A 115,343-nucleotide genomic window follows, 5' to 3' on the forward strand; every position below is an offset into this window, starting at 1 on the left:
ACGAACGTCTCCGCCGGAGCGGGCGTTGGCTGCGTCGTCTCGGAGGCGGAACCACTGGGCGCGGTTGTCTCGCTGCCGGGCTGTTGCGCTGGTGCGCAGGCGGTGAGACCGAGCATGACGGTGAGGGCGATGGCGAGAACAGATGTGCGGCGCATAACGGCTTTCTGGCGGCGGCGCGGCCGGTGACGGACAGAACTTTTCACCTTAGCCGCGCGCTCTGAGCAACCCCTGGGCGGTACGGCCACGGCTTGCGGTAGGGGAGCTGCCGCACCGGGTTACGGCATGACGCGGGCGACAGCTTCGGCGAACCAGCGTGCGTACGCATGCCATGGTTCCGTCGTTCCGCGAATTGCCGACGTGTGCGCAACGAGTTCGGGGGCGGCGTCGAACCATTCGCCACCGAGTCGTAGGTGGGCGAACTGCTCGTGGCGGGAGTGTTCTGTGTGGCGATCGCCCGGCTCGAAGGCGAGCAGTTCGTCGTGTTTGATCGCGGCGAGGCGCTGGCGGGGGCTTGCCGTGGTTCCGATTTTGATGCGCTGGTCAAAGCGCAAGTAGTAGACGATGTCGATGCGGGGGAGGGGGATGCCGGCATCGATTGTATCGCCGACGCGCCAGCCGCAGACGCCGCAGCGTATGCCGCCGCTGTCGCGCACGCCGGTCGTCGCCCGGCACAAAAGGCACGGTCGTTCAAGCTCGACGGTGGGCACGATTTACGTTATCGCGGGGCGCCGACATCGCCGGATTCACCGGTGTTACTGCGGAGTAGTGCGTGTAGGGCGCGCGTTTGAGAGGATTCAGGAATGAATGCACCCCTGGGTTCGTCGCAGACGCGAGAAGTTCGGTCCACGCGATTCGCGATCATCGCGTTTGTACTGGGCGCCCTGTTGGGTATTTTGGTCGCTGGTGGCAGGCATTTGCCGGTTGGCGGGCCCGAGTCGTGGGGCAACATTGCCGCATGGGTGACGGGCGCTCTCACCGGTTTGGGCTTCGCGTTGGCGTATCTGCTGCCGGGTGGCGGGCGTAGCGAGCCGCGCCTGCGGTGGCGACACGAGGTTCCGCTCGTCAAGCGCATCATCGACCTCGTTGCGCTCACCGGTGCCACCGCGATGCTGAACTACCTGATCGTGATGGCCGTCGCAGCGGTGTTTGAGATGGGCTTTCGCGGGCTCATGATCGACCCGCTTGGCGGCGGCGTGCTGGTCGGTTTTGCCGCGGCCGCGATGACGTACGGCGCGGCGCTCGCGGGGTCTCGGGTGTCGGGAACGTCGGTTGCGACGCTCGCGATTTCGGTGCTGTTCATCGGAACCGTGGCGAGCATGGTGAGTTCGCCAGACGCGTCGTGGTGGCAACTACACTTCTCGGAGCTGGGCAATACCGCGGGCGTGACCGGCTATCGTTTCAACCTCGCGCTCATCACGACCGGCCTCGTGATTACGGTGCTGGCGGGCTATGTGCGGCAAGATTTCGCGAGCGGTCTGCGCCGCCGAGGCTTTGACGTCGGGCGCCGGCCGAAGCTGCTCGGCGTGCTGTTTGGCGGCATCGGTGTCTGCATGATGGTCGTCGGTCTCGTGCCCGACGCGGAGAACTTCGCCGTGCACGTCAGCGCGGGGTCGGGCATGGTGGTGCTGTTTGGCGCCTTCGCGTTTGTTTCGCTGCGCTACATTCCTGACCTCCCTCGCGACCTGATCGCGTTTACGACGGTTGTCGTCGTCGGCATCATTGTCGCGGTGCTGCTGTGGGTTCCGATCGGCTACTACAACCTCACCGGCATGGAACTCGTCGCCGCCGGCCTACTCTTCGCGTGGCTCATGGTGTTCGTACGCGCCGTCGAGGCGTATGGGGCGGTTGATGATGATGATGCGGGTTCTGCGGTGGCGGAACATCGAGATGGGTAGGAGATGCAACGGAAATTGACGTGCGGTAATGCAATCATTCGTGCGCTGTCGACAGAAATCCCAGAGCAGGTCAAGAATGTCGGCACCCACCGGCATGATTAACGAAATTCAAGTACTTCTACGGCGAGGGCACGAACATGAGTGAGATTGGTGGTGAGTTGGCACGCACGATTGAAACGTTCGACCAGCCGACGCTGACATTGATCCATCAGACGCATGCGCCTGTAGTGGTCGCGGTTCTCAACTCGTGCTTCTCTCGCGAGATCCGACTTGTTGGCACGGCGCGGCTTCACACGATGGTCGAGCAGATGCTTGCCGAGATCTCCACCAGCGGGCGAGACGTCACGATCCCGACAGGTACGGGTCGCGAGGTCTGCATGAAGTGGATGAAGGCGCAGTGGCTCATTCGCTCGGCGACTGAGGACGGCTCCGAGGTCTACTCATTGACCTCTCACGCACAACAGGCGATTGACTTCATGGCGAACCTGCGACAGGAGCGCACAGGCTTAAGTGAGCACCGCGTCGCGAACATAATTGCAACCGCTCGGCGCATCAACCGCGAAAGTAACCCTGATCGCAATGCTCGTGTCGCGATCCTCGAGGCTGAATACGTCGAGATCGGTGTGGAACTTGACCGGCTCCGAGCAGGTGGAGAGATAAAGCGCATGTCGGATGACCGACTACTGGAAGGATTCGCGGAACTGCTCTCGCTCGTCGCGCAACTGCCATCAGACTTCAAACGTGTCGAAGAATCGTTCCGCGCTGTGCGCAGCGAAATCCTCGAAGACTTTCGTGCCGAGCGACGGGCGCCGGGTGACGTGATCGATCGCTACCTTGACCGCATAGATAACCTCGTCACAGCGACCGCGGAGGGTCGAGCATTTGAGGGCGCATTTGCGCTCCTACGTGATGACGCACTGCTGCAGCAGTTGCGTGCTGACGTTAACGTGCTCATCGAGCAGGGGGAGTTGTTTCTGGTCGACCGTGACCGCACAGACCTCCGAGGTATCGTCCCGTTGATGCGTGCGGGCTTGGACTCAGCGATGGATCAGCGAAGTCGCATCACAGAGGTCCTCCGTACCTACATCACCTCGCGCGATCCTGGCCAGGATCAAGAGTTCGATGCTTTGCTTCGAGAGCTCGAAGGTGCCGTCGCGAAGTGGCTCGGCGTGGCAGGTGCACGAGCTACGGTCCCGATGGAACTACTGCCGGGGAAGCCTGAGATCGAGACACTCAAGGAGCGGTACTACGACCCCTCTGATGATCGACCGTTGCCGGAATTTGAGGTGGTGGACGGCGAGAGCCCGGAAGCAATGTCACTGAATGAGCTACGTCGGTTTGGCGGGCCGCATCTCGAGCAACTCGGCGAGGCCCTCTTCTCCGCCGAGGGGCGTATTGACGAATGGACGCTCAGCGGAGTCTTTTCCACGCTGCCGGCGGATGCGCGCCGGCCGGTCGACATGCTCGGCCTATTTCACCTGGCAACCAACAGCGACGGGCTGATCAAGATCGACGACGAGGAGTTGTACTCCACGGTCAGGCCGGATGGCACTCGCGCAACGTTCATGGCACCGCTGTATGTGCCAGGAGAACAGCAAGCAGAGGACGAACCGTGACGATCATCGGCGAGCACGAAGACGAGTTGTTTGAGGACGAAACACTCGAAGAGAGTCTTGAGGACGAAACACTCGAAGAGAGCATAGACACTGTGCCCATCGACGACGACGCGGTGACCTATTTCGAAGGCGACGACGGAGGACTGGATCTCGCTGAGAGGCGCGCTCTTGTCGTGTTGTTGAAACATCGATTCGTCACCGTGGAGACGTCAAACGGTGTATGGGACACGATCGTGAAGTCGCGCAAGATCATAAACTCGCGACTCAACGATCTCTTCCTTGAGCTGGTGATCGACGTCGACCGTGAAGTCGCGTTCAAGCGCCAGGTGTCGCCGCGTGCGATGGGTCTCGACTTTCCCACGCTGTTGTTCGCACACGCTTGGCAACGCGAAGAGACCGCATTGCTGGTGTTCCTCCGCCTGAAGTTCCGAGAAGCCGAAGGCCGAGGCGAGAAATACGGACGTGTGAGCCGGGAAGCGATGTACGACTTCCTCAAGGACAACCGAGCCGCCACTGCGACAGATGAAGTGCGCGACGGCTCACGAGCCAAGCGTGCCGTTGACGCGCTGAAGACCGCCCAGTTGCTGAAGGAAGTGGACACGGACGAGTTTCGTATCTCACCGGCGATCGCCGTGCTTCTTCCGGCATCAACGCTGATGAATTTGCTGTCCTGGCTAACTGACCAGGTCATCGGGGCGACCGAGGAGGACACATTATGACTCTTTTGCAAGGGGATGAAGGGTTCGTCGACGCGGCTGAGAGTCAATGGCGTGCCGAAAAGCTCCAGGTGTTCAACTGGGGCGGCTTCCATGGTCACGCCGTGCTCGATCTCGCAGAAGAAGTCACCGTCGTGAGCGGCATGTCCGGTGCGGGAAAGAGCACGCTGCTCGATGCCTACACTGCACTAATGATGCCGCCTACCGTGGCGTTCAACGGTGCGTCCAATGACTCCGGAGCTGGGCGTGCTCGCTCCGCCGAACAGCGCAACGTGTTGAGCTATCTGCGAGGGAAGATCGACGACACGCTCGAAGAAGGCGAGGTCATTGACGACGTGCTCCGCGGCCGTGACGCGCCTGTTTGGGGCGCTGTGGCGATGACCTTCATCAAAGAAGCGGGCCAGCGTTTCACTGCTGTGCGGGCCTATTATGCCGCCGCCCGACTGGTGAAGTCGTCCGAGGTGACCACACGAAACATGACAATCCACGCCACATTCGACGTACGGGAATTGCAGGAGTTTGCACGCATCGGGGAGTCCAACTTCCCGGCACGAAACCTGAAGGCGAAGTGGCCGGGGCTCAGCACCCACGAAACGAACGATTCGTTCTCGCAGACGTTGTTCACAAAGCTCGGTATTGGACTGAACGGTGACGGCGCGAAAGCATTGCGATTGCTCGCACGAATCCAGGCGAGCGCCGACATCCCGACGGTAGACAAGCTCTATAAGGAACTCGTAATTGAAGAGCCTGACACGTACGTCAAGGCAGACAAGGCGATCAACCACTTCGACCAACTCGATGACGTATACCAGGAGATGATCACGGCTCAACAGCGAGCCGATCTGCTGGAGCCGATCACGGAGGCACACGCGGCGCTCGTCGAGGCTCAAGAGGCGATCGTCAACGGCGACGAGCTGGGTGACGTGCGTAGCGATCACACTTCTGCGGGCCTCTGGCGGCTCCGCAAGCACAGCACACTCTTGCGTGAAGCGGTGGCTACGAACCGTACGGAAGCACAGCAGGAGCGCACGAACGTCGCGGAGCTGACCCTCTTCGAGCAATCGACGAGGTCGTTGCTCGAAGCGACGAAAAAGGAACACCGGGAAGCCGGCGGCGACCTTCTATCAGAGCTGGCCCTCCAAATCGATCAGATAAGCGCAACCATCGCTCGGCGAGAAGACGTGCGTCGACGATTCATCACCGCAACTCAAAGTCTGGGGCTCCCACTGGCGACGCGCGACGAGTTCGACGCGGCGAGAGACGCGGCGGCGGAGTTCGGGGCCGAGTACGTCAGTGCGAGCACCGAGTTAGGCGGGCGCCGCGATGCGATGCTTCGAGACTCCTATCCGATGCACGAGCGAGCGAAAGAGATTCGTCAGGAACTTACCTCGCTCAAGACACGTACCGGTCGAATCGACGAGCACTTCCACGAGATGCGTCTCGCGGCAGCACAGGCATCGGGGCTTCCGATTTCCGATCTGCCGTTCGTCGCGGAGCTGATCGATGTGCTCCCCGAGGAGGCCGATTGGCGGGTCGCGATCGAGACGGCACTCCACTCGAGCGCACGCACGATGCTGGTGCCGATGGAGTATCTGGCTGAGTTCTCCCGCGCGATCGATCCGATCGAGCTGCGGGGGCGCCTTACGTTCCAAGGTGTACGTCGTAATGTGCCAGCACGTTCCGCGGCTCGGGACCCTCGGCGCGTGGCAGGCAAACTGCAGTTCAAGGAGTCACCGTATAGAGGCTGGGTGCTGGATCACGTCGCAGACGGATCACGCAACGCCTTGTGTGTGGATTCCCCGGACGACCTTGGTGGCGACGATCTTCGCATCACGTCGGCCGGTCAGACGAGGCGCGGAGCGCGTGGCGCGCACGGTCGTCAGTCACAACGTAACGTCATCGGCTTCGACAACGTTGATCTTCGCGGGGAACTGGCAGCGGAGCTCGCTTCGACTGAGGTGGCTTTGGTGCGACTGAATGAAAGCAGCGCCGGAATCGCACGCGAACTCCAGGAACTGGAAGCGAAGCGGTCGGCATTTCAGCGCGTACTGGAGACGAACTGGTCGGAGATTGACCTAGCGGGCGTCACCGCGGAGCAGGCTGAGCTGGAGAAGCGTCGCAACGACATCCGTGACAACAATGACGTCTTGGCGGCACTTGATCAGCAGATCATTGATCTGGAAACGAATCTGGACGAGACACAACGTCAGCGGCATGCAAGCGCTGAATCGGTGACGCGACTGGACTTGAGACATGCGGAACTCGTCGACATCGAAGACCGGATAAACCCGGCTCTCACCTTTGCTGATTCTGATGACACGATCGTGTTGCGCGACGACTTGGTGGCAGGCCTTGACCGTATCTGGGACTCGCTCGTCGTTGGCGATCCTGTGACACCTGCCACGTTTGATCGCTATGCGTTGCGTATCGCGGATGTACTTAAAGAGCGAGTGGCTCAGGCGCAAACCGAGGTAGCTCGGATGACTCAGCACATCGAAGGCATTTTCCGCCGGTATCTGGCGCAATGGCCGGAGCCGAACCTGATGGCGACCGTCGACTTCTACGATGACTTTGCGGCGATTCTCGCATCGATCGTGGAGTCAGGTTTGCGTGAGCGTCGCGACGAGTGGCGCCGTCGTTTGTTGCAATGGAGCGGTGAGCACCTGCAGCAGCTGGCGACTTCGTTGACGACTGCGGTGGAGGACATCGAGAACCGCCTCTATCCGATTAACCAGATTCTTCGCGATTTGCCGTTCGGCGCGACAGATGACCGGCTGCAGATCGATCTTCGCAAGCTTTCGTCAGAGGCCGTGACAAGGTTCCGCAAGGAACTGACAGCGCATGCACGAATTGCGACGACCGGGCTGGACGAAGAAGCATTGGAGAAGCGGTTCAAAGACCTGCAACGATTCATGGCGCAGATCAGGCGGAAGGATGACTTACGTCTTCCCCGCAACCTCATGGATCGTGCAGACCGTGATCGACTGCTTGATGTACGTCGTCATGTTGAAATCACTGCGCAACGTGTGGATGGGGACGGTGAGGTGCTGAGCGTGTACAGCACGTTGCGTGGCAAGAGCGGCGGCGAGATGCAGGAGCTGATCGCTTTCATCGTCGGAAGCGCTCTGCGGTTTCAGCTCGGCGACCAGGAGCGTTCGCGACCAACGTTCGCACCCGTGTTCCTCGACGAGGGTTTCATCAAGGCTGATGGCCAGTTCACGGGTCGAGCGGTTCAGGCGTGGCGCAAGCTCGGCTTCCAGTTGATTGTGGGTGCCCCGATCGACAAAGCTCCGGCGCTGGAGGCTCACGCCGAGTTGGTGGTGATGGTTACGAAAAACCTGACCACGCACCGCTCCTACATCGCCGATATTCGCCGACATGACGACGTGACACCATGAAGTCGTCAGCCGAGTTCGAGCGCGATGTGACACGACGTCTCGAACGATCGTGGGCGGAGGAGCTCGTGGGGCCGACGGGGGATTGGCCGCGGAAGTTCCCACTCGGGTTGGAGTCGGCGGACGTGCTCGGCGCGGACTTCGGGAGCTTCGTCGGCCAGATTGATGCGTGGCGACGCTATGCCCGTGAGCGAGGGTTGACGCTTCATGAGACCGGCAGGCGGGTGGGCGCGGTGACGCATCGTATTCCGTCGCACGTAACGGTGGAGGACCCGGGTGAGGCGGCGGCACTTGTCGGCTCTGGCTGGCCGGAGCGGTTGGCGCGAGGCGCCGTGCGTGTTCGGGAGGTGGGGGCGAGGTTCCCCGCGTTTAACGGGGTCGCTCGTCTCGTGCGCGCGACGGACTCCTACACCGATACCGATTTTGACCTGCTGCTGAACGCAGGAGAGTGGTTCCGCGAGAACACGGCTCAAGGGCTCACTCCCCGTCAGGTGCCGATCGAAGGGTTCCACGCAAAGTGGCTCAACACGAGCCAGCACCTGGTCGCGATGCTCGCAGGGCAAGACAGCCTTGGAGTGGAACCAAAGCATCCGGGACGAATTCACTTCAGCTACCTTGACCCGGAGTACTTAGCAACGGGTACTCGTCGGCACGATAGCGCGACGGTGGGTGACAGCGTGATGCCGGCGTACCACCCACGAGTGGTGATCATTTCCGAGAACAAAGACACCGCGATCTTTTTCCCACAGGTGCCGGGTGGTATCAGCGTGGAAGGTGTCGGGCGCGGAGCACGTGCGATCGCATCGTTCGATTGGATCAAGAGCGCGCCCGCGGTCATCTACTGGGGCGACATGGACGCCGATGGGCTCGAGATCCTCAATGAGTTCCGCGCGGCGGGAGTCCCCGCAACATCGATCCTGATGGATCAGGATGCGTTCGACGAGTGGGAGCGATTCGGAACCAACGTTGACTCGCGCGGCCTGGCACTATCTGGGCGCAAGCCGCGCGACGTGCCACACCTTATCCGGGAGCGGGAGTTGTACCTCGCGCTCGTGGATGCGGAGTGGCCACGAGTGAGGCGCATTGAGCAGGAGCGAATCCCGCTCGACATCGCTTTGCGGGAGGTCGAGCGGGTGACATCCCATGTCGGATCCGAAAATCTGCGGCATCGCGCTGACTAGTTGTTCTTCCCTTCTTGAACCGTCCTGGGCTCTGTTCAGGTGTCTATGTGTGCGCCGGTTTGGTGATCTCTGATTGTTAGCGGGCGGCTTTGGTGGCTGTTGCGGGCGTAGCCGAGGGCTCTGTGGAGGCGGTCGTTGTCCCGCCAGCGCACCCAAGCCATGGTTGTTCGGAACGCGACCTCGGTCGCGGAGGGTCATGCTGGGCGGGCGTTCTGCCTTGTAGAGCCCATCCAGGGCGTCAGCGAGGCGATGTAGTAGCTGTCGTCGACGGTGCCAACTGAACCGGTGATTTGAGCTTCGGCCAGGCACTCGAATTATCGACCTGAGACGCATTGGCTTCCTCGGTCGGAGTCATAGGCCAGCCCGTCGAGTGGGTGCTCTCTCGCGGACGGGAGTGCGTGTTCGAGTGCTTTCACCGGGAGGTCTTCGGTGCGCATTTCGGTGCGAGTCGAACAGCCGAAGATCTTCCGATTGAACACCTCCGTGACGAGCGCAGGGCAACATCAACCTGACGTGATGCGGACGGAGGTGGTATCCGCGACCGAGGGCCGGTTCGGTCGATCGGTGCCGAAGCGCAGCTTGACGAGATTCGCACTATCGTCCGGGGCTCGCGCGGGATCGTCGTGCGTGGTGTTCGGCCACGTGTCACGCCGACAAGACCAGCCCTCGGCATGAGGCGAGGGATGTGCTCGCGACCAACGCGCCAGCCTTCCCGGGGTGCATGAGATGCCACATCTTCCTGGCCCCATGAACGCGAACTTGCGCGTAGAGGCGAGTGATGACGGGGATCATCCTTTGGCCAATAAGCCAGCCCCGGAACCACCCCTCACCAACCCAAAGCAAAACCCCCGCCATGTAGAAGCTAGGCGATGGCTTCTGGGATCACTGTAATGATGATCCTTGTGGCTCCGACCGGCATCGATCCGGTGACCTTTCGATTTTCAGTTGGATGCTGTGGGCTTTTGGGTATCGATTGGCCGAGGTTTGCGGCGGAATCACGCGGATCCGGTCATGGTTGGCGCCATTCGGACCTGGTGGTTTCATCCGGGCTACCGGCACCTGACCGACACGTTCTGGATGATCTAACGTCTCTTTGGCCAAATCCCTTGATGGGAGTGGAACCTATCGCCGCTCCGAGCTCGTGCTATACGCTAGACGCTGGATCGGCGTCGTCCGCTTCCGGTGAGCTCTCGGTGATTTTCATATCGCCGGGGCGTACGAAGTCGAGTAGCGGGCCGGGACGGTTCAGGCGGGCAGCGCTTGAAGTTAGATACTCTCGCAGATACGGAAAAAGTGCCATAAAGCCGACACGCTCGGCGAAGTCGATGCGGACGTCCTGGGGGATTTCGGCATCCAAATCGAGCGTGTAGATCGCGCCCAGCTCGAACAGGTAGTCCGTTGAGGGCGTTTCGACAACGAAGCGAAAGCGATCTTCAAGCTCGCGGCCTTCGGTGCGCTCGGCGTAGCCCAGATTGAAGTTGACCGCTGACGCTTCCAAGTCGTCATAGGACTTCGCCCGGGAGCCTGTTTCATAGACGCGAATCTGGCTAAGCGACACATGTTCGACGAGTTCTGCCGTCGAGTCAATCGTGTATGAACTCATGGTGCGTTACGCTGCCATCGCGAAATCGGTTCGTTTCGCCGATTGGAGACCCATCTCGACGCGGACCTGCTTCGAGCGGTTCAGGTTGGCGCCTGGTGTCCGGAATCGCGGCTGCCACCGTGCGTCGTTGAATGCAGTGTCCTGCGGTTCGACATGGTGTGTAATCGTGGCGCAGAGCGCGTGCGCGTATCGGCGCACGGTGGAAAGCTTAGGATCCGTCTCCGATTCGAACGCAGATACGCTCGCCTGAGAGACGCCAAGCAACTCACCAAGCTCCGTTTGGCTGAGTCCGCGGTCTTCCCGGATCTGGCGCAGCATTGCGAGCATCGCAAGGTCTGCTTCCATGTTGAGACGCGCAATCTGCTCGCGCGGAGTCTCCTCATCAAATCCAAGGTCGTCATCGTTCATGATGTCTACCTCCATAGACTGGAGCTTATATCTTACATCACGGTGGCGCCACCCCAGTTGGTCGAGCGCCCCTCGTAGTAGTGGTCACGAGCAATCTGCAAGGCGACATCCTGCGCGGCGTTCGGGTCCTGACCCGGCTCGATCGCCTTCTCGTGGACGTGGAGTCCGACGATCGTAGAGCCGTGAGGCGGGCGCTGAAGTGAGGTGGGTTCGGAATGGTAGATGCGCACCTGTGCTGTCAGATCCTCGCCGTAGTCGGTCCCGCTACGTACTTCGTACACGTCAATGTCGGTGACCGTGTGCATCGGCCCCTTGATGTGTCGTACGGGGGTGAGTGTGCCGTTCTTGAGTGCCACGAGTCGCGCGCGAGTTTCGCCCCGCAACCGTTCGCGATCTATTTCAGGCATGCTGATACCGTCGATCACAGCCCGGACTGCCGGCCAAACTGCCGTGTAGGCGGATGCGGCGCCGCCGTACCAGTGGTAGCTAATCGGGCGGAAGGGGGGCTGAGTGCAGATCGACGATGATCCGTCGCCGTCCGGGGAAACTGGCATGTCGTCAATCCTAAGTGGCTTCGCCGACACCGACCGGGGGTCTGCTGAAGGTTTGGTTGGCTCCTGCCCGCGATCTGTGAGGAGGGTGGGGACGGAATGATTGCCCGTGATGAGGTATTCGGAAGAGTTCAAACGGGATGCGGCCGACTTGGCCACGCAAAAGACAAGCCCGAGTCGACCCAACCTTCAGCAGACCCATGTGTGGTCGGCGGGGGACGGACCGCAGTACGGCACGGCAGGTTGTCGCCTGAGCCTCTGCCGTTGTTGCCACGCGGATTCAATGAGATCCCCCTCATGTTCCTCGAACGAAGGAGCGGCGGTGCATAGGGTTGTTGTCAAAGGAAAGGCAGCGCAATGAGTGCATATGAACGTGACGAGATCGGTGCGGTAATGGTGTTGATGGCTTTGCGACAGCTACTGCGAGCCACTCCTGAACCGGATGACGGGCAGGTTGTCGACGAGGTCGATGACGTCATTAGTGCGTTAGTGCGCGATATTCACCTCAGCGAAGAAGAAGTGGATCAGTCCTGGAAGATGGGTGGTTCCGAGTGGCTGACGGCGCTTGGCCTGAAGCTCTGGCCGGGAGAAGAAATGGTTCGTATCGTCAGCCGGGCAAAGCTCCTGTCTTGAGCAGAGAGTGGCAATCCCTGCAGAACCATCCGGAGTAGGCACAGAACCGATCAGCTCAGAGCAACAAGCGGCCTGATGTTCGGCATCGCATCGGCTTCCGGCGATCTCGCGGGGATCTTCTCGTTGCATTTGATGCACGGGCGGGATGTATCGTTCATGTCAGCTCCGCCGCCTTCGTGGGCTTGCACGAGACTACTTAGGGGGCCCGACGTTGAGAATCGGCACAGAACTGCCACAGTGCCACGGCCAGTTGCATGCGCGATGCACAGCTAGAGGAGCGAATCGCTCAACTCAACTCACCTCAGCTCTGCGAGGTGACCGAGTGAAGCCGGCGGCGTGAACACGTCGCAGCTCCAACCCTCACCAACCCAAAGCAAAACCCCCGCCATATAGAAGCTACGCGGGGGTTTCTAGGATCACTGTAATGATGATCCTTGTGGCTCCGACCGGCATCGACCCGGTGACCGCGCGATTTTCAGTTGGATGCGGTGGGGTAGTGGGTGCTCGATGGTCATCGTTTGCCGCGTGATTCCGAGGAAGTCGACATGGTCGGCCGTGGCCCGTGCGAGGTGGCTTCCGCAGTACTACCGGCACAGGGCCGGTACGCAGCCACCGATTCTCAGGTACCTAGATGATCCGTGATGATGCCTATGAAGACAGTGTCTACCGTCCGTTGCTCGCCCCCTATCTCCACGGCCTTCTGGCCGACGGCGAAGTGGATGCGGTTTATGTTGGGCCTTAGCTTTGTGTGCCATTCGCAACGAACGCTCTGATCGCCAAACTGGAAGGTCCGCTCGGCCATCGCTGCGGCGTTCCTTCGTGTATTGCTATTCTCGGGCGACGCGGCAATCCCGAGCGAGCCCAGAGCGGACTGGCGTGCGGTCGTTTCGGTCTCGGATGCCCATATCTCAAGAACCTCATCGTTGAGCGCTCCCAGATGCTGCATTAGGCCGGGTACCACCTCGTCGGCACTACCGCGTAGCGAGTTGGCTCTGCTCCACGCTGAAGGGTGGAACGTCAAGACGGGGAACATGCTTGAAGCATGTTCTTTCATCGCATCCAGACTGGCGCCGTACTCTTCCGCTACCGAGGCGCGCATTGCTCGAGCTCTGTTTCGCGCTTGCGTTGACTTGCTCGCAGTTTCGAACTCGAGAAAGAGTGCTGGCGCCGTGCACTGATCGCATTCGGTGGAGGGTGGGATCCAGCAAGCTGCGCGAGACTTCAAGGCCACTCGAGCCCCTTGGCCTGTGGCAGCAATATCTGTGGCGAGGCGGGAGGCGTTTTCTGGCGACCCCATCTCTGGCAGATACCTCGCCACAAGATGTTCGCACACAGCGCGCGCGCCAGAGGTGGCAGACAAACCGCGAGACGAGTACTGGCCGACTATTCGCCAGAAGTCGTTCTGCGCTATAGCGGTCGGAGGTGTACCCGCAAGTTCTTCGAGCGCGCGCAAGGTTGAGGGGCCGAGGCGAGGGCCTTTGTCTTCTGCGCACGCGAGCATGCGATCCCAGAACGCGACGTCGGTGGCGCTTTCTACCGACGGTACAACGTACTCTGGGTCGAGCAGATGAATCGACGAATTAGGCATTCGTGATTCCCTGCGAACGTTCGATGTTTTTGCGTAGTATTTCCCGGATGTCCTCCTCGGCTGAGGACAGGAACCCGGCTGGCCACTCGTCGAGATCACCAAATTCGGTGAGGCCGAGTTTGCGAGCGATGGCACCATGCGCCGACGGCTCAACGAAAGTGATGTCAACCGCATGAGGCCTCAGAATGCCCTCCGCCGCGCGCCTTCGGATCCGCGTGATGAAGGCTTCGCTGTGTGTCTCCACGATGAGTGAAACATCAGGGCGAGCTCGGAGCAGGAAATCGGCGAGGCGCGCCTGCACCGCCGGATGAAGATGAAGCTCTGGCTGCTCAACAATAAAGACTGATGCATGTGGAGACCTCAAGAGGCCGACCAGAAGCGGAAGAGCTTGGCTTACGCCAACACCAACTGACGTGAGGTCCCGTGTCTGGCCGTTGATCTGAAGGTCGAAACCGACGCCAAGCTTTCCTTGTGGTCTTGCAACCACATCGTCGCCTATCTCAAGGTGAGCCAGCCACTGGTTGACTGCAACAGACAACGGCGCGATTCGCGGTTCACCCGCTGGGGTTTGATAATTGACGAGCGACGAGTCGCCGCGGGACAAGACGGCGGCACTGAATTCGCCTCGCGTCCCCACTGGCAGCCCTCGCGCAAGTTCATTCCAATGATTCCAGACAACCCGCGGCTCATCGCGCAGCGGCCCGAGGTACTGCACTCGCCTTGAGAGCTCGTCGAGTGCGTCGCTGAGCATTGTCAGCGCGACGTAGCTGTCGCCCATCGCCTCCTCAAGTTGGCCTTCGAGTACACCCTCCTGCATCCTGTAGCCCCACCTTGAACCCTTGACGGTCAGGAAGGCCCAGGGGGAACGAGACCGATACTCGGCAGCAACGTCGAGAACTCTTTCCTGGTCCTCGTCCTTCAGCTCGTGCCATGCTCTTTTCAGGCCCATCGGAGTCACCGCACGCGAGCGAAGGATCTCGTGAATCGGAATGTTCTCCAGTTGCTCGCTCTGAGCGGCCTCCGAGAGCACACGCAAGAATTCTCGGACTACGGACGGTGTGAATGCAGGCGAACCATCCAGTCGGTGGAGTGATGCGTCCTCCTCCGCGAGCCACCCCGCGAGGGACTTCCGATAGCGGGTCCGAACATCTTCGGGATTGAGTAGCTGAACCACAACGACAGGGCGGAGGCCCTGCATTGCGACGTAAGTGCGGAGCTGTCGGCTCCCGTCTCCTAGTAGCGACTTGACATGCAGCACGTCCCTTTCGCCGAGCTGGCGGGTCGCTTGGAGTGCCAGTTCCACGTCGCTTCCGCGAGAGTTTTGACGCGCAAGAACGAGCGGTAGGCCCTCGAAATCTGGTCCGTCGATGGTTACCTTTCGAGCGCGAAGTGTGGCGTGATCCTCCGCAGCGACCAACTCATATGACGCGACCCGAACGACTGGACTACCCCCGCGTGCCGTGTATCCGCTCTCCAGACTCAGCTGGATTCCTATGCTCTTGCTCTGGGCGCCTTCTCGAACCAGATCCTCAGCATCGCCGAGGCGGACGAGAGGACCGTTCAGCACGATGGGACCATCGTCGTACAGGCTTTGGGCGGCCAATAGTAAGGACTGGATTGTCGAAGACTTGCCGCTACTGTTTACGCCTGTCATGACGGTGGCGTGACCGGGACTGATGTCGAGGTCAGCCCTTGCTATGCCTTTAAAATCTGTGATTTGCCAGCGCACCTTTGAGCCTTTCGCTAACTGCGGAGATCGGATGTGGAGGGGCTGCCGATCCGAGGTGCGCGTGGACCGCTGCTGAGTGAGGGCCGCACGCGCCGCAGGGTTGGTGGCTCCGACGGTGCCCAGTCCGGCCCGGGGCCGGTCTGGAATGAGTATAGAAAGTCCTCACAGCTCTGGTCCTGCTGACCGCGCTGTGGCGGGTTCGAATGGGGGATCGAGCCGCATGCGGAATCAGAAATCGGCGTCAGTTTCCAGGCAGACGTCGATTAGGCTCACAGGTGGCGATGGAAGAACGGATATGAGTGTTGGCTTCGTTGATGCTCCGCTGATCGTGTCGCGAACGGCGATATCCGTCCGGTCGGTACCCCGCCGCAGGAGGCCCTGTCGCGAGGTCCCCTGCGCCTTCGCGATCCGCATGACGTTTGGTCGCGCCTGGTGATGCGTAGGCGGAGGTCAGTGAGCGCAAGTCCTTGGACAGTTCGTTGATTCGATTGGTTAACTCGATTGACTTCGCGAGAGCTGGCTCGATGTCCCCTGCGGTCGGGGAGAACGGGACGGCGCGTAGCTCCGCGCTTGCGTCGTCGATCTGCGTTTCGACGAGACGAATGAGGAGGAGTCGTGCGGGAACGACCCCCCGCTCGGCCAGCCTCGTATTGGTCATGAACAAGATTCTACGCCTCTTCACGTCTGTGATCGATGGGACCGGTTGGCTCTCGTTGGTCGCAGCACGCTTGCGCCGCCCGAGCACCCAAATTGCCCGGTGCACGCGTTGCTGGATCTCACGGAATCGATATTGGCAACATTTTTGCGGTGCTCACGCAATTATGACTTGATGCAGTTGGTCAAAAGGTGATGCGTCGTTACCTCGACTCGTCGGGGCTATCTAGTTCCAGAGGCGACGAATGGAGGCAGAGATCATGCTCGTGGCCTGGCAGGCGCAGTGTCGGCCAGGAAGGGGGAGTGGTGAGCCGTGATGAAGAGCTGGACGAGATCGTTCTCGCCAGGTTCGAGGAAGATTCGCAATTGACGCGACGTGAGGCGGCCGCACGGTGTCGTGCGCCGGTGCGGGTATTCGCCTCGCTGATGTGGCAGGCGCGTGTGTCGTTTCCGGACGCGCGTAGGAAGCCCATTCTTTGGGGTTTCCAGCATCGATCCGTTCCTGGGCGATGGTTGCGCTCATGCCTTCGGTTAATTGGTAGTGTAAGGCGCGAAGGCAGCTGCGGGAGGCATCTGCTGAGGCGTCGCGTTCCGTTTCGACTCGTCTTGTTCGCTCAACGGCGGTGAATCCAACCGGAGCCGACGCAAAGCAAAACCCCCGCCATGTAGAAGCTAGGCGAGGGTTTCTGGGATCACTGTAATGATGATCCTTGTGGCTCCGACCGGCATCGATCCGGTGACCTTTCGATTTTCAGTCGAACGCTCTACCAACTGAGCTACAGAGCCTCACGGCACAAGTGTCGTGATCTGATATGCGAAAGGCCCTCTCGAAGAAAGGGCCCGTCGCTCCAGAGCGACCCTGACGGGACTTGAACCCGCGACCTCCGCCGTGACAGGGCGGCACGCTAACCAACTGCGCTACAGGGCCATGAGATATTCAGTTGTATTGTGACCCCAACGGGATTCGAACCCGTGCTACTGCCGTGAAAGGGCAGCGTCCTAGGCCACTAAACGATGGGGCCGGAGTGGCAGGCTACCGAGGTAGTTGCTCCTTGCCGACACCCAAGCATAAGGGGATTTTCGCCGCAAAACCAATTCGAGCGTGAATCTCGCGCGTGGCGCGCGTGCCGGAACCATAAAAAAGCCGGATCAACAAAAGAAAAATTCTCGACGCAAAGATTCGCCACCGCGAGCGAAACCACCCCTTCAGCCCAAATCCCCGCGCGCACGAATGTCGCGCACCCCCGTTACAAATGTGACTGATGTTGTTAGTGTGGTTTGGTGACTGGCCCGCAGTCGAGGGAGTTTCTTGTGCCGACGACACATACTGCAGACGAAACAAGCGAAAGCGGAACCAAGAAGATCCGTGGTTCCCGCCGCATGAGCGTCGCCGCTCGTCGAGCCCTCATGTCGACCCTCGCGGTCGCCGGGCTCCTCATGACCGGTCTCTCCGGTTTCGCGGCCCCGCCTGCAGACGCCGCCGCCGGCTACCCCTCGTGGGAAGACGTGCAGAACGCGAAGAACAACGAAGCGCTCAAGCAGACCGAAATCGCCAACATTCAGGGCCTGATCTCGGGGCTGCAGACCGAAGTTGAGGTGACTCAGGCTGCATCCATCGCCGCCGGTGACGCCTATTACAACGCGCAACAGCAGTTCCTGATGCAGGAATACCGCGCCACCGAGCTGCAGACGCAGGCCGACGCCGAAGCCGCGAACGCCAGCGACGCCGAGACCAAGGTTGGTCAGGTTGCATCCCAGCTCTACCGCAGTGGTGGCGACGACACCGCACTCAAGCTTCTCTTCTCCGATGACAGCGCCGACGCCGACCAGCTGCTCAACCAGCTCGGCCAGATGGACAAGCTGATGGAGCGCAACCAGACCGTCTACGATGACGCCGTCTTGGCCACGAACTCCGCACAGTCCCTCAGCGACCAGGCGCAGGTTGCGCGTGACGAGCGCGACCGACTCAAGAAGATCGCCGAAGACGCTTGGCTGACGGCTCAGGCAGCAGCCCAGGCGGCGGCCGACGCTCTCGCCGCCCAGCAGACCAACCTGATGACGCTCGAAGCACAGCTGCTCGCTCTGCAAGACGAGACCACCAACGTCACAACGCAATACGAGGCCGGCGTTGAAGCCGAGCGTCAGCGGCTGGCCGCCGAAGAGGCTGCCCGCATCGCGGCCGCCGAAGAAGCCCGCCGCCGTGCCGAAGAAGAGGCAGCGAAGAACCCGCCCGTGACCACCCCGCAGCCGCCGTCGGCTGGCGGTGGCGGCGGATCATCAGGCGGAACCGGTGGCTGGGTACGCCCCAGCTACGGCGAGCGCACCTCCGGTTACGGCCCGCGCTACTCGCAGTGCGGCCCGAACTACTGCATGTCGAGCTTCCACCAGGGCGTTGACCTCGCTTCGGGTTGTGGCTCAGGAATCTACGCCGCGCAATCCGGAACCGTCACCTACTCCGGCTACAACGGCGGCTACGGAAACTACGTTCGCATCGACCACGGCGGCGGCATCAGCACCGGGTACGCCCACATTCAGTCCGGCGGACTCCTCGTCAGCTACGGCCAATGGGTGAACGCCGGAGACCTGATCGCTCTCGAGGGCAACACCGGCAACTCCTTCGGCTGCCACGTGCACTTCGAGGTCTACAACTGGGGTAGCACCATCAACCCCATCGACTTCATGGCCGGCCGCGGCATCTGGGTCTAAACCCGCACCACTCCTGGTCCCGCACCACTCCTGGTTCCGCTCATCAAGCGAGCAGAACGAAACGCAGAACGGCCGCCCCGAAGGACGGCCGTTCTGACGAAAAGACTTAGAGAGTCGAGGGAGCCTCGCCCGAACCCTGGGTCTTGGTCTGACCCTCGTGCTCGTCGAAGCGCTCGTAGGCTTCCTTCACCAGGCGCTCAGCCTCGGCGGCGTCTGCCCAGTCGTCAACCTTGACCCACTTGTTGGGCTCAAGGTCTTTGTAGTGCTCGAAGAAGTGCGAAATCTCCTTCTTCGTGTACTCAGGAATGTCGCCCACGTCCTGAATGTGGTCCCAACGCGGGTCGCCGGCCAGCACAGCAACAACCTTGTCGTCGCCGCCAGCCTCGTCGCTCATCTTGAGCACGCCGACGGGGCGAACCGAGGCCATAACACCCGGGAACAACTGCTGGTCAAGCAGCAGCATGACGTCGAGCGGGTCGCCGTCTTCACCGAGGGTGTTCTCAAAGAAGCCGTAGTCGGTGGGGTAACCGAAGACCGTGTACAAAACGCGGTCCAGGAATACGCGACCGGTTCCGTGGTCAACCTCGTACTTCACGCGGCTGCCGCGCGGAATCTCAATAACGGCGTCGTACGCGCCCATGCGTTTCTCCTCAAAGAAATTTGGAAGGGATCACATAAGACTACTCGCCCGCACCCGGCATTCCCCACCGCCGAAAGTGCGGATCGGCTGGGCAAAGCGCCGATGACGAGCGGAACCATCGGGCAGCATCCTGCGGGGCGAGTACCGTTGAGGGGTGCCTTCGTTGAGTCCTGCTGTCGCTGAAGTTCGTCGCGCCGTGCGCGTGGTTCTGGCCGAGCGTGCGGGGGAGCGGGTGATCGTTGCCCTCTCGGGTGGCGCCGACTCCTTGGCCCTGACGGCCGCGGCAGCCCACGAAGCGACCGCCGCCAACGTCGCGGTCACGGCGGTCATCGTCGACCACGGCTTGCAAGATGGATCGGCAGGCATTGCCGGGCAGGCAGCAACCCAGGCGCGCGCGCTGGGCGTTGACGCGATTGTGGTTGCCGCCGACGTCGAACGGAACCATGCAGATGGCCCAGAAGCCGCAGCGCGCGAGGCGCGGTACGCGGCATTGGAGCGTGTGGCGGCCGAGGTCGGCGCGAGCGCCATTCTGCTGGGGCACACGCGCGACGACCAAGCCGAAACCGTTCTTCTCGGCCTTGCCCGTGGTTCCGGCGCCGCCAGCCTCATGGGTATGGCGCCCGTTATGGGGCTGCGGGTGCGCCCCATGCTTGATGTTTCACGCGAAACGACGCGCGCGGCGTGCGCTGCCGAGGGCCTTGCGCCGTGGCATGACCCGCACAATACCGACCCGAGCTTCGCGCGGGTGCGGGTGCGCACAACGGTATTGCCGGTGCTGGAGGCGGAGCTTGGCCCAGGCATTGCCGAAGCCCTCGCCCGCACGGCTGAGCAGCTTCGCGAAGACCACGACGCCTTTCAATCGATGATTGACGAGACCATCGAAGACATCGTGGAACCAGCCGAGGCGGGCATCGCGATCTCCGTTCCGGCGCTGGCCGCGAACCCCGCGGCGCTGCGCAACCGCATCATCCGCTACGTCGTTTCGAGCGAGTTTCATGTGAGCCTGACCCGCAGTCAGACCCTTGAGGTGGCGCGCCTCGTGACCGATTGGCGCGGCCAAGGCCCCATCGACCTTCCCGCCTGCACCGCTCGCCGCGAAGCCGGCAAGGTCATCATCGCCGCCCGCCCTTAGTCGCTCAAATCGGCTGACCCTGTTTGCCTCCGCGACGCCGGGCTTCGGCGGTGACTCTCACCGAGGTTCCGCCCTGCTCCGGTGGTTCCGCCGTCCGACTTCGGTGGTTCCGCCCGTCCCTCCACCCTTGGCGCGACGTTATGCATCAACGGGTGTGGCTGGAGTTGCCCAAAGTGGTGAATGTCAACGATTTGACCGAATTGCCGATGCATAATGCCTAGAACCTCGGAACCCCGGAACGCCGGAACCCGGAACCACGGCCTCCGGAACCACGGAACAGCGGAGCACCAGAATCACCAAGCCCCAGAACCAAAAAAGGTGGCGCCCCGAGGGGCGCCACCTGAAATCTAGGCCGAGGAGCCGAGAAACTTACTTCTTGCCGCCGAAGAGGCCGCCGAGCAGGTCGGTGATTCCGCCGAGCGGGCCGCCGTCCTTTTTGCCGTCGTCGTTGCCGCCGCCGAGCACGCCGCTCAGCAGGTCGCCAATGCCACCGGTGGCTGCATCTCCGCCGCTCAGCAGGCCACCGATGACGTCGGTGATTCCGCCGCCGCCCTGAGCCTGGCCAGACGACTGACCCTGGTTCTTGGAGAGCATGCCCATGATGATCGGCGCGAGCATCGGCAGGAGCTTGCCGAAATCAATGCCGGCCGTCTTGGGGCTGTCGGTGAGCTCCTTTTCGACCGTCTTGGTCTTGTCGCCGAAGATGTGGTTGAGAATCTTGCCGCCGTCAACCGCGTCGACCGACTTGACGTCAACGGTGTCGCCCTGGCCGCTGTGCTTGCTCAGCGCCTTTTCAATCGCCGATGCGCCCTCTTCGGTTTGAGCGTTCTTTGCCAGGCCGCCGAGAATCGTCGCCGATCCTTCTTCTACAGCCTGCGACGCCACCGACGGGTCAACGCCCAGTTGCGTGGCAATGTCATCAATCGGAAGCATCTTCAAAATGTCGCTCAGGCCCGCCATGGGGTCCCCTTTCGTTGCAGAAATGCGCTGTCGACGCATGAGATTCATCGATAACGTATCGCCACTGTGACGCACGCGACGGCGCCGCACAAGGCCGTGCACAGATTCCTGCGCAAATGCGCGTGGCGTGATCGCCTCGGCGCACCCGCCGGAGGTGCCTAGAATTGTTCCATGCGTGCGGCAGATATTGCAGATGACCTGACCACCGTCCTCGTGACCGAAGAGCAGATTCATGCTCGCCTGGCTGAACTCGGCCAGCAGGTTACCGAGGATTATGACGGCAAGGAGCTCGTGCTCGTTGGCGTGCTCAAGGGTGCGGTCATGGTGATGGCTGACTTCATGCGCGCGCTGCCCAAGCACGTCACGATGGACTGGATGGCCGTGTCGTCCTACGGCGCCAGCACGAAGTCCAGCGGTGTCGTGCAGATTCGTAAAGACCTCGACATCGACCTCGCCGACAAGCACGTGCTCATCGTCGAAGACATCATTGACTCGGGTCTCACCCTCGCCTGGTTGCTGGAGAACTTCGAGTCGCGCGGCGCCGCCTCCATCGAGGTGCTCGCCCTGCTTCGCAAGCCCGACGCGATGAAGGTTGAGATCAACAGCCGCTACGTCGGCTTCGATATTCCGAGCGACTTTGTGGTCGGCTACGGCCTCGACTACGACGAGCGCTACCGCAACCTGCGCGACGTCGCCGTGCTCGCACCGCACGTCTACAGCTAGCCGCACCGCGGTTCCGCCCGCCTGCCGCGACTGCGGAGGCGCCGGTCATTTCTGCCTGAGTTGCGGCCGCTGCCCGACGTTATGCATCAACCAGATCGGTGCATCGTCGACAATCGTCACTCTGGGTCACTTCTGCCACAAGAATTGATGCATAACGTCGCCGCGAATGATTCAAGGCGGACACGGAACCAGAGAAGCGGCACCACGGCGGAACCAGAGCGGAACCACGCCGCGACCACGGCGCGCGCCTCGGCGTGGCGGCGTACGCCTTGGGCGAATCATCAGGCGGCGCATAGCGCCTGCGCGATAGCCTGGACAGCAACGCTTACGGGCGCGCACGCGAGAGAAGGGCCCTGGGGTATCGCCCCGCACCATGAACGTGAAAAAGCTCATCAAAAGTCCGGTGACGGTCATCCTGTTGATCGGCCTGATGCTGATCGTCGGGTTCAGCCTGTTCTCATCGTTGGCAGCCGCCAAGCAGATCTCGACCCAGGAGGGTCTGGAGCTGCTGAAGGGTGACAGCGTGGTGGAGGTGACCACCACCGACGGTGACCAGCGTGTCGACATGAAGCTGTCGAAAGAGTTCGACGGCGCGAAAGACGTGCAGTTCTACTACAACTCGGCGCGTGCCGATGAGGTCATCGCGGCGATCAACGCGTCCGACCCGAAAGACGGCTTCAACGACGTCGTGCCGCGGCCCAGCTTCCTTGACGGACTGCTGTCGCTGATGATTCCGATTCTGCTGCTCGGTCTGCTGTTCTGGTTCTTGATGTCTAGCGCTCAGGGCGGCGGCGGCAAGATCATGCAGTTTGGCAAGTCGCGCGCGAAGCTCGTCTCCAAGGAGTCGCCTACCGTCACGTTTGACGATGTCGCGGGGGCCGATGAGGCCATCGAAGAGCTCGACGAGATCAAAGACTTCTTGCAAGACCCGGCCAAGTTCCAGGCCGTCGGCGCCAAGATCCCGAAGGGCGTGCTGCTGTACGGCCCTCCCGGAACGGGCAAGACCCTGCTGGCGCGTGCTGTCGCGGGCGAAGCAGGCGTTCCGTTCTACTCCATCTCTGGTTCCGACTTTGTGGAGATGTTTGTCGGTGTCGGTGCAAGCCGCGTGCGTGACCTGTTCACCCAGGCAAAGGAGAGCGCGCCCGCGATCATCTTTATCGACGAGATCGATGCCGTTGGCCGCCACCGCGGCGCCGGCATGGGCGGCGGTCACGACGAGCGTGAGCAGACACTCAACCAGATGCTGGTGGAGATGGACGGCTTCGACCCCAAGCAGAACGTCATCGTGATCGCGGCAACGAACCGCCCCGATATTCTCGACCCGGCATTGCTGCGCCCTGGCCGTTTTGACCGCCAGATCGGCGTTGACGCGCCCGACCTCAAGGGCCGCCTCAAGATTCTTGAGGTGCACGGTCGCGGCAAGCCGCTTGCCGACAGCGTTGACCTTGAGGTTGTCGCTCGCAAGACGCCCGGGTTTACCGGCGCTGACCTCGCGAACGTGCTCAACGAGGCGGCACTGCTGACCGCGCGTTCCAACGCGCAACTGATCGACAACCGCGCGCTCGACGAGGCCATTGATCGCGGTATCGCCGGCCCCCAGCGCCGCAGCCGCGTGATGAAAGACCGCGAAAAGCTCATCACCGCCTACCACGAGGGCGGTCACGCGCTCGCGGCAGCGGCGATGAACTTCACCGACCCGGTGACGAAGGTCACGATTCTGCCACGTGGCAAGGCTCTCGGCTACACCATGGTGCTTCCGGTTGACGACAAGTACTCCGTCACCCGCAACGAGCTGCAAGACCAGCTGACGTACGCGATGGGTGGTCGTGTTGCCGAAGAAATCGTCTTCCACGACCCGACGACGGGCGCCTCGAACGACATCGAAAAGGCGACCAACATCGCTCGCAAGATGGTCACCGAATACGGCATGACGACCGAGGTTGGCCCGGTCAAGCTCGGCTCTGCGAGCGGCGAGGTCTTCATGGGCCGCGACATGGGTCACGGCCGCGAGTACTCCGAGCGGGTTGCCGAGCGGGTTGACGCCGAGGTGCGCGCACTGATCGAGCGCGCCCACGACGAGGCCTACGCCGTGCTCAACGACAACCGCGAGATTCTCGACCTGCTGGCCGCCGAGTTGCTCGACAAAGAGACGCTTGACCACCTGCAGCTGGAAGAAATCTTCAAGAACGTGCGCAAGATTGCCGTGCGTGAGCAGTGGCTCTCCAGCGATGACCGCCCGGTTTCGACCCTGCCGCCGGTAGAGGTGCCGACGAAGGTGGTTCCGGTGGAGTCTGCCGTCGAATTCGCCGATGCCGAGCCTGCCGCCGTCGAAGACGAGGCTGATCACAGCCCGGAGGCCGCGGTCGAAACGGAAGAGGCCCTCGAAATCGCAGAGGCACCGTTGCTCACCGAGGCCGCCGCGGAGGTTCCGCACGCTGCCGGTGAGGCCGCTGATGAGGCTGCGCTGGCGGAACCTGCTGAGGTGGTTGTCGAGGACGTCACCGTTGTGGAGGCGCCTCCAGTGCCGACGCTGCCGGACGCTCCCGTGGTTCCGCCCCGCCCCGATGTGCCTCCACTCCCCGACGAACCGAAGAAGTGACATGGCCGTTGATCGCGCTCGCATCGCGGAGCTCGTTCGCGAACTGATTGTCGCGATCGGTGAAGATCCCGATCGTCCGGGGCTGCACGGAACCCCGGAGCGCGTCGCGCTGACGTGGCAAGAATTCTTCAGCGGCGTGGGGGAGGACGAGAGCGAACCGCTGTCACACACCATCAGTGTTTCGCACGGTCCGGCACCCGAGACGGTGCCGTCTGGCGCGGTGATTCTGCGTGATGTGCACTTTCGCTCGATGTGTGAGCACCACCTGTTGCCGTTCTTGGGGCGGGCGCATATTGCGTATCTCCCCGGCGACGACGTGGTGGGGTTGGGCGCATTGCCGAAGGTTGTCGAGATTCTTGCGGCTCGCCCCCAGGTGCAGGAGCGCCTTGGTGAGCAAATCGCGGAGACCATCGCGGTCAAGCTGAACGCGCGCGGGTCGCTGGTGATTTTGGATGCCCAGCATCAGTGCGTGACGGCGCGCGGCGGCAAGCAGGTCGACGCCAGCACCGTGACAATCGCGGCGCGGGGGGAGCTTGCCGAGCCCGCGGCGCGCGCGGAGATTATTGCTCTGATTGGCCGCGGCGCATGACTGAGCTGTGGGGCATCGTCAATGCCACCCCCGACTCGTTCTCTGAGGGCGGCCGCTACGCCTCCGTCGATGCCGCCATCAAGCACGGTCGCGCGCTGCGCGAAGCCGGAGCCGATGTGCTCGACATTGGCGGCGAATCAACCAGGCCCGGCGCCGAACGGGTGCCGATCGCCGTCGAGCAGCAGCGCGTGGTTCCGGTGATCGCAGCCCTCGCCGCCGAGGGCGCGGTGATCAGCGTCGACACCATGAATGCCGCAACGGCCGTCGCCGCGGTGCGGGCAGGCGCACGCTACGTCAATGATGTGGCCGGTGGGCTCGCCGATGCCGACATGTATCAGGCTGTTGCCGACAGCGGCGCCGAGTACGTCATTGGGCATTGGCGCGGCCCGTCGAGCGATATGTACGCCCGCGCGAACTATACGAACGTCGGCGCCGAGGTCGCCGCCGAAATGAAGGAGCGGATTGCTGCGGCGCTCGCTGCTGGCATCGCACCCGAGCGCATTGTGGTTGACCCCGGAGTCGGATTTGCCAAGACGGCCGAACACAATTGGGCGTTGCTTCGCGAGCTCGCATCGGTCACGGAGCTGGGCTACCGAGTGCTCGTGGGCACCTCGCGCAAACGCTTTCTGACGACGGCGCTCGGTGAAGAACCGAGCGAACAACAGCGCGACCTGGCGACGGCCGTCACCTCGGTGCTGGCTTCTCAAGCCGGCGCCTGGGCCGTGCGAGTGCACAACGTTGCCGCCAGCCGAGACGCGCTCGCCGTGGCACACGCCTGGCAAGGAGTCACCCATGACTGATCTCATCACCCTCACCGGCCTGCGCGTTTTCGGGCGCCACGGTGTCTTCGACTTTGAACGTGAAAACGGTCAGGAGTTCGTCATCGATGTGACGCTCCGCCTTGACCTTGCCGCTGCCGCCGTCTCCGATGACGTGCTCGACACCGTGCACTATGGTGAGCTGGCCGAGGCGCTGGCCGCCATTGTCGCGGGGGAGCCGGTCAACCTGATCGAAACGCTCGCCGAACGCCTCGCCGCGGCCGCGCTCGCCGACCCGCGGGTGCAGTGGTGCCGAATCACGGTGCACAAGCCGCAGGCCCCGATTGAACAGGCCTTCGCCGACGTTGCGGTGACCATCGAGCGAACGCAGTCGGCAGACGGAACCAGGGGCGCGGCTGATGACGTGCGCTCGGCAGAGGAGAAAACAGCATGAGGCGTCTTCCGATCACACCGCCGCCGGCTGGCGAGCGCCGCACTCCGGTGCGTGCGGTCGTTGCGCTCGGTTCAAACCTGGGTGATCGTGCGCAGATCATCGCCGACGCGCGCGACGCGTTGGTGAAGCTCCCGCTCACCACCGATGTGGTGATGGCCGAGCCGATTGAGTCGGTCGCGCTCACGCTCGACGGCCTCGACGAAACAAAGCCGCCGTACCTCAACACCGTCGCGCTGCTCACCACGACGCTCGCGCCAAGCATGCTGCTCGCGCACCTGCACGGTATCGAGCGAGAGCACGGCCGCGAACGAACCGAGCGCTGGGGCGATCGCACCCTTGACCTTGATCTCATCGCGTATGGGCGGGTGCAGAGCGATGACCCGCACCTGCTGCTGCCGCACCCGCGTGCCGCTGACCGTGATTTTGTGTTGGCACCGTGGCTCACCCTCGACGGCGATGCCGAGCTTGTCGGCTACGGCCGGGTCGCCGATCTCCTCGCCGCCCTGCGAGCGCAGGCGTGAAACGCACCGGAGCCGCCGCTCTCGCCATCGCCGGTGGCGCCGGTCTCGTCGCCGGGTTCGGCACCGATCAGATTCTCACCTGGGTGCGCCAGCCCACCTTCACACCCGCGTGGTCGTTGCCGATCGTGCTCGGTCTGCTCGCCCTTGCCTGCCTGTACTTCGCCTGGCCCGTGAGGCAACAGCTCAAGGGTAAGAAGCCGGGTAGCGTCGATGCGATTCGGGCTTTTCGCACCGTCACCCTCGCGCGTTCCGCGAGCCTGGTGGGTGCCGTCTCGGCCGGGTTCGGCCTTGGCCTGCTGTTGTTCTTGTTGACCCGGCCGGTGCAACCCCCGGTAGGCTCAGTCACGGTTATTGGGGTGACCATCGGCGTTGCTGTCGTGCTGGTCGTCGCGGCCCTGCTGGCCGAGAGTTTTTGCGCGCTGCCGAAGGATGATGATGACAACCCCCATGCAACCGAATCTTGAGTCGGTCGTACCGCCGCAGCCCCCACTGCCCGCGCAGCCCGCGCCACTTGAGAGCGCAGATTCGCTCGCGGTATTGGATACCGGAACCTTCACCGCGTTGAAGACGGCACGCTCGCCGAAGCGGCTGGAGCTGGACGGCACGTGGCATCAGATTTCTCCGAAGTATGTCAGAGAGCAGTTGTTGGCCAACGCGCTGCTGCTGCTGATCCCGATCGCCGTTGCCGGCGGCATTCTGATGGGGTTCATCATGAATCAGCCCTGGATCTGGATTGTGCTGGCGGCAGGCAGCGCCATCGTGCTGTTCACCATGATCGTGACGCCGCGCCAGGCTCGCGCGATCGGTTACCGGTTGCGTGATGACGACCTGGTGTTCCGTAAGGGAATTCTGTGGCAGCGCATCGTGGCGGTGCCCTACGGTCGCATGCAGTTGGTTGACATTTCGCACGGCCCGATGGACCGCGGATTTGGCCTTGCGCAGTTGAAGATGGTGACGGCCGCCGCCACCACCGGCGTCACCATTCCCGGGCTCACCCAGGAGGCCGCCGAGGTGCTGCGTGACACGCTCATCGACGTGGCGGAGACGCGACGGACCGGACTGTGAGCGACAACCTTTACCCGCCGCGCATACCCAACGATGCCGCCGGCGGCGTCGTACCAGCACCGCAACCACCGCACCCTGGTTCCGCGCCCACGGACGCAACGTTCGCACCTGGTTCCGAGGGCGTGACGGCGCTCGCCTCACCGCCGGTACTGCAAAGTGACCTGAGCGACGGCGAGTGGCATCGCATGCACCCGCTCACGCCGCTGTTGCAGGGCGGCATCGTGTTGATCGTGCTGTTTGGTGTGGTCATCAGCAACATGCAGGGCCGGATCGTCAGCTTTCTGTTTCCGCGCGACGAGGTTGACGAGTACGCCGAGGTCTTCAATGGCGACCCGGTCGACTGGGTGTTGGCCAACAACCTGTGGCTCGCCGCGCTCGGCGTGATTGCTGGGCTGCTGGTGCTGTTTATCGGTTGGTTCTATCTGTCGTGGCGGTTTCACAAGTTCCGCATTAGCGAGGCCGACGTTGAGGTGGTGCAGGGCATCCTGTTTCGCAAGCACCGCCGTGCGCCGCTTGACCGGGTGCAGGGCGTTAACCTGACCCGTCCGTTTCTTGCCCGACTGATTGGCCTCGCCAAGCTTGAAGTCGTCGGGGCGGGCAATGATGCCAATGTGCCGTTGGAATACCTGACGACGAGCAATGCCGAACTTGTTCGCGCCGATATCTTGCGCTTGGCCTCGGGGGCTCGCGCCGCCCGCGCTGCCCGCACCGGGGTTCCGGCGCCACGCAGTCACCTGCTTGATACGTTCGGCGCCGGAGTGACAGGTCTCGTTAGCGGCGCGGAAACGCCGGTGGCGGAGCCTGCCAGCGTGGTATCGATTCCGACCGGGCGGCTGGTGGGCTCAACGTTGATCAGCACCAGCACGATCGGCCTGCTGCTGCTTGCCGGGCTCATTTTCATTGTCGTCAATGCGACCGACCAGCCGTGGATGTTGTTCTCACTCGTCCCGACGTTCTTGGCGATCGCCGGCGTCAACCTCAGCCAGCTGTTGAAATCGTTGCGGTATTCGATCGCGCCCACACCCGACGGCGTGCGGGTGGTGTTTGGCCTCACCACGACGGTGACCGAGATCTTGCCTCCCGGGCGAGTACACGCCTTGGCGGTCACCCAGTCGCTGCTGTGGCGGCCTTTCGGCTGGTATCGAGTGCGACTCATCCGCCTCAGCGGCAAGAACATCAACCAGGGCCAGGTTGACCAATTCACCGTCGCGCTGCCCGTTGGTAAGCGCGCGGACGTCGAAAAGGTGCTCGCCCTGCTCATGCCAGATGTCGCCCCGAGCGACTGGGCATACGCGTTCGAGCACGGCGCCGGTCGGCCGCTCGCCGGCGATCCGTTTACGGTCACGCCGAAGCGTGCCTGGTTCATTCGCCCCCTCTCGTTCAAGCGCAACGGCTTCTTGATGCACCCGCGCGCCATCATGCTGCGCCGTGGCCAGCTGTGGCGCTCGCTCGCCATCTTCCCGCTCGCCCGCGTGCAGAGCGTCGCCATGACGCAGGGGCCGATCGACCGCATGGTGGGCGTCGGAACGTTGCAGGTGAACACCGTGATGGGCTCATTCACCGGAAACCTCGGCGCCGTTGACCGCGACGCCCTGCTCACGGTGTGGGCGCAAGCCGAAGCCGGAATTCTCGCCGCAGGCAACGAAGACCACACCCACCGTTGGGGCTCGACATCCGCGGCGGGGGAGCAGGCGTCCGCGGCGGGGGAGCAGCAGGCTGCGGAACCACGGGCTGCGGAACCAGAAGCTGCGGACCCACGGGCTGCGGAACCAGAGACCGCGGCCGCTGAGCCGGGGCCGCAGGCATGAACCGCGAGGGGCGCCTCGGCGTCGGTGTGATTGGTGCCGGAACGGTTGGGCCGGTGATCGCAGCGGCGCTCGCGGGAGCGGGTCACGCGTTGACCGGCATCACCCGTGGTGGCGACGATGACCGTGTCGCCGCCATTCTTCCGAACGTGCCGCAACTCGACGCGGATGAGGTGATTCGCCGTAGCGAACTGGTGGTGTTGGCGGTGCCTCACGACGAACTTCCCGGTTTGGTGGCGGGCCTTGCCGATCTCGGCGCCTGGCAACTGGGCCAGCTCGTGATGCACGTTGACCCCGCCTACGGGGTCGACGTGCTGCGGCCCGCCGCCGAGAAGGGCGCGATCCCGCTGGCCGTTCACCCCGCGATCACGTTTACCGGCTCGCGCATTGACCTCACGCAGTTGCAGTCGGCCTGGGCAGCAGTGACCGCACCCGGTCCGGTGCTGCCGATCGCGCAGGCGCTCGCCGTAGAGATGGGGTGCGAGCCCATCGTCGTTGCCGAGAGCGACCGTGCCGCGTATGCCGAGGCAATCCACACCGCGACGACATTCTCTACCGCCATCGTGCATCAGGCCTCCGACCTGCTTCGCGGCATCGGGGTTCCGAACCCCGGCGGGTACCTCTCTGCGCTGGTGCGGTCCACGATCGATCGCGCTTTGAGCGAAGCGACCCCGCGCGATCTCGCCCTCGGTGACTACGGCGACTACGACGACATCGACGAGTAGCAAGGCGAGCCCATGACTCGAAAAGTAATCACCGCCACCTCTTATTGATAATGATTCTCACTCTCATCTATAGTGAAAATCATGAAGAAATCACAGCAACGAATCCGGCTGGCCTCGGTCAGCGCGATCCTTCTTGCCTCCCTGGTGGGTTGCGCCACCGTGGGCGCCACGCAATCGCCAGACGCGACGCCGTCAACCACGGCAGATGGTTCCGCCCCCACCATGACCGAAGTCGACAGTGTGGGGCCGCGCGCGCTGCTGGCGCACGATGGCGGCCTGACGCTGCTCGACACCGAAAGCGGTGACGCGGTGGCCACGGTCGATCGTCCCGGCTTCTTGCGGCTTAACGATGCGGGCGATGGCCGTCACATCGTGATCTCGGACGGCGATCAATTTCTGATTTACGACGCCGGAATTCTTGCTGAGGCGCACGGCGATCATGCGCACTACTACGAGGGCATCCCGGGTCTCACCGATATCGCCATCGGCGCACCCAAGGCCGGGCACGTGGTGACCCATGACGACCACACCACGCTGTTCGCGGATGGCACGGGCATCGCGGTGACGGTGAAATCGCACGATATCGCCGATCGTGACGCCACGTTCATGGAGCATGACACGGGCAACGCGCACCATGGTGTTGCGGTGCAACTGAGGGACGGAACCATGCTGTCGACGGCCGGTACGTCGGAGGGGCGCACCACCGTTCAAGCTTTCCGCGATCACAAGATGATCGCCTCGACCGATGCCTGCCCCGGTGTGCACGGTGAGGCTGTCGCGGCCGACGAGGCCGCCGTGTTTGGGTGCGAAGACGGCCCGGTGATTTGGCGTGATGACGCGTTTCACAAGGTGACGGCCGCTGATGCGTACGCTCGCACCGGCAATGTTGCCGCACACCCCGATTCGGCCGTGGTGCTCGGTGACTACAAGACAATCGCGGGCGCAGAGGCCGAACACCCGACGCGCGTGGTCTTGATCGACACGCTCACCGCTTCGCAAACGATTGTTGAGCTGGGAAGTGCGTACTGGTTCCGCTCGCTTGCGCGAGGCCCCGAGGGCGAGGCGCTGATTCTTACCGGCGACGGTTCGCTGCGCATCGTTGACCCCGTCACGGCTCAGCAGGTGGCGGCTGTGCCTGCGATCTCTGCATGGACGGAACCAGAAGAGTGGCAGCAGCCTGGCCCGGTTCTCAAGGTTGTTGACGGGTTCGCCTACCTCACCGACCCCGCGACGGATGAGCTTGTTGTGATTGACCTTGAACGGCAGTCGGTCGTTGAGCGTTGGTCGATTCCAGCGGGCACCGGGGAACTTGCCGTCGTGACCGGAAGCGCGGGAGAGCACTAGGGGCTACGCGCGGCGCGATGAATTTGTCGCGCCGCGCGGGCATCTCGCACCTCGGATGGTGCCCCGACAGTGGGGCATTTCGGAGGTGACGGTGGTCTTTTCGCAGGTGGGCGCTCGGTAAACTGGTGGCTGAGATCACAAGGAGCACCCCTATGTCTGACCAGCAGTCCGCTGAGCCCACCGAACCCACCGAAGACGACATCTTCGAGCAGAAGGCCGTTCGTCTGGCGAAGCGCGCGAAGCTGATCGAGCAGCGCGACAACCTCGCCGGCGGTGCCTACCCGGTGACGGTTCCGGTTACCACGACGATCGGTGCGCTGCGCCAGCAGTATGGCGAGCTCGAAGCCGACACGGCGACCGGCGTCATCGCGGGCGTAGCAGGCCGCGTGGTCTTTAACCGCAACACCGGAAAGCTGTGCTTCGCAACCCTTCAGGCGGGCGACGGATCGCGCATTCAGGCGATGATCTCGCTCGCAAAGGTTGGCGAAGAGTCCCTCGCCGCCTACAAGGAGCTCGTTGACCTTGGCGACCACCTGTTTGTCTCGGGCGAAGTCATTTCGTCGCGCCGCGGTGAGCTGTCGATCATGGTGGATGAGTGGCAGATCGCGGCAAAGGCCATCTTGCCGCTGCCGAACATGTATTCCGACCTCAGCGAAGAGACGCGCGTTCGCAGCCGTTTTCTTGACCTGATTGTGCGCGACCAGGCACGCGCCAACGCGATTGCCCGCGCCAAGACGAACGCGTCGCTTCGCGCGACCTTCGCGAAGCACGACTTCCTTGAAGTTGAGACTCCCATGCTGCAGGTGCAGCACGGTGGCGCCTCGGCCCGTCCGTTTGTAACGCACTCGAACGCGTTCGACACCGAACTCTTCTTGCGGATCGCCCCGGAGCTTTACCTCAAGCGCGCCGTCGTCGGCGGGCTTGACCGGGTGTTTGAGATCAACCGCAACTTCCGCAACGAGGGCGCCGACTCCACGCACAGCCCCGAATTCGCGATGCTGGAGGCCTACCAGGCGTACAGCGACTACAACGGCATCGCCGACTTGACCCAAGAACTGATCCAAGAGGCAGCGATCGCCGTCTCCGGGTCCACCACGGTCACGTGGGCCGACGGCACGGAGTTTGACCTCGGCGGCCAGTGGGATCGCATCTCGATGTACGACTCGCTGTCGGCCGCCGCGGGCGTCGCCATCACCCCACAAACGCCGCTGGCCGAGCTCAAGGCACTGGCCGAGAAGGAGGGCGTCGACGTTCCGGAGAAGGTCGCAACCCACGGCAAGTATGTTGAAGAACTGTGGGAGCACTTCGTGAAGGGTGATCTGGAGCGGCCCACCTTCGTCATGGACTTCCCGGTCGACACCAGCCCACTCGTGCGCGAACACCGCAGCATCCCCGGCGTCGTCGAAAAGTGGGACCTCTACGTTCGCGGTTTCGAGCTCGCAACCGGTTACTCCGAGCTGATTGACCCCGTCATTCAGCGCGAGCGTTTTGTTGAGCAGGCGAAGCTTGCCGCGCGCGGCGACGATGAGGCCATGCCGGTCGACGACGAATTCTTGCGGGCTCTCGAGCACGCCATGCCGCCGACCGGTGGCATGGGCATGGGCATCGACCGCCTGCTGATGGCCATCACCGGCCTCGGCATTCGCGAGACCATCCTCTTCCCCCTGGTGAAGTAACACTCTTCCCCCTGGGGACGTAGTCCTACAACGCCATTGGCGTATCGCGCGCTCAGCCGGTGCGCCAATGGCGTTTCTGCCACGCATCGTCGATTCACGCCCCAATCGCACGCTCACCGGCGCCGCCCCTTACGTCGACCGGCGGTTTTCTGCCGGAAAGGCCCACAGCGGGAGGTGGCCGTTGGCGCAGATGGAGGCGACGATCTGGGCAAGGCCGTGGCGTGGCTGTGCGCGCAGTGCTTTCTGCGCGTACGAGGCTGCGTGCGTCGACATGCCCAGTGCCCAACTCAGCCACGCGGCGCAGGCCAGAGGAGCCGCGCGGTCGCGGCCAGAGGCGGATGCCGCTAGCTGACGAACCCGCCGCAATGCCGCCCGAAGACGGTCGGGGTCAGGCGCCGGCCCCTCGCCCATGAGAAAGAGATCTTCGGGCGGGTTCGGTGATCCATCGAGCCAATCGAGTTGAAACTCGAGCGTTTTCGCCCCGGCCGAGATGCCGTGGCACCACTGCGACATCGCGACATCGCGCAGTGACGGTCGTGCCACCAGCCAGAGCAGTACGGCATCATCTTCGACAGTGCCGCGCTGAGCTTCGACGGCCGCTTCAAAAATCGCGTGTACGTCACCCAGCCGCTCAACAATCTCGCGCGGCGACTCGCTGCCATGCTCACGCTCCAGCGCCGTGACCTGAGCCCGAATCGTGCGCATGCGGTCGGCGTCTATGCGCGGCAGCCTGGTTCCGCTGCTCTGACTTGCCTTAGGCTTTGGCGCTCCGACATCAGGCGGATCACCGATCTCGCGGTGGGAATGGACGACGTTATCGACCTCGCTGAACCAGCCGTTGCGCGCCACCGTAATGACATCACCCACCTCGATGCCGCACGCATCTGCGGTGAGCCGCAGCGCTTCGGTGACCGGCGCGAACGGGTTTGAGTTCGGCGTGGCATCGACAGAGTCGGCGTAGAGCACCACGATCATCCCGGTCGCCTCTTCGAGCCGGCAGACGATGCCGAGTGCAGACGCCGCGAACTGTTGTGGCCCAATATGGGGGAGATCAAAGCGAAAGAGCCCGACCGAGGAGCTACCGGCAAACGGCAGAATGACGATCGAATCGCGCGGGGTGTAACCCGCCATTGTCGGAATCGCCGAAAGCAGGTCGGCGGCTGAGTGTGCACGAAAAGTTGTAGTCATGCCTTCAGCGTGACGAGCTGTGCATGACTCGGAACCACGCGGCAGCCAAGAGAGGAAAGATGCGCCCCCGAGGCTCGCTGGGGAGAGATGTTTGCCCGCACGACACTCAGGCAAGCCCGGTAGACTGCGGGCATGGATCCCTACTGGTCAGCCGTTGTCTGGTCGCTGTTGCCGACCCTCGCCGTATCGGTGATCTTCTTCTTTGTGATGCGATCGATTGTGCGCATTGACCGCAAGGAACGCTCCACCTACGCGCAGATCGAAGCCGAAGAACGCGCCGCTCGGGGCATGCCCCCGAAAGCCAGCTAGACCTGATTCTCAGTTAAGCGAGATTATCCGCGCCGACCACTACGCTAAGCGTGAGGGGAAGGCGGGGAATGGAGATCTCGTGGTGGCTGGTTGCGGTCTTCGTTGTTGACCTCGCGATTCGTATCGCGGCGATCATCATCGTTCCGCGAAATCGCAGGCCGACGGCCGCGATGGCGTGGTTGCTGGCGATCTACTTCATTCCCTTCGTCGGTGTTTTCCTGTTCTTACTGATCGGAAACCCGCGATTGCCGCGCGCACGACGGCGCAAGCAAGACCGTATTAATGAGTACGCGCGCGAGGCGGCGGCACAGATTGACGGCGGAACCCTGCGCCCCAACGCGCCGCAGTGGTTCCAATCGATCGTTCGCATGAACTCGACGTTTGGCGCCCTGCCGATCGTCGGAGATAACGACGCTCACCTCATCTCCGATTACCAGGAGAGCCTCGACGCGATGGCCGAAGAAATTCGCACCGCGGAGCGATTTGTCTACATCGAGTTCTACATATTTCAGTCCGACGCATCGACCGACAACCTCTTTCGCGCGCTCGAAGAGGTCGCGGCCCGCGGCGTCACGGTGCGCGTACTGCTTGACCACTGGGCAAACCGCTGGAAGCCGTTCTATAAGGCAACCCTTCGTCGCCTCGACGCGATGGGCGCCGACTGGCACCTCATGTTGCCGGTGCAGCCGCTCAAGGGCAACACGCAACGACCCGACCTACGCAATCACCGTAAGCTCCTCGTGGTCGATGGGATGGTCGCGTACCTCGGCTCGCAGAACGTCACCGACTCGACCTACAACCTGCCGAAGAACATCAAACGCGGCCTGCACTGGGTCGACCTCATGGTGCGCCTCGAAGGCCCCGTTGTCACCAGCGTGGTGGCGGTGTTCCTCTCCGACTGGTACTCCGAGACCGACACGATCCCCGATGACGGAACCGAGGCTGCAAGGCCGGTGAGCGACGGCGACCTGGACTGCCAGGTGGTTCCGTCTGGCCCTGGCTTCGAGTTTGAGAACAACCAGCGGCTGTTCGTTGAGCTGTTGCACGCCGCCCAAAAACGCATCAGCGTGATTAGCCCGTACTTTGTGCCAGACAGTTCGGTGCTCGGGGCAATCACTGCGGCCACCGCGCGCGGCGTTGCCGTCGAACTCTTCGTCTCTGAGGAGGGCGATCAGGCCCTGGTCTATCACGCCCAGCGCAGCTACTACGAGGCGCTCTTGCGCGCCGGCATCACCATTTGGATGTACCCGAAGCCCTACATTTTGCACACCAAGGGGCTCATGATCGACGATGAGGTTGCCGTCATCGGGTCAAGCAATATGGACATGCGCTCGTTCGGCCTCAACCTCGAAGTTTCGTTGCTGGTGCGCGGCGAGGAGTTCATCGCCGAACTCGACGAGGTGGCCAGCGAGTACCGCAGACTCAGCCGTCAGCTCACCGCCGAAGAGTGGGCTCAGCAGCCGCTGCGTTCGACGGTGCTAGACAACCTGGCCCGCCTCACGTCCGCCCTGCAGTAATCGTCTCAAGCCTGCGGAGACTTCTCGGCGAAGGTGCGAAAAATCGCGTAATTCCGCGGGTTTTTCCTGCACGGAACCACCAGGCGGCGGAGGCAGAATCTCGCTACCGTTAGAGCATGCGGAATCGTCTTCTCGTTACCGCGTCTGTTCTCGGCCTGGCCGCACTCCTCTCCGGATGTGCCACCACGGCATCAACCTCGCCAACCGATTCGCCGAGCGCGACGGCAGCGCCAACCGAAACCCCCGACGAGATGGCCGTCGCGCCGGCTGATATCACCGTGGGGTGGGTGGCGAACGGAACCATGATTGGCATCGTGACGACGGGAAGCGGCAGCTGCGTGCCTGCCGTCATGACGGTCACCGGCGAGGGCGACACGATTGCCGTCGCGCTGACCGACCCGGAGCTTCTGCAACCGTGCACGCGAGACCTCCAGCCGCGTGTCACCGGGGTGGCTGTGCCGCCGGAAGTCGATGTGACCAATCCGGTCACGGTGGAGGTCACCTACAACGACGCGACCACAAACCTGGAGCTTGCGGCTGCCGACGAGCCGATCGCCGATGCGACGGCGATGATGCCATCGGCCGGCTACGTCGGGCCCAATGCGATCGGCCTGGTCACGTATGGCTCGTCAACCTGCGTCCCAGAGGTCGAATCCACCACGGCGGGCACGACCGACGAATCGCTCGTCGTCACGCTGCTGGCGCTCGACCCGATGGCGCCGTGCACGGCTGATTACGCACCACGGGTGACGCTTGTTCCCGCCGATGCCGGGGTCAAGACGCTCACCGTCGTCGATGGCGAAACGTCGACCGATGTTGAGGTGCTCGCGAACGGCTTCTAGCCGCTCAGAGCCGCGCGTCGGCGGCGTTCTTGTGCGGCGCAGGCAACATCACGGTGACCGCGCCGGGTTCGACAAAGCACCGCATGCGCACCGCCTCACCAAATTCATCGCCATCAAGCTCAATGGGCTGTGGTTCCGTCGCCACTGCCTCTAACGAACGGCCCTGCAAAAAATGGACGTGCGTTGAGTTGCCTGCTCGCCGTTTGGCGAGAGTGCGCCCGGCGCGAAAGCGGCTGAGAACGCTGTGATCCCACCACACGGTGCGCCACACAAACAGCCAGCCAAAGAGCCCCGTCGGCTTGAAAACGGCGACATCGAGCAGGCCATCGACAATCGACGCGTCGGGCAGCAGCGCGATGCCGCCGGGTAGCTGGCCGCAGTTGGCAAACAGAATGCTGTGCACCTTGCCGCTGTGTTCGCGATGCCCCGCGAGCTGATAGGTCGTGCGAAACGGCTTCGCGCCCTTCAGCGAGCGCGCGGCCCCGCTGACGTAGGCGATCCAGCCGACCCGCTCCTTCATTTTGTCGCTGGTGTTCTGAATCATTGTGGCATCCAACCCCATGCCTGCCATCACCACGAACCCGTGGCGTTCGGTGTAGCCGGTTGCGCGCTCCACCTCCGCAAAGCCGACATCAACGGGGGTGGCGGTGCCGCTGAACGTTGCGGCGATAACCTCGTGCGGGCGGTTGAGGGGCAAATGCAGGTTGCGCGCGAGCAGGTTGCCGGTGCCGCTGGGAATGATGGTGAGCGGAACCTCAGTGCCGGAGAGTGCCTCCATAGCCGCACGCACGGTTCCGTCGCCGCCGGCGACCAGAATATGCGTTGCCCCGAGTTCGCGAGCGTCGGCGGTGACCTGCTGACCCAGGTCTTCGACGGTGGTTTCAAGAAAGAGCGGGGTTGCCCACCCCGCCTTCGCCGACTGTCGCAGGATCTCTTCAGAGAGTTCTGAGAAATCAACCTTGATCGGGTTGTAGATCAGGGCGGCTCGAGAGGGGGCGGGTGCCGCTGCGTCGGACATGGGGACAGCATACGGGTAGCGGCCTGCGGATAGACTTCATCTGTGATTGATCCCGCGCTCCTTCGTGATAACCCTGATGTCATTCGCCAGTCGCAGGTTGCTCGCGGCCACTCGGCCGACACCGTCGACGAAGCCATCGAAGCAGACAAGTCGCGTCGCGCGGCCATCAGTCGGTTTGAAGAGCTGCGCGCGGAGCAGAACGCATTCGGCAAGAAGGTGGCCGCGGCGCCCAAGGATGAGAAGGCCGAACTGGTCGCTCAGGCCAAGGGGCTTGCCGAAGGTGTGAAGGCCGCACAGGCTGACGCAACGGCCGCCGAAGAGGTTGCCGACAAGGCGATGCGCCGCATCGAGAACATCGTGATTGACGGCGTGCCCGCCGGTGGCGAAAAAGACTTCGTGGTGTTGCGCCACGTTGGCGAGGTTCCGTCGTTCGATTTCGAGCCGCGCGATCACCTCGAACTCGGCGAAATGCTCGGCGCCATCGACATGGAACGCGGTGCCAAGGTTTCTGGTGCTCGGTTCTACTTCTTGCGAGGTGTCGGCGCCCGCCTGGAAATCGCGTTGATGACGCACGCGCTCAACACCGCGCTGAAGTACGGCTTCGTGCCGCTGATCACCCCGACCTTGGTTCGCCCCGACATCATGGCGGGCACCGGCTTCTTGGGTGAGCACGCCGATGAGATTTACCACCTCGACGACGATGACCTCTACCTGGTCGGAACCAGCGAGGTCGCGCTCGCGGGCTACCACAAAGACGAAATTCTTGACCTGGCAGGCGGCCCGATGCGTTATGCCGGTTGGTCAACGTGCTACCGCCGTGAGGCCGGATCGCATGGCAAAGACACCCGCGGCATCATTCGCGTGCACCAGTTCAACAAGCTGGAGATGTTTGTCTACACGACGCCAGAGGAGGCCGAGGCCGAGCACCTTCGCCTGGTGCAGTGGCAAGAAGAAATGCTGCAGTCGCTGGGGCTCGCGTACCGCGTGATCGATGTGGCCGCGGGCGACCTCGGCTCATCGGCGGCGCGTAAATACGACATCGAAGCGTGGGTTCCCACCCAGGATGCCTTCCGTGAGCTCACCTCGACCTCGAACTGCACGACCTACCAGTCGCGCCGCCTCGACATTCGGTACCGCCCTGATGGTGGCAAGACCACGCCGGTTGCGACGCTGAACGGAACCTTGGCCACGACCCGATGGATCGTGGCGCTGCTCGAGACGCACCAGCAAGCAGACGGCTCTGTCGTGGTTCCGGAGGTCCTTCGTCCCTACCTCGGCGGCCTCGAAAAGTTTGAACCGCTTTCGTGACTGATAACGCCAGCGGCCACCGATTGTTGATCGCGCTTGACGTTGACGGCACGGTGGTGTTGGAAGACGAATCGCCCAGCCCCGGCGTGCTTGACGCCGTTGCCGAGGCGGTGCGCGACGGCCACGAGGTGATGCTTGCGACCGGGCGTTCGTGGGCGGCAACCGGACGAATCATGACGATGCTTGGCATCACGCCGCAGTACGCGGTGTGTGCCAACGGCGCCGCCATCTACAAGCTCACCGACAGCGGCGAGTACGAGCGATTTCACACGGAGGTGTTTGATCCGGCGCCCGCCCTCGACATTCTCGAGCAGCATCTTCCTGATGCGCACTACATGGTCGAGCACGGCGACGGCACGCGGTTGTATACCGATGAAATGCACGACTGGAGCCTGAACCTCGCCCACCAGGTGAGCTTTGACGAGCTCAAGGCGCAGCCGGTGTCGCGCATTGTGGTGGTATCGCCCGAGCATGACGAAAAGACCTTCGCAGAACTGGTGTCATCGATCGGCCTCAACCAGGTGTCGTATGCCGTCGGCTGGACCGCCTGGCTCGACATCGCACCGCAGGGTGTTGACAAGGGCTCGGCGCTTGATCTGGTGTGCGCGTGGCTCGGACATGACCGCGCGAACACCGTGGTGATTGGCGACGGACGCAACGATCTCGGCATGTTCGAGTGGGCGCAGGAAAATGGTGCCACCGCGGTGGCGATGGGTCAGGCGCCGGAAGAGGTGAAAGACGCCGCGAGTTACATCACCCGCCGGGTGCAAGACGGCGGCGTAACCGAGGTGCTACGAGGGCTCCGCCCCGCGCTGTGAGATAGCGTCGAGTGCATGAGCACGAACGCGCGTAGTTATGCGGAGGCAGCCGCCACCTGGGCACCCGAATCATGGTGGGCATTGGAACGCGCCGCGCTGAACGCCGAAGGCGCCGAAAAGGTCCATGACGCCGTGATGGTGATCGGCCCCGCGGAGCACAACGCGAGAATGCGTTCCGGCGGTGGCGGGTGCTTTCTGGGGCTGTTGAGCATGCTCAGTTTGATCATGCCCGCGGTCGCTCTGGGCTTTCTTCTCTTCGCCGAAGCCGACCTCATCGCCGATCTTTTGGTTCCGCTCGCCATTGCCGTTGGCGTCGGATGTCTCATCCTGGCCGCCATTGAGCTGCGCGAACGATTTGCGGGCAAGCACACACTGTTTCGTGCCGTGGCCGCCATGGCGGTTTTTGTCAGCGTGCCGGCTGCCGTTGGCGGGTGGCTGATTTGGAGCCGCGTGCAGAGCGACAGCGACGATTCGCTCTGGAGTGACGAGGTGCTGTGGACGGTGATTCCGTTCGCGGCGATGGCCATCATTCCGCTCGGACTCATGATTGCCGGAACCATTGGTGCGCCGGCCGCGAAGCAGTCATCATCGTTGGTTTTGTACCTTGAGCAGCAGGTGGCCGAGATGCCGCCGGGTGCGGTTATCGCGGTTCGCGATGACCTTGGCGGGGCCGTTGACGTCTTGGAGCGCAAGCGCCTGATCACAAGCCACGCGGCGGCACAGGCGAAGGCGGCGCTCATCGGTCAGTTGGGTCTGACGATGGCGCCCGCGGTTGCACGCAAGGGCGGGCGGCTGGGAGATCGGGCGTCGGGAAGCTACGGCGTTGGTGGTTCTGTCACGCCGATCTAGCGGTTTTTGCCCGGTGACGGCGTGAGTTGGCATTCAGCGTGCGACCATGCGTTCATCAGCAGGTGCTCAGGCGCATTCTGCACAATGAAGAGTCGGCTAGACTCATTCATACGAACGAGTGCGCTCGTTCGGGAAGGTTGTCCGAGTGGCCGATGGAGCTGGTCTTGAAAACCAGTGGGCAGCAATGTCTCGTGGGTTCGAATCCCACACCTTCCGCACATACTGCGCGGTAAGTTTGGCAAGCGTAGGAGCACATACGAGTGAGTGAAACGACCCGGTCTGACATCGACCGCCGCCGCACCATTGCTCGTCACGGTTCGATGAAATCGCCCAGCGCCTGGGGTTCGATCGTGCGCTTTGTCAGCATTGGGTTGGCAACGCTCCTCGTTGCGGGTGCCGGTGTCGCCGCGTTCATCGCAACCGACCTCACGGCGTCGTTCAGTGCCGATGCCGTAGATATTGGCGGCGAGGCGCCGCCCGACATCGCCGCCTACGACGGCCCGGTTCAGATCTTGGTGGCGGGCACCGACGTGTGCGAGCCCGAATACGCCGACCTGTTTGGCGAGCGCTGCAGCGACGGTGAAGACGGCGCACGCAGTGACGTTCTCATGCTGCTGAACATCTCAGCCCCGCCGCGCAAGGTGACCGTCATCTCGTTCCCGCGCGACCTCATGGTTCCGATTCCCGAGTGCACCGACGCCAACGGCAACTCCACCTGGGCCCAGAGCAAAGAGCAGATCAACTCGGCCTTTAACACGGGCGGCCTGGCCTGCACGGTGGCCACCGTGCGCGAGCTAACCGGTCAGCCGATTCAGTTTGCCGCCTCGATCAACTGGGGTGGCGTCATTCAGATGACCGACGCGATCGGCGGCGTCGACGTGTGTATCGGCAGCGACATGTACGACCGCCACACGGGGATTGACTGGAAGGCCGGCCCCCGTACGATCTCCGGCTATGAGGCGCTACAGTTCTTGCGCACGCGCCACGGCGTTGGCAATGGTTCCGACCTCGGCCGCATCTCAAACCAGCAGCAGTACATGTCAAACCTGGTCAAGAAGCTGATGAGCGAGCAGGTGCTGTCAAACCCTGGCACGCTGCTGCGACTCGCGAAGGTGGCCGTCGAGGCGATCGACCCATCGACCAGCATGGCTGACCCGTACACGCTGATGCAGATCGCGCTGGCTGTAAAAGACGTGCCGTTCGAAGACTTCGTGTTTGTGCAGTACCCGGTGCAGACCGACCCCGACAACGAGAACCGCGTGGTTCCGATCTACGACGATGCTGATGCGCTGTGGGCGGCGATCGCCTCCGGCCAGACGCTGACCGTGACGGGCGGAACCGGTGGCTCGCTCACCGAGGCCGAAGTTGCCGCGCAGCAGGCCGAGAACATGTACGACGGTGATGGCGACGGCCTCGACGACGCGACGGGTCAGCCGATGCCGACCGAAATCGTCGAAGAAACTCCGCCTCCCGTCGACCCCGGCACCGAGGTTCCGGGGGCACTGCCCGAGTCGATCACCGGCACGAACGCCGCTCAGAACACGTGTTCAGACGGAACCATCAGCAACGAGTGACGCCCGTAGCGGCACCGAAATTGCGGGGGAGTTGGCTGCCGATTTGGGTATTCGGTCGCTTTGGTTCGAATCATGCTCCGGAACCCGTTAGTATTGCTGAGTGCCTTCTCCTCACCGGAGAAGCCACGGAGACGTCGCATAGTCAGGCCTAGTGCACCACCCTGCTAAGGTGGAGTCCTCGCAAGGGGACCGAGGGTTCAAATCCCTCCGTCTCCGCCACGTGAAAAGCCCCGCATCCCTTCCGGACGCGGGGCTTTCGCGTTGCCGGCGACGCCGAGGCGGGCCCGTCATTTTGCAGGCAGAGCATCATTTTGTCGTAAGAATTTGCACGAGAATGGCGGGTTTTTCACAAACCTGACGACAAAATGGTGGGCATGACGCCGCACCCCCAGCGCCCCGTGGCGCTCGTCGAGCTACCGCAACCCTTTTGGGTATTTACAGCGTGAAGTCGCCGGATTCGAGTCGCGCCTTGACGTGGCCGAGAAAGCGGGCGGCGTCGGCGCCGTCAACCAGGCGGTGGTCGTAGCTAAGCGAGAGGTACATCATGTCGCGAATGGCCACGGTCTCCGTGCCAGCCTCCTCGCGCACCACAATGGGGCGGCGCACGAGCGCGCCAGTGCCGAGAATGGCGACCTGCGGCATGTTGATGATCGGGGTGTCAAACAGCGTGCCGACGGAGCCGTAGTTGGTGACCGTGAACGTTCCGCCTGCGAGGTCGGCGAGGCCCAGCTTGCCCTCGCGCGCCCGGCCGCCAATCTCGCCGATCTGCTTCGCGATATCGCCGACGCTCATGGCGCCCGCCTCGTGGATCACCGGAACCAGGAGGCCGCGGGGAGTATCGACGGCGATGCCGATGTTCTCGGCCTCGGCGTAGCGGATAACGCCCTCTTCGAAATCGACCGTCGCGTTCACCTTGGGGTACTCCTGAAGCGCCTCAATCGCCGCGCGCACGATGAAGGGGAGGTAGCTCAGGCTCGCACCCTCGCGCTCGCGGAACGCCTCCTTTTCGCGCTGGCGAATCTCCGACACGGCGCCGAGGTCGACCTCGACGGTCGCGGTGAGTTGCGCGGAATTCTGCAGAGATTCCATCATGCGCTTGGCGATGGTGGCGCGTACTCGGGAGACCTTTTCGGTCGTTCCGGCGAGTTGTGCGGCGGGAGTTTGGGCGGTGTTGTGCACGATCGAATCCTCGTTGACTAGGCTGGTAGAACCAGAAGTATCCTGACACGGACACTTCTTCAGGTCAACGCGCCTTGGGCGCCTCGGCACTCGCGAAGAAGCGAAAGGCACTCAGCATGTTGCACGTACTCGGAATCATCGCCCCGATGTTCCTGCTGCTCGGCGTCGGCATGGCGGCCAGCTTTTCCGAACGATTTCGTAGCGCCCAGCCCGGGCTCAATGCGTTCGTGTTCTACTTCTCGCTACCCGCCTTCATCTTCATCGCCGTCGCTAATGCGCCCCTCAATGACGGGGTTCCGCTCGCGTTTATCGCGATCTCGCTGGGTGTCACGGCACTCGTCTTCGCGATTGCCTACCTGGGCGCCATCGCCATCAATCGCGTGCGAAAGCGCCCGGACGACGTTGCTGGCGTCGCCCCGGGGGCGTTTGCCATCGCGTCAACCTACGGCAACGTGGGTTATCTGGGTGTGCCCATCGTGCTGAGCGTGCTGGGGCCGGAAGCGGCGCTCGGCGCGGCGCTGGGCCAACTCCTTCACAATGTGCTGTTTATGGTCGGCTATCCGCTGATGAAGACCCTGGGGCGCGAGACGCGCGCTCGGGCAGCTGGCGGCATTGGCATGTTGTTGTGGCGGGTTGCCAAGCGGTCGGTCGTGTTTAACCCGGTGGTGCTGAGCGTGGTTGCGGGTGTCATTGTGGGGGTGACCGAGGTGCGCCCGCCCGCGGTCATTACCGCGAGCATCGAGATGCTGGGCAACGCCGCCATTCCCACCGCGATGTTTGCCGTTGGACTCACGATCAAGCCGGCGTGGGAGGGGTTTCGTACCCGCAGTGTCTCGCCCGGTGGGGTTGCGGTCGCCACCGTGCTCAAGCTGGCCGTGCTGCCGCTGGCAACCCTGGCCGCCGTGCTTCTGATGGGTGACGCACTGAGCCCGCAGTGGGGTGCCGCCGCCGTCATCATGGCGGCGATGCCCGTCTCGTCTACCGCGAACATTGTCGCCTTTGAATACGACGGTGACAGTCGCCTGGTTGGCGCGACGACGTTGGTCACCAGCGTGCTTGCGGTCGCAACGATTCCGCTCATCATCGGGCTGCTCGGGTAGCCCGCGCCTCGATCGCTATTGGGTTGCTCGCGTAGCCGCGCCTCGCTGCGCGAGGGTGCCGCTCGGTGCTGCCGTCACCATCCGTCGAGGCTAAACATAACAACTTTATAACGGGGCGGTGCGCGAAATTCCGCGGCGATTCGACGCATGGGCAGTTTTTGAACTCGCTATAAAAAATCTCTGGTCGAACCAGAGGCTTGCCTGGTTCTACCAGGAGGTTCATAATGGGTTCATGCCCTCCGCTGGGCACAAAGCGGAACGGGTATCTCGCGGAATCACCGCTGTCAAACAGTGCCTGATCCGGGCGGACACACACATCCCACCGGTCACCCACATCTCAAGGAGGAGATCACAGTGAAGAAAACCACTCTGGTAGCAGGCCTCGCGGCTTCCGCGCTTTTGCTCGCTGGTTGCGGCGGCGGTGCCACTGGCGGCACCGACGGCGGCTCGGCTGAGGGCGAGACGTACGAATGGGACATGACGATCACGGTCTCCGAGACGTCGACCTGGTATGCGGGTGCGGAAAAGTTTGGTGAGCTCCTCGACGAGAAGTCAGACGGCCGCATGAAGCTCAGCATCTTCGCAAATGAGCAGCTCTCCGGCGGCGACCCCGCTGCCGGCGTTGAGATGCTCGCCAACGGCGACAAGGCGTTCTCCTACAACTCGCCGATCATTTACTCCGGCATCGACCCCCGATTCTCGGCCATCACTGCGCCGTTCCTGTACGCCGACTACGCCGAGGCTGACGCGGCCATCGCAGACGGCGGCGCTGAGGCGTACGCGACCCTCACGGATGACATGGGCATCAAGATGCTGGGCTTTGGTGAGTCTGGCTTCCGCCAGATCACCAACAGCAAGCACGAGATCCTCGAGCCGGCCGACATCAAGGGCCTCAAGCTCCGCGTTGCTGGTTCCGAGTTGTTCCTCAACATCTATAAGGAGCTCGGTGCCGACCCCGTCACGATGAACTTCTCCGAGGTGTTCACCTCGCTGCAGAACGGAACCATCGACGGTCAGGAGAACCCGTTTGACGTCATCTACTCGAACGGTCTCATGGAGGTTCAGCAGTACCTCTCGGTTTGGAACTACGTTTATGACCCGCTGATTCTCGGCATGAACAAGGAAATGTTCGAGAACCTGAGTGCTGAAGACCAGAAGATCGTTGAAGAGGCTGCCGCCGAGGCCAACGAATACCAGATCACGCTGAGCCGTGAGAAGGAAGCTTCGCAGCTCGCCGAAATGGAAGAGCAGATGACGGTCAGCACCCTGGACGCCGACCAGCTCGCCGCGTTCCGTGAGGCACTGCAGCCGGTCTACGACGCTTACGAAAGCAAGTGGACCGCCGAGGTCGCCGAGGCTGTTCAGCCCAAGTAGTTCTCTGGAGGGGCGGTGCAAGAGCGCCGCCCCTTCGAGGATCGGAGCAACCCATGTTTGACATCATCCTTCGCAGGGTGGAAAACACGATCATCGCGATCACGTTCTTGTTCATCACGCTGTTGGCCTTTGCCAACGCGGTGGCCCGGTATGTTTTCCACGCCTCGTTCTCGTTCACGAGCGAGCTTCTCGTGAACCTCGCGGTGCTACTGACGATGGTCGGCGCTTCTGCGGCGACCCGCCTCGGCACCCACCCCGCCTTCACCCTGCTGCGCGACTCCACCCGCGGCATCGCCCGCAAGATCATCGTGGTGCTGGTATGCCTCGGCATGCTCATCTTCTTCGTGATCTTCCTGTGGCTGGGAATCGAAACGGCCCTCAAGCAGCTTGAATCTGGGCGTCTGACGCCGGCGCTGCAGATTCCGCAGTGGATCTTCTCCATGGGCTTGCCGCTGGGCGCTCTGCTCGGCGCGATTCGCACCGTGCAGATCGCGGTGATCGAACTGCGCGGCGGCGAAGCCTTCTCAAGCGAAGAGGCAGAGGCCATCGAAATGGCCGATCGCGTTCAGGCCGAGGAGCAGGCCCGACTCGACGCCGATCTGGCCGAAGTTGACGCCGCGACGGCAAAGGCCCACGCACATGACCATGATGCAGACCCGAAAGAAGGTGCACAGAAATGATTGAACTCGTCTTGTTTGGCACCTTCTTGGTGTGCCTGTTCATCGGTATTCCGGTGGCGATGTCTATGGGCCTGTCGGCCTTTGCCACCATCATGTTTACCGGGGGAGTGAAAGCTCTCTCGCCCGCCTCGAGCATTCTTTACGCCGGCATGTCGTCGGAGACGCTGCTCGCGATTCCGTTCTTCATCCTGGCCGGCGTCATCATGGAGCTCACCGGGATCTCGCGACGCCTCATCGAATTTGCTGATGCCTGCTTTGGGCACCTCAAAGGCGGCATCGCGATCACCGCGATCTTGACGGCGTTGCTGTTCTCCTCGATCTCCGGATCGGGCCCCGCGACCGTCGCGGCGATCGGTGGCATTCTGATCCCCGCCCTCGTCAAGCACGGCTACAGCAAGCGCCACGCGGCGTCGCTGGTGGCTACCTCGGGCGAGCTCGGCATCATCATTCCGCCATCGATCGCGTACATCGTGTTTGCCGTCGTGGCCGCAGACTATGCGGGCTCCTCTGGCGAGCGTGTGACCATCGGCCGCCTCTTCATGGCGGGTGTGGTTCCGGGTTTGATCCTCGTGGTTGTGCTGTATCTGCTTGCGCGTTTCTTGCCGCGTGAGATGGCGGTGGCCGGCGGCAACGCCTCTGCCCACCTGAGCAAGGTCATGGGTAAGAACAAGCGCCAGAAGACGCAGACGGTGACCGCAACGGGCGGCATCGCAAGCACCGCCGACAACACCGGCCTCATCACGATTGACGAGGTCACCCCCGTCAACGCTGAATCAGGCGGCGGCTTGGGCTTTCGAACGCAACGCGCCCCGGGCAGCGTCATTTTCAAGGCGTTCCTGGCCGCTGTTCCTGGTCTTCTGGTTCCGGTTATCATTCTCGGCGGCATTTACGGCGGCGTCTTCACGCCGACCGAGTCGGCAGCCGTCGCCTCGGTGTACGCCCTGGTTGTTGGCCTGTTCATCACGCGGGACTTGAAGTTCTCCGACGTCTTTAAGATCTTCACCTCGGCGGGTATGCTCTCCGGCCGCATCATGCTGATCATCGCGTCGGCGACGCTGTTTGCGTACGTGATCACGCGGAACCAGATTGCCAAGCACGTCGCTGACTGGATGCTCAGCATCACCGACAACGCGGTGATTCTGATTCTGATCATCAACGTCGCGCTGCTGATTGCCGGTATGTTCCTCGACGCCATTTCGGCCTTCTACCTGTTCATTCCGCTGTTCGTTCCGGTGCTGCTGGAGCTGGGCATGGACCTCACCACGATCGGCGTGATGATGACCATGAACCTCGCCATCGGCCTCATCACCCCGCCCGTCGGTATCGACCTCTTCGTTGCCGCGGGCATCGCGAAGATCTCGTTCGCCGAGGCCGCCAAGGGTGTGCTGCCGTTCATCGCCTGTGGCGTTGGCGTGCTCATGCTCGTCACCTTCGTGCCCGCGATCAGCAACTTCTTGCCTGACTTGCTCGGGCTGTAACGCACGCAAAGGAGACATGACATGTCACAAGATTTCGCAGGCAAGGTGGCCGTGGTCACCGGTGCTGGCGGCGGCATCGGCGCAGCCATCGCCATTGAACTCGCCAGCCGTGGCGCTGACATTCTGATCGTCGATGTGATCGACGGCGCAGACACCGTCTCGCGCATTGCGCAGGCGACGGGCGGAACCACGCGAGCGCGGAGCGAGATCGTGGACATTCGTGATCGCGCAGCCGTCAAAGCCTGCCTCGACGGGCTTGTCGCAGACTGGGGCTCGCTCGACGTGCTGGTGAACAACGCCGGCACGGCGGGCCGCCTCAGCCTTCAAGACATGACGGATGAGATTTGGGATCGCGACCTCGAGACAAACCTCAAGGGAACGTTCCTGATGACGCAGAACGCGGTGTATCCGCACATGCGCGACGCTGGTTCCGGAGCCATCGTGAACGTGAGTTCCATCTCCGGCATCATCGGTGGAGCTAACTCCGGCGGCGACGGCGCAGCGCGCACCGGGCCCGCCTATGCCGCCTCGAAGGGTGGCGTGATCGCGTTCACCAAATGGGTGGCGAAAGAAGTTGGCCCGCTGGGTATCACATGCAACTCGGTGGCCCCCGGGCCCGTCGAGACACCGATGACTAAGGGCGTTCCCTACCCGGTCGATGCGCAGCCGATTAAGCGCATTGGCCAGCCCGAAGACATCGCAACAGCCGTTGCCTTCCTCGCCTCCTCCGGCGCCACGTACATCACGGGCGAGACGCTGAAGGTGTGCGGAGGAACCGCGATCGGCTGATCCAGGCACCTGCCGAACGTCTGGTGTGCTCCCCAACCCGGGAGCACACCGGTTAGCCCCACACGAGAGGGGCTAACTGCGGACCCCAAAAACCTTTCACAGGTCACAAGCTGAAAGGAGACCTCATGCAACCTCTGGTTCATCCCGGTCCCAAGACCGAACCCCGAATCATCGCCCAAAACGTCGCAACGCGGCGCGCGATGTGCGTGCTGACCGATGACCGCCCCCTCATCGACCAGCTGCACGAAACCCTGGCGGCGCTCGGAACCGACAGCGGCTTCGCCGAGATTCACGGCGGCGACTACGCCCCGCTGAGCTACTGCGTTCCCGATGTTGCGACCGCCGAAAAGGCGCTCAGCTTCTCCGAGACCCGCGAGCACGACGCCGCGCACCTGATGTACGGTTCCGTCACTCTCGGCGTGCGCGATGGCGCGCCCTATATGCACAGTCACTGCTTCTGGCAGACCACAGACGGCACCTTCGAGGGCGGCCATGTGTGGCTTGAAACCGAGCCCGGTCACAACGCCCCGTTTGCCGTTGTGACCGGCATTTACGGAGCCCAATGGCAGAGCACAACCGACCCAGAAACCCACATGCCGGTGTTTACGCCGGTGAAGCGGAGGAGCACCATGTACGAGGCGCAAACCGCAGCAGAGGGCACCGTTATCGCCCGGGTGCTGCCCAATATCGACATCACCGACGCCGTGCTGCGGGTATGCCGCGAGGCGGGCTACGAGACCGCCTCGGTACGTGCGGGCCTCGGCAGCTTCGTGGGCGCCACATTCATCGACCGTGCTACCGGCCAGATCCGCCTCGCCGACGGTCCGGCGACCGAAGTCATCGCGCTCGTCGGCGATGTACGCACGATCGGTGGCGAACTGGCCGTGCGGCTCACCGCGACACTGGTTGACCGCCACGGCGTGATTCACGCCGGCGAACTGGTTCCAGGCGAAAACCTGGTCGCAGCCACTTTTGAACTGACCATCCAACGTATTGATACCCCGGCCGTCGACGTCATTCGTCGCGCGGCTTAAGACCTGACAAAGGAGAACCACCATGGACGTGAACCTCACCAAAGACCTGCTGGGCGATGAAGAAGAAGCCGACCTCGTGGAATGGCTCGTCGAAGACGGCGCAACCGTTGCCGCGGGCCAGCCGATCGCGTCATTTGAGACGTCGAAGCTCGTGAGCGAGCTGGAAGCTCCGGCTGACGGCGTCATCACGATCAAGAAGGAAGCGGGCGAACTCGTCGAACTCGACGAGACCATCGCCACGATCGACTAGGACAACCATGGCTGACTACAACGCAGCAGAGCAGGGCCTTTCAGGCCTCGAACTCATGGCGAAGATTCGCGAGTTCGAGCGCCGCATGCCGCTGCTCTCGGATGAAGGATTGATTCGCGGATCGACCCACCCATCACTGGGCATGGAGGCGATCGCCGTTGGCGTTTCGCTCGCCCTGACCGATGACGACGCGATTGCCTCGACCCACCGTGGCCACGCGCACACGCTCGCCAAGGGTGCCGACTTTGGTCGCACCATGGCTGAGATTCTGGGCCGGGCTGACGGATACTGCTCGGGCAAGGGTGGATCGATGCACATCGGTGCAAAAGAGATTGGCGTGCTCGGAACCAATGGCATCGTTGGCGCCGGAATTGGCATTGCCACCGGTGCGGCTTTGGCATCCAAGGTCAAGGGCGACAACACGGTTGCCGTCTCCTACTTTGGTGATGGTGCATCGAACCAGGGCGTGCTGGCCGAGGCATTCAACCTCGCAGCGATCTGGAAGTTGCCGGTGATCTTCGTGTTGGAGAACAACCACTACGCGCAGTCGTCGGCGGTCGAGGAGATGGTGGCGCAGCCCGATCTCACGCGCCGTGGCGAGGCATACGGTGTTCCGTCGTTTAGCGGCGATGGCATGAACCTGCAGGAAGTTTTTGAGCTCGCGACGGCCGCCGTTGAACGCGCCCGCGCGGGTGAGGGGCCGACACTGCTGGTGCTTGAGACCTATCGCTACCTCGGCCACATGGCCGGAGACACCGAGATTTACCGCACCAAGGAAGAGGTCGAAGCCGCGAAGGCAAACGACCCCATCGAGAAGTTGCTCGCCGAGCTGATTGCCCAGGGCATCATCACGGCCGAGCAGTGGGAGGCCCGCCGCGACGTGCTGTTCGCCGAGGTTGAAGCCGCCGAGCAGTTTGCTCGCAACTCGCCATTTCCGGAGGCCTCCGAAGCCTTCACCGATGTCTACGCGAAGGGGGCATGATCATGGCCGAAACGAAAGATTTGGTGACCTGGCGCGCGTTGAACGCCGCCATGCACGACATCATGGAGGAGTTTCCCGAGTCATTCACCCTGGGTGAAGACATCACCACGTGGGGAACGGGCGGTGGCACCTACGGCGTGACGCGCGGGCTGAAGAAGAAGTTCGGTGCGGAACGCGTGATGGACACCCCCATCAGCGAAGAGGTGCTGCTTGCAGCCGTCTCGGCTGCCGCAACGCGTGGAGTCCGTCCGATTCTCGAGATCATGTATTCGGACTTCTCGTTCCTCGGCTTTGACGGCATCATCAACCAGGCAGCGAAGGCGCGTTACATGTTTGGCGGGCAGTTTGATACGCCACTCGTGATCCGCAGCAATGGTGGTTCCGGCATCGGCAAGGCCGCCCAGCACTCCCAGTCGCTGGAGACGCTCTTTGCTCACATTCCTGGGCTCGAGGTCGTGGTTCCCGGCACCCCCGGCGACGCGTATGGACTGTTGCGTACGGCCGCGAAGTCCGACAACCCGACCATCTTTCTTGAGCACAAGAACATGTACTACGACAAGGGGCCGGTCGATTTTCAGCCGATCCCGTTCGGTCAGGCGCGCATTGCTCGTGAGGGTCAGCACGCCACCATCGTGGCAACGCAGCAGATTCTGAACTACTCGCTGGCTGCTGCAGAAGAGCTGGCGGCCGAGGGCATCGAGGTTGAGATTATCGACCCGCGCACGCTGTACCCGTTCGATATGGACGCCGTGTACGCGTCGGTCGGCAAGACGCGCCACCTGGTCGTCGGCCACGAGGCGGTTCGCGACTATGGCTGGGGTGCCGAGTTTGTTGCGCAGACCGTGGAAGCGGCCTGGGACAAGCTTGACGCCGCTCCGGTTCGCGTTGGCGCGGCCCGCACACCGATTCCGTACGCGCAGACGCTGGAAGAGGCAGTCATTCCGTCGAAGGACGACATCGTCGCCGCCGTAAAGAAGACGCTGGCGTAACGCCGTAGCCGGAGGGAGGAGTCTCATGCGCTCCTCCCTCCGCGAAAAACGCATGATGACGTGAAAGGCAAGAACGTGAACCGGCTGCTCAACAAGACCGCACTGGTGTTTGGTGGTGGATCCATCGGGGGCGAAATCAACAATGGGCTGGCGACTGCGCTGACCTACGCTCGCGAGGGCGCAAATGTCGCCATCGTCGACATGAATCAAGACGCCGTCGACGGCGCTGTGCAGCGCATCATCGACGATCTCACCGCGCTTGGCCTGCAGCCCGCAGTGCTCGGTATCGTCGGCAATGTCACCGATGATGCGGAGGTGAGCGCGGCGGTTGCGACCACCGTACAACGGTTTGGGCGCATCGATGTGTTGCACAATAACGTCGGCATCGCCCGCATGGGTGGGCCCATTGAGCAGCCCATCGACGAGTGGAACCTCATGCTCAACGTCAACCTCACCAGCGTCTTCTTGACCTGCAAGCATGTGCTTCCGCACATGGTCGCCCAGGGTTCCGGCAGCATCATCAACGTGGGCTCCGTGGGCGGCATGCGCTACATCGGCTACAACTACCCGAGCTATTCGGCAACGAAGGGCGCGGTAACGCAGTTCACGCAGAACCTGGCTTTGGAGTATGCCGCTCAGGGCATACGTGCCAACACCATCGCTCCCGGGTACATCAACACCCCCATGATCTACAAGCAGATCAGCGGGGCGTACGACACCGTCGAAGAGATGGTGGCCGCTCGAGACGCCCTGTCACCCACGGGTCGCATGGGCACCTCGTTTGACGTGGCTAATGCCGCGCTGTTTCTGGCGTCTGACGAGTCGCGATACGTCAACGGCGTGTGCCTGCCCGTTGACGGCGGTCTCGTGCAGAGCTCTGCTCCGCCAGCACACGCGCGGTAGGAGTCGCGAAAGGCGGCGCCAGCTCGTGCTGGCGCCGCCTTGATTCGTTTTCGGAGGCGGTCCGCCGCTTGCGTGGTTCCGCTCTAGGCGTCGGCCGCGCTCTCGCGATCGCGCAGCACGTCCAGCCACGCGAAGTGGGCATCAATCGCCTCGGTCGCGCCATGGGTGTCGCCGGCCGTGACGCTGTGCAAGATGCTGTCATGTACCGAGCGCATGGTCTCGAAGTCTTGCGCGAGCGAAAGATGTTGCAGCGTGCCCTGCAGAATCGGCTGCAGGGCCTGGGAAAAGAACACCAGGGCGGGGGAGTCTGAGGCGGCGAAAAGCGCACGGTGAAACTCGATGTCGGCATCGAACAGTGCCTTGCCGTCGGTGGTCGAGTGCATGGCAGCGGCGCTCGCGGCAAGTGCCGCCAGGTTTTCTTCCGTCGCCGTCTTCGCCGCTTCGACGGCAGCCTGGCGTTCGAGGGCATGGCGTACCGAAATCAGTGAGTCAAGCGTCATCTGATGGAACATCATGCTGAGCACCAGCACATCGCCCGTTTGCTTGGGTTGCACGCCCGTGTAGAACGTGCCGAGGCGCTCCTTGCGCTGTAGCGCCCCCATCGACTCGAGGCGGGCGATCCGGTCGCGCAGCGTATTGCGGCTGAGTCCGAGCTGCTGCGTGAGATCACGCTCACTCGGAAGCTGCTGGCCCGGTTGCATGGTGAGCAGCAGATTGACCAGAGAACTCAGCGCCCCATCGTTGATGAGGCTTGCGGCGAAGTTGCTCGCGTCAGGCGTCATCTCGTTGGGTTCTGCGGGCGCGTTGACCGTGACGGCGTCGTCATTCATCTCGGGCCCCCTTTCAGCAGGCAGGGAGAACCGATTCCCCCGTGATCATCACCAATTCTATTGGTTCTACCTGACGATACTGCCTGATCATAACGATATTGGCATTTAAATTCGGGTGGCGCTCACAGGCGGCTATCGCGGTGAAAACCATCCTTTTCTCGCGCGAGAACAGGATCGCGCGGTACATTCTTCACGATGTCGACGGACGCGCCCATTTGTAGAACCCCTCCTAAAGTGTCGGGTTCGGGTGAGAGGGTTCGTATACTCGGAGGGCTTGCCCACAGAAGGAGATATTGCCGTGCGTGAATCGCTGTACACCGCCCCTGTCGACGACTACCGCTTTCTGTATTCGCGCGCGTTCGGGCTTGACCTCATCGCCCGTTCCACCGATGGTGCCCTCAACGCCGAAGACGCAACCGACATTGTTCAGCACGCAGGCGATTTTGCCGCCAGTGTGCTGGCGCCGCTGAGTCGCATTGGCGACACCGAGGGTGCCCGCCTCGTTGATGGCACCGTGCAGTTGCCCGACGGTTACGCCGAGGCGTATCGCGAGATGGTTGAAGGCGGATGGATCAGCGCCGAGGCGCCCGCCTCCGCGGGCGGTGACGGCCTGCCCGACGCCGTGCGCGCCGCGCTGGGCGAGATTTGGAACTCGGCAAACGCCGCTTTTGCGCTCAGCTGGCTGCTGACGCAGGGTCAGATTCACGCGCTCGATGCCAAGGCATCTGACGCGATCCGTGAGACCTATTTGACCAAGTTGGTTTCGGGGGAGTGGACCGGAACCATGAACCTCACGGAGCCGGAGGCTGGCACCGACCTCGGCGCCATTCGCACGATGGCGACCCCGCAGCCCGATGGCTCGTGGTCGCTCAAGGGCGACAAGATTTTCATCACGTGGGGCGACCACGAGGTGGCCGAAAACATCGTGCACCTTGTGCTTGCCCGCACGCCAGATGCCCCCGAAGGTGCCCGCGGACTCTCGCTCTTCGTGGTTCCGAAGTACCTGGTGAATGCAGACGGAACGCTCGGCACCCGCAACGGGGTCAGCACCGTGTCGCTCGAGCACAAGCTCGGAATTCACGCGAGCCCGACGGCCGTGCTCAACTACGACGGCGCGGTTGGCTACCTCGTTGGCGATCTGCACGGCGGTCTTGCCGGCATGTTCGTGATGATGAACTCGGCACGTGTTGGCATGGGTTTTCAGGCCACCGGCATCTCGGAGCGCGCCTACCAGGGCGCGCTGCAGTACGCCACGCAGCGCCTGCAGGGTCCCGTCATCGGCCGTGACGGCGGGGCGCCCATCTCGGAGCACCCGGATGTGCGTCGCCTGCTGTTGTCGATGCGCAGCGACATCTATGCGATGCGTGCGCTCGGCGTCTACACCGCCGATCTCTTTGACCGTGCCGCCGAAGACGGAACCGGTGAACTCGCCGAATTCTTTGTTCCGATCTTGAAGGGGTGGGCGACAGAAGACGCGCTCATCGTCACCAGCGACGGCATTCAGGTGCACGGCGGCATGGGATTCATCGAAGAGACTGGTGCTGCGCAGCATTACCGCGACGCGCGCATCATGCCGATCTATGAGGGCACGACCGCGATTCAGTCCAACGACCTGGTCGGTCGCAAGGTGATTCGCAACCAGGGCGCGACCGCCGAGGCGCTGTTCGTCGCCATGGGTGAGACCGTCACGGCCCTTTCGGCCTTCGACCACCCGGTGGCAACCCGCCTGGCCGATCGCCTCACCCGCGCCATTGACTCCGCGCGCCGGGCAACCGCGGCGCTCGTCGGTTTCGCCGCCTCCCCGCGTGACGCGTACGCGGTGAGCGTGCCGTATCTCATGCTGCTTGGCACTCTTTCGGGCGGCTGGATGCACGCGCTCGCGGCGATCGCCGTGCTCGACGATGGCAAGACAACGTCCGAGCGCCTCACCATCGCCGACTTCTACGGCAGCCACCACTTGCCGCGCGTGCACGCCCTCGCCGAGACGGTCGCCGCGGGGGAAGTTGCCTAACGCTTCACCCCTCTGAGAACCGGAACCACGTGCTCGCGACCCGAGCACGTGGTTCCGTCTTTCGTCTCCTGGGCGCGCGAAACGCACTCTGGTCGGCGAGAAACATGCGGCGCGGTGGGGTTTCGCCGACCAAAATGTGTTTCGGGGAGGTGGGAGGGTGCGCGGTGGCGGAACCAGGCAGGGGCGGGTGCGCTCGCATATGGACGGGGGAGGAGCCAGGGGGCGGAAAGGGCGACGCTTCTGGCGGAGGGCACCTCGATGCGCGGCGAACAGTGGTAGGACAGATACGAAACAAACGCTTGGTGAGGAGACAACGATGCCAGCAAGTGTCGGCGCACGTGATGAGCCGAGTTCAGGGCGCCGCGAGCAGATTCTAGCCATCGCCGCACGCCTGATGGCGAGGCAAGGCTATGCGGCGACGACGGTTCGCGAAATCGCGGATGAAGCGGGGATTCTGTCTGGCAGCCTGTACCACCACTTCACGTCAAAAGAGGCGATTCTGCTCGAGGTGCTGCGCGGGTTTACGAGCACACTCGTTGCAGAGGTGGAACTGCTGGCGCAAGAAACGAGTAGTCCGCTGGAGCGGCTCGACAGACTCGTCGCCGTGGTTCTTGACACCATTGAACGTCAGCCAGCAGCGGTGGGGCTGTACCAGCAGGAGTCCGCCTATTTGGCGACCGTTTCGGGCTTCGAATTCTTGAGCGAAGATACCGAACGCATCGAGGCCGTTTGGATCGCGACCATCGAGGAGGCGCAGGAGTCTGGGGACTTTCGGGCCGACCTCGATGCCGCCTTCACCTTCCGTTTTATCCGTGACGCGGCGTGGTCAACGGCGCGCTGGTTCCGCCCCGACGGACGCCACACGACGAAAACCCTCACCGATCATTTGCTGAGCTTGCTGCACACCGGCATTCTGACGCCCGCGGAGTGATTGGCCCGGACTATTCGCCATCGGCGAGTGGGCCGAGGTGAACGAGCATGGCGTCCACCGCGTCGTCCGCATTGCCGGGCGCGCCGCTTGCCGCCCACTCAATGAGTGCCGCAAACATGACGGATTGGTAGGCGGCGGCGATCGCGTGAGCCACGGCGGGTGGCAGCGCGGGCCGTCGCGAGGCGATGAATGAAGCCACCTCGGCGATCCACGGGCTGTGTGCGCTCGGTGCGAGCGCCGCGATTTCTGGCTCGGTCATCACGAGTCGAAAGAAGTCGGGGCCAAATTCGGCGACTTTCGGATCGCGTTCGAGCATTCCGCTCAACGCGGTTGCACCCGGAACCGTGCTGACGCCGAAGACGGCGGGAATGCTGGCAGATCCCGAGATGGAAAGGTGGTCGATACGACCGGGTCACACGCTGGCGTCGTGAGGTGCGCCCTGGTTCCGTAGGCTAGCAACATGGCTACGAACCCCGGCGCACCCGACGACAGCCTGTCGGACGCTGTGACGGAGGCCGCGGGCGCGCCGGCTCTTGAAGGTCACGTCGGAACCTTTTTGTGGCAGGGCGCCGAGCTCGTGTACGAAGAATTCGGCGCAGGTAGCAGCCCGGTGTTCGTGCTGGTTCACGGTATTGGCATGGGGCGCGTGGTGTTCGCCGAGCTGATCGATGACCTCAAGCGCCTCGGCCGCGTTATCGCGATTGATCAGCCCGGTTACGGCGATTCGCCGGAACCACCGCGCACCCCGACGATGGAGCGCACCGCCGACATGGTGGCTGCGTTGTTGCGCGAGCGCGGTGTCTCGCAGGTCACGGCAATTGGGCATTCGATGGGTACCCAGGTCGTGGCCGAGCTCGCGGTGCGCCACCCCGACCTTGTCGACCGCCTCGTACTGATCGCGCCAACGGTCGATGTGTCGGCGCGGCACATCGCCGTTCAGGCAGCCCGCCTGGTGCGTGACCTGTGGGGCGAGAGCCCCAAGGTCGTGATGCTCGGCGGTTTCGAGTATTTGCGAGCGGGTCCCAACCTCATCCGCAAGATGCGCGCCATGATGGTGCATCGGCCGGAGAGGAGTTACCCGCGCATCACCCAGCGAACGCTCGTGCTTCGCGGCGAACGCGACTACGTGGTTCCGGAACCATGGGCACGGCAAGCGGCAGCGCTCATTCCCAACGCGCGGTTTGACACGCTGCCTGACACGAGCCACCAGTCGATGATCCGCAACGCCGGGCCCACCACCCGCCGCATCATGGACTTTCTGCGGAGTGAGCGGTTCGAGCCTGCGGCAGGGCTCGCGGGTTAGGGTGATTCACGCGGGTGTATCTGCGGTGACGCCGCGGTGACGCCGCTGGCAGGCACGACGCACAGACTCAAACAAGAGTGGGGCACCATGGCAGAGGCATATATCGTCGACGCGGTTCGCTCACCGGTTGGCAAGCGAGGCGGGTCGCTTTCCCAGATTCATCCGATCGACCTCGGGGCACACTCATTGCGTGCGCTGGTTGATCGAGTCGGCATTGACCCGGGCGCGATTGACGATGTGATCGTCGGAACCATCGACGCGATCGGTGGGCAATCGGGCAATGTTGGGCGATCCGCGTTGCTCGCCGCAGGCTTTCCCGAGCACGTGCCCGGTGTCACGATCGACCGCCAATGTGGGTCAAGCCAGCAGGCCGTGCACTTTGCGGCGCAGGCGGTGATGTCCGGAACACAAGACCTCGTCATCGCTGGTGGTCTACAAAACATGTCGCAGGTTCCGATTCTCTCGGCGGCAACCGTCGGTGAGCAGTTCGGATTCTCGATGCCGTACGCCGAATCTCCGGCGTGGAACGCGCGATACCCGGGTGAGGAGATTTCGCAGTTCCGTGGTGCTGAGTTGATCGCGCAACAGTGGAACATCACGCGCGAGGAGATGGAACAGTACGCGCTCACGAGTCATCAGCGGGCGGCAGCCGCACAAGAAGCGGGGCGGTTCGCCAACGAAATCGCGCCGCTTAACGGCTTGGACTTCGACGAGGGTGTGCGTCGCGACACCACACTGGAGCGCATGTCGGGGCTCAAACCGCTCACCCCAGGCGGACGCCTGACAGCGGCCGTCGCCTCGCAAATTTCTGACGCTTCATCTGCCGTGCTGATCGCCTCAGAACAGGCAGTGAAAGATCACGGCCTCACCCCGCGCGCCCGTATTCACCACATGTCGGTGCGGGGTGACAGCCCCGTTCTGATGCTGACGGCGCCCATCGCGGCAACGCAGCACGCGCTTGCGAAGACCGGCCTGACGGTTGATGACATTGACCTGTTCGAAGTTAATGAGGCGTTCGCCTCCGTTGTGCTTGCGTGGATGGCGGAGACCGGCGCGCCGCACGGCAAGGTCAACGTCAACGGCGGAGGCATCGCGCTGGGTCACCCCATTGGCGCCACCGGCACGCGCATTCTCGCGACCATGCTCAACGAGCTCGAACGCCGCCAGGGGCGATACGCGCTACAGACCATGTGCGAAGGCGGCGGGCTCGCAAACGTCACCATCATTGAACGCCTCTGATCGGGCTTTCAACAGGCGAGAGCGTTGAGACTAGCGGCTGTAATAGAAAGCCCAGCCGCGATTGGTAGACGAGTAGAAGCACCCGCCGGTCCAGTAACCCTGACTGCGAAAACTCAGCCGCTCGGCGTTGCACAGACCCACCGTGGGGAAGAAGCCTTCCAGGGGTTGTTCGACCAGCGGGCCGGGGCCGACGGCCGGAACCACGACGGCAGCCGCCGGGGCTGCGACGGCGGTGGGAGCGGCGGCAGATGCTGCGACGGGCGCGGCGAGGAGGAGTGCTGCGGCGCAGACGGTGGCGGCCAAGTAACGCTTCATGGTGACATCCTTCGGTGCGCGGTCGTCGCGCCGAAGCGCTCTCGACCGCGATGAGTGCTTGGGCACAGCATAGGTGCGGTTGCTGAATACCGGCCTCGGGTGAACAGCGCTACGACTCGATCCCGATCCGCAACAGCACGGAGGGGTGCAGACCCTTACGGTCAACGGCGAGTTTGCGCATGGCCCGGTACAGATGCGACTCGACCGTGCGAACCGAGAGAAACAGACGCTGGGCGATGTCGGCGTTACGGTGCCCCTGGGCTGCCAACAACGCGATTTCGTACTCGCGCGGCGTCAATGGTTCCGCCTTCTCATCCATTGCCCGCAACCGAGAACTCACGGTGCGCTTGAGTGGGCGCAGTGATTTTTCGAAGGCGTGATCGCCGGAGACGAGGGGGGCGAGTGCGGTGAGGGCGGCCTGAGCCTGCTCGCCGCCGCCCATGGATTGAAAGGTGAACGCGGCGCGGCGCAGACGCATGGGGTCGGCATTGGCCACACCGATGCAGAAGTCCACCATGGCGCCCGGAATCGTGGCGTCTTCGAGGCCCGCAATCTCGTCTACCTGTGCGGTGGCGCCGGTGGCGCCGGTGGCGGCGGTGGCAATGAACTGCTGCGCCAGGCGGGTCAGCGGAATGGACTGGTCAGGCAGGGCGTCGATGGCCTCGGTGAAGGTGTGCTGCCCGCGCTGCATCTCGACGGTGAGCGCGAGAACGAGTGACACTGCCTGCGACAGCGCGGAGGTTACTGGCGAGAACAGGGGAGCGGGCTCGCGCCCAGCGGCCGCCGCCAATACCCATGCCGACGTGTCGGTACGGCTCTCGCGGGTGAGAAAACGCAGGCCGCCGTGCAGCTCTTCCTGCTGGTCATGCTGGGCGGCGCTGATGAGGTGACAGATGGTGGCCGACGTGCTCATGGAGAGGTCGTCGTGCAGCAAGCCCTCGGTCAAGAAGCGGTCGGTGACCTGCTCAATGCTGCTCGGCACGCGTTGGCCGGCGGCGCCAAATGCGCAGGCAATGACGGTGAGCGCGTCGAGCGTCATCCGGCGGGTGAGGTCGGCCTTCAGCCCGCGCTCGAACGTGGTCGCGGTCGCGAGTTGAGCGAACCCTTCGGCCGTGGCGCGCAACGCTGCGTGATCGAGTCGCTGCGCGTGCACGAGCGAGTCGACGCTGTAGGCGCGCAGGGCGGCCAACGTGTCGCGATGCGACGGAACCAGCAGCGGCGCGGTGAGGCGCAGTGCCTCATCGAATTCGCCGCGATCGAGAGCCGCGGCCGCGACCAGGCTGGCGCGATGAGTTTCGAGGCCATAGCGATCAATCCGCGCGCTTTGAACACCGATTTCGACGAGAAGTTCATCGACACCTTCAGCGCCCGACGTCAGCGGAATCTGCAAACACAGCGCCCAGAGGCAGAGGTCGTAGACAGGCAGGTTCATGCCGGCGCGAAGATCGGCGGTGAGACGTTCAAAGTCGTCGCCCTCTTGCCGCGCCGTGCGCAGCAGTCCGTCACTGGTGGCAGCAGGATGCATGGTGAGAATGCGTCGGGCAAGCGCGGCAGCTTGTTCCGACTCGCCGCGACGGCGGCTGAGCCACATGGCCATGCTGAGCACGGCAAGCTGTGCATCGGGGTCGATCAGGGCGCGAAGAGTGGCATCGATCGTGAGAGCACGCGCGGCGACACCAACCTCGCTCTCCGTACACTCGGCGTCAATGACGACCGACGCGCAAATGTCGGCAATGATGTCTTGCGCGAGCGGTGTCATCTCTGGCTCGGTCATCATGCGCAGTGCCGCCTGGATCGGCCCCGGGATGCACAGGGTGTCGCGGTGGTCGCTGATGACGTGAGATTCAATCAAGAGTGACAGTTCGACTCGATTAAAGAAGCGGCGGATGCGCGTAAAGCTCACCCCGACCAGGGGGAGCAGGCTGCCGGCGAAGCGTTGCAGCGCCGGCGGCAAGCCAGCGAGAACGGATGAGGCTTCGATCAGTGTGCGTCGCGATGGCGTCGACAGACTGTCTTCTTCAACCGGAGCTTCACTGAGGCTTTGCAAGAGCGACATCGCGATACGCGGAAATCCGCCGCTCTGCGCCCAGATCCACCGACGCTCGACGAGAGTTGGTTCGGTTGGCATCGGCGTGATGCCAACCTGCTCTTCGATGAGGGCGTCGCACTGAGCCAATGTCAGAGGCATCAACGTGATTGTTGTGGCGCGCGAGATGATCGGCGCGCGCGTCTGGCTCGAGGTTGACGCGAAAGGGTGCGGCGGTCGGCGAGTGGCGAACAGGCGCACGCCGTCCACCCGCTGCAACTCGGAGAGGCGGTTGAGGTCGGCCGAGCTCAGGGTGTCGAGGTCGGTGATCACGATCGCGCGCTCGCCACCCGAAACGGTTGCCGGCTGGTCGAGACGAATGGTGCGCCAGCCCTCGGCACGCGCCACCCGTGCCACCGTGGCTCGCAGCATCGATTTGCCCAGGCCGGTTTCGCCCTCAACGATGACATCGCGCTGCGACGCGAGATTGTCGAGGATCGCCGCGACGGTCTCCGCGCGGCCGTAGTACATCGGCGTAGAAGAGTCGGTGAGTATCGTCCTCGGAGACGAGAGATCTGTGTGTGACATTGCGAACTGCCTGTGGGAGGTGAATTGGTGCTGCGTGAACTGCTACTTCTTGGTGCTGTGGTTGCGTGCCCAAAACCGCGTTCTCGGAAAAGAGGATTGGAACCAGATATGCCATGTTCGGATTTTCAACGACCGTATTCCGAATCGGCGTTGAATTGTCCGAATTCGCCCATGCTCAGGGCTTCCCTGGCACAGATTCACGGGTTTCTCCGTGAAATATGACCCCATCGCCGTAATTTTCTCAGCGTGTCTGCGTAAGTGGAAGTGCCTGAGTCCGTACAATCACCCCCTACAGCGACAAATGCTCACGATTACCTCTCCTCGGAGAGGGAATGTGACGCACTCAGTACGGAGACAACATCTGATGTTTCAGGCCCTGAGCGCCGCGGATCTGACGGTGAGGGTGCAGTGGCGTAGCGGCCCCAGAAACAGAAAACGTCGTCCTCGGAACCGCAGTGCGGGTTCCGAGGACGACGTGTGCAGCGGGGAGGTTAGCGCGTGGTCTCGTGTGCGATGAGCTGCACCAAAGCGTCGATATCGGCTTCGCTAGTGTCAAAGCTGCACATCAGGCGCACTTCGCGGTTGGCGGCATTCCAGTCATAAAAACGGAACGTCTCGCGCACGCGATCGGCGACACCCTCGGGCAGGGTCGCAAAGACGCCGTTGGACTGAGTGGGCTGCGTAAACCCGACGCCGCGAATGGAACCATCGGCAGCGCCGGCCTCGAGAGCGGAGCGCAGACGCTGAGCCATTGCGTTGGCGTGCGAGGCGTTGCGCAACCACAGGTCGCCTTCGAGCAGCGCGATGAGCTGCGCCGAAACGAAGCGCATCTTCGATGAGAGCTGCATGTTGAGCTTGCGGAGATATTTGAGGCCCGTCGCGGCTTCTTGGTTCATCACCACGATCGCTTCGCCCAGCATGGCGCCATTCTTGGTTCCGCCGAAGCTCATGACATCAACGCCGGCATCCCGGGTGAAGGCACGCATGGGCGCACCCAGCGCCGCGGCGGCATTCGCCAGGCGAGCGCCATCCATGTGCACGGTCATGCCGAGGCTGTGAGCGTGAGACGCGATCGCGCGGATCTCATCGATGGAGTACAGCGTGCCGAGCTCGGTGGTCTGAGTGATCGAAACAACCAGCGGCTGCGCGCGGTGCTCATCACCCCAGCCCCACGCCTCTTTGTCGATGAGCTCGGGCGTGAGCTTGCCGTCGGGGGTGTCTACGGTCAGCAGCTTGATGCCGCCGACGCGTTCGGGGGCGCCGCCCTCGTCAACGTTGATGTGAGCGGTGGAGGCGGCAATAACGGCTCCCCAACGGGGGATCATCGACTGGAGGCCGACAACGTTTGCGCCCGTGCCGTTGAACACCGGAAAAGCTTCAACGCCCTCGCCCAGATGAGCGGCAAAAACGGCCTGCAGGCGCTCACTGTACTGGTCATCGCCATACGCGATCTGGTGCCCGCCGTTTGCTTCGGCGATGGCCGCGAGTACCTCCGGGTGAATGCCGGAGTAGTTGTCGGAAGCGAAGCCGCGTACGTTCACATCGTGCAGATTGGTCACCGAGATAGCCTATGACCTTTTCGAGGTGGCACAGCATTCTCGTAAGCCGCGGCGTGGTTCCGTGCGCCCGTGCTGGAACTTGCCGCGTGGTTGCGCGAACGTACGCCGGCGCTGGAACCTGGTGCGTGGTTCCGCGAACCCCTGCGGTGGCGAGAATTAGGCAATCGGCGTGGTGGTGTCGGTGGCCTCGCGCAGCGGGCCGCGCATGAAAGACCAGTGCCGCACGGGGAGCGCGCGCACGAGCACGTCAACGATGTAGGCCTTGCGGCCGATCATGGTGCGTGCGCGTCGTTTCAGGGTGGCGTTGACGATGATGCCTGCCGCGACCGCGGGCTCGGTGTCGTACATGCGCGCTTGTGCGGTGGCGGCGCGGTCGGCGATGGCCGGGTCGAGGGCTGCGGCGAACCGACCTCGCAAGATGATGCCGGTCTTCACTCCGGCTGGGTAGATGGCGCCGACCGTGATCGGTGAGCCTTCGAGTTCGTGGCGCAGGGCTTCGGAGAAACCGCGCACCGCGAACTTGCTCATTGAATAGGGAATGCGTCCGCCCGGGGCTGCGAGCGCGTAGATGCTCGCAAGGTGGGTGATGTGGGCGCGGCGAGACGCGTGGAGGGCCGGCAGCAAGCCCTTGGTGATGTTGACTGTTCCCCACAGGTTCACATCCATCAGCCAGCGCATCTCGGCCATGGTGAGCTGTTCGAGCGAGCCGAGCATGGATGAGCCGGCGCACGTGATCAGCGACTGCAGCGCGGTGTGTTCGGCGATGATCTCGGTGCAGGTGGCGGCGACCGCGTCATCGTCGGCCAGGTCGACGACATGGGTTGTGATGACCGCTTGGGGTGCGAGCGCTTGGATTTCGGCCGCGACGGTGGCGAGGGCGGTAGCGTCGCGGTCGATGAGGGCGAGGTTTGCTCCGAGCTGGGCGAGTTGGCGAGCGACTTCGGCGCCCATGCCGGCGGCGGCTCCGGTGATGGCGCTGGTGTGTCCGGTGGCATTAAGTCGGGGCATCGGGATCCTTCCGCGGCATCATTGCGCGCAGTCTCATCGTGGCGCACCGCCCGCCGAATCCGCGCCCGCCATGCCGAGGTTCCGATTTGTGATGACCTCCCGTGCCGGTGCGACTACTCTCGTCAGTGAGGGGAGGTTTCAATGAGGAAAAAACACGCCGACGCGATTGCCGAAGGAGTCGCCATTGCGCTCGCGGCAGCCCGGCTGATTGTGAAGAATCACATCCTCGTTGACACCATCGCCGACGGCGAAAACTTTGACGTAGGGCACTTTGACGCGGTCGCTCGCAACGCCATGGAGACGCTCGCGAAAGAGTCGGAGAAGGCGGCCCGACGCCTCAAGAAAATGCAGCGTGCCGCATTCGGGCGCTACTCGCTGTCTGACGGCACGCACGATTACCGTGATCGCGACGTGAAAAATCTCCGCCAGCGACGCAAACACTCCGAACAGGTCGCCGCGAAGTTGCGCGAAATGATGGACGACGAATCCGCCGTGCGCGCCCTCGTCGAATCGAGCCGCGAGGCGGCCTGGACCGACGTCGCCAACAATCTGCAGAATCGATTGCGGGTTGAGGCCATGCGCCCCGACGCCGACCCCGACTACGAGAGCATGCGCGACGCCCGAATCCAAGCGCTGTTGATGATTGACTTGCAAAACCTCGAGGCCCAGGCCAAGAAACGTCAGGAGTGGGCCGGGCAGTAGGTTCTGGCGTGGGGGTGTGCGGCGTGCTGCGTGCGCGTCGCGGAACCGCGGGGCTGGGTATGTGCGGCGCGCCCGGGATTCCGTTGCGCCGCCGCCGATTCGCTCCTAGGCGGAGAGTGTTGTAAGCTTATCTACGGCCAAGCGAAAGCAACGGCCGGGCGTTCGTAGCTCAATGGATAGAGCATCTGACTACGGATCAGAAGGTTGGGGGTTCGAGTCCCTTCGAGCGCACACTGTGTTGAGACAGTCCAGAAAGCCTCTGCGAAAGCAGAGGCTTTCTTCGTTTCTGCAGGTTGTCAGGGAGGCGCGGCGTCACGCCTTGAGTCTGGCGCGAAGCGCCCGTCGCGGCAAGCGTCGTGCCGGTTTCGGCGGCTTCGGGCTCTGCGAAGTCTCCCAAATGTCGGACGCGTTTGGCGACGCGCCGGCCGATCGGCCCCTGTGGGGGTATTCGGAACCACTTCTCCGACATTTGGCAACGGCGCGAGCCGCGGGGGTGGTTCCGCGAGCCTCGGGGGTGGTTCCGTAACCCGCGGTGGTCGTTCCGCGTTAAATCCGGCGGCCTTGGGTGCGGCGAAGCTTCCCAAATGTCGGAAGAATTTCGCGACGCGCCGGTGGATGGGCCCCGGTGAGGGTATTTGGAACCATGTCTCCGACATTTGGCAACGGCGCGCGGCGCGGGCGTGGTTCCGTGTAGCGCCGTGCCGATTCCCGAGGCTTCGGGCGCGGCGGAGTTCCCAAATGTCGGACGAATTTGGCGACGCGCCGGTGGATGGGCCCCGGTGAGGGTATTTGGAACCATGTCTCCGACATTTGGCAACGGCGCGCGGCGCGGGCGTGGTTCCGTGCGCCGGCTCGGGTGAGATGTGAGCGCACACAGCTTGGGGGCGTAACGTCCAGAAATGAGAAGAAATCAGCGAACTGACCGGGAGTCAGATAGAAGAAGTTCCGAGCGGTGGGACAACGAAGGCGGGCACGCCGCTCCCACTGCGCCGCGAATCGAAACCGAATCGGGTTGGTTGCGAGCGATTGGGCGCCACTGGCAGGGCTACAAGCCCACCGCCGAAACCCAGGGCCGTGCCGAGGTGCAAGCGCGAACACGCGCGCAGAAGCCGTTCGACATTCCGTCCTACCCGCCGCAGGAGGGTGGGCTGAGCTGATGCGCGGGGTCGCCGCAGCTTGCCGCCCGATCTAGACCGACACCGAAGGGGGTCGGACTAACCCCGCGCCATCGAGCCTCTGCAGTGGCAGGGGCTTTTTCGTTGTCGATCGGTGCGACATGCGTGCCGCACCGACCCGCGATGCTAGTCGCCAGCAGCTAACCGCTCCTACTTCACCGCGACAACGGTGAGTTCCATGCCCATCTCGCGGTGATTTCCGATGGCGCACCAGCCCTCGAGATCCGAACCAATCACACCGACCGTGATGGTTTCGCTCGCACCGGGTGCCAGGTCATCCGTCTTCACACCGTTGGCGAACTCGAGGTCGTGCATCACGGTTCCGGTGTTCTCAAACGTGACCACCAGCTCATTGCCGACCGGAACCTCGATGACGTTGGGCACGTAGCTCATGCCAGAAACCGTGACCGTCACTTCGGTCGTCTCGCCCGTGGCGGCCACCGCGTCAGAAGAACCCGAGGCGCAGCCGGTGAGAAGCAACAGCGTTGCGGCGATGGCGCCCAGCTTGATGACGGATGTGCGAAGAGGCACGGCACGCTCCTGACGTGTTGAGTTTGACGGTGGTTCCATCCTCTCTCATCACCCGCGCCCCACCCAAAGCATCCCCCAAAGCGCCACCCCCAAAGCATCACCCACGCCACCCAAAGCGCCGGTGCAACCGCTAACAGATCTAGGCTGGGGAGGTGACTGCGTACGTCTCTGCTTTTGACCTGTTCTCCATTGGTGTCGGACCGTCAAGCTCCCACACCGTTGGCCCCATGCGGGCCGCCGTCGACTTTGTCGAACGGTTGCAGCAGAGCGGAACCATTGCTCGCGTCACGCGGGTGAGTTGCGCACTGTACGGCTCGCTCGGAGCCACCGGCATTGGCCACGGAACCCCGGATGCCGTGGTCGCAGGGCTGCGCGGCCTGCACCCCGAAACCGTCGACCCGGCCGCGGTGCGAAACGCCTGGACAAACTACCCCGAGAACGAGCCACTGAATCTTGCCGGCGAGCACGAGGTCGCGTTCGTCAAGGCGGACATCACCTTCGAGCCGCGCACGCGCCTGCCCGGTCACCCCAACGCGATGACGCTGTGGGCCTACAGCGGCGACGAGGTCGTCGCAGAAGAGACCTACTACTCCGTCGGCGGCGGGTTTATTCGCCGCGAGGGTCAGGGCGAAAGCCTTGGCACGCGATCCTTCCCCTACGCCTACCGCGACGCCGAATCGCTGCTTGAGCTGTGCGATGAGCACGGCCTCAGCATCGCCGAAATTGCACGTCACAACGAGGAGTCGCTGCGCGGCGAAGCGGAAGTCGCCGAAGGCCTTGACGCCATTTGGAACGCCATGGCTGGCTGCGTCGACGCGGGGCTGCACACTCCCGGCGTGCTGCCCGGAATTCTGGGCGTCAAGCGCCGCGCCAACACCATCCGCGAGCAGCTCGAGGCCTCAGAATCTGACGGCCATCGCGAGCTTCCCGGCGAGTGGCTCGGTGCGTTCGCACTCGCCGTCAACGAAGAGAACGCCGCGGGTGGCCGCGTCGTCACCGCTCCCACCAACGGCGCCGCAGGTATCCTCCCCGCCGTCGCGATGTACTGGTGGCGCTTCTTGGCTGACTCCGGCCTCGGCCAGGGCAACGCCGTCACCCCGCACGGCGAGCTCGTCGGCAGTGCGCTGCTCGGCTTCACATCAGAGGCCACGGAACCAAATCCCAACAACCTGAGCGAAGAAGAGCTTGCCGACGCGAATCGCCGCCGCGGCATTCGCCGATTCCTCCTCACGGCGACGGCCCTTGGTTCCCTCTTCAAAGCCAACGCCTCCATCTCGGGAGCCGAAGGCGGCTGCCAAGCCGAAGTTGGTTCCGCGTGCGCGATGGCGGCCGGCGGCCTCACCGCTGTGATGGGCGGCACCAACCGGCAGATCGAAAACGCTGCCGAGATTGCGATGGAGCACCACCTCGGCCTCACGTGCGACCCGGTTGGTGGCCTCGTGCAGATTCCGTGTATCGAGCGCAACGCGATCGCCGCCTCCACCGCTGTCACCGCCGCGCGCCTCGCGCTGCGTGGCGACGGCACGCACTACGTCTCACTCGATGCCGTGGTCGAAACCATGCGCCAGACCGGCATCGACATGTCAACGAAGTACAAGGAGACCAGCGAGGGCGGCCTCGCCGTTAACGTCATCGAGTGCTAACCGCGCACTCTCGACGGCCCAACCTCGCCCGACGGCCCAACCCCACTTGACAAGCTGGGGTCTCTTGACGGGCTGGGCTCTGCGGAGCATATTCGAGCCATGACCACGAATCCGGCCGTCACCGTGCGCGACCTTCACGTCAAGCGCGGCAATACGTCTGTGTTTCGCGGTTTTGACCTCGACATCGCGCCGGGAAAGCTGGTTGGCCTGCTCGGGCCGTCTGGCTGCGGCAAGACCACGCTGATGCGCTGCATTGTTGGGGCGCAACGGATTGCGTCGGGGCAGGTGACGGTGTTGGGGCAGCCGGGCGGAACCACGGGGCTGCGAAAGCGGGTCTCGTACGCCACGCAATCGGCGGCGGTCTATGACGACCTGACGGTGCGGCAGAACCTCGACTACTTCGGCCGGGTGCTCGGCGGCACGCGCGCCGACACCGATCGCGCGCTCGCGGCTGTTGGGCTGTGCGATCAGTCAAGACAGCGTGTTGCCACCCTCAGCGGCGGTCAACGTGGTCGTGTTTCGCTGGCCGTTGCCATGCTGGCAGACCCCGAGCTGCTGGTGCTTGACGAGCCAACCGTTGGGCTTGACCCGCTGCTGCGCGAATCGATCTGGACCGTGCTGAGAGCCCTCGCCGATGAGGGCAAGACACTCATCGTTTCAAGCCACGTCATGGACGAAGCCATGCGCTGTGACGAGGTGATTCTGCTGCGCGATGGGCGCCTCGTCGGGCAGATGGCACCGAGCGAACTCCTCGAATCAACCGGAACGACCGATGCCGACGCCGCCTTCTTGGCGCTGATCAAGCGGCATGCGGGTGAGACTCGGCGGCGAGCATCATGAACCTGGGCCGCACACTCGCCACCGCCCGCCGGGTGCTCATGCAACTGCTGCATGACCACCGCTCGTTGGCGCTGCTGATCATCGCGCCGAGTCTTCTCGTTGGGCTCTTCGCGTGGCTCTTCGTCGAACAAGATCAGGTCTTTCAGACCGTCGGCCCCGCCATTCTCGCGCTCTTTCCCTTCATCGTGATGTTTCTCATCACCTCGATTGCGACGCTGCGCGAGCGGCGAGATGGAACCTTGGAGCGGCTCATGACGATGCCGCTGGGGCGGGGCGATTTCATCGGCGGCTACGCGCTGGCCTTTGCGGCTGCTGCGATCGTGCAGTCTCTCATCACCGTCACGTTTGCGGTGGCGGTGTGCGGGCTGGAGGTTGATGGGCCGCTATGGCAACTCGCGCTGGTTGCGATTGTTGACGCGCTGCTCGGAACCGCTTTGGGGCTGCTTGCGAGCGCATTCGCGCGCACCGAGTTTCAAGTGGTGCAGTTCATGCCGGTGCTGGTGTTTCCGCAGATTCTGCTGGGAGGCGTCATCATGCCGCGGGATCAGATGACCGAAGCCTTGCAGGCGATCTCCGACTGGCTGCCGCTCAGCTACGCGATTGATGCGGCCAACGCCGTGACGCGCGGCGACGAAATCGGCGACCTGCTGGTTCCGCTCGGCGTGGTGTGCGCGTTTGTGATTGGTTCCATCGTGCTGGCCTCGCTGACGCTGCGCCGCCGCACGCCCTAACGCTTTGCCGGGGAGTCGTGCACGAAACGGCGCCTACGTGACGTTGTAAAGAACTTGCATGCTGTCTACTGTTAGAGGCAACCGGTGTTTCTCCGGTAGTTCAGCAAGGATTCCGATGGCCCCCGCATTAGGTGCCACCTCGAAACGTCTTTCTCTTGGCGCGCGCTCGGTGGCTCATTTCGTTGTCTCGCCTCCCACGGAGCCCATCGCATGAGCATGCTGACCCCGTGGAGCGCGGCCGCCATAGAGGATATTCCGTTACCGGAATATCCTCGCCCGCAGTTGGTGCGTGACGGGTGGGCGCTGCTCAACGGCACGTGGGAGTGTGCCTTCACGGGGTACGACTCGTCCGATCCGCTTGACGTCGGCGACCCAGAACACCCGCCAGTCTTCGATCGCGAGATCGTGGTTCCGTTCTCTCCTGAGATGCCGCTCAGCGGCGTGAATCGGCGCTTGGGTGTCGACGAATTGCTCTGGTACCGCCGCGAGTTTTCCGCACCGACGGGCACGGGTGGCCGCGTGCTGATGCACTTCGGCGCGGTGGACCAATCATGCCGGGTGGCCGTGAATGGTGTGGAGGTGGGCGGCAATACCGGTGGGTTCTTGCCATTTACCCTCGACGTCACCGACGCGCTGGGGGCGCATGACACGCACGAGGTTGTCGTCGCGGTGCGGGATGTGACCGACGCATCCTGGCTCACCCGCGGCAAGCAGTCGTCGACGCCCGGTGGCATTTGGTACACGCCGCAGTCAGGAATCTGGCAGACCGTATGGCTGGAACACGTTCCTGATGTGGCTATTGACCGACTGGTGCTGACTCCGTTGCTGGAGGCCGGCGAAGTTGAGGTGACCGTGGTGAGTCATGGCGCGACGGCCGGGCAGGAGGCGACGGTCGAGATTTTTGCGCACGGCGAGCTTCATGGTTCCGGCAGCGTCGTGGCCAACGTGCCGACGCGCGTGCGCCTCACCGAGCGGGTGCTCACCTGGACTCCGGAGGACCCTTTTCTCTACGACGTCACCGTGCGCCTGGGGAATGACCGGGTCGAGAGCTACGTCGGCATGCGGTCGTTTGGGGTCGGAACCAGCCCACTCGGCCACGCGTGTTTCACGCTTAACGGCTGCCCGTACCTTCCGGTTGGGCTGCTCGATCAGGGGTATTGGCCAGATGGCGGGCTGACGGCGCCCACCGATGAGGCGATGGTCAGTGACATCGAGCTCGCCAAGCGCATGGGATTCACGATGCTGCGCAAGCACATCAAGATTGAGCCGCTGCGATGGTATTACCACTGTGATCGCCTGGGCATGCTGGTGTGGCAAGACCACGTCAACGGCGGCGAGCAGTACCGCAGGCCGATTGTCACCATGCCATCGATCGCTTCGCCCACGATCAGCGACCGCGCGTATGGGTTGTTCGGGCGCCGCGATGAGGCTGGCCGCGCGATGAGCGAGGCCGAACTGATCGACATGGTTGAGCACCTGCGCTCGATCACCAGTATCTCGACGTGGGTGCCGTTCAACGAAGGCTGGGGGCAGTTTGACGCCGCGCGCATCGCGGAGGTTGTGAAGACGATCGACCCATCGCGTCTCGTCGACCACGCGAGCGGCTGGCACGACCAGGGCGGCGGCGATGTGCTCAGCAAGCACATTTATTTTCGGCCGGTGCGCGTGCGTCGCGCCTGGAAGCGCGATGAGCGCGTCGTCGCGCTGACCGAGTACGGCGGTTTCGGCTACGCGGTTGGGCGACACCTGTGGGGCACGAACCCCAGCGGTTACAAGAAGTTTGAGTCGGCCGGGGCGTTGCTGGCGGGCTTCCAGCGACTTCACCGCGACGAGATTGCCCCCGCGATTGCCGAGGGGCTGGCGGCCACGATCTATACCCAGCTCAGCGACGTTGAAGACGAAGTGAACGGCATGGTCACCTACGACCGCGAGGTTGTGAAGTTTGATGAGCGAGCCGTGCTCGCCATCAACGATCAGTTGCGGGCGGTGTTTGCTGGCAAGCGCGCCGGAACCACCGAGAGGGATGCCGGAACCACGGCGAAGGGCGCCGGAACCGCGGCTGAGTGAGGTCGCGGTGAGTGGCTTTAGGCCTCAGGCTTGGTGGAACGCAGCTTGCTGGTGATGTCGAGCAAGGCGCGCTGTTCGTCTGTGCTGAGCACCGACATGCGGTGGGCAATCGAGCGACCGTGAGCGGTTGCCAGCAGACGGAACGCGTGGGCGCCGGCGTCTGTCGCGGTGAGCACGGCGCCGCGGCCATCTTCGGGGTCGGCGCACTTGGTGAGGAGTCCGCGGGTGACCATGCGGTCAACGAGGCGCGAGACGCTGGGCTGACTAATGAGCATTTGAGCGGTCACATCGCGCAGGCGCGCGGTCATGTTGGGTGCGCGCGTGACGGTGAGGAGCACGTCGTATTCGCCCTGCATGATGTCGCGGCCTTCGAAGTCGGAGGAGATCTCCGCGAAGATCTCGTGCTGCGCGCGAAACAGGCTCTCCCACGCATCCATCGCCAGTCGTCGGTTGCTCATGACCCCATTGTATACGCGTGAATAGATTTTGGCGACGCCTGCGGATGTGGGGTGCCGGAGCGTGCGTGATGTCAGCGGGCGCGCGACTCCGCGAGCCGTACGACGCCTGAGGGTGCGTGGGTGCCGCGTTCATAGGATAGTGCCATGAGGGGATTGAGAAAGTTTTTGCTGTTGATGGGGATTGCGGCGGGAGCCGTTGTCGCGGGGTTTGCTCCGTTTCCCGCGGTGGCGGTGACCAGCCCCGCTCCTGCGGCCGTGGTTCCGAGCCCCGCGACCGCAGCCGTGGTTCCGGCGGCGCACGTGGTTCCGTCCGCCGGCGATGTCAATGACTTCACGTTCGACAGCGTTGAGGTGGAGTACGAGCTGACGGCGGGGGAGGACGGCGCCGGGCACCTCACGGTCGTTGAGACGTATGTCGCGAATTTCACGAATGTGGACACGCATCGCGGCATGCAGCGGGTGCTGCCGACTACGTTCAATGGTGCGCCGTTGCACCCGCATTTGGTGTCGATCACCGACGAAAACGGCAAGCCCCGCGCGTCCGACGCCGAGACTGACGACGGCAACTACCTGATGACTTCACGCGCCGATGACCCGGTTATCGGCAAGCAGACCTACGTTTTCACCTACACGCTTGACAACGTTGCGGGCTTCTACGCAGACGCGAACGTCGACGAGTTTTATTGGGACGTTGTGGGTGCCGAGTGGGCGCAGCCGTTCGGTGAGGTATCGATGACGCTTCACCTCGACGAAACGTTGGCCGAGGCGCTTAGCGGTGACATGTCGTGCTACGTGGGCGGGTGGAACTCGACCGATCGGTGTGAGATTTCGGCGTCGGCCGACGGGCGCACGATTTCTGTGGCGCCCGGGTCGCTGCTGCCGCATCAGGGTGTGACGATCGCGGTGGGTTTTGAGCCCGGAACCTTTGTGCCGTTTGACGGTTCGTATCTGACGCAGGGCGCGACGCCCGTACAACTGGGGCTGGTCGGACTGGGAATCGCTGGCTTTATCGGAGCGATTGTGGTGCGCCGCACGAAGATGCGTGATGCGCCGGGGCATCCCGTCGTGGTTGCGCAGTATGAGCCGCCAGCCGGGGTAGACGCCATGAACGCCGCCGTCATGCTCGGGCGCCGTGCCTCCGCGACGACGGCCGAAATTCTTGAGCAGGCGGTGCGCGGAACCATCTACATTCGCGAAGATGACGCCAAGCGTAAGGAGTTTTCGCTGGTGCTCGCTGACCCAACCCTCGTTGGCGATGCGAATGGGCAAAAGCTCATCGACATTTTGTTCGGTGCGGGCGCGGCGCCCGGTGCTGAGGTGGCGTTGAAGGAGAACGAGAAGCTGGCGACCGAGCTGCCCGCGATGGTGTCGGCCACGGCTGCCGAGCAGTTGGCGGGCGGGGTGCGGTACACGCCGCCCGCCAGGTGGCGAGTGCAATTGCCGATCGTGCTTGTGCTGCTTGGGGTGGCTGCGTTTGTGGTTGGCATCGTGATTTCCGCTACCACCTTCAACCCGACTGCGGGACTGATTGGTGGCGGTGCGTTCGCGCTCTCGCTGGTGGGCATCAGCATGCTATTCAAGCGTCCGTTTACGTCGTTTGGAGCGAATCTTCGTGACCACCTGTTGGGGCTCAAGGAGTTCATGACGTGGGCCGAGGCCGACCGCATTCGCATGCTGCAATCGCCCGAGGGGGCCGAGCGCGTGGGCGTCAATGTTGGCGATCCGGCCTCGATGCTGCGGTTGTACGAGCCGCTGTTGCCGTTCGCCGTGGCATTCGGCATTGAAAAGCAGTGGACCAAGAACATGCAGGTTTACTACGAAATCGGCAACGCGGTTCCGCTCTGGTACGCCGGAACCACGCCGTTCACCGCGGCATCGCTCGGGTCGGTTGTGAGCTCGTTCACCGCGGCGTCATCGGCGTCGTCTTCGAGCAGCGGCTCGAGCGGCGGCGGTTCCGTCGGCGGTGGCGGCGGCGGCGGAGGTGGCGGCGGGGTTTAGGGGTCGCGGGGTGACCATGTTGATCCATTGCACAGCCGTTGTGCACGATTGAGAACGGTCTGCAGGAGAAATCCGCCTCATTGGTCACATCAGCCTCATCAGTCACACCGGTGCGTGCATAACGGTCGCGCGTGACGAGCCGGCGTGCGCCGCGCGATGGTTCCGGAACCATGTGGCGCGGTGCGGAACCATGATGCCGGTGACGGGGCAATACGCTGAATGTGGCGGGGAATGTGTAGAGCCGGTCGGAGAGGCTTCCGACCGGCTCTATCCCTTGCACCAAGAGTGTCCTGCAATCACATGTCGGTAGCTGCCACAGCAAAACAACTACCGTGCACTGACTATATAACGGCGAGATAACGAAGGGAAGAGTCTGTCGTTATGTTTTTGTGATTTGTTTGCTGGGTGCGGTGTTGTGTCAGGCCCGACCACTGCGGCGTTCGCCTGCGGCGGTGCGCTCTGCCTCGCGCTCATCGCTGCTGGCGGCTTCGTCCTCATCGTTGCGGCAACCCCCGCTCCCACAGCAGCAGCCCTTCGTCACGAGATCCCACGGACGCTCGCAGTGGAATGAGACGGGGCGGCCACGCATGGCGGGAGTGGGCCATCTCAGAGATCCCGGCAAACTCTCATACAACTACCTCTTGATCGGCCTTTTACCACGATCCAATGTCGGAGGTTGGTGAGAGGCTAGAGCCATGACAACGACACCGCAGTCACCGGCATCGCAGCTCCGCGATGCCATTGCGATGCTCGCGTCTGCCACGCGTTCTTTTCACGCCTCCGGAACCATGGAGCGATGCGCTGATGCTGAGGTTGTCTCCCTGCTTACTGCCTCGGGCGAGGCGCTTCGCGCTGCCGAATCGCTCATGATTACAGCGACCGGTGAAGTGCAGCAGCGCTCTGCGACAGCCGATGTTGCCGAGCGCCTCACCACCCGACTCGGCTGCGGTTCCGTCGCCGAGGCGATTCAACAGACGACGCTGGTTTCGTCGGGCACCGCTCGCAAACTCACTCGCGTCGCGCAGGCGGTCGCTCCCGGGCGGTCGCTGAGCTCTGGTTCCGCGCTCCCCCCGGCGCTTCCGGCGTTGCGCGCCGCCCTGCACGACACAGCCGTCGGGCTCGATGGCGCGATCGTCGTCACGGCGGCCCTGCAACCCCGGGGTCGCACGCTCGATTCTGAGCTGGTTGCGATCGCCGATCACGCGCTTGCCGCCGCCGCCCGCGGAGATGACTTCGACCCCGCAACGGGGCAAACCCGGCCCGACGCCATCATGCCGGCAACGGCTGATGTCTTGCGCATTCATGCGACGGCGTGGGCCAGCGCGATCGACCCCGACGGTGCCGAACCCATTGAGCAGGCGGCGATGCGTAAGCGCGGCGTCACCCTCGGTCGGGTGCGTGATGGGCTCGTTGAACTCCACGGGCTGATCATGGCCGAGGGAGCCGAGCAGATGCAGCGATTCTTCGATGCGGTCGGCACGCCCCGCCACACCCGCGTCTCGTTCTCCGACCCCGCGCATCAGCCCGGCCATTGCTCGTGTGAAGACAAATCTGCCTGTAGGTGCGCCGACGACGGCGTCGCTGACACCCGCACCGCCACCCAAAAGCGGCACGACGCGCTCGTCATGGCCTTCACGCTCGCTGCGGGCAGCGAAGACGCCCCACTTCTCGGCGGAGCGGCGCCCACGCTACTCATCATGGTCGACGAAGCAGCGCTCGCGGCGGGTAGCGGAACCGCGCATCTGCCCGCAACGGGAGCAACGGTTCCGCTTGCTGCCGCACATCACGCCGCATGCGCCGGAACCACGCAGCGCGTCACGCTGAACGAAGGTCGCGTTACGCATATTTCAAGCCCGCAACGCATCTTCACGATCCATCAGCGGCGAGCAATCACGCTGCGCGACGGCGGGTGCGTCATCCCGGGTTGTGAAATTCCGGCGGCGTGGTGCGAGATTCATCACGTCGAGGAGCATGCGCGAGGCGGCCCAACGCACACCGACAACGGGGTGCTGCTGTGCTGGTTTCATCATCGATATCTGGAGATATCGGGCTGGAGTATCCGCATGCGTGATGGCGTGCCGGAGGTGCGCGCGCCGGGGTGGATCGACCCGACGGGGCGCTGGCGGAGCAACACCCGCTCGTCGTTGCGTCTCACGCGTCGCGCACACCGAGTGAAGCCCGCCGGCGGGCGGGCGACGAGAGCGCCGCACGAGCATGGGTCCAATGCCACGCCTGACGGGTAGGTGAGCGCAACGGGCCGCCGTGCCCGACCGGAAGTGAGCGCCGTGCCTCACGGCGAAGCGACGGGAGAGGGGCGCCGTGCCCGCGCGTGCGGCCAACGCCCTGCTACCCTGAGCCACACGTCGGGGCAGCAACCAGAGCCGCTGACGAGCGCTTGTCGATGGAGCAAAAGGGTGGGGCGCATGAAGGCAGTGGTTCGCCGTTCTTGGGTTGATTGGATCGGTGCGCTCGCCAGCTTGCTGATCCTCGTCACGTGCTTGACGTATGTCGTCAGCGACGAGGTGTGGGCGCTGCTGCTGTGGGAAGTTGTCTCGTCGATCTACCTCTTTGTGGGATTCATCGTGGTGTGGCGCAGCAAGCGCGTGCACGAACCAGATCGCGACACGGCGCGCACGATCGTCGGCTGGATGTGGGTGTCGCCAATTCTTGCCGCCCTCGCAGGCGCCAACGCGGCCGTGACGGCGCTCCTCGCTCGGGCGTTCGGCGGCGACGATGTCAACGCGCTGCTCCTGGTCATCGCCGCTAGTGCCGCCATTGTCATCTCCTGGATGCTGCTGCAGGTCGGCTTCTCAGAGATGTACCAAGCAGTTGCCGCTTCGGGCGACGGCAACGACCTGATCTTCCCCGGAGAGGCCCCGCCGACGACGATGGACTACCTCTATTTCGCCTTCACACTCGGAACCTCGTTCGCCACGTCCGACGTCGAAGTGATCAGCACGCGCGCGCGACGAGTGGTTCGTGCACAGCGTGATGGCGTTCTTTTTCAACGCGCTTGTGCTCGCCGTGGTGTTCCAGATTTTGCACGGATTGCTCTCTAACTAGAGCCCCCGCGACAAATACTTCACAACGATTGGATTACGCCGCCAGGCTAACTAAATAGGCGGAACAATGGCCTGAAATTCGCGGTTTTCCGGGCTTCTCGCGACCCTCGTTGCACTCCGTCGAAGCAGTTGTAGCGTAATTACTTGAACGTCGTCAAATTTGAGCAGGCTACTCGCGTTGTTCACGGCACACATTCGTGTTGCATTTAGAAACTTCTAGTTGCCAGGATTCCGCGAAGCGCTAAAGCCCCGTATCCAGGGTGATGGCGTTCGGACCGGCCGCTGTCGGTTCCGGGGGTGCAGGTGTGACGTCAGCTTTCAAGATCACCTGCGTTTGGATGGGGTAATTGCTGTGCGTTTTTTTGATCCCGAACGCCGCGGTGGCCGACTGGCATTAGCCGGTGGGCTCGCTGCGCTGATGGTGCTTTCGCCACTCGTTGGCGGGCCCGCTGCGACCGCGGCGAACCAAAACGAGGTGGTCATCGCACTCAACTTCGACGGTACGTCACCGGTGGCCGCCGATGCCGCCTTTGTTGACGCGTCGCCGTCGACCTATACCGCGCTCGACACGGGTGCGCACACTCCGGGTCTTGACCACTCGCTCCAGAACCGCGTCGTGCGCACGTACGACCAGTACGGCTACGTCATTAACTACAACGTCAACGAGGCTGAGGGCAAGAACGTCATGCTCACGGTCGAGCTGACCAACGGCACCGGCGGGGCGCTCGCAGACCCGAATTCGGCAAACCCCAACCCGAATTCCAACGTTCGGTGGAACCAAGACCCAGACATGGCGGCGAATGGCTGGTTTACCGGCTGCCTTCCCAACCCGAACAACGCCGATCCCGCCGGTACGCGCATCGTCGGCGCGACGTTGTACTGCAAGCTGGGCGACGTTCCCGAGGGCACGCAGGGCACAATCCGACCGACGGTTGCGCTCAGCAACGGCGTCGACGCCACGCAGATCGGCGCCAAGGTCACCATGACTTCAACGTCGTCCCAGCAGACGACCACGCCCTCCAGCGTCGCTCCTAACGTCTTCGTCTCTGCCGCCCCGATGGGTAACTGGATCAAGGGCGCCGCGAAGGTGGCGCCGGCGCGGTCAGGCGGAACCGCTACGGGCGAAGAGGGCTACATCATCCTCTTCCCGATCGGCATGACGGACTCATCGCAGCTCGGGTCCCCAACTCGGGGTACAAGCCGCATCCCCGCGCCCACGGGCACCGAGGCGATCAACTTCTTCGACCACTTCTACAACATCGGCGGGCTCGCCAACCCGAACCTCTCAACCAAGATTCGGTTGGCCACCTCGACTGAAATCACCTGGACCGCCAATAACAATCCCGAGGCGCAGAAACTGTACGGCCCCGTCTGTGGCGCGTACAACGCGGGCAACAAGGGGGCAATGCCAGGCGGCCTCGGCGCCAGCTGGACCTGCGGCACGGCCGTGTACACCAACTCGTATCCGACCGTACCCATGTCGGTGCAGGGATACTCGGTGACTGCTCCGGCATCCAACGCCGACGGCTCTCTCTGCCTTCATCGCTGCCCCTCGCCGCCCGCGCCAGGGCGCGCCTGTCGCCACGTCAGAAGACGGCGCTACTGACTAGCTCGCTTCAGTTTGGAGTACCGCGGCGTTCGTAACCGCCACGGCTCCGGCTCTTCCGTAGCGCCGTGCGGCAGAGCACAATGGCGAGATGACCGGAACCATCGAGCCGCGCGCGTTGGACGTCGAGTCCCGTGCTCTCGGAACCCCGGCGCGTACTCACGCGTCAAGACGGCGCACGATTTTGCTTACCGTCGGCGTGCTGGGTCTGCTGGCGGGGTGCACCAGCGCACCCGCTCCGGTGCCGTCCGCGCCACCGTCATCACAGGTTCCGTCGTCGCCCGCAACCCAGCCGACCGCGCTCCCCACAACGCAGGCGCCGCCCGCCGCCATGCGCCCTACGAGGGAGCCGACCGCACTGGTGACCGATCTTGACGCGCCGTGGGATATTGCGTTTGTCGGCGAGACCGCACTGATATCTGAGCGTGACACCGCCACCATCTCTGAGGTGTCGGCAGACGGAACCACCAGGGTCGTTGGCATCGTGGCGGGCGTTGTGCACGGCGGCGAGGGTGGGCTGTTGGGGCTCGCCGCGCATCCCGACGAAAGCGCGCTCTTCGTCTATTCCACGGGGGAGAACGGCAATCGCGTCGAGAGGTATCAGCTCACCGGCGCCGCCGGATCCCTGTCTCTCGGCGAGGTGACGACGATCATTGACGGCATTCCGTCGGCCCGCAACCACAACGGCGGACGCCTCGCGATCGGCCCCGATGGCCACCTCTACATTGCCACCGGCGATGGTTCCGCCACGGCAACCGCACAGCAGCTGACTTCGCTGGGAGGCAAGATTCTGCGCGTCACCACCACCGGCGCGATTCCTGCCGACAATCCGTTTGCTGGCAGCCCCGTGTATAGCCTCGGTCACCGCAACGTTCAAGGGCTCGGTTGGGCAGTTGATGGCACGATGTTTGCCAGCGAGTTCGGCCAAGACACGTGGGACGAACTGAACATCATCACGCCCGGGGGCAACTACGGCTGGCCCGAATACGAGGGCATGAGTGGCGCCACAGGCGTCATCGACCCGGTGCAGGTGTGGGCAACCGACGACGCCAGCCCGAGCGGCTTGGCGGTGGTGGGCGGAACCATTTTCATCGCGAATCTGCGAGGGCGCGTGCTCTACGAGGTTGCCGCTTCTCACCCTGGCACGGCCGTCGCGCACTTCGATGGTGTGTACGGTCGGCTTCGGGATGCGGAACTCGCTCCCGATGGTTCGCTCTGGATCCTCACCAACAACACCGACGGCCGCGGCGACCCAACCGCCGGTGACGATCGCGTGCTGCGGGTTGAACTCACATCGGGTTGAGCCCGCGTCCGCCCCGCCATAACCTCCCCCGGGCTATTGGCGAAGCGCCATCAGCCGTGCGGTGTCGCCGAACACTTCCATACCCGCGCACCCCGCGGTTCCGGCGGCAATCGTGGTTCCGTCGCGGCCAATATGCTCAAACTCGATCGTCGCATCCAGAGTTTCTTCGACGCGTCGGTGCATGGCTGAACGCAGCGGTGCGTGCAGCAGGCCGCCGCGGGTGCGTTCGGCGCGGAGATTCAGGGTGCCGTCGGGGCCGTGCATACGCCACCGCACATGCGAATCATCAATGGTCAGCTCATCGTCCCGCGAGCCGTTCCACGTTGCCCAGGTGCTGAGGCGGTCGGGATACTTGATCGCAACGATGGAACCGCGAAACGTGCGGCCAAGCCCCGGAATAATCGCGCACGAGGCGACGAGAGAGCCCGCAATGTTCGCGCCGTCGCGATCGCTCAGATGGTTGCTCGCGAGCCACACGTAGCTCTGCGGAAACGCCGTTCCCCAGTCTTTTTCGATGTAACCACGGCCTCCCGTGAACTCCACCAGCCGGTCTTCGATCACGAGGGTTCCGGCGAGACCATGGCCAAACGAGACGATGCCGTGAAAACATTCCATGATCGGTATATAGCCGTACCAGCCCATGATTCCGGGCCGACGCATGGTCACTGGGTACGGGTCGATGGCACTCGAATACCAGAGCGATCCGCTGATCATCGGCAGGTCAAGCATGACCCCGCTCTGATCAAACCGGTTGCCGCCGATCGTGACCGCCATGCGGCCTTCGTCGGCTTCGAACTCGTCGGGCGGGAATGCGAAGTACCACGACCGTCCGCTCACGCCGTCGAGCACCTGAATGAAGGCTTCGTCGACGGAACCAGCACTCGCGTCGCCGCGGAAGATGCCGGGAATCAGCGCCCACCGCTGAGTGAGATCGGGGGAGACCAGTTTGATGTACCAGCCCTCGAAATATTCGCGGGTGCGGCCGCGACCGTGGTAACCCTCGGGGTGTCGCACCCCGCGCACGTACTGCATTGGCGACCGCATGCCCCCACGGTACTGGTGGCGTGGGGCGAGCCGATAGAGGCAACCCCGGTTGAGTCGATAGTGGTGACGCGGCCGCGATGACAGGGGTGGCCGATATGCTCATCGCACCCGTGTGCTTGCCGTTGCCGAGATCAGGAGTTGTCATGTCTGAGGCGTTCGATGTGATTGTGGTGGGTGCCGGCGTTTCGGGGCTCACCGCGGCGCGGCTGTTGGAGCGGGCAGGAAAGCGCGTTGTGGTGCTTGAGGCTCGAGAACGGGTGGGAGGGCGGGTTTACACCGAGCGCGCCGATGGGTTTGTCACCGATATGGGAGCCTCATGGATTCACGGCATCACCGACAGCCCGGTGGCTGCGGCGGCCGAGGCGTTTGGCATGCCGATGGTCGAGTTCACGGTGGGCGGGTATCAGCCAGATAGTCGCCCCATCGCGCACTACGGCCCCGATGCGCAACGCCTCGGCCCGCAGGCCGCGCACCAGTATGTCGCCGACATTCGCGCGGTGGATGCCGCGCTTGTTGAGGTGATCGCCGCATCGGCGCCGGGATCCTCCTACCGTGACGTGACGGACGCGACGATCGCACAGCAGGGGTGGGACCAGACGCGCGCCGAGCGGGTGCGCGAGTACATGGCACATCGCGCGGAGGAGCAGTATGGCGCTGCCGTGCACGACCTCGCCGCCCACGGCCTCGATGACGACACGATCGATGGTGACGAGGTGGTGTTTCCTGACGGGTACGACGTGTTGCCCGCACGGCTGGCCGCGGGACTTGATATTCGCCTCAATCACGTTGTGACCGAGGTGGCGTACACGAGCGATGGCGTTGTCGTGGTGGCAAACGGCGGAACCTTCACCGCGTCGCAAACGGTGGTGACGGTTCCGGTCGGGGTGCTGCAGTCGCCGGAGTTTGTGTTTCGACCCTCGCTGCCAGAGCCGCAGGCTGGCGCGCTGTCTCGACTTCGGATGAACGCGTTTGAGAAGGTCTTCTTGCGGTTTGAGAACAAGTTTTGGGATGACGAGGTTTATGCGGTTCGTCAGCAGGGGCCAGAGGGTGAGTGGTGGCATTCCTGGTACGACCTCACGCCGTTGCATGGCGAGCCGACGTTGTTGACATTTGCCGCGGGGCCTGCCGCGCTCGCGATCCGCACCTGGGGTGATGATGAGGTGGCATCATCGGTGATGGCGCAGCTGATTCGGTTATACGGCGCCGCCGCCGAGCCGCCCAGCGCGGTGCGCGTCACCCGCTGGCAAGACGATCCGTTTAGTCATGGTTCCTACGCCTTCATGACCGTCGCATCCACCGCGGCCGACCATGATGCGCTGGCGCAGCCCATCGATGGGGTGGTGCACATTGCGGGCGAGGCGACCTGGACGGATGACCCCGCGACCGTGCCAGCCGCCATGCTCTCCGGGCACCGCGCCGCATGCGCCGTGCTGGGGCACGATGTTCCGGTAGCCGGCGCCTGGCAGTCGGCGGCGTGATTATCGCGCCGCGCGCACGGCAGCGTGTTGATGCAATTTGGAACCGCCCTCAGACACCGCGGCAATACCTAGTGTGAGCAACGACAGTGAAATCATTGGCGCATCGGTGGATGACCCGACGGTATTTGGGGCCATCTTCGAGCGTCACGCCGCCGCGATTGGCGGCTACGCCCGGCGTCGCGTCGGCATTGACGCGGTCGACGACATTCTCAGTGAGACCTTTCTCATTGCGTTCAAACGGCGCGAGTCTTATGACCTGAGCCGGGAGTCTGCGCGGCCGTGGCTGCTGGGAATTGCGACGAAGGTCATGCATCGATATCGCCGCACCGAGGTGCGTGAATGGCGTGCGATAGCGACGGCGGAACCAGAGGAGGTTGCCTCTCACGAGCGGCGCTCCGACTCCCGACTCGATGCGTCCGCGGCCCTACGGGCATTGGCGCCTCAGATTGCCGCGCTCTCGCAGAAGGAGCGAGACGTACTGCTGTTGCACGCGTGGGGGGATCTGACCTATGAGCAGATTGCCGATGCGCTGCGGGTTCCCGTCGGAACGGTGCGATCGCGGTTGAATCGCGTTCGCACGAAGCTCGCACCCGCCGGCTCGCAGGGACAAGCCCGGCTCACGTGGATGGCAAAGGAGGACACCAATGAATCAGTTGGATCTCGTGCGTGACGCGCGAAAAGAAGAATCGACGGTTGAGCCGCAGGATCTGGCGCACGCCCGCGGGGCGCTCAATCGCGCCATGAATGAGGCGGCGCAGACGACGCGCGCGGGCGCTCGCCGTCGCCGGATGCGGGTCGGAATTGGCGGCGTCGCATCTGTCGGTGCCCTCGCGGCCGTCGCGTTTGTTGCGACCAGCGTGTTTGCGCCCCCGCCGTCGACGGAGAACACTGCCGCCGCAAGCGAAGTGTTGCAGGCGGCAGCCGACGCTACTCTCACCTCGGTGACGGGTGTCGATGTTCCGCTTGACGACGGCCAATACCTGCGCATTGAGACGACGCTTGACCAGGTGATGTTCAACCAGAACATTGCGAACCCCGAGACGGCGGCGTTTGGCCTGCAACGCGACAGCGTGCTCTACGTGCCGGCTGACCGTGCTGACGATTGGCTGCTGGAGACGCTGCCTGGCGAGGTCACCGGCGTGTACGGCGTAGGCGGGCAGGAGTGGCTGGAGGCCGTGCAGGGCGAATCGCAGACGTGGATGAACCAGGCGACGACCGTTGCGGCGTTGCCTGGTGGGGTTGAAGCCAGTGGGCAGCCCGTCGAGACGTATCGGGATCAGTATGACGAGATGCCGCGCGATCCTCAGCAACTGCTGCAGTGGTTCCGCGATGCGGCTCCCAACGGCTATGCGGGTTTCGCGATTGTCAACGCGCTGTGGCTCAACCTTCCGCCGGCGGATGTTCGTGCCGCGATGCTGTTGGCGCTCGCCGAGTCGGGTGAGTACGCGCTCGTTGCTCAGGAGGGGGACCTGGCGACGCTGGAACGGGTGGTTGATGCGGATCGCGCAGGAGAGTCACGTCAGCAGTTCGTCATTGATACGGCGCAGGGGCTCATCGTGCAGATGATCGATAGCCCGGAGTATCCGGCGGTGTTAAACCTCAATCAAACGACCATGACGTTCACGCTGACCGTGGTTGATGAGGCGCCGGCCCCGACGCAATAGCGCGGGGTGCCGGGCCACTGCGGCCGACCGCGAGAAGCCACGCAAATCGGGTTGCGTGGCTTCTCGCTGCGTGCTGTGGCGTTGCGCTGTGTGGGCGAACGTCGTGCTCTGTGGCTCGGCCATCCCTTACGCAATGTCCGAACCCCGGAGTATCGTCCACCGTGACGCAAAGGAGCATCATGTCAGCACAACTCGAAGCCATCAACATCACCTGTCGTGACCACGCCGCCAGCGGCGCCCGATGGGCCGAAATTCTCGGGTTGGAGGCGTACGGAGATGTCTCGGCCGCCAACGATTTCATCCTCTATCGCATCCCCAACACCGAGATCTTCTTCGCTTTCCAGCCGCCCGACAACGGTGAGATCGGGGAAGGGTTTGTGCCGCGCATCCACCTCGATGCGATGGCCTCCGGGAACACCCGTGACGAAGAGCTGCAGAACCTCCTCGCGCGCGGCATGACGCTTGTGGCTGATGCGCGCACGCCGGACGGTGCCGGCTGGTTCACCGTTGAAGACGCCGATGGCACTCAGATGTGCGTTGGGCGTTCCGAAGAGGAGCGGTCGGCATCGGCGGGTGAATCGTCATGAGCGATGCGTCCGCTGAGCGTGGACGCATCCTGATCGACCTGTTCACGACGCTCGATGGCGTGATGCAGGCGCCCGGCGGTGTCGATGAAGATCGCGAAGGTGGGTTTCGCTATGGCGGCTGGCAGGTTCCGCTTGACGATGATGTCATTGGCGACGAAATCTGGGCAGGCATGCAGGGGCTCGATGCGCTGCTACTAGGCAGAAAGACCTACGACATCTTTGCGAGTTACTGGCCGCATCACGCGAACAACCCGATTGGCGAGTTGCTGAACCGGGTGCCCAAGTATCTGGTTTCCGGCGGTGCACCCGCGGCTGAGTGGGCCGAGACCACGGTGCTTGAACCCACGCCCGCGGGCTTCGACGCGCTGCGTGACCGGCATCGCAATATTCACGTGATTGGCAGCGGCAAACTCGTACGAACGCTCCTCGAATACGGCACATTTGATGAGCTGAAGCTCTGGATGTATCCCGTTGTGCTCGGCGAGGGCAAACGGGTATTCGACCGCGGAACACCGCCGAGAAACCTGCGCCTGATTGCGCCCGCCACAACATCGCCGCGAGGTATCGTCACGCTCCGGTACGCGCCAGCGGAGGGGGAGGTGCGAAGCGGAACCATGGATTGACCCGCAACGTGGAATGAAGCGGAATTATTGAGTGACCGCAACGTGGAATGAAGCGGAAAATGAAGCAGCACTCTGGGAGTGCATTGCCCCTGTGTATGCATGGCGGCCGCACGCGCGATGGGCCCGCCGCCCCCGCGCGCTACGGGCCCCGCGCTTCTCAGGTCGTCAGGAGCACTTTGATGGCGCGGCGCTCGTCCATCGCTCGGTAACCTTCGGCGGCGTCTGCCAGCGGGAGGGTCATGTCGAAGACGGCGCCGGGGTTGATTTTGCGATCCCAGATCAGCTGGATCAGCTCGGGAAGAAAGCGGCGCACCGGTGCCGGACCGCCCAGCAGGTGAACCGTCTTTCCGAAGAGTTCGCCGCCATTGAGCGATACGCCATGCGAGACTCCAACGAAGCCGACGTGTCCGCCAGCACGGCACGCGCGAATGGCCTGTTCCATCGACTCCTGTGTACCGACGGCCTCGATGACGCTGTGTGCGCCGTAACCGCCGGTCATTTCCTTGATACGGGCAACGCCCTCGTCGCCGCGTTCTTCGACGATGTCAGTCGCGCCAAATTCGCGCGCAAGAGCCTGACGGTCAGCGTGACGACTCATCGCAATGATGCGGTCTGCCCCCAGCTGCTTCGCGGCCAGAATCCCGAGCAAGCCCACGGCGCCGTCGCCAACCACGGCGACCGTCTTGCCGGGGGCAGCCTCGGCGGCAACGGCCGCGAACCACCCGGTACCGAGCACGTCACTCGCCGCAAGCAACGACGGAATCAGATCCGCCGGCGGCTCGCCCGGCATCTTCACCAGCGTGCCATCAGCCAACGGAATGCGGGCATACTCGGCCTGCGTGCCAATCGCACCCATGCCCGTCGTGTGGATGCAACGCGACTGAAAGCCCGCCTGACAGATCTCACACGTGTTGTCAGACGTCATAAACGAGCCCACCACATGGTCGCCGACGGCAAGAGTGCGCACCTCGGCGCCCACCTGGGTCACGACGCCAATGTATTCGTGCCCCATGACCTTGTTGTGCACGCGGTCGTGCCCGCGATATGGCCACAGATCGGAACCACAGATACACGTCGCGGTGATGCTAATGATGGCGTCGGTTGGGTGCTCGAGCACCGGGTCTGCTCGCTCTTCAACCCGCACATCTCCGGGGGCGTGCATGACAACTCCGCGCATGATTCTCCTTCGCGTGTAGCAGTCGGCGAAAGCAGTCGCCGACGAAACCGAGGAATCCAGTCTGACGCGAATCGCGATGTCGTGGGGCGATACCGACGAAATTGCGCAACGGGCCGCGCGTCGCCGTGGCGCGAGCCCGGACCGTAGCGCGACCCGACCGCGCGCATCGCCCCATCGCTCCCAGCACCCGCGCGAAGAGACCCACGCACCCTTACTCCAACAGCGCCCGCACATCCTCTGCCGTCAGTGAGCCGGCAAAGAGGTCGCCGCCGTCGATGACCTCGGAGAACAGTGCCCGCTTCGATTCGCCGAGCGTCACCACCTTCTCCTCAATCGTGTCGCGCGCGACGAGACGGTAGACCATCACGGGCTTGGTCTGCCCAATGCGGTGCGTGCGGTCGATGGCCTGCGCCTCGGTGGCGGGGTTCCACCACGGGTCAAGCAAGAACACCGAGTCTGCTTCGGTCAGCGTGAGGCCGACGCCGCCGGCGCGCAGACTCACCAAGAACACCGGCGCATCCCCATCACGAAAACGGGAGATCACCTCGGGGCGCTTCGTCGTGGTTCCGTCAAGATATTCGTAGCGGATGCCGCGCGCCTCGAGCCGCGAACGCACCAGCGCGAGGTACGACGTGAACTGGCTAAACACCAGCGCGCGGTGCCCCTCGGCGGCGAGGTCTTCGATGCGATCCAGCAGCTCATCCAGCTTGGTCGTCGCACCGGGGCGCACATCTTCGTCGCCAATGAGCGAGGGATCAAGCGCCAGCATGCGCAGCAGCGTCAGCGAGCGGAACACGATGAAGCGGTTGCGGTCGAGATCTTCGACGAGCCCCAAAATCTTCTGGCGCTCGCGCTGCAAGTGGAGGTCGTAGAGGCGCCGATGCTCGCGGCCGAGATCAATGGTGACCACCTGCTCGGTGCGTGAGGGTAACTCCAGCGCCACGTTCTGCTTGGTGCGCCGGAGCATCAGCGGCCGAATGCGTCGGCGCAGCTCGCCGATGCGCTCGGCAGAATGCGCCTTGATGTAGCGGTCGGTGAATCGCAATCGTGAGGGATACAGCCCGGGGGCAACGACGCGCAAAATCGCCCACAGATCGAGCAGGCTGTTCTCCATCGGGGTGCCGGTGAGCGCAATCTTGATATCAGCGCGCAACGCGTACGCGCACTCGTGCACCTGCGACGCCGGATTCTTGGTGTACTGCGCCTCATCGAGCACGAGCGCGCGCCAGCTCTGGCGCTCGAAGCGATCAAACTCCAGACGAAACAGCGCGTATGAGGTCACCACAACGTCAGCATCAGCCGGAATGGGGTCGCGCGTAGAACCCACCATCGCCACCGTCAGCGCGGGAGCGAATCGGCGAATTTCATCGCCCCAGCCACCAACGACCGAGGTGGGCGCGACGACCAGAAACGGCCGACCGCTGCCCCGCACATGCTGCATCAGCGCGATTGTTTGCAGAGTCTTTCCCAGACCCATATCGTCGGCCAGAATGCCACCGAGACGGTGCTCGTCGAGGTGCGCGAGCCAGCGAAACCCGTCGAGTTGGTAGGGGCGGAGTGTCGCTGTCAGCCCGTCAGGCGCGTCGATCGGAACCGGTGTGCCGACGAGAGCGCGGGCAGCGGTGCGCCATGCCACAGCCTCGGGGCGTTGATCCGATTCGTCTTCGAACGGCTCAAAAAGGTGCGCGTGGTAGCGGCTGACAATTGCACCCGTCTCCCACTCCTCGAGGTGCGCGCCCTCGTGAATCAGCTCACGCAGGCTGTCAAAGATCGGCTGCTTGAGTGAGAGGTAGGACTTATCAACGAGCAGCAGTTTGGTCTGACCGCGGCTCAGCGCCGCGAAGACGCGGGCAAACGGCACGATGTAGTCGCCCAGCATGATGACAAAGCCGAGGCTGAGCCAGTCGTTACCCTCGGTCGGCACCGCCGTGAGCCGCAGAGTGGGCGCCTCGGCCGTTGCGCGGTAGTGCGGCTTTTCGCCGACACTTTCGATGCGCACGCCACTGTCGGCGATCGCCGGTAGCTCTTCCGCCACAAACGCCGCAGCGTCAGCGCCGCTGAGTTTGTCTCGCAGATCAATCGGTCCGCTGAGTAGCGGCTGATGGATGGAACCAATCCAAGACTCCCATCGCAACAGCACAACGTCTTGGGGCCGGTACTCCACCACCAGCACGGTCTCTTCGCGCACCTCGGGCAAATCGATGCCGCGTCCTTGCAGCCCGATCCGAGTGCTGAGTGCGGGGTAAACCTGCTCCCAAAACTCCTCGACATCGGCGACGGGCACCCGAATAGCGCCAGCCTCATCGCGCACCAACTCGAGCCCCGCACCGCGAACGGGCGCCAGCATGACGCGCAGGTCGGGGTCAAACGCGCACATGTAGACGCCATGGTCGGCGACGACGCCGGTGGGGGGCACTCCCACATCGTCAATCGTGACCGTCGGCGCGATGCGCAGCCCCGAGGTTCCGTCGGCCGCAATCTCTGCCACAACCCGAGCCGCGGGCGCCACATCGACCCTCGTGGCCTTCTTTCCAGTGAGCAGGGTGATGCCGGTGGTGGCGGCAGAATCAAGCAGCGGCCAGAGCAGGGGGCTGGCGAAATCGTCGAGGTAAAGCCAATCGCTCTCCGACGCGCGGTAGCCGGAACCACTGGCGCGGTGCAGGGCTGCGAACTGAGTGAACCACGCAACCTGCGCGGCATCAAGCCCGAGTCGCTCCACCTTGTACGTCAGGGTGCCCCACGTGATGTCGCTGGTGACCCAGTTGCCGCTCTTGCTTCGCAGGGCCGGTCGCACGCCCAGCCGCTGGGTGCCGCGCTTTCTGACCGATGTGGCGGGCGTCGCTTGCGGTGAGGTCCACTGACTGCCCGGGCGGGTGAGCGTTCGCAACTGAAACAGCAGGCCGAGATCGGCGTGCCCGTCTGCCGCGGCGGGAGCCGTCACGGCCAGGCGGTCGCGCCAAGATTCGGTTTTCTCGCTCACTCGTCGATTCTTGCAGGCGCCTCAGACAGCCGCGCGCTGGTTCCACCCATCCAAGGGGCGGAACCAGCGCACCGCATCAGAAACAGGGCCGATTTAGTACCAGTTGGTGGCTTGCGAGTGCGACCAGGCGCCGCACGGGCTGCCGTAGACGGCATCGATGTACTGCAGACCCCAGATGATCTGCGTGGTGGCGTTCGTGGCCCAGTCATCGGCGACGGTCGCCATCTTGCTACCGGGCAGCGACTGCGGAATGCCGTAAGCGCCCGACGAGGAGTTTTCGGCCTGATAGTTCCAGCCCGACTCCTTGCTCCACAGCGACTCCAGGCACGCGAACTGGTCGCTGCCCCAGCCGTAGTCGTTCAGCGCGATGGATTCGGCCGTGGCGCGTGCGCCGTCCGGGGTGTTGGCGGCGGCGAGCGCTTCGGCCGCGGCGGCTTCGGCGGCGGCCTGCTCTGCGGCTGCCTGCTCGGCGGCCACGCGCTGCGCGGTAACGAGGAGGTCGGCGCGAATGGTGGAGGTAGCGGTCACAACCTCTTCGGTCGCGGCCACGAGCTGAGCGGTGTTCATGGTGAGGGCTTCGTCTGCGGCGCCCGTCACCGTGAGCGAGTCGGCCAGATACTCCCGCAACTGCTGCGCGTCAACGGCCGGAGTGGCAATCGTGAGGCCCGAGGCGGCCACCTCGGCGTTGGCGGCGTCGGCGTCAGCAACCGCGGCGTCGGCGGCATCGGTGGCGGCACGCAGCTCGGTGAGTTCGACCGCGGGCAACATTTGGCGGACGGGCGGAACCAGGCCCGCGGCGACAGCGGGAGCGGAGGCTCCGAGCGTGCCGAGTGCGACGAGAGCACCCACCAGAGCGATGCTGGCGCGGCGTTTGGAAGGAGCGGGCGGCTGGGGCCGCGAAGTGTGAGACGAGAAAGACATTCAAAACCTCGGGTTGGGATCCACCGACTTTCGGTGGCGGGCGCGCCCAGCGTGTTCGGGTACACGGAGTCTGCGTTCGGGTACGCAGTTCATCGGGAGCGGTGCGTGTTGTTCGGGGCAACACCTGAGCAACCTTGAGCGGCTGATCTGGGCAAAGCTGATGAACAAGCTGAGCGAACGGTGTGTGGGCCGCGCCTGCGCGGCCCGAGCTGCCCGAAAAGCGCCGTCCACAGCGCAGGCGCCGTGCCGTTACCGTTCCGTTACTTTCCGCGTGTTTCCGGCCTGCGCGGCACCGCGGCCAGTTGATTTAGGCACACCGAAAAGGTACGTTTTCGGTGTGCCTAAAAATCGCAAGCTTCACACTGTACTGAGCGCGACCGTGCTCAGTTTGGTGATGCTCGCGCTCGCGGCATGCACGACGCCCGCCGTGACCGAGGCCGAAGTCGAGGCCGAGTCAGAAAGCCGTCCCGTGGTGGTGGCGACGTTCAGCGTGCTGGCTGATATCGCCAGCGTGATCGCGGGGGAGCATATTGACGTGCGATCCATCACCAAAGTGGGCGCCGAAATTCACGGCTACGAACCCACCCCCGGTGACATTAGGCAAGGGGTGCAGGCCGATCTTCTCATCGATAACGGCTGGGGATTGGAAGCATGGTTTGACCAGTTCACCGCCGATCTCGATGTGCCTATTGTCACCCTCACCGACGGTCTCGATCCCATCGATATCGCCAGCGATGCCTACGCTGGTAAGCCCAACCCTCACGCCTGGATGAGCCCGAAGAACGTGCAGCACTTCGCCGAGGTGCTCGCGGCCGAGTTCACCAAGCTTGCCCCCGAGCATGCCGCCGATTTTCAGAGCAACGCGCAAGCGTACATTGCTCAGCTCGAGCAGGTGCAGACCGAGCTGGTCAGCGCGATCGAGAGCATTCCGCCGCAACACCGCACACTCATCACGTGTGAGGGCGCGTTTAGCTACCTTGCCCGAGACGCAGGCCTTGCCGAGGTTTTCATTTGGCCCGTCAACGCCGAGCAACAGGTCACGCCACAGCGCCTCGCCGCCATCATCGACACTGTGAACGGCACGAATGTGCCCGCGGTGTTTTGCGAGTCAACGGTGTCAGAGCGGCCCATGTTGCAGGTCGTCTCGGCGACCGACGCACGCTTTGGCGGCACGCTCTATGTTGATTCGCTCTCACTGGCCGATGGTCCTGTTCCCACCTATCTCGACCTCATCACCCACGACGTCGACCTGATCGTTGCGGCACTCGCGGGTGAGGGGTCATGACTCTCGCGATCGACGTTCGCGGTGTCACCGTGCGGTACGGCGAGACGCTTGCCCTCGACAACGTTGACCTGCAGGTTCCGCACGCCACCGTCACCGGCCTGATTGGCATGAACGGGTCCGGAAAATCAACACTGTTTCGCACCATCATGGGCGTGATCACCCCCGCTGCTGGTTCCGTTCTCATCGACGGCGAAACTCCCGGGGCGGCGCGCGCCGCCAGCGCCGTCGCCTATGTGCCGCAGGCCGAGGAGGTCGACTGGTCGTTTCCGGTGAGCGTGCGAGACGTCGTCATGATGGGGCGGTACGGCAAACAGGGCCCTCTTCGCCGTGCGTCGCGGGCTGATCGCGCCGCCGTCGATGAGGCGCTCTTGCGGGTGGGGTTGACGAGTCTCGCGGGTCGCCAAATCGGGCGGCTGTCGGGCGGGCAGAAGAAGCGCGCCTTTGTCGCTCGGGCGATCGCGCAAGATGCGCGCGTGCTGTTGCTCGATGAGCCCTTCGCCGGCGTCGACAAGCCGTCGGAGGCCATGATCACCCAGGTGCTGACGGAGCTCGCCGCCGAGGGGTGCGGTGTCATCGTCTCCACCCACGACCTCGCGGGTCTGCCGGGCCTCGCCAGCGACGTGGTGCTGCTGCGCAACCGCGTGCTGTTTCACGGCGATGTGGCCACGGGGTTGGAACCACGAATTCTGGCGCGCGCATTCGGCTGGGAGGAGGGCGCATGAGTTGGGTCGATGTGTTGTTTGAGCCGTTTCAGTTTGAGTTCATGCTGCGGGCCTACGGCGCCACGGTGCTGGCCGCCGTCGTGTGCGCACTGTTGTCGTGCTGGCTGGTGCTGATCGGGTGGTCGCTGATGGGCGACGCGGTCTCGCACGCAGTGCTGCCCGGCGTTGTGCTCGCCTACTTTTTTGGTGCCCCGTTTGCGATCGGCGCGCTGGTTTTCGGTCTGCTCGCCGTCGCGCTCATCGGCCTGATTCGTGACACCAGCCGCGTCAAAGAAGACGCCGCGATCGGCATTGTCTTCACGACGCTGTTTGCGCTGGGCCTGGTGCTGGTGTCGGTGATCCCCAGCCAAACCGATCTCGGCCACATCATCTTCGGCAACATTCTGGGCGTCTCAGACGCCGACCTGCTGCAAATCGCCATTCTCGCGGTCATCGCCATGGCCGTGCTGCTCATCAAGCGCCGCGACCTCACCCTCTACGCCTTCGATCCGGCGCACGCCTTCGCGATTGGCCTGCGCCCGCGCCTGCTGGGCGCGCTGCTGCTCGGGGTGTTGGCGCTCACGAGTGTCGTCGCGCTGCAGGTTATTGGCGTTGTGCTTGTGGTGGCGATGCTCATCATTCCCGGAGCCACCGCCTACCTGCTCACCGACCGCTTTGGCCGCATGCTGTGGATCGCGCCGCTGCTGGGCGCGCTCGCCGCCGTCGTCGGCATCACGCTCAGCTACTACCTCGACGCCGCCTCCGGCGCGCTCGTCGTGCTCACCCAAGGCGCCATCTTCGCAGTCGTCTACCTCTTCAGCCCCACGCAGGGCGTGGTTCCGCGTCTCGTCTCTCGCGTGCGCCGCCCGGTATCAGCGGCCCGCTGACACGCCATCGACGGCCGGGTCTTCCGGCTGTTCGGCGCGGGCAAGCTTTGACGGCCACCAGATGGCGGGGCCAATGTCGTAGGTGAGCGCCGGAACCAGGAGGGTGCGCACCACAAACGTGTCAAGCAGCACGCCAAACGCGACGATAAACGCGAGCTGTACCAAGAACAGAATCGGAATGACCGACAGCGCGGCGAACGTCGCGGCGAGCACGAGCCCGGCCGACGTGATCACGCCACCCGTAATCGCGAGCCCGCGCAGCACGCCGTGGCGCGTGCCGTGCTTGATCGACTCTTCGCGCACGCGGGTCATCAAGAAGATGTTGTAGTCGATGCCCAGGGCCACCAAGAATACGAATCCGAACAGCGGAACCGCGGCGTCGGCACCGGGGAAGTTAAAGACGCCGTTGAAGACCAGCGCCGACACTCCCATCGCGGTGCCGAAGGAGAGCACGGTCGTGAGAATCAGCAGCACGGGTGCGACGATCGAACGCAGCAACAGCATCAGGATCAGCAGGATCACCACGAGAATCAGCGGAATGATCAGGTTGCGGTCGTGAATCGAGGCGTCGTTGGTGTCGATCGCGGTGGCCGTCACGCCGCCGACGAGCGCATCGGTGCCCGCCAATTCAACGCGCAAGTCGCGCACCGTCTCGGCAGCGGCCGCGGAGTCGGCGGCATCTGTCAGGGTTGCTTGCAACAAGACGTGACCATCAACGACCGTCGGTGCCGGTGGTTCCACCCCCGGAGGGCCCTGCGCGACGATGCCATCGGCGGTCACCGTGGCCGAACCCGTGACCGAGTCTTTTGCCGAAATGGAGACGCTGGAGATACCGTCGTGCGCCAGCAGAATGTCGGCGACCTCTTGTTGCTTGGCCTCCGGAGTCAGCACGAAAGCGGGGCTGCCGGAACCACCGGGAAAGTGCTCGCCGAGCGCGGCTTGGCCGTCGCGCGCTTCGGAGGTGCCCAGCACCAGCTCGGACTGCGCGACGCCATCAGCCTTGAGCTGGGTGACGCCGACGGCGCCGACGAGGAGGATCAGGGTGGTGGCGATCCAGATGGCGCGGGGGCGCTTGCGTACGAAGCGAGCAAGACCCGCCCACAGACCCTTTTGCGGCATGCCGTGCTCGGCCTCGACCACGTCGGGCTCGAAGCGCGGGCGGCGCGGCCAGAACACCGCGCGGCCGAACGTAAACAGCAGGGCGGGCAGCAGCGTCAGGGCGGCGAGCATCGCGAACACGATGCCGAGCGCGGCGACCGGGCCTAGCGTGCTGTTGGATTTCAGGTCGCTCAGCAACAGGCACAACAGACCCGCGATCACCGTGCCACCCGACGCGAGAATTGGTTCCAACGACCCCTTCCATGCGCGAATCGTGGCCTGCCCCTTGTCTTGCGTGACGCGCATCTCTTCGCGGAATCGCGCGACAAACAGCAGCGAGTAGTCGGTCGCGGCGCCAATGACCAGGATGAACAGGATTCCCTGCGTCTGTCCGCTCAACAGCAGCACGCCCCACTTGGCGAGCCACCACACCGTGAGGAGGGCAACGCAGAGCGCGAACAGGCTGGTCGAGAGCACGACAACGGGAAGCAGGAGCGAGCGGTAGACCAAAATCAGGATCACGAACACCGCGAGCAGGGCGACGCCAAGCAGGAGGCCGTCGATGCCGGCGAAGCCTGAAATGAGGTCGGCGGTAAAGCCGGCGGGGCCGGTGATGGCAACGGTGACGCCGTCGGCAACGTCGGCTTTCAGCTGGTCGCTGAGGGTCATGACGACCTCGCCGATGTCGCTGTCGGCATCGATGGGGATGAAGGCTTGGGCGGCGAGCCCGTCATCGGAGGGGATGGCGGGGGAGAGGTTGTCGGTCACGCCCTCCACCGTCGGCGCCTTGTCGAGCGCGGCGGTGATGCTGGCGAGTTGCGCGTCGGTGAGGGTGGTGTCGCTCGTGAAAATCGCGATGGCGGGAATCGCGTTTTCGCCGCTGAAATCGCCGAGCACCTTCTGCACGGCTGTGGCGTCGGCAGAGTCGGGCAGGTAGGCGGTCGAGTCGTTCGAAGAGACCTCATCGATCTTGCCGAACAACGGTCCGCCGAGGCCAGCGCCCGCGAACCACGCCAGAATCAGCAGCGCGGGGATGAGGATTCGGAACCATCGCGCGCCGCCGCGCGTACGGGTGCGGGTGCGGGTGGATTCGCCCCGGGCGGATTGCTCGCGGACGGAATCGTCAGTAGCTTGCTCGCGAAGCTCTCGCCGACTAGACATCGTTCACCGTTTCTTCGTCACATCTCTCGCCAAACAGATTGCTAGCTTAGCAAGAAATACTATTCGCTAACGATCGATTAAGCTAGGGGAATGACAGAGCGCGAGGGCGTGAGCGGAGATGGCATCTACCGCCTCGATGCCAGCGACCCGGAAGGTCGACTTGTCGATCGTTCAGGCATGTCGGCCGACGATGTGGCGCAGGTCAGCGAAGTGATGCAAGCGCTCGGCGCTCTGCGCGCCGCCGAGCAACGAATTTCCGATGCATCGCGGCGCTATATGAAGCTCAATGAGACCGATATGCGTGCGCTGCACTTTCTCGCCGCGTGCTTGCACACCGACACGGTGGCAACGCCCGGCGCGATTGCCGCGCATCTAGGAATCTCAACGGCCTCGACAACGAAGCTGCTCGATCGGCTAGAGACCGGCGGCCACGTGACGCGTGCCGCTCATCCCACCGATCGACGCGCGCTCGCAATTGCTATTACCCCCGAAACGCACGAGGCAGCCATGCAGTCGGTCGGTCGCCAGCACGCCAAGCGCGTGCCGTCGGTCATGCGACTCAGCCCGGCCGAACGCGAGACCGTGATCGAGTTTCTGCGCAACATGGCCGCCGACCTCGACACACCTTAAACACCGAACGACCCCGACGCTATGCGCGGGGTCGTTCGAGCAAAACAGGCCTATTACCGGTAGTTGGCGTACTGGAGGTCGACGTCGAGGTCGGCGGCCTTGAGGAGGCGCTGTACCTCTTGCAGGTCGTCGCGGCTCTTGGAGCTCACACGAAGTTCGTCGCCCTGAATCTGGCTCTTCACGCCCTTGGGACCCTCGTCGCGGATGATCTTGTTGATCTTCTTCGCGTTCTCTTGCGAGATGCCTTCCTTCAGCGTCGAGGTGATGCGCACCTCTTTGCCGGAGGCGAGTGGTTCACCCGAGTCGAGGCTCTTCAGTGAGATGCCGCGCTTGATGAGCTTGGTCTGAAAGACATCGAGCACCGCGTTTGCGCGCTCTTCTGAGTTCGCCTTGATGATGATCGAGTCGCCGCTCCAGTCGATAGAGGCGTCGGTGCCCTTGAAGTCGTAGCGCTGCTCGACCTCTTTCTTCGCCTGGTTCAGAGCGTTGTCTGCCTCTTGGCGGTCGATCTTGGAGACGATGTCGAATGAGGAGTCAGCCATACGCACATGGTATCCGTCTGACGCGCAATCTGCCCTATGCATGCCGCGCACCTGCCCCACGCATGCCCGCGTGTAAGCGTTTCCACAATCACAATCTGGATACAGCGTGATTATTTGGCACAATTTTCTGTTGCGCATCTGGGTGAAGGGTGTGCATACTGTAAGCGCTTGCAATCACATCGCCAGGGCAACGTCGGCCGGCACTTGCGTCGACACCCTGGGCCCACAAACTCAGAGAGGCAACACCAATGATGGTGAACAAGAAGGGCGCCCTTGTATTTGGCGCACTGCTGGCAACGAGCGCACTGCTTGCTGGTTGCTCGGGATCGGCAAACCCCGCCGACACCACCAAGCCTGAAGATTCCACCGGCGCAGAGTCGAGCGAAAACACCCTCGTCGTCTGGGTTGACGCTGAGCGTGTAGACGCACTTCAGGGCGCCGCTGACGCTTACGAAGAGAAGACCGGCATCGCCGTAGACATCGTTGGTCGCGATGTCAACACGATCAAGGATGACTTCATCCAGCAGGTTCCGACCGGCAAGGGCCCCGACATCGTCATGGGCGCACACGACTGGGCCGGCGAGCTCGCCACCAACGGTGTCGTTGCTCCCCTCGAGCTTGGCGACTCCGCCGCCGACTACCTCGATGTTGCGCTGAACGCCGCCACCTACGAGGGTACCGTTTACCTGCTTCCCTACGCTGTCGAGAACATTGCGCTGTTGCGTAACGCCGACATCGCTCCCAACGCGCCGACCTCGTTCGACGACATGCTCGCCACCGGCACCGCCGCTGGCCTCGAGCAGCCCTTCGTTGTTGAGCAGGGCGTTGAGGGCAACCCCTACCACCTGTACCCGTTCCAGACGGCATTCGGCGCTCCGGTCTTCGGCCTTGACGCTGACGGCGGCTACGACCCCACCAAGCTCGAGCTCGGCTCGGCTGGCGGCACCGAGTTCGCTAACTGGCTGGCAGCACAGGGCAAGAACGGAACCGGCGCGCTGAACACCGACATCGACGGTGCCATCGCTAAGGAGAACTTCCTCTCCGGCAAGTCGGCTTACTGGCTGACCGGCCCGTGGAACGTTGGCGCAGCGGTTGACGCTGGCATCAACGTCTCCGTTGACGCGATCCCCAGCCCGACCGCAAACCCGGCTCAGCCGTTCGCTGGTGTCAAGGGCTTCTACGTCTCGAGCGAGTCGAAGAACACCGTTGCTGCCAACGACTTCCTGGTGAACTACATCGGAACCGCTGACGTTCAGCTTGAGCTGTTCAAGGCTGGCAACGTTCTGCCCGCTCTGACGGCAGCAGCCGAAGAAGCATCGAACGACCCGATCGTCGCTGGCTTCGCAGCCGCCGGTGAGAGCGCAGTTCCGATGCCCGCCGTTCCCGCCATGGGTGCCGTGTGGCAGTACTGGGGCATCGCCCAGGCTGAGATCATCAACGGTGGCGACCCGACGACGGTATGGGCAAAGCTCGTATCAGACGTCGCGGCAGCGATCAAGTAGTAGCAATTCTGTGGGTGCGGCGCTAGCGTCGCACCCACAGACACGTTCGGACGGGGAAGGGTCAGCCGCATGACCATAGAGGCGCCAGTCGAACCACCGGTTCGTCGCACCAAACAACAGCGTCGTGCCGCTCATATCGCCGAGCACGCCAGCGGGAGCATCTGGGCGATTGTCGCCAAGCTTGCGCTACTCGGAATCGTCGATGCCATCGCGATCTACGCGGTCATCGTTTTGGTCGGCTATCAGCAGTGGGGCGTTGCCGCCCTCGTGATCGCCGTCACGATTCTCGTCAACTGGATTTACTTTTCGCGCGGCAAACTGCCCGCCAAGTACCTGGTTCCGGGCGTCATCTTCCTCCTGATTTTCCAGGTGTTCGTGCTCGGGTACACCGGGTACATCGCCTTCACCAACCAGGGCACCGGCCACAGCCTGAACAAAGATCAGGCGATCAGCTCTCTCATGGCGACCTCGCTTGAGCGCGTCGAAGACTCTGTCACCTACGACGTCACCGTCGTAGAAAATGGCGCGGGCGAGCTGGGCCTGCTGGTTACCGACCCTGACGGAGACGTGTCGGTCGGAACCACGGAGTCGGGCCTCGAAGAGGTCTCGGGTGCCGAAATGGACGGCGGCAAGGCTGTCGCGCTCGAAGGCTGGACCTCCCTGAAGTTCGCCGACGTCGTCAACCGTTCTGACGAGCTCGAAGCCCTTTCGGTTCCGCTCTCCGACGACCCGAACGACGGCGCCCTGCGCAGCCCCGACGGCCAGAAGGGGTACCTGTACACCTCGTCGCTGACGTACGACCCCGTTGCCGACACCATGACCGATAACGACGGAACCGTGTTCTCCGACAACGGCGAAGGCTCGTTTGTCGCCCCCGACGGTACCGCGCTGACTCCGGGTTGGACCGTCACCGTCGGCTTCGATAACTTCATCCGAGCCGTGACCGACCAGCGTCTCGCACAGCCGCTGATGTACGTCACAGCGTGGACCTTCGCCTTCGCGATTCTGTCGGTCGCCACGACCTTCTTCCTCGGTCTGTTCCTCGCCATCGTCTTTAACGACATGCGCATGCGCGGCCGCAAGGTCTACCGATCGCTCATGATCCTGCCGTACGCGGTTCCGTCGTTCCTGTCGGCGCTGGTGTGGGCGGGAATGATGAACCAGTCGTTCGGTTTCATCAACCAGGTGCTGCTGGGCGGAGCCGATATACCGTGGCTCACCGATCCGTGGCTCGCCAAGGTTTCCATCCTGTTGGTGAACCTGTGGCTCGGCTTCCCCTACATGTTCCTGGTGTGCATGGGTGCTTTGCAGTCGATCCCAGAAGACGCGCTTGAGGCGGCGAAGATGGACGGCGCAAAGCCGTGGGCGGTGTTCCGACTCATCAAGCTGCCGCTACTTCTCGTGAGTGTGGCGCCGCTGCTGATCGCATCGTTCGCGTTCAACTTCAACAACTTCAACGTGATCTTCATGCTCACCAACGGTGGCCCCCGAGATACCGCGGCCCCGATCCCCGTCGGCTTCACCGACATTCTGATCTCGATGGTCTACAAGGTGGCCTTTACCGGGCAGACCCGTGACTACGGCCTCGCCAGTGCCTACTCCATCTTGATCTTCATCATCGTCGCGGTGATTTCGATCATTGCCTTCCGCCGCACCAAGAGCCTGGAGGAGCTGAACTAATGACTACCGCAGCACTTCCCACTGACATCGCCACGATCCCAACGAAGCGCCCGTTTAACTTCGGACGCTGGTTTGCGGCCACCGGATGGCGCCACATCGTCGGGGCGATCATGGTGATCTTCTCGCTCTTTCCGATCATCTTTGTCATCTCGTCATCGCTGAATCCCGAAAGCACGCTCACGGGCTCCAACGCGTTGTTCTCGGCGATTGGTCTCGACAGCTACGCCCGCATGCTCAACGACCCACAGGTTCCGTTCATGCAGTGGTTCGGCAACACCATGCTGGTGGCTGGCATCACGAGCGTGTCGACGGTCTTCCTCGGCGCCCTCGCCGCCTACGCGTTCTCGCGCATGCGCTTCGCTGGCCGTCGCGTCGGGCTGATGTCGATTGTGATCGTGCAGATGTTCCCGCAGATTCTGGCGGTCGTCGCGATCTTCCTGCTGATGTCGACGCTGGGCGAATGGTTCCCGGCGATTGGCCTGAACACCCACGCCGGCCTGATTCTGGTCTACCTCGGCGGCGCGCTCGGCGTGAACACCTACCTCATGTACGGCTTCTTCAACACGGTGCCGAAAGACATCGATGAGGCCGCGAAGATCGACGGCGCAAGCCACGCGCGCATCTTCTTCACGATCATCCTGCGCCTGGTGGCCCCGATTCTCGCGGTTGTCGCGCTGCTGAGCTTCATTTCAACCGTGAACGAGTTTGTGGTCGCCTCCGTCATCCTCACCGACAAAGAGACCCAGACACTTGCCGTTGGCCTCACGCAGTTGGTCTCCAACCCGCGTTACGCCGACTGGTCGGCGTTCTCGGCCGGTGCGGTGATGTCGGCTCTGCCAGTGGTGGCGCTGTTCCTCTACCTGCAGAAGTACATCGTCGGTGGTCTGACCGCCGGCGCCGTCAAGTAATCGCCGAAACGGCACCGATGAGCCGCCCCTACGTCTGGTCACCAGCGCGGGGCGGCTTCGTCGTTCACGCCCCGCCGGGCGGGAGCCGCGGAACCGCGTCAGGCGGAAGCAACACCCGTACCGCGCACGGCGATCTCGGCGCTGAACGAGGGGCCAAAGCGCATGCGAACATCGGTGACCTCGATCGCCGGACCCACCAACTCCGCCATGGTGTGCTCGCCCTCGACAGCTTCACGAATCTTGCGACGGAACGCGCGCGCAGCGATCGCTACGATGGGGTTGCGGCTCGTGATCTTGAGGTTCGAAACCCGCACGGTGAGCGATTCGTCAATCTCCACGTGCGCGGTTGCCGCGCCCGAGAACGCCAAGAATCCCTTGCGCGCCCCCACCGCGACGCGTACGTCGGCGCTGCGGTCGCTCTGCGAGGTTCCGCTCACCGCGAGTTTGGTGACCGTGACCTCCCCCGAACTGTTGGCGGCCTCACGCGCCGCTTTTGCCAGCTTGTCGAGGTCGGTGTCGACGCTCACCGTCGCGCGACCGCGCCAGGTCTTGACTCCGTCGAACCCCATCACCAGGCCATCGGCTTCGAGCCAGGCCAGCGGAACCTCGGTGGCGGTTGCGATGAGCGACAGCGGCGCCTTCTCCACCGTGATTCGCTCCAACACAACGCTGAGCCGGCCCAGCAGGCCCGTTGTCACAGTCGCGGCGGGAATCTCGAGCGCGGTTTCGGGATCGTCCTCGGGCGCGAAACGGAAAGCCGCATCGCGGGTGCTGATACTCAGCGACGGAATGTCGGCGCCATCGATGGAACCATCGATGTGCAGCCGGCGCAGGTCGCGTTCTGGCACGCCGCCGTGCCGCAGGATGTCGTGAATGAAGGCGTGCAACTCGGCACGCGTCTTCGGGCGCGGGCGCCACAGTGTGCGGGGCAACAGGGCTCGGTCTTCGTGCGCGAGCATGCCCCCAGCGTAGGCGGCGGCGCCGACCCTGACACAATGACAACACAACGAAAGGTGCATCCGTGACGCTGCTGCAGCCCCACCATGATGGTTCCGACCTCTACGTCTCAACGCAGGCGCCCGCGCTTGGCGACACCGTGCAGGTACGCGTTCGCGTGCCGCAACACTACGGCCCACTGACGGCGGTGCGCACCCGTTCTAACCCCGACCACGAGCCGGCATGGAGCGAAGCGACGCTGGTTTCGAGCGCCGACGGGTGGGACTGGTGGCAGGCCGACATTGTCGTTGAAAACCCGCGTCACGGGTACCGGTTCTTGTTTATCCACACGAACGGTGCGGTCGAAACCCTCAACCAGTCGGGATTGCACACCGGTGAAACGCTTGACGCCGAAGACTTCGCGTTTGTTGCCAGCACGCCGCCACCCGCCTGGCTGTCGGAGTCGGTGATGTACCAAATCTTTCCCGACCGGTTCGCCCGTTCGGCGCTGGCCGATGAGCGCCCCACGCCCGAGTGGGCTATTCCGGCCGAGTGGGATACCCCGGTTGATCCGGTCATTCCGGGCCGCTCGCAGCAGTTCTATGGCGGCGACCTCGACGGCATCATCGAGCACCTCGACCACCTGCAAGACCTAGGCGTCACGCTGCTGTACCTCACCCCGGTGTTCCCGGCGGCCTCCAACCACCGCTACGACGCCTCGAGCTTCATGACGGTTGATCCGCTGCTCGGCGGTGATGAGGCCTACAAGCGGCTGATCGACGCCGTTCACGCACGGGGCATGCGCATTATTGGCGACCTGACCAGCAACCACTCCGGCGACCGCCACGAATGGTTCCGCGCCGCCTACGGCAATCCGGCGGCGCCGGAGAGTGCCTTCTACTACTTCACTAACGCCGACAACACCGAGTACGTGTCGTGGCTGGGCTCGCTCACCCTGCCCAAGTTCAATTGGGCCTCACAAGAGCTTCGTCAACGCTTTATCGAGGGTGAAGATTCGGTCGTCGCGCACTGGTTGAAGCAACCCTTTGGCATCGACGGATGGCGCGTCGACGTTGCCAATATGACCGGGCGATACCGCGATATCGACCTCAACGCCGAGGTGCGCGAGACGCTGCTGCGCACGGTGTTGGCGACCAACCCGGACGCCATTCTGCTCGGCGAATCGACCAACGACGCCACGAGCGACCTGCAGGGCGACGCCTGGCACGGTGCCATGACGTATCCGTCGTTCACGCGACCGGTATGGGGGTGGCTGAGCGACCCGCAAGGAACGCCGTACCTCACCTATGACGGCGAAGAGGTCACCGAACCCTGGTTCTTCACGCAGCCGATCGGCGGCATTCCGCGGTACACGGCGCGTGATGTTGCCGCCGCGATGACGCGGTTTACGGCTGGCATCCCGTGGCGGGTGCGACTGGGCAACATGCTGCCGCTTGACACCCACGACACCGCACGGTTTGAGACCAACGCGGCTGCCGGAACCATGCCGGTGGCGGTGGGCTTGTCCCTCACGTTGCCGGGGGTGCCGGTGGTGTTCGCGGGCGACGAGTACGCGTTGACGGGGGCCGACGGCGAGAGCAGCCGCACGCCGATTCCGTGGGGCACGGAGGGCGACCCCGTCGTCGCCGAGCGGATCTCGCTGTACCGTGAGCTGATCGCGCTGCGGCGCGGGCACGCGGCGCTACAGACCGGCGGCATGCGTTTCGTGCACGTCGACGATGAAGCGCTCGTGTTCGTGCGAGAAAGCGCCGAAGAGACGGTGCTGGTTGTCGCGTCGCGCGGTGATCTCTCGGTTGAGCTCGACGATGTGCAACTGCCCGGAGCCTCACACGCTGAGGCGCTGTATGGCGACGCGTTGCTCGCAACCGCTGACGATGGTTCCGTGCTGATCGAAGCCGAAGGCCCCGCCTTCGCGATGTGGCAACTGCCCGGCGTGCGCATTAGCTAAGGGCAGGTCGGAACGGGCGGGTGACGGGGTCGGAACCTGCGGGTGGCGTCACAGAGGGTGCCACGAGGCCTGGTAGATCATAGACTCGGCGAATGCAGGCTCTCACCGAAGCGGATGTCGCTCACGCGTTTATCAACGCGACCAGCGAAGAGGCGAAGCACGTCACCGTTCCGATCGCTTTCTACATTGCCGACTGGGATCACCACGACTTCTACGCGTGGCGAGACCCTCGGCTCGCCGGTCGCGGCTACCTCATCGTGCAACTCGACGGCGAAACGACGGGCATTGTGTTGCGCCGCGCCGACGGTCATTCGCGGGCGCGAGCGGCGCTATGCAACGTCTGTCACACCATGCAGCCCGGCGACCAGGTGGCGATGTTCACCGCTCGCAAGGCGGGGCCTGCGGGCGAGCGCGGTGACAGTATCGGAACCATGATGTGTGCAGATCTCTCGTGTCACGACAACGTGCGACTAGCAGCGCCGCTCGCGCCGGGAGAAGTACGCGCCAGTGTTGATCGACGCATTGATGAAACGCGCGCACGCGCCGAACGACTGGTTGCGCAGGTGATCGCATGAACGCGGAAATTGTTGTCATCGGTGATGCCCTCATTGACGAATTGCGCGATGAGCATGGCGTGCGGGAATTCGTGGGCGGCGCCGCACTCAACGTTGCCGTTGGGCTGTCACGCTTGGGGCATGCGGTCGCCTTGATCGCGATGGTTGGTGATGACGCCGACGGCGACCGGGTGCGCACCTATTTGTCGACCTTCGGGGTCACGCTGATCGCAACCCCGTCTCGCCTCGGTACGGCGCGCGCGGTGAGCGAGCGGCGTGACGGTGAGCCGACCTACGTTTTCAATAGCGCCTCACGCAATCGTTCGATTGTGTTTGGCGATGCAGAGCGCGAGGCGATCGCCGCCGCGCGCGGCGTGGTGGTGAGCTGTATGGCACTCGACGACGCGGCGCAGGTAGCCGGCCTCAGCGCCGCACTGCGTGGTTCCGGCGCACGCCTCTTTATCGACCCCAACCCGCGCGCCGGCATGATGCGCGACCTGGCGGCGTTTATTTCCGGGTTTGAAGCGCTGGTGCCGCGTGCGTACCTGGTGAAGATCGGCGATGACGACACCGAGCTGTTGTATGAGTCAACCGTGGAACCAGTGCGCGGCTGGTTGCGCGAGCGCGGAGTACCCGTGGTGGTTTCAACCCGCGGGCGAGGTGGTGCGCGTGTGGATACCGATTCGGGAGTCGTGGAGTGTGGCATCGCTGCGATGCCCGGCCCCGTGATCGACACCATGGGCGCGGGGGACTCCGTGCTGTCTGCGATGGTGTCGTGGGCGCTCGGTAGCGACGCGGACGACTGGGCTGCTGGCTTGCAGCGCGCGATGGATATCGCCGCAGCGACCGTGCGACACGAGGGGGCTCTGCTGCAAATTCCGGCGCAACCGGGAGAAAACTACGACCACATCGGCACCTAGATTGTGGCGCGTTTTGGGCGGCGAGAGCGCGCTCGCGGCTGACACTCGCGGGCAACACTTTCGATTTTTACCTACGGCCTTCGCAGGGTAGTATCAATAATCGCGCCTCCGGTCGGCTGTACAAGTCGGACGGGGATGCACCTGGCAAGTTACCCAAGCGGCCAAAGGGAGCTGACTGTAAATCAGCCTGCATTGCATTCGGGGGTTCGAATCCCTCACTTGCCACCAGACGAAAGCCTCGGATTTTCCGAGGCTTTCGGCGTTTGCGGCCACGTGGTTCCGGGGCGGCGGCGCGGGGCCCCTGTATTACGGCCATCGGCGCTGTGCTGAGCCATGGTTCCGACTCTCGGGGGCGTCGTCGCGCCGCATTTTGCAGGCAGAACATCATTTTGTCGTCGGAAATTGCACGATTGGGCCCCGCAGAACCAAAAGCGCCGACAAAATGACGGAACCAAGATCGTCGCGGTGGGGTATTGGCCACGCCCTTTACACAGTTGCCTGGGCGTCGCCACAAATCAGGCTGAGAACTGGCTCCGTATGCTTAGTGAGGCACATATGGATCTAGGGGGCCAAAACATGACATCGTCAACGGAGCCAGAAGATACCAAGCGCGCGCGCACCGACGCCGCGAAACGCATCACCACCACACGCGCCGACGCCGCGCAACAAGCCGACGCCGCGCGGCAACATGACGCCGAAAAGCGGAAAGAGGCGGCGAAGCGAAAAGACGCTGCAAAGCGAATCTTTCGTGAGGTCAACACGCCCTACGGCGTGCACCCCGCACTGATTCCGGGAATCGGCGTCGACGACACTGGGCGCAAGTTCAGCACCAACTGGTGGGTATTCGTGCTCACGGCCGCTTTCGCGGTGGGATTTGTGACGTGGGGTCTGGTTGACACCGTCGGCATGGGCACCTTCGCCCGCACTGCACTCGACGGCGTTTCGACCGGCTTCGGATGGCTGTTCTCGCTGCTGACCATCGTCGTGTTCTTCTTCATGCTGATCGTCTCGATCGGCCAGCGCGGTCGCATCGTGCTCGGCTCTGACGATGAAAAGCCCGAGTTCTCCACCGTGTCGTGGGTCGCGATGCTGTTCTCCGCCGGCATGGGAATCGGCCTACTGTTCTACGGTCCGTACGAGCCGCTGGTCTACTTTCTCGACCCACCCTCGGGCATGAATGCCGACCCCGGCACCCGCGACGCGATGCTGGCCGCGATGGCGCAGACGATGTTCCACTGGGGGCCGCTGGCGTGGGCATACTACGCGCTCGTCGGCGGCGCAATTGCTTACGTCGCGTATCGCCGCGCCCGCTCGCCCCTGATCTCGTCGATCTTCGACCCGATTTTCAGCCAGAAGACGCGCGGGCCCATCGGCGCCGTTATCGACATTTTCGCGATTATCGTCACGCTGTTCGGAACCGCGGTGTCGCTTGGCATCGGAGCGTTGCAGATCGCACGTGGCGTGGAGATTGTCGGCGGCATTGGCCCGGTCGGCAACGGCCTCATCATCGGCATCATCGCCGTACTGACGTGCGCCTTCATCCTGTCGGCGGTCTCGGGCGTCAAGCGCGGAATCCGCGTGCTGTCAAACATCAACATGCTGATGGTCGCGATTCTCGCCGCGTTCGTCTTCATCGTTGGCCCGACGTTGTTCTTGCTCAACTTCATTCCGTCGTCTGGCGTCGCTTTCTTCCACGACCTCGCCACGATGCTGCAGCGCTCGCCGGTCGACGGCCCCGAGACCGCCGAGTTCATGAAGACCTGGACAACCTACTACTGGGCCTGGTGGGTGTCGTGGACGCCGTTCGTCGGCATGTTTATTGCGAAAATCTCACGCGGACGCACCATTCGCCAGTTCACCTTTGTGGTGATGGTGGTTCCGTCGATCGTGTGCCTCATCTGGTTCGGCATTTTCGGCGGCACCTCGATGCGCATGGAAGAAGCCGGGCTCAACATCGCCGGGGCAGAAGACAGCCAAGACATTCTGTTCTCCGTGCTCGGCAACCTGCCGCTGCCGCTGGTGACCTCGGTCGTCGCGATGATTTCGGTCGTCATCTTCTTTGTCACCAGCGCCGATTCGGCGTCCATCGTGATGGGGCAAATGAGCCAACACGGCAAGCCGGAACCATCAAAATGGGTCACGATCACCTGGGGAATCGCGCTGGCTTCGATCGCGACCACGCTGCTGCTCGCCGGCGGACGCGACGCCCTCACCGCCCTCCAGGCGCTCGTTACGGTGTCGGCGCTGCCGTTCACCCTGGTCATCATCGGCATCATGATCGCGTGGTGGCGCGATCTCTCCACCGACCCACTGGTGCTGCGCAACCGCTTCGCCGAAGTGGCGATCGAGCAGGGCATCAAGCGCGGCATCGAAGAGCACGGTGATGACTTCGTGTTCGAGGCGCACGCCACGGCTCCCGATGAGGGCGCTGGCGCGTGGCTCGACACCGAAAACCCCGAGCTCACCGAGTGGTACGACGACGCTCGCACCGGGCAGATCGAAGTGATTCTCGCGCAGCGCGACGCCGACGAAAAGGCCGAACAGGCGGCGCTCGAAGCGGCAGAGCCTGAGACTGTGGCGGCGCTGGAAGCGGCGGAACCACAGCTCACGGAGGGCGCGGAACCACGGCTCACGGAGGGCGCGGAACCACAGAGCTCGTCGCCCGCAGATGGTGAGCCGCGCGGAGCATAGCCGCGCACCACACGTCGAAAACACAAAGCCTGCGTTCCACCTCGAACGCAGGCTTTGTGTTTGCTGAAAAGTGCGCTGTCATCTTGCACCCACCCACATCGCAAACTAAATTACAAATGTAAGTCACTTACACATGTAAAGAAGGTTTGAAGTGGACGACCCCCGTCGCGTACGCTCCCGCGAAGTCTTGATGCGCGCCATCGCGGAGTACCTGGAGCAGGGCATCGCGCCCAGCGTCACCGATATCGTCACGCGCGCCGGCGTCAGCCGCCCCACCTTTTACCAGCACTTCGGCGACCTGCAAACGGCGTACGCCGAGACGGGTTTGGCACGCATCCAAGATGAGCTTGACTGCATCCCGACTCCCGACAATGACCGCGCCGGTGACGAACAGGTCGAGCCGACCTGGATGGCCCTGACCACTCACCTCTACACTCACCACACGTTTTATCGCACGGCGCTGCGTGAGGCGGGCTCACGCCGGCTCAGCGAGCGCGTCATTGCATTCGTGGCAGAGCGCATCATTCGCTTCTCGCCGCTCGGTGCCCCCTATCGCGATCTGGCCCCAGGCGATGTGCCCGATCACATCCTGGTGCTCGCGGCCGGCCTGTTCGCCCTCGTCGGACGCTGGCTTGACGGTGACGACCCCACGCCGCCGGCACAAATGACGCAGCGCATCGTCGCCGTCTTTCAGTCCTTCAGCTCGCGCGCCGTCACCGACTGACGCCCTCCTCCCAGAAAAGCCGACCGATGTCGAAACAGAAGCGCTCCCACTCCACCCTCATTTCTCGCCTGCGAACCGGCGTCGTTGTGGTCGCCATCGCCGCGATTCCGCTCATCTATGCGGGCGCCCTCACGTGGTCAAACCAAGACCCCACGCACAACCTCGACCAGGTTCCGGCCGCCGTCGTCAACAATGACACCCCCGCCGTCGCCGGTGACACCACCCTGCACTTGGGTGATGAGGTCACCGACGAGCTGGTCGACTCCACGGCCAAGAACAACTTCGCTTGGGTGGAATACGACGAGGCGGACGCAGCCGCAGCCCTCGAACGCGGCGATGTTCTCGCCGTGCTGACCATCCCGGAAAACTTCTCGCAAAGCGCCGCATCCCCGGCCGAGAATGACCCGACCGAGGCATCGGTGGCGACACTGTCGATTGAGACGAACGACGGCGCCAATATGATCAGCGGCACGATTGCCAGCACGATCGCGAGCAACGTGCGCGAGAGTCTCGCCAGTGAAGTGAGCGCCGCCTACCTCGAACAGATCTACCTCGGCTTCAGCGACATTCATACCGGCATGACCGACGCTCGGGACGGCGCCGCGGACCTCGCCGACGGAACCACCAAAGCCAAGGACGGTTCTGATGCGTTGGTCGTTGGGCTGACAGATCTCGCCGATGGCACCGTGACGCTCAACAGTGGTGCCGCGTCGCTCGCCACCGGCGCCAACAGTGCGGCGACCGGCGCACAGACCCTCGCGCAGGGCCTTGCGCTGCTGTCGGTCAATGCCGAAGACCTGCCCGATCAGGCCACGCAACTCAACACCGGCGCAGGTGCGATCGCCACCGGCGCTTCCCAACTGTCTGATGGGCTTGCAACGCTGTCGAGCGGAACCACGAAAGCGGCTACGGGTGCGGCAACGGCTCGCGACAGCGCACAGTTGCTGAGCGACGGATTGACCGCGCTCGCGGCAAAAACCCCGGGCGCTATTACCGGTGCTGAAACCCTGCAGACTGGCATCGACAACCTGGTGGCTGCATGGCCCGTGCTGACCGACGAGCAGAAGCTTGCCGCTCTCAGCACACTGAGCGCGGGCGCGGGTGACCTCGCCGACGGACTCACTGACGCCGATGCCAGCGTGCAAAAACTGGCAGCCGGCGAGGCTCTGCTGCTTGGTTCGAGCGAAGAAGGAACAGGGCTGTCGGCGCTCGCCGACGGTTTGGCAACGCTCGACACAGGCGCAAGCACGGCCGCAACATCGGCGACAACCCTCAGCACCGGCGCCACAACGTTGGCAGCGGGCACGCAGAAACTCGCCGATGCTGCCCCGACCCTTTCCTCGGCAATCGCGAGCGCGGCCACGGGCGCCAATGAGCTGTCAACAGGCCTTGGCGCGCTGTCGACCGGCGCCAACTCGCTGGCCAGCGGCACCGCAACGCTCGAGAGTGGCGCTCAAGACGCTTCGACCGGAGCGAGTGATCTCGCCAGCGGTTTGAGCGAGCTCGCCGACGGAACCACGCAGCTGCACGACGGTCTTGTCGACGGCGCAGACGAGGTTCCGACCTACACGCAAGCCGAAGCCGAAGCCCTCAGCGGCGTGACGAGCGACCCCGTCATCACCGACGCCACCCGCATGAACGAAGTTGCAGGCTACGGCCACGGCCTCGCGCCCTACTTCTTGTCGCTCGCGCTGTGGGTTGGTGCCCTCGCGTTCTACCTGATGTTCCCCGCGATGAACAAGCGCGCCCTCGTCACTTCGCGCACCGCATTCGGTGCCGCCGTGCGTTCGTACCTTCCGGGCGCAATCATGGCGCTGGCGCAGAGCGTGCTGGCAATTCTGATTCTGCTCGGCCCGGTCGGTATTCACGCGGTCAATCCGTGGGGGCTGTGGGGCATGGCGCTTCTCACCAGCCTGACCTTTGTTGCCATCAACCAGGCGCTCATCGCTCTCCTCGGTGCGCCCGGCAGGTTCTTCGCACTCGTGCTGATCGTGTTGCAGCTTTCGGCCGCGGGCGGCACGTACCCGATCCAGACCGCGCCGGGCTTCTTCCAGGCGATCCACAACGCGTTGCCGCTGACGCACTCGCTTGAGGCGTTCCGTTCGATGATCGCCGGGGGAGATCTGGGGGTCAGTGCCGCCATCCTCGCGCTGAGTGTCTGGTTTGTCGGCGCGATGATCGTGACGATCGTGGCCGCGTGGCTCGCGCGTCGCAACCACCGAGTGCGTTCGGCCGTCACCAGCCCCGACACCCTGGAAAGCATCGACAACGCGGGTGAAAGCGCCGACGCGCCTGTCGAGGCGCATGAGCCGGAGGGTGCCGAAGCGCAACCGAATGACGCGGACGCAACCGACACCGTGGTTCCAACCGACACCGTGGTTCCGGAGCGGGCCGACGTTGCGGCGGAGGAACAGGTCGCGCCGCAGGGGAGTGCAGCGGCTAGCGTGGAACCATGACTTCTGACGCTGAGCTGCTTGCCCTCGCCGTAGACATTGCGCAAGAAGCCGCGGCGTTGGCGGCTCGGCGGCGATCGGAAGGCGTGGCGGTGGCTGCGAGCAAATCGAGCCTCGCGGATATCGTGACCGAAGCCGACCGCGAGGTCGAAGATCTGATTCGATCGCGGCTCGCGGCCGAGCGCCCTGGCGACGGCTTCATGGGGGAAGAGTCTGGCGATGCCAGCGGAACCACGGGCGTCACGTGGGTGGTGGACCCGATTGACGGCACCGTTAACTACTCGTTTGGCATTCCGTCGTATGCGGTGAGTATCGCCGCGGTGACCGGTGGTGCGGCCCTGGAATCGTGGACGGCACGTGCCGGAGTGGTGGCAGCGCCCGCGCTGGGCGAAACGTTCACCGCATCGCGCGGCGGCGGCGCGTGGCTCGGCCCGCGGCGTCTCGCCGTGTCAACCTCGTGGCCAGCAGGCGCGTTGCTTGCCTCGGGTTTCGGGTACGACCCGGCGACGCACGAGGGAGACCTTGCGAACGTTGCTCGGGTCATGCCGATGGCGCGTGATTTGCGGCGGATGGGCGCAGCCTCTCTCGACTTGGCGTTTGTGGCGGCGGGCCGCCTCGACGGATATTTCGAGCGCGGCCTCAAGCCGTGGGACTACGCTGCCGGCGCTTTGCTCGTGACCGAGGCCGGGGGAGTGGTGCAGCGCACGATGCTCGATACCGAGCGGCCGATGTGTGTAGCGGGTACAAAAGAACTCGTGCGTGAAATTCTTGAACGGGTCGATTCCTAACAAAATCGGGCGTTGCCATAGAGTTCTCAGGCGCTCGCATGTAGTGTTTATCTATTCGTTACTTTCTCGTCTGAGAGAGTGCAAGTCCCCCATCGCCATCCCCCGAGTGGCGAAAACCCGAAAGTCCTCCCCGTTTGACGAATGAAGCTGAGCGCGCGACTGCATCGCGCGCACATGATGGCGCACGGCCATCAGAGGCTTTAGCTTCCCCTCTGACTCGTCGTGCCATGCGCGCTTTGGCGACCGCAGCCGTCGTTGGCGAAGCCGCGACAGAGCTCGGCAACGTGAGCGACGCATCGTCCTCCAACGCGAACTCCGCTCCGCTGGTTCCGGCGCCCACCCGCCGCTCCCGCTCGTCGGTTGCACGTGCGAATACCGCAGCAACCGCAGCCGTGGTTCCGCCCGTTGCCGTTGCCGACGAAGCGCCCGCCGCTTCGGCCCCCGAGGTCGCATCTCCCGAGGTATCGGTTGAGGTGCCTGCCGTCGAGGTTTTGGCCGAAACGCCGGCCGCAACGACCACATCGACAGGCGCGGCATTCGGTCTGGACGGCGCAGCCGCAGAGTCGGCTGCCGAGTCACACTCGGACGCGTTTGAACACGCCGCGCGACTGTTTGCGTTTAGCGACGAGGTTGCCATCACTGACGTGGTTGAAAAGCCAAGCACAGTGCCGGCCGCAGAAGACCCGCTCAGCGAAGTGCGTGGTTCCGCGCCCCGCACCGCACGCTCCAACTTCCGCAAAATCGCGACGGCCGGATTCTCCGTCAGCGTCATGGGCATCATCGGCGCGTTTGTGTTCTCGATGAGCATGCCATTCATGGGGGCGAGCGCGACTGTGCAAGAGACCGTTGCCGCGTCGGCAACGCCCATCGAAGAGTCTGAGATTCAAGCTTTCGTCGCCTCGAGCGATGTGCAGAACGCGGCCGTTGATCGCGAGAGCGAATACGCTCCGGTGACCGCCGCGCAGATTGCCGAAGAGACGGGTATTAGCTACTCGTCAAACGTGTTCACCAACGACCGCACGGCTGCGATTCAGTGGCCGTTCGCGGTCGGTGTTGACATGTCGTACGGATACGGCATGCGTGATGGCCGACTGCACGAAGGAATCGACTTCACACCCGGCGCTGGCGCACCTATTCAGGCCATCGCCGACGGTGTCGTTCGTATTGCTACCGAAAATGGTGGCAACTACGGCGTGACCGTTTACGTTGATCACGTGATCGACGGTGAAGTCATCACGAGCCACTACTCGCACATGCAGTACGGCTCACTTGCCGTTGTCGAAGGACAAGAAGTCAAGGTCGGAGACCCAATCGGTCTCACCGGCAACACCGGTCGTTCTTTTGGCGCCCACTTGCACTTCGAGCTCATCGTCAACGGTGCCACCATCGACCCGATGCCGTGGCTCAAGGAGCACGCTGGGTAGTGGTCAAAACCACTCAAAAGTGATGCTACGATTTTCTAGTTGCCTGAATCGCTCAGGTACGCCCCGATAGCTCAGTGGCAGAGCACTTCCATGGTAAGGAAGGGGTCGTCAGTTCAATCCTGACTCGGGGCTCAGCCATCTTCTGGATGACTGTGGCAGGGTAGCTCAGCTGGTTAGAGCGCACGACTCATAATCGTGAGGTCGCGGGTTCAAGCCCCGCTCCTGCTACCAAATAAAGCCCCC

General features: G+C 63.5%; 99 protein-coding genes and 9 tRNA genes (1 of these 108 only partly in view). 77 read left to right on the top strand and 31 right to left on the bottom strand.

Features of this window, described 5'->3' with window-relative positions; translation table 11 throughout:
• Both FVP60_RS10110 and FVP60_RS10115 read right to left on the bottom strand, forming a co-directional pair.
• Window positions 1-155: the 5' portion of a hypothetical protein gene (locus tag FVP60_RS10110; RefSeq protein ID WP_147826166.1), read on the bottom strand. Its footprint begins 316 nt before the window's first position; the window shows 155 of its 471 coding nt (coding positions 1-155); it begins with the start codon at window positions 153-155; the stop codon falls past the left edge of the window.
• A 120-nt stretch (window positions 156-275) separates the two neighbouring features.
• Complete coding sequence (locus FVP60_RS10115) at window positions 276-707, bottom strand: GIY-YIG nuclease family protein (protein ID WP_246132558.1); 432 nt, start codon at window positions 705-707, stop codon at window positions 276-278.
• Between the two features lie 93 nt (window positions 708-800).
• On the opposite strand from FVP60_RS10115, the gene FVP60_RS10120 reads away from it, so the two are divergent.
• The 5 genes from FVP60_RS10120 to FVP60_RS10140 all read left to right on the top strand — a co-directional run bounded on the left by FVP60_RS10120 (window position 801) and on the right by FVP60_RS10140 (window position 8,803).
• Entirely contained in the window at window positions 801-1,895 is a 1,095-nt protein-coding gene (locus tag FVP60_RS10120) for a DUF998 domain-containing protein (protein WP_147826168.1), read from the top strand.
• Between the two features lie 137 nt (window positions 1,896-2,032).
• Window positions 2,033-3,511 (top strand): DUF3375 domain-containing protein, encoded by a 1,479-nt coding sequence (locus FVP60_RS10125; RefSeq protein WP_147826169.1) that lies wholly within the window; start codon window positions 2,033-2,035, stop codon window positions 3,509-3,511.
• Entirely contained in the window at window positions 3,508-4,230 is a 723-nt protein-coding gene (locus FVP60_RS10130; protein WP_187240637.1) for a DUF4194 domain-containing protein, read from the top strand. The genes FVP60_RS10125 and FVP60_RS10130 overlap by 4 nt, the downstream gene beginning before the upstream one ends.
• Window positions 4,227-7,625: an ATP-binding protein gene (locus tag FVP60_RS10135; protein WP_147826171.1), complete on the top strand. Its 3,399-nt coding sequence runs from the start codon at window positions 4,227-4,229 to the stop codon at window positions 7,623-7,625. The genes FVP60_RS10130 and FVP60_RS10135 overlap by 4 nt, the downstream gene beginning before the upstream one ends.
• Complete coding sequence (locus FVP60_RS10140; protein ID WP_147826172.1) at window positions 7,622-8,803, top strand: Wadjet anti-phage system protein JetD domain-containing protein; 1,182 nt, start codon at window positions 7,622-7,624, stop codon at window positions 8,801-8,803. Before FVP60_RS10135 ends, FVP60_RS10140 begins: the two co-directional genes overlap by 4 nt.
• A gap of 1,144 nt (window positions 8,804-9,947) precedes the next feature.
• On the opposite strand, the gene FVP60_RS10145 is transcribed toward FVP60_RS10140, so the two are convergent.
• The 3 genes from FVP60_RS10145 to FVP60_RS10155 are packed head-to-tail and all read right to left on the bottom strand — an operon-like array spanning window position 9,948 to window position 11,368.
• Window positions 9,948-10,406: a hypothetical protein gene (locus FVP60_RS10145; protein WP_147826173.1), complete on the bottom strand. Its 459-nt coding sequence runs from the start codon at window positions 10,404-10,406 to the stop codon at window positions 9,948-9,950.
• 6 nt (window positions 10,407-10,412) lie between these two features.
• The gene (locus FVP60_RS10150) at window positions 10,413-10,814 is read right to left on the bottom strand and encodes a helix-turn-helix domain-containing protein (protein WP_187240638.1); all 402 of its coding nucleotides are present in this window, start codon (window positions 10,812-10,814) and stop codon (window positions 10,413-10,415) included.
• A 32-nt stretch (window positions 10,815-10,846) separates the two neighbouring features.
• Window positions 10,847-11,368 (bottom strand): hypothetical protein, encoded by a 522-nt coding sequence (locus FVP60_RS10155; RefSeq protein WP_147826175.1) that lies wholly within the window; start codon window positions 11,366-11,368, stop codon window positions 10,847-10,849.
• 354 nt (window positions 11,369-11,722) lie between these two features.
• Here FVP60_RS10155 and FVP60_RS10160 point away from each other — a divergent pair, with 354 nt between their 5' ends.
• Entirely contained in the window at window positions 11,723-11,998 is a 276-nt protein-coding gene (locus FVP60_RS10160; RefSeq protein WP_147826176.1) for a hypothetical protein, read from the top strand.
• A 619-nt stretch (window positions 11,999-12,617) separates the two neighbouring features.
• Here the strand turns inward: FVP60_RS10160 and FVP60_RS10165 are convergent.
• The 6 genes from FVP60_RS10165 to FVP60_RS10190 all read right to left on the bottom strand — a co-directional run bounded on the left by FVP60_RS10165 (window position 12,618) and on the right by FVP60_RS10190 (window position 16,991).
• Window positions 12,618-13,031, bottom strand: coding sequence for a hypothetical protein (locus tag FVP60_RS10165; protein WP_147826177.1), 414 nt, complete (start codon window positions 13,029-13,031; stop codon window positions 12,618-12,620).
• Between the two features lie 547 nt (window positions 13,032-13,578).
• Window positions 13,579-15,315 carry an AAA family ATPase gene (locus tag FVP60_RS10170; RefSeq protein WP_147826178.1) on the bottom strand — a complete coding sequence of 579 codons (1,737 nt, stop codon included), beginning with the start codon at window positions 15,313-15,315 and terminating at the stop codon, window positions 13,579-13,581.
• Between the two features lie 241 nt (window positions 15,316-15,556).
• Window positions 15,557-15,973: a hypothetical protein gene (locus FVP60_RS10175; RefSeq protein WP_147826179.1), complete on the bottom strand. Its 417-nt coding sequence runs from the start codon at window positions 15,971-15,973 to the stop codon at window positions 15,557-15,559.
• Between the two features lie 709 nt (window positions 15,974-16,682).
• Window positions 16,683-16,755 (bottom strand) — tRNA-Phe (locus tag FVP60_RS10180).
• 68 nt (window positions 16,756-16,823) lie between these two features.
• Window positions 16,824-16,897 (bottom strand) — tRNA-Asp (locus tag FVP60_RS10185).
• Between the two features lie 21 nt (window positions 16,898-16,918).
• Window positions 16,919-16,991 (bottom strand) — tRNA-Glu (locus FVP60_RS10190).
• Window positions 16,992-17,250: 259 nt separating this feature from the next.
• Between FVP60_RS10190 and FVP60_RS10195 the strand changes: the two genes are divergently transcribed.
• Entirely contained in the window at window positions 17,251-18,675 is a 1,425-nt protein-coding gene (locus FVP60_RS10195; protein WP_246132560.1) for a M23 family metallopeptidase, read from the top strand.
• Window positions 18,676-18,781: 106 nt separating this feature from the next.
• Here the strand turns inward: FVP60_RS10195 and FVP60_RS10200 are convergent, their stop codons facing one another.
• Window positions 18,782-19,315, bottom strand: coding sequence for an inorganic diphosphatase (locus FVP60_RS10200; protein ID WP_147826180.1), 534 nt, complete (start codon window positions 19,313-19,315; stop codon window positions 18,782-18,784).
• 154 nt (window positions 19,316-19,469) lie between these two features.
• On the opposite strand from FVP60_RS10200, the gene tilS reads away from it, so the two are divergent.
• Entirely contained in the window at window positions 19,470-20,447 is a 978-nt protein-coding gene (tilS, locus tag FVP60_RS10205; RefSeq protein WP_147826181.1) for a tRNA lysidine(34) synthetase TilS, read from the top strand.
• A 369-nt stretch (window positions 20,448-20,816) separates the two neighbouring features.
• Here tilS and FVP60_RS10210 read toward each other — a convergent pair whose 3' ends face one another.
• The gene (locus FVP60_RS10210; protein ID WP_147826182.1) at window positions 20,817-21,407 is read right to left on the bottom strand and encodes a DUF937 domain-containing protein; all 591 of its coding nucleotides are present in this window, start codon (window positions 21,405-21,407) and stop codon (window positions 20,817-20,819) included.
• Between the two features lie 171 nt (window positions 21,408-21,578).
• Here FVP60_RS10210 and hpt point away from each other — a divergent pair, with 171 nt between their 5' ends.
• From hpt to lysS, 12 genes are all read left to right on the top strand, one after another.
• Window positions 21,579-22,130, top strand: a complete 552-nt coding sequence (gene hpt, locus FVP60_RS10215; protein ID WP_147826183.1) for a hypoxanthine phosphoribosyltransferase — start codon at window positions 21,579-21,581, stop codon at window positions 22,128-22,130.
• A gap of 373 nt (window positions 22,131-22,503) precedes the next feature.
• Entirely contained in the window at window positions 22,504-24,729 is a 2,226-nt protein-coding gene (gene ftsH, locus FVP60_RS10220; RefSeq protein ID WP_147826184.1) for an ATP-dependent zinc metalloprotease FtsH, read from the top strand.
• A 1-nt stretch (window position 24,730) separates the two neighbouring features.
• Window positions 24,731-25,318: a GTP cyclohydrolase I gene (gene folE, locus FVP60_RS10225; RefSeq protein WP_222705920.1), complete on the top strand. Its 588-nt coding sequence runs from the start codon at window positions 24,731-24,733 to the stop codon at window positions 25,316-25,318.
• A complete protein-coding gene (folP, locus tag FVP60_RS10230) occupies window positions 25,315-26,118 on the top strand; it encodes a dihydropteroate synthase (RefSeq protein WP_147826186.1) in 804 nt (267 codons plus the stop codon). Before folE ends, folP begins: the two co-directional genes overlap by 4 nt.
• A complete protein-coding gene (gene folB, locus FVP60_RS10235) occupies window positions 26,111-26,530 on the top strand; it encodes a dihydroneopterin aldolase (RefSeq protein ID WP_147826187.1) in 420 nt (139 codons plus the stop codon). Before folP ends, folB begins: the two co-directional genes overlap by 8 nt.
• Window positions 26,527-27,051, top strand: a complete 525-nt coding sequence (gene folK, locus FVP60_RS10240; protein ID WP_147826188.1) for a 2-amino-4-hydroxy-6-hydroxymethyldihydropteridine diphosphokinase — start codon at window positions 26,527-26,529, stop codon at window positions 27,049-27,051. Before folB ends, folK begins: the two co-directional genes overlap by 4 nt.
• Window positions 27,048-27,515, top strand: a complete 468-nt coding sequence (locus FVP60_RS10245) for a DUF3180 domain-containing protein (RefSeq protein WP_147826189.1) — start codon at window positions 27,048-27,050, stop codon at window positions 27,513-27,515. The genes folK and FVP60_RS10245 overlap by 4 nt, the downstream gene beginning before the upstream one ends.
• Window positions 27,484-28,116, top strand: coding sequence for a PH domain-containing protein (locus tag FVP60_RS10250; protein WP_147826190.1), 633 nt, complete (start codon window positions 27,484-27,486; stop codon window positions 28,114-28,116). The genes FVP60_RS10245 and FVP60_RS10250 overlap by 32 nt, the downstream gene beginning before the upstream one ends.
• Window positions 28,113-29,924 (top strand): PH domain-containing protein, encoded by a 1,812-nt coding sequence (locus FVP60_RS10255; RefSeq protein WP_246132561.1) that lies wholly within the window; start codon window positions 28,113-28,115, stop codon window positions 29,922-29,924. The genes FVP60_RS10250 and FVP60_RS10255 overlap by 4 nt, the downstream gene beginning before the upstream one ends.
• A complete protein-coding gene (locus FVP60_RS10260) occupies window positions 29,921-30,646 on the top strand; it encodes a Rossmann-like and DUF2520 domain-containing protein (protein WP_147826191.1) in 726 nt (241 codons plus the stop codon). Before FVP60_RS10255 ends, FVP60_RS10260 begins: the two co-directional genes overlap by 4 nt.
• A gap of 81 nt (window positions 30,647-30,727) precedes the next feature.
• The gene (locus tag FVP60_RS10265; RefSeq protein WP_246132562.1) at window positions 30,728-31,990 is read left to right on the top strand and encodes a hypothetical protein; all 1,263 of its coding nucleotides are present in this window, start codon (window positions 30,728-30,730) and stop codon (window positions 31,988-31,990) included.
• Between the two features lie 152 nt (window positions 31,991-32,142).
• On the top strand, window positions 32,143-33,666 hold the full coding sequence (lysS, locus tag FVP60_RS10270; protein WP_147826192.1) for a lysine--tRNA ligase: 1,524 nt from the start codon (window positions 32,143-32,145) through the stop codon (window positions 33,664-33,666).
• Between the two features lie 129 nt (window positions 33,667-33,795).
• Here lysS and FVP60_RS10275 read toward each other — a convergent pair whose 3' ends face one another.
• Window positions 33,796-34,854 carry a DUF4192 domain-containing protein gene (locus FVP60_RS10275; RefSeq protein WP_147826193.1) on the bottom strand — a complete coding sequence of 353 codons (1,059 nt, stop codon included), beginning with the start codon at window positions 34,852-34,854 and terminating at the stop codon, window positions 33,796-33,798.
• Window positions 34,855-34,986: 132 nt separating this feature from the next.
• Between FVP60_RS10275 and FVP60_RS13065 the strand changes: the two genes are divergently transcribed.
• From FVP60_RS13065 to FVP60_RS10285, 3 genes are all read left to right on the top strand, one after another.
• A complete protein-coding gene (locus tag FVP60_RS13065; protein ID WP_187240639.1) occupies window positions 34,987-35,163 on the top strand; it encodes a hypothetical protein in 177 nt (58 codons plus the stop codon).
• Between the two features lie 68 nt (window positions 35,164-35,231).
• Entirely contained in the window at window positions 35,232-36,680 is a 1,449-nt protein-coding gene (gene cls, locus FVP60_RS10280) for a cardiolipin synthase (RefSeq protein WP_147826194.1), read from the top strand.
• A 116-nt stretch (window positions 36,681-36,796) separates the two neighbouring features.
• Window positions 36,797-37,522 carry a hypothetical protein gene (locus tag FVP60_RS10285; protein WP_147826195.1) on the top strand — a complete coding sequence of 242 codons (726 nt, stop codon included), beginning with the start codon at window positions 36,797-36,799 and terminating at the stop codon, window positions 37,520-37,522.
• A gap of 4 nt (window positions 37,523-37,526) precedes the next feature.
• On the opposite strand, the gene FVP60_RS10290 is transcribed toward FVP60_RS10285, so the two are convergent.
• Window positions 37,527-38,540, bottom strand: a complete 1,014-nt coding sequence (locus tag FVP60_RS10290; protein WP_147826196.1) for a diacylglycerol/lipid kinase family protein — start codon at window positions 38,538-38,540, stop codon at window positions 37,527-37,529.
• 42 nt (window positions 38,541-38,582) lie between these two features.
• On the opposite strand from FVP60_RS10290, the gene serS reads away from it, so the two are divergent.
• From serS to FVP60_RS10320, 6 genes are all read left to right on the top strand, one after another.
• Complete coding sequence (gene serS, locus FVP60_RS10295) at window positions 38,583-39,848, top strand: serine--tRNA ligase (RefSeq protein WP_147826197.1); 1,266 nt, start codon at window positions 38,583-38,585, stop codon at window positions 39,846-39,848.
• Window positions 39,845-40,666, top strand: coding sequence for an HAD-IIB family hydrolase (locus FVP60_RS10300; protein WP_147826198.1), 822 nt, complete (start codon window positions 39,845-39,847; stop codon window positions 40,664-40,666). The genes serS and FVP60_RS10300 overlap by 4 nt, the downstream gene beginning before the upstream one ends.
• 15 nt (window positions 40,667-40,681) lie before the next feature.
• Window positions 40,682-41,515, top strand: a complete 834-nt coding sequence (locus FVP60_RS10305) for a hypothetical protein (RefSeq protein ID WP_147826199.1) — start codon at window positions 40,682-40,684, stop codon at window positions 41,513-41,515.
• Window positions 41,516-41,646: 131 nt separating this feature from the next.
• Window positions 41,647-41,731, top strand: a tRNA-Ser gene (locus tag FVP60_RS10310).
• Window positions 41,732-41,775: 44 nt separating this feature from the next.
• Window positions 41,776-43,089 (top strand): LCP family protein, encoded by a 1,314-nt coding sequence (locus FVP60_RS10315; RefSeq protein ID WP_246132563.1) that lies wholly within the window; start codon window positions 41,776-41,778, stop codon window positions 43,087-43,089.
• A gap of 127 nt (window positions 43,090-43,216) precedes the next feature.
• Window positions 43,217-43,308, top strand: a tRNA-Ser gene (locus FVP60_RS10320).
• A 216-nt stretch (window positions 43,309-43,524) separates the two neighbouring features.
• Here FVP60_RS10320 and FVP60_RS10325 read toward each other — a convergent pair.
• Complete coding sequence (locus FVP60_RS10325; RefSeq protein WP_246132564.1) at window positions 43,525-44,268, bottom strand: 2-oxo acid dehydrogenase subunit E2; 744 nt, start codon at window positions 44,266-44,268, stop codon at window positions 43,525-43,527.
• Window positions 44,269-44,384: 116 nt separating this feature from the next.
• Here FVP60_RS10325 and FVP60_RS10330 point away from each other — a divergent pair, with 116 nt between their 5' ends.
• The 10 genes from FVP60_RS10330 (at window position 44,385) to FVP60_RS10375 (ending at window position 53,847) form a co-directional block, all read left to right on the top strand.
• Window positions 44,385-45,368: an AEC family transporter gene (locus FVP60_RS10330; RefSeq protein ID WP_147826200.1), complete on the top strand. Its 984-nt coding sequence runs from the start codon at window positions 44,385-44,387 to the stop codon at window positions 45,366-45,368.
• A gap of 354 nt (window positions 45,369-45,722) precedes the next feature.
• Complete coding sequence (locus FVP60_RS10335; RefSeq protein WP_222705921.1) at window positions 45,723-46,742, top strand: DctP family TRAP transporter solute-binding subunit; 1,020 nt, start codon at window positions 45,723-45,725, stop codon at window positions 46,740-46,742.
• 53 nt (window positions 46,743-46,795) lie between these two features.
• Window positions 46,796-47,422 (top strand): TRAP transporter small permease, encoded by a 627-nt coding sequence (locus FVP60_RS10340; RefSeq protein ID WP_147826201.1) that lies wholly within the window; start codon window positions 46,796-46,798, stop codon window positions 47,420-47,422.
• The gene (locus tag FVP60_RS10345) at window positions 47,419-48,900 is read left to right on the top strand and encodes a TRAP transporter large permease (RefSeq protein ID WP_147826202.1); all 1,482 of its coding nucleotides are present in this window, start codon (window positions 47,419-47,421) and stop codon (window positions 48,898-48,900) included. The genes FVP60_RS10340 and FVP60_RS10345 overlap by 4 nt, the downstream gene beginning before the upstream one ends.
• A gap of 21 nt (window positions 48,901-48,921) precedes the next feature.
• Window positions 48,922-49,689, top strand: a complete 768-nt coding sequence (locus FVP60_RS10350) for an SDR family NAD(P)-dependent oxidoreductase (RefSeq protein WP_147826203.1) — start codon at window positions 48,922-48,924, stop codon at window positions 49,687-49,689.
• Between the two features lie 125 nt (window positions 49,690-49,814).
• Window positions 49,815-50,723 carry a PCC domain-containing protein gene (locus tag FVP60_RS10355; RefSeq protein ID WP_147826204.1) on the top strand — a complete coding sequence of 303 codons (909 nt, stop codon included), beginning with the start codon at window positions 49,815-49,817 and terminating at the stop codon, window positions 50,721-50,723.
• A gap of 22 nt (window positions 50,724-50,745) precedes the next feature.
• The gene (locus tag FVP60_RS10360; protein ID WP_147826205.1) at window positions 50,746-50,973 is read left to right on the top strand and encodes a biotin/lipoyl-containing protein; all 228 of its coding nucleotides are present in this window, start codon (window positions 50,746-50,748) and stop codon (window positions 50,971-50,973) included.
• Window positions 50,974-50,980: 7 nt separating this feature from the next.
• Window positions 50,981-51,955 carry a thiamine pyrophosphate-dependent dehydrogenase E1 component subunit alpha gene (locus FVP60_RS10365; RefSeq protein WP_147826206.1) on the top strand — a complete coding sequence of 325 codons (975 nt, stop codon included), beginning with the start codon at window positions 50,981-50,983 and terminating at the stop codon, window positions 51,953-51,955.
• A gap of 2 nt (window positions 51,956-51,957) precedes the next feature.
• Window positions 51,958-52,944, top strand: coding sequence for an alpha-ketoacid dehydrogenase subunit beta (locus FVP60_RS10370; protein ID WP_147826207.1), 987 nt, complete (start codon window positions 51,958-51,960; stop codon window positions 52,942-52,944).
• A 75-nt stretch (window positions 52,945-53,019) separates the two neighbouring features.
• Window positions 53,020-53,847 (top strand): SDR family NAD(P)-dependent oxidoreductase, encoded by an 828-nt coding sequence (locus FVP60_RS10375; protein ID WP_147826208.1) that lies wholly within the window; start codon window positions 53,020-53,022, stop codon window positions 53,845-53,847.
• Window positions 53,848-53,930: 83 nt separating this feature from the next.
• Here the strand turns inward: FVP60_RS10375 and FVP60_RS10380 are convergent, their stop codons facing one another.
• A complete protein-coding gene (locus FVP60_RS10380; RefSeq protein WP_147826209.1) occupies window positions 53,931-54,677 on the bottom strand; it encodes a FadR/GntR family transcriptional regulator in 747 nt (248 codons plus the stop codon).
• 274 nt (window positions 54,678-54,951) lie between these two features.
• Here FVP60_RS10380 and FVP60_RS10385 point away from each other — a divergent pair, with 274 nt between their 5' ends.
• Together FVP60_RS10385 and FVP60_RS10390 are read left to right on the top strand one after the other, a co-directional pair.
• Window positions 54,952-56,688, top strand: a complete 1,737-nt coding sequence (locus tag FVP60_RS10385; RefSeq protein WP_246132565.1) for an acyl-CoA dehydrogenase family protein — start codon at window positions 54,952-54,954, stop codon at window positions 56,686-56,688.
• Window positions 56,689-57,004: 316 nt separating this feature from the next.
• Window positions 57,005-57,619 (top strand): TetR/AcrR family transcriptional regulator, encoded by a 615-nt coding sequence (locus FVP60_RS10390; RefSeq protein ID WP_147826210.1) that lies wholly within the window; start codon window positions 57,005-57,007, stop codon window positions 57,617-57,619.
• A 10-nt stretch (window positions 57,620-57,629) separates the two neighbouring features.
• Here FVP60_RS10390 and FVP60_RS13070 read toward each other — a convergent pair whose 3' ends face one another.
• A complete protein-coding gene (locus tag FVP60_RS13070) occupies window positions 57,630-57,935 on the bottom strand; it encodes an acyl-CoA-like ligand-binding transcription factor (protein WP_187240640.1) in 306 nt (101 codons plus the stop codon).
• 144 nt (window positions 57,936-58,079) lie between these two features.
• Between FVP60_RS13070 and FVP60_RS10405 the strand changes: the two genes are divergently transcribed.
• Both FVP60_RS10405 and FVP60_RS10410 read left to right on the top strand, forming a co-directional pair.
• The gene (locus FVP60_RS10405; protein WP_147826212.1) at window positions 58,080-58,922 is read left to right on the top strand and encodes an alpha/beta fold hydrolase; all 843 of its coding nucleotides are present in this window, start codon (window positions 58,080-58,082) and stop codon (window positions 58,920-58,922) included.
• Window positions 58,923-59,009: 87 nt separating this feature from the next.
• Entirely contained in the window at window positions 59,010-60,161 is a 1,152-nt protein-coding gene (locus FVP60_RS10410; RefSeq protein WP_147826213.1) for an acetyl-CoA C-acetyltransferase, read from the top strand.
• Window positions 60,162-60,191: 30 nt separating this feature from the next.
• Here the strand turns inward: FVP60_RS10410 and FVP60_RS10415 are convergent, their stop codons facing one another.
• The 4 genes from FVP60_RS10415 to FVP60_RS10430 form a co-directional block, all read right to left on the bottom strand.
• Window positions 60,192-60,476: a hypothetical protein gene (locus FVP60_RS10415; RefSeq protein ID WP_147826214.1), complete on the bottom strand. Its 285-nt coding sequence runs from the start codon at window positions 60,474-60,476 to the stop codon at window positions 60,192-60,194.
• A gap of 109 nt (window positions 60,477-60,585) precedes the next feature.
• On the bottom strand, window positions 60,586-63,090 hold the full coding sequence (locus FVP60_RS10420) for a helix-turn-helix domain-containing protein (RefSeq protein ID WP_147826215.1): 2,505 nt from the start codon (window positions 63,088-63,090) through the stop codon (window positions 60,586-60,588).
• 491 nt (window positions 63,091-63,581) lie between these two features.
• Window positions 63,582-64,649: a threonine aldolase family protein gene (locus tag FVP60_RS10425; protein WP_147826216.1), complete on the bottom strand. Its 1,068-nt coding sequence runs from the start codon at window positions 64,647-64,649 to the stop codon at window positions 63,582-63,584.
• Between the two features lie 156 nt (window positions 64,650-64,805).
• On the bottom strand, window positions 64,806-65,657 hold the full coding sequence (locus FVP60_RS10430) for an SDR family NAD(P)-dependent oxidoreductase (protein WP_147826217.1): 852 nt from the start codon (window positions 65,655-65,657) through the stop codon (window positions 64,806-64,808).
• A gap of 141 nt (window positions 65,658-65,798) precedes the next feature.
• Between FVP60_RS10430 and FVP60_RS10435 the strand changes: the two genes are divergently transcribed.
• Both FVP60_RS10435 and FVP60_RS10440 read left to right on the top strand, forming a co-directional pair.
• Window positions 65,799-66,359 (top strand): asparagine synthase, encoded by a 561-nt coding sequence (locus FVP60_RS10435; RefSeq protein WP_147826218.1) that lies wholly within the window; start codon window positions 65,799-65,801, stop codon window positions 66,357-66,359.
• Between the two features lie 158 nt (window positions 66,360-66,517).
• Window positions 66,518-66,590, top strand: a tRNA-Arg gene (locus FVP60_RS10440).
• Between the two features lie 1,094 nt (window positions 66,591-67,684).
• Here the strand turns inward: FVP60_RS10440 and FVP60_RS10445 are convergent.
• Window positions 67,685-68,065 carry a cupredoxin domain-containing protein gene (locus FVP60_RS10445; protein ID WP_187240641.1) on the bottom strand — a complete coding sequence of 127 codons (381 nt, stop codon included), beginning with the start codon at window positions 68,063-68,065 and terminating at the stop codon, window positions 67,685-67,687.
• A 152-nt stretch (window positions 68,066-68,217) separates the two neighbouring features.
• Between FVP60_RS10445 and FVP60_RS10450 the strand changes: the two genes are divergently transcribed.
• The 4 genes from FVP60_RS10450 (at window position 68,218) to FVP60_RS10465 (ending at window position 73,346) form a co-directional block, all read left to right on the top strand.
• Entirely contained in the window at window positions 68,218-69,708 is a 1,491-nt protein-coding gene (locus FVP60_RS10450) for an L-serine ammonia-lyase, iron-sulfur-dependent, subunit alpha (RefSeq protein WP_147826220.1), read from the top strand.
• Between the two features lie 99 nt (window positions 69,709-69,807).
• Window positions 69,808-70,548, top strand: a complete 741-nt coding sequence (locus tag FVP60_RS10455; RefSeq protein WP_147826221.1) for an ABC transporter ATP-binding protein — start codon at window positions 69,808-69,810, stop codon at window positions 70,546-70,548.
• On the top strand, window positions 70,545-71,279 hold the full coding sequence (locus tag FVP60_RS10460) for an ABC transporter permease (RefSeq protein WP_147826222.1): 735 nt from the start codon (window positions 70,545-70,547) through the stop codon (window positions 71,277-71,279). The genes FVP60_RS10455 and FVP60_RS10460 overlap by 4 nt, the downstream gene beginning before the upstream one ends.
• Window positions 71,280-71,489: 210 nt before the next feature.
• Entirely contained in the window at window positions 71,490-73,346 is a 1,857-nt protein-coding gene (locus FVP60_RS10465; RefSeq protein ID WP_147826223.1) for a glycoside hydrolase family 2 protein, read from the top strand.
• A gap of 17 nt (window positions 73,347-73,363) precedes the next feature.
• Here the strand turns inward: FVP60_RS10465 and FVP60_RS10470 are convergent, their stop codons facing one another.
• A complete protein-coding gene (locus tag FVP60_RS10470) occupies window positions 73,364-73,804 on the bottom strand; it encodes a MarR family winged helix-turn-helix transcriptional regulator (RefSeq protein WP_147826224.1) in 441 nt (146 codons plus the stop codon).
• Between the two features lie 144 nt (window positions 73,805-73,948).
• Here FVP60_RS10470 and FVP60_RS13075 point away from each other — a divergent pair, with 144 nt between their 5' ends.
• From FVP60_RS13075 to FVP60_RS10495, 5 genes are all read left to right on the top strand, one after another.
• On the top strand, window positions 73,949-75,802 hold the full coding sequence (locus tag FVP60_RS13075) for a DUF2207 domain-containing protein (protein ID WP_187240642.1): 1,854 nt from the start codon (window positions 73,949-73,951) through the stop codon (window positions 75,800-75,802).
• Between the two features lie 695 nt (window positions 75,803-76,497).
• Window positions 76,498-78,045, top strand: coding sequence for an HNH endonuclease signature motif containing protein (locus FVP60_RS10480; RefSeq protein ID WP_147826225.1), 1,548 nt, complete (start codon window positions 76,498-76,500; stop codon window positions 78,043-78,045).
• 180 nt (window positions 78,046-78,225) lie between these two features.
• Window positions 78,226-78,861, top strand: a complete 636-nt coding sequence (locus FVP60_RS10485) for a DUF1345 domain-containing protein (RefSeq protein WP_147826226.1) — start codon at window positions 78,226-78,228, stop codon at window positions 78,859-78,861.
• A gap of 355 nt (window positions 78,862-79,216) precedes the next feature.
• A complete protein-coding gene (locus tag FVP60_RS10490; protein ID WP_147826227.1) occupies window positions 79,217-80,470 on the top strand; it encodes a hypothetical protein in 1,254 nt (417 codons plus the stop codon).
• 91 nt (window positions 80,471-80,561) lie between these two features.
• On the top strand, window positions 80,562-81,773 hold the full coding sequence (locus FVP60_RS10495; protein WP_147826228.1) for a PQQ-dependent sugar dehydrogenase: 1,212 nt from the start codon (window positions 80,562-80,564) through the stop codon (window positions 81,771-81,773).
• Between the two features lie 33 nt (window positions 81,774-81,806).
• Here the strand turns inward: FVP60_RS10495 and FVP60_RS10500 are convergent, their stop codons facing one another.
• A complete protein-coding gene (locus FVP60_RS10500) occupies window positions 81,807-82,817 on the bottom strand; it encodes a tocopherol cyclase family protein (protein ID WP_246132566.1) in 1,011 nt (336 codons plus the stop codon).
• Window positions 82,818-82,960: 143 nt separating this feature from the next.
• Between FVP60_RS10500 and FVP60_RS10505 the strand changes: the two genes are divergently transcribed.
• From FVP60_RS10505 to FVP60_RS10525, 5 genes are all read left to right on the top strand, one after another.
• Window positions 82,961-84,295 (top strand): flavin monoamine oxidase family protein, encoded by a 1,335-nt coding sequence (locus tag FVP60_RS10505; RefSeq protein WP_147826229.1) that lies wholly within the window; start codon window positions 82,961-82,963, stop codon window positions 84,293-84,295.
• A gap of 73 nt (window positions 84,296-84,368) precedes the next feature.
• Window positions 84,369-84,965 (top strand): RNA polymerase sigma factor, encoded by a 597-nt coding sequence (locus FVP60_RS10510; RefSeq protein WP_147826230.1) that lies wholly within the window; start codon window positions 84,369-84,371, stop codon window positions 84,963-84,965.
• The gene (locus FVP60_RS10515) at window positions 84,940-85,959 is read left to right on the top strand and encodes a hypothetical protein (protein WP_147826231.1); all 1,020 of its coding nucleotides are present in this window, start codon (window positions 84,940-84,942) and stop codon (window positions 85,957-85,959) included. Before FVP60_RS10510 ends, FVP60_RS10515 begins: the two co-directional genes overlap by 26 nt.
• 179 nt (window positions 85,960-86,138) lie before the next feature.
• Window positions 86,139-86,546 carry a VOC family protein gene (locus tag FVP60_RS10520; protein WP_147826232.1) on the top strand — a complete coding sequence of 136 codons (408 nt, stop codon included), beginning with the start codon at window positions 86,139-86,141 and terminating at the stop codon, window positions 86,544-86,546.
• The gene (locus tag FVP60_RS10525; protein WP_147826233.1) at window positions 86,543-87,169 is read left to right on the top strand and encodes a dihydrofolate reductase family protein; all 627 of its coding nucleotides are present in this window, start codon (window positions 86,543-86,545) and stop codon (window positions 87,167-87,169) included. The genes FVP60_RS10520 and FVP60_RS10525 overlap by 4 nt, the downstream gene beginning before the upstream one ends.
• A gap of 157 nt (window positions 87,170-87,326) precedes the next feature.
• Here FVP60_RS10525 and FVP60_RS10530 read toward each other — a convergent pair whose 3' ends face one another.
• From FVP60_RS10530 to FVP60_RS10540, 3 genes are all read right to left on the bottom strand, one after another.
• Complete coding sequence (locus FVP60_RS10530; protein ID WP_147826234.1) at window positions 87,327-88,346, bottom strand: zinc-dependent alcohol dehydrogenase family protein; 1,020 nt, start codon at window positions 88,344-88,346, stop codon at window positions 87,327-87,329.
• A 211-nt stretch (window positions 88,347-88,557) separates the two neighbouring features.
• Complete coding sequence (locus tag FVP60_RS10535; RefSeq protein WP_147826235.1) at window positions 88,558-91,326, bottom strand: DEAD/DEAH box helicase; 2,769 nt, start codon at window positions 91,324-91,326, stop codon at window positions 88,558-88,560.
• Between the two features lie 93 nt (window positions 91,327-91,419).
• The gene (locus tag FVP60_RS10540; protein WP_246132567.1) at window positions 91,420-92,175 is read right to left on the bottom strand and encodes an aggregation-promoting factor C-terminal-like domain-containing protein; all 756 of its coding nucleotides are present in this window, start codon (window positions 92,173-92,175) and stop codon (window positions 91,420-91,422) included.
• Between the two features lie 409 nt (window positions 92,176-92,584).
• Here FVP60_RS10540 and FVP60_RS10545 point away from each other — a divergent pair, with 409 nt between their 5' ends.
• The 3 genes from FVP60_RS10545 to FVP60_RS10555 are packed head-to-tail and all read left to right on the top strand — an operon-like array spanning window position 92,585 to window position 95,120.
• Window positions 92,585-93,532, top strand: a complete 948-nt coding sequence (locus FVP60_RS10545; RefSeq protein ID WP_246132568.1) for a metal ABC transporter substrate-binding protein — start codon at window positions 92,585-92,587, stop codon at window positions 93,530-93,532.
• A complete protein-coding gene (locus tag FVP60_RS10550) occupies window positions 93,529-94,254 on the top strand; it encodes a metal ABC transporter ATP-binding protein (RefSeq protein WP_147826237.1) in 726 nt (241 codons plus the stop codon). The genes FVP60_RS10545 and FVP60_RS10550 overlap by 4 nt, the downstream gene beginning before the upstream one ends.
• Window positions 94,251-95,120 carry a metal ABC transporter permease gene (locus tag FVP60_RS10555; protein ID WP_147826238.1) on the top strand — a complete coding sequence of 290 codons (870 nt, stop codon included), beginning with the start codon at window positions 94,251-94,253 and terminating at the stop codon, window positions 95,118-95,120. The genes FVP60_RS10550 and FVP60_RS10555 overlap by 4 nt, the downstream gene beginning before the upstream one ends.
• Here FVP60_RS10555 and FVP60_RS10560 read toward each other — a convergent pair.
• Entirely contained in the window at window positions 95,106-97,379 is a 2,274-nt protein-coding gene (locus tag FVP60_RS10560; protein WP_147826239.1) for an MMPL family transporter, read from the bottom strand. The two genes, FVP60_RS10555 and FVP60_RS10560, sit on opposite strands and share 15 nt — an antisense overlap.
• A 90-nt stretch (window positions 97,380-97,469) precedes the next feature.
• Between FVP60_RS10560 and FVP60_RS10565 the strand changes: the two genes are divergently transcribed.
• Window positions 97,470-98,009, top strand: coding sequence for a MarR family winged helix-turn-helix transcriptional regulator (locus tag FVP60_RS10565; RefSeq protein ID WP_147826240.1), 540 nt, complete (start codon window positions 97,470-97,472; stop codon window positions 98,007-98,009).
• Window positions 98,010-98,062: 53 nt separating this feature from the next.
• Here the strand turns inward: FVP60_RS10565 and FVP60_RS10570 are convergent, their stop codons facing one another.
• A complete protein-coding gene (locus tag FVP60_RS10570; RefSeq protein ID WP_147826241.1) occupies window positions 98,063-98,551 on the bottom strand; it encodes a YajQ family cyclic di-GMP-binding protein in 489 nt (162 codons plus the stop codon).
• A 248-nt stretch (window positions 98,552-98,799) separates the two neighbouring features.
• On the opposite strand from FVP60_RS10570, the gene FVP60_RS10575 reads away from it, so the two are divergent.
• The 3 genes from FVP60_RS10575 (at window position 98,800) to FVP60_RS10585 (ending at window position 102,641) form a co-directional block, all read left to right on the top strand.
• A complete protein-coding gene (locus FVP60_RS10575) occupies window positions 98,800-100,053 on the top strand; it encodes a sugar ABC transporter substrate-binding protein (protein WP_147826242.1) in 1,254 nt (417 codons plus the stop codon).
• A gap of 69 nt (window positions 100,054-100,122) precedes the next feature.
• On the top strand, window positions 100,123-101,733 hold the full coding sequence (locus tag FVP60_RS10580) for an ABC transporter permease subunit (protein ID WP_147826243.1): 1,611 nt from the start codon (window positions 100,123-100,125) through the stop codon (window positions 101,731-101,733).
• Window positions 101,733-102,641 (top strand): sugar ABC transporter permease, encoded by a 909-nt coding sequence (locus tag FVP60_RS10585; RefSeq protein WP_147826244.1) that lies wholly within the window; start codon window positions 101,733-101,735, stop codon window positions 102,639-102,641. The genes FVP60_RS10580 and FVP60_RS10585 overlap by 1 nt, the downstream gene beginning before the upstream one ends.
• 98 nt (window positions 102,642-102,739) lie before the next feature.
• Here the strand turns inward: FVP60_RS10585 and FVP60_RS10590 are convergent, their stop codons facing one another.
• Window positions 102,740-103,600, bottom strand: coding sequence for a hypothetical protein (locus FVP60_RS10590; protein WP_147826245.1), 861 nt, complete (start codon window positions 103,598-103,600; stop codon window positions 102,740-102,742).
• 62 nt (window positions 103,601-103,662) lie between these two features.
• Here FVP60_RS10590 and FVP60_RS10595 point away from each other — a divergent pair, with 62 nt between their 5' ends.
• From FVP60_RS10595 to FVP60_RS10645, 11 genes are all read left to right on the top strand, one after another.
• Window positions 103,663-105,546: a glycoside hydrolase family 13 protein gene (locus FVP60_RS10595; RefSeq protein WP_147826246.1), complete on the top strand. Its 1,884-nt coding sequence runs from the start codon at window positions 103,663-103,665 to the stop codon at window positions 105,544-105,546.
• Window positions 105,547-105,638: 92 nt separating this feature from the next.
• Entirely contained in the window at window positions 105,639-106,121 is a 483-nt protein-coding gene (locus FVP60_RS10600) for an FBP domain-containing protein (RefSeq protein WP_147826247.1), read from the top strand.
• The gene (locus FVP60_RS10605; protein WP_147826248.1) at window positions 106,118-107,020 is read left to right on the top strand and encodes a PfkB family carbohydrate kinase; all 903 of its coding nucleotides are present in this window, start codon (window positions 106,118-106,120) and stop codon (window positions 107,018-107,020) included. The genes FVP60_RS10600 and FVP60_RS10605 overlap by 4 nt, the downstream gene beginning before the upstream one ends.
• Window positions 107,021-107,163: 143 nt before the next feature.
• Window positions 107,164-107,248: transfer RNA gene (locus tag FVP60_RS10610), tRNA-Tyr, on the top strand.
• Window positions 107,249-107,596: 348 nt separating this feature from the next.
• Window positions 107,597-109,711, top strand: a complete 2,115-nt coding sequence (locus FVP60_RS10615) for a BCCT family transporter (RefSeq protein WP_147826249.1) — start codon at window positions 107,597-107,599, stop codon at window positions 109,709-109,711.
• 151 nt (window positions 109,712-109,862) lie between these two features.
• The gene (locus FVP60_RS10620; RefSeq protein ID WP_147826250.1) at window positions 109,863-110,435 is read left to right on the top strand and encodes a TetR/AcrR family transcriptional regulator; all 573 of its coding nucleotides are present in this window, start codon (window positions 109,863-109,865) and stop codon (window positions 110,433-110,435) included.
• A gap of 26 nt (window positions 110,436-110,461) precedes the next feature.
• Window positions 110,462-112,891, top strand: a complete 2,430-nt coding sequence (locus FVP60_RS10625) for a YhgE/Pip domain-containing protein (protein WP_147826251.1) — start codon at window positions 110,462-110,464, stop codon at window positions 112,889-112,891.
• Window positions 112,888-113,676: an inositol monophosphatase family protein gene (locus FVP60_RS10630; RefSeq protein ID WP_147826252.1), complete on the top strand. Its 789-nt coding sequence runs from the start codon at window positions 112,888-112,890 to the stop codon at window positions 113,674-113,676. Before FVP60_RS10625 ends, FVP60_RS10630 begins: the two co-directional genes overlap by 4 nt.
• Window positions 113,677-113,903: 227 nt before the next feature.
• The gene (locus FVP60_RS10635) at window positions 113,904-115,100 is read left to right on the top strand and encodes a M23 family metallopeptidase (RefSeq protein WP_147826253.1); all 1,197 of its coding nucleotides are present in this window, start codon (window positions 113,904-113,906) and stop codon (window positions 115,098-115,100) included.
• A 60-nt stretch (window positions 115,101-115,160) separates the two neighbouring features.
• A tRNA-Thr gene (locus FVP60_RS10640) sits at window positions 115,161-115,232 on the top strand.
• Window positions 115,233-115,254: 22 nt separating this feature from the next.
• Window positions 115,255-115,331 (top strand) — tRNA-Met (locus FVP60_RS10645).
• Window positions 115,332-115,343 lie beyond the last annotated feature (12 nt).

The organism is Microbacterium mitrae (genome assembly GCF_008017445.1).
Classification (GTDB): domain Bacteria; phylum Actinomycetota; class Actinomycetes; order Actinomycetales; family Microbacteriaceae; genus Microbacterium; species Microbacterium mitrae.

What these genes read in the sequence shown, in the direction of transcription:
- FVP60_RS10600 (WP_147826247.1), top strand. Translation starts at nt 105,639, where the DNA reads ATGCAGGCTCTCACCGAAGCGGATGTCGCTCACGCGTTTATCAACGCG.
- FVP60_RS10575 (WP_147826242.1), top strand. Translation starts at nt 98,800, where the DNA reads ATGATGGTGAACAAGAAGGGCGCCCTTGTATTTGGCGCACTGCTGGCA.
- FVP60_RS10370 (WP_147826207.1), top strand. Translation starts at nt 51,958, where the DNA reads ATGGCCGAAACGAAAGATTTGGTGACCTGGCGCGCGTTGAACGCCGCC.
- FVP60_RS10500 (WP_246132566.1), bottom strand. Translation starts at nt 82,817, where the DNA reads ATGCGGTCGCCAATGCAGTACGTGCGCGGGGTGCGACACCCCGAGGGT.
- ftsH (WP_147826184.1), top strand. Translation starts at nt 22,504, where the DNA reads ATGAACGTGAAAAAGCTCATCAAAAGTCCGGTGACGGTCATCCTGTTG.
- FVP60_RS10345 (WP_147826202.1), top strand. Translation starts at nt 47,419, where the DNA reads ATGATTGAACTCGTCTTGTTTGGCACCTTCTTGGTGTGCCTGTTCATC.
- FVP60_RS10585 (WP_147826244.1), top strand. Translation starts at nt 101,733, where the DNA reads ATGACTACCGCAGCACTTCCCACTGACATCGCCACGATCCCAACGAAG.
- FVP60_RS10515 (WP_147826231.1), top strand. Translation starts at nt 84,940, where the DNA reads ATGAATCAGTTGGATCTCGTGCGTGACGCGCGAAAAGAAGAATCGACG.
- FVP60_RS10365 (WP_147826206.1), top strand. Translation starts at nt 50,981, where the DNA reads ATGGCTGACTACAACGCAGCAGAGCAGGGCCTTTCAGGCCTCGAACTC.
- FVP60_RS13070 (WP_187240640.1), bottom strand. Translation starts at nt 57,935, where the DNA reads ATGCTCGAACGCGATCCGAAAGTCGCCGAATTTGGCCCCGACTTCTTT.
- folE (WP_222705920.1), top strand. Translation starts at nt 24,731, where the DNA reads ATGGCCGTTGATCGCGCTCGCATCGCGGAGCTCGTTCGCGAACTGATT.
- FVP60_RS10160 (WP_147826176.1), top strand. Translation starts at nt 11,723, where the DNA reads ATGAGTGCATATGAACGTGACGAGATCGGTGCGGTAATGGTGTTGATG.
- FVP60_RS10175 (WP_147826179.1), bottom strand. Translation starts at nt 15,973, where the DNA reads ATGACCAATACGAGGCTGGCCGAGCGGGGGGTCGTTCCCGCACGACTC.
- FVP60_RS10615 (WP_147826249.1), top strand. Translation starts at nt 107,597, where the DNA reads ATGACATCGTCAACGGAGCCAGAAGATACCAAGCGCGCGCGCACCGAC.
- FVP60_RS10155 (WP_147826175.1), bottom strand. Translation starts at nt 11,368, where the DNA reads ATGCCAGTTTCCCCGGACGGCGACGGATCATCGTCGATCTGCACTCAG.
- FVP60_RS10265 (WP_246132562.1), top strand. Translation starts at nt 30,728, where the DNA reads ATGAAGAAATCACAGCAACGAATCCGGCTGGCCTCGGTCAGCGCGATC.
- FVP60_RS10165 (WP_147826177.1), bottom strand. Translation starts at nt 13,031, where the DNA reads ATGTTCCCCGTCTTGACGTTCCACCCTTCAGCGTGGAGCAGAGCCAAC.
- FVP60_RS10380 (WP_147826209.1), bottom strand. Translation starts at nt 54,677, where the DNA reads ATGAATGACGACGCCGTCACGGTCAACGCGCCCGCAGAACCCAACGAG.
- FVP60_RS10340 (WP_147826201.1), top strand. Translation starts at nt 46,796, where the DNA reads ATGTTTGACATCATCCTTCGCAGGGTGGAAAACACGATCATCGCGATC.
- FVP60_RS10480 (WP_147826225.1), top strand. Translation starts at nt 76,498, where the DNA reads ATGACAACGACACCGCAGTCACCGGCATCGCAGCTCCGCGATGCCATT.
- FVP60_RS10250 (WP_147826190.1), top strand. Translation starts at nt 27,484, where the DNA reads ATGATGACAACCCCCATGCAACCGAATCTTGAGTCGGTCGTACCGCCG.
- FVP60_RS10550 (WP_147826237.1), top strand. Translation starts at nt 93,529, where the DNA reads ATGACTCTCGCGATCGACGTTCGCGGTGTCACCGTGCGGTACGGCGAG.
- FVP60_RS10275 (WP_147826193.1), bottom strand. Translation starts at nt 34,854, where the DNA reads ATGACTACAACTTTTCGTGCACACTCAGCCGCCGACCTGCTTTCGGCG.
- FVP60_RS10355 (WP_147826204.1), top strand. Translation starts at nt 49,815, where the DNA reads ATGCAACCTCTGGTTCATCCCGGTCCCAAGACCGAACCCCGAATCATC.
- FVP60_RS10455 (WP_147826221.1), top strand. Translation starts at nt 69,808, where the DNA reads ATGACCACGAATCCGGCCGTCACCGTGCGCGACCTTCACGTCAAGCGC.
- FVP60_RS10390 (WP_147826210.1), top strand. Translation starts at nt 57,005, where the DNA reads ATGCCAGCAAGTGTCGGCGCACGTGATGAGCCGAGTTCAGGGCGCCGC.
- FVP60_RS10635 (WP_147826253.1), top strand. Translation starts at nt 113,904, where the DNA reads ATGCGCGCTTTGGCGACCGCAGCCGTCGTTGGCGAAGCCGCGACAGAG.
- FVP60_RS10415 (WP_147826214.1), bottom strand. Translation starts at nt 60,476, where the DNA reads ATGAAGCGTTACTTGGCCGCCACCGTCTGCGCCGCAGCACTCCTCCTC.
- FVP60_RS13075 (WP_187240642.1), top strand. Translation starts at nt 73,949, where the DNA reads ATGAGGGGATTGAGAAAGTTTTTGCTGTTGATGGGGATTGCGGCGGGA.
- cls (WP_147826194.1), top strand. Translation starts at nt 35,232, where the DNA reads ATGGAGATCTCGTGGTGGCTGGTTGCGGTCTTCGTTGTTGACCTCGCG.
- FVP60_RS10120 (WP_147826168.1), top strand. Translation starts at nt 801, where the DNA reads ATGAATGCACCCCTGGGTTCGTCGCAGACGCGAGAAGTTCGGTCCACG.
- FVP60_RS10435 (WP_147826218.1), top strand. Translation starts at nt 65,799, where the DNA reads ATGAGGAAAAAACACGCCGACGCGATTGCCGAAGGAGTCGCCATTGCG.
- FVP60_RS10570 (WP_147826241.1), bottom strand. Translation starts at nt 98,551, where the DNA reads ATGGCTGACTCCTCATTCGACATCGTCTCCAAGATCGACCGCCAAGAG.
- FVP60_RS10580 (WP_147826243.1), top strand. Translation starts at nt 100,123, where the DNA reads ATGACCATAGAGGCGCCAGTCGAACCACCGGTTCGTCGCACCAAACAA.
- FVP60_RS10460 (WP_147826222.1), top strand. Translation starts at nt 70,545, where the DNA reads ATGAACCTGGGCCGCACACTCGCCACCGCCCGCCGGGTGCTCATGCAA.
- FVP60_RS10260 (WP_147826191.1), top strand. Translation starts at nt 29,921, where the DNA reads ATGAACCGCGAGGGGCGCCTCGGCGTCGGTGTGATTGGTGCCGGAACG.
- FVP60_RS10485 (WP_147826226.1), top strand. Translation starts at nt 78,226, where the DNA reads ATGAAGGCAGTGGTTCGCCGTTCTTGGGTTGATTGGATCGGTGCGCTC.
- FVP60_RS10525 (WP_147826233.1), top strand. Translation starts at nt 86,543, where the DNA reads ATGAGCGATGCGTCCGCTGAGCGTGGACGCATCCTGATCGACCTGTTC.
- FVP60_RS10520 (WP_147826232.1), top strand. Translation starts at nt 86,139, where the DNA reads ATGTCAGCACAACTCGAAGCCATCAACATCACCTGTCGTGACCACGCC.
- FVP60_RS10625 (WP_147826251.1), top strand. Translation starts at nt 110,462, where the DNA reads ATGTCGAAACAGAAGCGCTCCCACTCCACCCTCATTTCTCGCCTGCGA.
- FVP60_RS10630 (WP_147826252.1), top strand. Translation starts at nt 112,888, where the DNA reads ATGACTTCTGACGCTGAGCTGCTTGCCCTCGCCGTAGACATTGCGCAA.
- FVP60_RS10495 (WP_147826228.1), top strand. Translation starts at nt 80,562, where the DNA reads ATGACCGGAACCATCGAGCCGCGCGCGTTGGACGTCGAGTCCCGTGCT.
- FVP60_RS10285 (WP_147826195.1), top strand. Translation starts at nt 36,797, where the DNA reads ATGCGGAATCGTCTTCTCGTTACCGCGTCTGTTCTCGGCCTGGCCGCA.
- FVP60_RS10605 (WP_147826248.1), top strand. Translation starts at nt 106,118, where the DNA reads ATGAACGCGGAAATTGTTGTCATCGGTGATGCCCTCATTGACGAATTG.
- FVP60_RS10145 (WP_147826173.1), bottom strand. Translation starts at nt 10,406, where the DNA reads ATGAGTTCATACACGATTGACTCGACGGCAGAACTCGTCGAACATGTG.
- FVP60_RS10555 (WP_147826238.1), top strand. Translation starts at nt 94,251, where the DNA reads ATGAGTTGGGTCGATGTGTTGTTTGAGCCGTTTCAGTTTGAGTTCATG.
- FVP60_RS10140 (WP_147826172.1), top strand. Translation starts at nt 7,622, where the DNA reads ATGAAGTCGTCAGCCGAGTTCGAGCGCGATGTGACACGACGTCTCGAA.
- lysS (WP_147826192.1), top strand. Translation starts at nt 32,143, where the DNA reads ATGTCTGACCAGCAGTCCGCTGAGCCCACCGAACCCACCGAAGACGAC.
- hpt (WP_147826183.1), top strand. Translation starts at nt 21,579, where the DNA reads ATGCGTGCGGCAGATATTGCAGATGACCTGACCACCGTCCTCGTGACC.
- FVP60_RS10405 (WP_147826212.1), top strand. Translation starts at nt 58,080, where the DNA reads ATGGCTACGAACCCCGGCGCACCCGACGACAGCCTGTCGGACGCTGTG.
- FVP60_RS10530 (WP_147826234.1), bottom strand. Translation starts at nt 88,346, where the DNA reads ATGCGCGGAGTTGTCATGCACGCCCCCGGAGATGTGCGGGTTGAAGAG.
- FVP60_RS10150 (WP_187240638.1), bottom strand. Translation starts at nt 10,814, where the DNA reads ATGAACGATGACGACCTTGGATTTGATGAGGAGACTCCGCGCGAGCAG.
- FVP60_RS10505 (WP_147826229.1), top strand. Translation starts at nt 82,961, where the DNA reads ATGTCTGAGGCGTTCGATGTGATTGTGGTGGGTGCCGGCGTTTCGGGG.
- folB (WP_147826187.1), top strand. Translation starts at nt 26,111, where the DNA reads ATGACTGATCTCATCACCCTCACCGGCCTGCGCGTTTTCGGGCGCCAC.
- FVP60_RS10350 (WP_147826203.1), top strand. Translation starts at nt 48,922, where the DNA reads ATGTCACAAGATTTCGCAGGCAAGGTGGCCGTGGTCACCGGTGCTGGC.
- FVP60_RS10360 (WP_147826205.1), top strand. Translation starts at nt 50,746, where the DNA reads ATGGACGTGAACCTCACCAAAGACCTGCTGGGCGATGAAGAAGAAGCC.
- FVP60_RS10330 (WP_147826200.1), top strand. Translation starts at nt 44,385, where the DNA reads ATGTTGCACGTACTCGGAATCATCGCCCCGATGTTCCTGCTGCTCGGC.
- FVP60_RS10125 (WP_147826169.1), top strand. Translation starts at nt 2,033, where the DNA reads ATGAGTGAGATTGGTGGTGAGTTGGCACGCACGATTGAAACGTTCGAC.
- FVP60_RS10420 (WP_147826215.1), bottom strand. Translation starts at nt 63,090, where the DNA reads ATGTCACACACAGATCTCTCGTCTCCGAGGACGATACTCACCGACTCT.
- FVP60_RS10560 (WP_147826239.1), bottom strand. Translation starts at nt 97,379, where the DNA reads ATGTCTAGTCGGCGAGAGCTTCGCGAGCAAGCTACTGACGATTCCGTC.
- FVP60_RS10590 (WP_147826245.1), bottom strand. Translation starts at nt 103,600, where the DNA reads ATGCTCGCGCACGAAGACCGAGCCCTGTTGCCCCGCACACTGTGGCGC.
- FVP60_RS13065 (WP_187240639.1), top strand. Translation starts at nt 34,987, where the DNA reads ATGGATCCCTACTGGTCAGCCGTTGTCTGGTCGCTGTTGCCGACCCTC.
- folP (WP_147826186.1), top strand. Translation starts at nt 25,315, where the DNA reads ATGACTGAGCTGTGGGGCATCGTCAATGCCACCCCCGACTCGTTCTCT.
- FVP60_RS10465 (WP_147826223.1), top strand. Translation starts at nt 71,490, where the DNA reads ATGAGCATGCTGACCCCGTGGAGCGCGGCCGCCATAGAGGATATTCCG.
- FVP60_RS10430 (WP_147826217.1), bottom strand. Translation starts at nt 65,657, where the DNA reads ATGCCCCGACTTAATGCCACCGGACACACCAGCGCCATCACCGGAGCC.
- FVP60_RS10200 (WP_147826180.1), bottom strand. Translation starts at nt 19,315, where the DNA reads ATGGGCGCGTACGACGCCGTTATTGAGATTCCGCGCGGCAGCCGCGTG.
- FVP60_RS10135 (WP_147826171.1), top strand. Translation starts at nt 4,227, where the DNA reads ATGACTCTTTTGCAAGGGGATGAAGGGTTCGTCGACGCGGCTGAGAGT.
- FVP60_RS10565 (WP_147826240.1), top strand. Translation starts at nt 97,470, where the DNA reads ATGACAGAGCGCGAGGGCGTGAGCGGAGATGGCATCTACCGCCTCGAT.
- FVP60_RS10210 (WP_147826182.1), bottom strand. Translation starts at nt 21,407, where the DNA reads ATGGCGGGCCTGAGCGACATTTTGAAGATGCTTCCGATTGATGACATT.
- FVP60_RS10290 (WP_147826196.1), bottom strand. Translation starts at nt 38,540, where the DNA reads ATGTCCGACGCAGCGGCACCCGCCCCCTCTCGAGCCGCCCTGATCTAC.
- FVP60_RS10305 (WP_147826199.1), top strand. Translation starts at nt 40,682, where the DNA reads ATGAGCACGAACGCGCGTAGTTATGCGGAGGCAGCCGCCACCTGGGCA.
- FVP60_RS10410 (WP_147826213.1), top strand. Translation starts at nt 59,010, where the DNA reads ATGGCAGAGGCATATATCGTCGACGCGGTTCGCTCACCGGTTGGCAAG.
- FVP60_RS10470 (WP_147826224.1), bottom strand. Translation starts at nt 73,804, where the DNA reads ATGAGCAACCGACGACTGGCGATGGATGCGTGGGAGAGCCTGTTTCGC.
- folK (WP_147826188.1), top strand. Translation starts at nt 26,527, where the DNA reads ATGAGGCGTCTTCCGATCACACCGCCGCCGGCTGGCGAGCGCCGCACT.